Consider the following 110,376-nt stretch of genomic DNA (forward strand, 5'->3'; position numbering starts at 1 on the left):
CTGATCCGCGCCAGCGGCACCGAGCCGGTGATCCGCGTCATGGCGGAAGCCGAGGAAGAGGCCCTGGTGGAGGACACTGTCATGGGCCTCTCCGCCCTGATCCGCGCACGGGCGGCCGCCGGCCCGCTGCCGCGTCCGCCCGCCGTCCCGGCGCCGGCCGCCGATCCCGTGGAGGTCCAGTGATGCAGGGACGCGTGCTGATCATCGCCGGATCGGATTCCGGCGGCGGCGCCGGCATCCAGGCCGACCTGAAAAGCTGCATGGCGCTGGATGCCTATGCCGGCACGGCGATCACCGCGCTAACGGCGCAGGATACGCTCGGGGTGCACGGGGTGCATCCGGTGCCCCTCGATTTCATCCGCCAGCAGATCCAGCTCTATCTCGCGGATATCGGCGCCGATGCGATCAAGACCGGGATGCTGGCCGACACGCCGACCATCGCCGCGGTGTGCGACGCGCTCGCGGCGTTCGGCTCCGGTCAGCCCCTGGTGGCCGACCCGGTGATGATGGCCAAGGGCGGCCATGCCCTGCTGGAAGCCGGCGCCGTGGACACGCTGAGGCGCCGCCTGCTGCCGCTGGCCGCGGTGATCACGCCCAACGCGCCGGAAGCCGAGCTGCTGGCCGGCCGGCCGGTCCGCAGCGTGGAGGACATGCCGGGGGCCGCGGCGGCGATCCTGGCGCTCGGGGTGCCCGCCGTGCTGCTGAAGGGCGGGCACCTGCCCGGTGAAACGGTGGTCGACCTGCTGGCCACGCGCGACGGCAGCGAGCGCTTCGAATCGCCCCGCGTCGAGAGCGCCCACACCCACGGCACCGGCTGCACCCTGGCCTCGGCGATCGCCGCTGGGCTGGCACAGCGGATGTCGCTGCGGGACGCGGTGATCCGTGGCCGCGCCTATGTGCTGGCGGCGCTGCGCACCGCGCCCGGCCTGGGGCGCGGGCATGGTCCCTTGAACCACGCCGTCACGGTGGACCCGGCGCGCATTGCAACCCTGGCATGATGCGTCCGGGCGAAGCTAAGCCTTCGCTCCGCGTGGCGGCACGGGCAAGCTGGGCAACCCTTGGCAGACAGGGTGCCGCCATGCCGACCGTGCCGTTCTTCCACGTCGATGCCTTCACCTCCGACCTGTTCTCCGGCAACCCGGCCGTGGTGGTGCCGCTGCGATCCTGGCTGCCTGACGCGCTGATGCAGAGCATGGCGGCCGAGCACAACGTCAGCGAAACCGCCTTCTTTCTGCCCGTGGGTGCTGGGCACTGGCATCTGCGGTGGTTCACGCCCACGACGGAAGTGCCGATCTGCGGCCACGCCACGCTGGCCACCGCCTTTGTTCTCGCCACCGAGTTGGGCGAGGCAGGACCGTTCCGCTTCCGCACCGCCTCCGGGCAGCTCGGGGTGGAGCGGGAAGGGGATCGCTTCGTGCTGGACTTCCCGGCCAACACGCCGCGTCGCCTGTCCGGGTCGCAGCCTGGCCTGGCCGCCGCGCTGGGCGCGGTGCCGCGCGAGGTCTGGAAGGCGCGCGACTGGATCTGCGTGTTCGACAGCGCCGAGACGGTGCGCGCCCTGGCGCCGGACCATGGCCGGATCGCCGCCCTGGCCGGCTCCGATTGCGCGATCGGCCCGGCGCGGGTGATTGCCACCGCGCGGGGCGATGATGGCCTGCATGACGTGGTCTCGCGCTACTTTGCCGCCGCCGTCGGCATCCCCGAGGACCCGGTGACGGGCGCCGCGCATCTGCAACTGGTACCGCTCTGGGCGCAGAAGCTAGGGCAGGAGGCGCTGGTGTGCCATCAGGCCAGCGCGCGTGGCGGCACGCTGTGGTGCGCCATGGCGGGCGAGCGTGTGCGCATCGGCGGCCACGCCATCCTGTACAGCCGCGGCGAGGCGATGCTGCCCGGGGGATGATGCGTGACTTGATCGCGCCGCCCACCGGACGCTAACCCGCCCGCCAGCATCAGACGAGACCCACAGCCATGGCGCCCGCCCATCCCCGCCCTGCCCAGCGCCCCGCCAATCCGTGCTTCTCGTCGGGTCCCTGCGCCAAGCGGCCGGGATGGTCGCTGGCAGCATTGGAGGGGGCGCTGCTCGGCCGCAGCCACCGGGCGCGGGAGCCCAAGGCGCGGCTGGCCGAGGTGATCGACCGGTCCAGGGCCATCCTCGGCATGCCAGCGGATTGGCGCCTGGGCATTGTTCCGGCCTCCGATACGGGCGCGGTGGAGATGGCGCTGTGGTCCCTGCTCGGGCCGCGCGGGGTGGATGTGCTGGCCTGGGAAAGCTTCTCCGGAGAATGGGCCACCGATATCCTGAAGCAGCTTCGCCTGCCCGATGTACGCCTGCTTGATGCGCCCTATGGCCGGCTGCCCGACCTGGCCCTGGCCGATCCGAACCGGGACCAGGTGTTCGTGTGGAACGGCACCACCTCCGGCGTGCGGCTGCCCGATGCCGACTGGATCCGCACCGGGCGCGGGGGCTTGGCCATCTGCGATGCCACCTCCGCCGCCTTCGCCATGGCGCTGCCCTGGGACAAGCTCGATGTGGTGACCTGGTCCTGGCAGAAGGTGCTGGGCGGGGAGGCGGCGCATGGCATGCTGGCCTTGTCGCCGCGCGCGGTTGAGCGGCTGGAAAGCTATGCTCCGGAGCGGCCGCTGCCGAAGATTTTCCGGCTGACCAAGGGCGGCCGCCTGATCGAGGGCATCTTCCGGGGCGACACCATCAACACGCCATCCATGCTGTGCGTGGAGGATGCGCTGGACGGGCTGCGCTGGGCGGAGTCGCTCGGTGGGCTGCCGTCGCTGATTGCCCGCTCCGAGGCGAACCTCGCCGCCGTGGCGGATTGGATCACCGGCCAGGACCGCTTCGCCTTTCTGGCCGAGGACCCGCGCACTCGGTCCTGCACCTCGATCTGCCTGCGCATCGTGGCCCCCTGGTTCACCGCGCTGGACGCGGGCGGGCAGGCGGCTGCTGCCAAGGCGCTGGCGGCCAGGCTGGAGGCGGAGGGTGTTGCTCTCGACACCGCACCCTATCGCGATGCACCGCCAGGGCTGCGACTCTGGGGCGGCGCTACCGTGGAAACCAGTGACCTGCGTGCGGCGCTGCCTTGGGTGGATTGGGCGCTGGATCAGGTGACGGTATCCTGAAGGGGGGAGGAAGCCTGTTTTGACAATCCGGCTTGAGCAAAAGATTATTCTGAACGTGGCCGGCCGGCGGAATTCGTTCGGTTAGCCTCCCTGACCTATCTGGCGCAGCTTTGGCATGATCGGCCAAGGCACCATCTCCCATGCCGGCCGTATGCGCCGCTTCAGGGTCCAGCCTGCCTCGACAACAGATTCTGGTGGCGACGGTGTTCGGGCTGGCGCCGTTGTTGTTCGCCAGCAACATGGTGGAGGCCAGGTGGTTCAGCGGCACGGTGCCGTCGGTGAGATTGGCGGCCGGGCGCTGGCTGATGGCGGCGCTGGTGCTGCTGCCGGTGGTCCGGCCAGCGCGGCGCGTTGCGCGGCGGATCGCCCCCTGTGCAGGCTCTGCTGCCATTGCTGGATGGCGTGGTCAGCCTGGTGCCGCAATACGGCGCGGCCGCCGATACCGGCGCCGGCAACATCGTGCTGATCGCGACGCTGTCGCCCTTGCCGGTTACCCTGGTCGAGCGAATCGCCTTTGGCACCCGGCTGCGGCCTCTGGCGCTGGTCGGGGTTGCCCTGGCCTTCGCCGGCATTGGGGCCTCTGGCAGCTTCGCCCGCTTGGTGAGCACGGTGGGGGCGGCACGCGCCAGCATGTCGATGTATCTGGTGCCCGGCTACGCGCTGGCCCTCGGCGCCACCCTGCTGGGCGAAAGCCTGCACGCCTACCACGCCCTGGCCATGGCGCTGGTGCTGGGCGGCGTCGCGCTCGGCACGATCGGCCCGGCGGTGGCGCGGCCGAACTGATCGGGGCAAGGGCATTCCGCCCCGCGAAGGCCATTCCGCATGCGGAAAAGAAGGCTTGCCTCAAGCGATGCCGCGGACAAGTCTGCGCGGCGGAGGCGGCCGGCCTGTGCCGCCCCGGAGGGGGAGGTTCCGGCTCATGATCCAATTCAACCGTCGTCATCTTCTGGCGGCCGCCGGTGGGTCGGTGCTGCCCGGCATGGCAGCCCGTGCCCAGGTGCCGGCCGGCGCCGCCACGCCGATCCGCATCGGCGTGCTGGCCGATTTCTCCGGGCCCTATCGCGACACGTCCGGGCCGACCGCCCTGGCTTGTGCCCGCCAGGCGGTGGAGGATCTGGCGCTATCCACGCGCGGCATTCCCGTCGAGGTGCTGCAGGGGGACCACCAGAACAAGCCCGACGCCGCGCTGGCCCTGGCCCGCCGCTGGATCGACCAGGACGGCGTCGACATGATCTGCGAGGTGAACAACTCCGCCATCGCCCTCGCCGTGGCCGGGCTGGTCGCGGAGAAGAACAAGGTGCAGGTCAACACCGGCGCATTGTCGGCGGTGCTGACCGGGGAGCGCTGCTCGGCCAACACCGTCCACTGGACCGCCGACACCTGGATGCTGGCCAACACGGTAGGCCGCGCCACGGTGCGCAACGGCGGCGATAGCTGGTTTCTGATCGTCGCCGACTACGCCTTCGGCCACCAGATGGAGCGCGACCTGACGAGCTTCATCGAGGCAGCCGGCGGCAAGGTCGCGGGCTCGGTGCGCTTTCCGTTTCCCGGTACGACCGATTTCGCTTCCTACGTGGTACAGGCGCAGGCCAGCCGCGCCAAGGTTGTGGGCCTTCTGATGGCCGGCGCCGACATGGTGAACTGCATCAAGCAGGCGCGCGAATTCGGCCTGGCGCGCCGTGCGAAGCTCGCCGGTACGCCGATGTTCGTCACCGACATCCACGCCCTCGGCCTGGAAACGGCGCAGGGATTGCTGCTGTCGGAAGCCTTCTACTGGGACCTGAACGACCGGACCCGCGGCTTTCTCGGGCGCGTCCGTCCGAAGGTGGCGGGCAACTGGCCCAATCAGGAGCATGCCGGCACCTATTCCGGCGTGCTGCACTACCTGAAGGCGGTGGCCGATCTGGGCGCGCCGGCCGCCCGGGCCAGTGGTCTCGAGGTAGTGCAGCGCATGAAGGCGATGCCGACGGACGATGATTGCTTCGGCCCCGGCACGCTGCGTGCCGATGGCCGCAAGATCCATCCCTCCTACCTGTTCGAGGTCAAGGCGCCGGGCGAGAGCCGCGGCCCGTGGGATTATTACCGCCTGGCCGGCACAGTGCCGGCAGAGGACGCCTTTCGCCCGCTCGGCGAGGGGCGCTGCCCTCTGGTGCGGCTCTGATCCCGCCCGGCGGCGCCGGCGCTTGCTGGCACCGCCGGCGCGATCCGCTATAGCACCGCCCGGACAGCGGAGCGGTGAATGACGATCGGCATCGAGATGGGCGTGACCAACGCCGGGCAGCCCGCCAGCCTCGACCTCGAGGAGTTGCTGGCGACGCGGCTGCTGGTGCAGGGCAATTCCGGCTCGGGCAAGTCGCACCTGCTGCGCCGTCTGCTGGAACAATCCGCGCCCTGGGTGCAGCAGGCGGTGATCGATCCGGAAGGCGATTTCGTCACCCTGGCGGAGCGCTTCGGACACCTCGTCATCGACGCCGCGCAACACAATGAGGGTGCCTTGCAGCGCGCGGCGGACCGGGCGCGGGCGCACCGCGTTTCCGTGGTGCTGAACCTCGAAGGGCTGGATGCGGATGGGCAGATGCGCCACGCCGCCGCCTTCCTGGGCGGGCTGTTCGATGCCGAGCGCGACCATTGGTCGCCCATGCTGGTGGTGGTGGACGAGGCGCAGCTCTTCGCTCCCGCCGCGGCCGGCGAAGTGTCGGACGAAGCGCGCCGCGCCTCGCTCGGTGCCATGGCCAACCTGATGTCGCGCGGCCGCAAGCGCGGGCTTGCCGGCATTATCGCCACGCAGCGCTTGGCCAAGCTGGCCAAGAACGTCGCCGCCGAGGCATCCAACTTCCTGATGGGCCGCACCTTCCTCGACATCGACATGGCCCGTGCCGCCGACCTGCTGGGCATGGAGCGGCGGCAGGCCGAAATGTTCCGCGACCTGCCGCGCGGCGCCTTCGTAGCGCTCGGCCCCGCCTTGTCGCGCCGGCCGCTGGCGGTCCGCATTGGCACGGTGGAAACCGAATCGCGCGGCACCAATCCGGGCTTGATCCCGTTGCCGCTGACGGCGCCGGAGGACGCGCGGGAGCTGGTGCTGGCCGCGACCGCTGAGCCCGACCCGGTGCTGCGCCTGCCACCGCGTCGCCCGCTGCCCCCACCGCCCGACATCCTGGCGCAGCTGGCCCAGGCCCGGCCCGCCATGGCCGCCCCGCGCGCCGAGCCGGATGCGACCCCCGAGGAGCGCGCCGCCCGCAAGCGAAGGCTGGAGGAGATCCTGCGGCAGATCCTGGCGGAGCCGGAGGCCGCCTTCCGCAGCGTCTCCGTGCTGTACCAGGATTTCCTGGTGCGGCTGCGCATCCATGCCACCCCCGGCAAGCCACCGGAAATCCCCGCCTTCCGTCGCATGCTGGCGGTGGCGCGCGCTGGCATCAGTGCCGAGGCCGCTGAGGGCGAGGGCTGGCAGCAGGTGGAGGCCCGCGCCGGCACCCTGCCGGAGGACACGCAGGGCGTGTTCCTGTTGCTGGCGCGGGCCGCGCTGGACAAGCTGCCATGCCCCTCGGACAACACCATCGCCGAGGCCTATGGCACCCGCTCGCCTTCCCGCGCGCGGCGGCTGCTGGCCTATCTGGAGGAACAGGGCGCCGTGGTGCAGCGGCCGGATGCGGCGGGGCGCCGCATCGTGGCACTGGTCGGCCTCGGCTGGGAAACCGCGCCAGGCGATCCGAGCGCCTGACGCTTTTCCGGGGCCGGTGCGGCAGCAATCACGGGGCGTGGGCGGAGAACTGCTCCAGCACCGCATGCGCCGCCGTGACCCGCGCGGCATTGGGGATGTTCCGGTTCGCGAGCATCACCAGCCCGACGCCCTTGTCCGGCCGGAAGGCGAGGTAGCCGCCGAAGCCGTTGGTGGAGCCGGTCTTGTTGAACAGGAAAGGCTGTCCGGCCACGGCCGCCGGCGGCAGCGGGGTCACGGCTTGCGCCTCCAGCGCCATGGTGGAGGAATTGCCGGCCAGCATCCGTTCCAGTGTGACGGGTGCGACGTAGCGCTCCCAACCGAGACCCTGCGCCATGTCGCCGGTGCTGAAATAGCCGCTCTGCGTGCGCTCAACGGCCCGCCGAACCGGGTTGTGCAGGCTGCTGGGCCGGAGGTTGCCGTCCAGGAGACGGATCAGATCGGCGGCACTGGATTTCACGCCATAGGCTTCCGCGTCGAGCACGCCCGGATTGACCCTGATCGGCGCATTGTCCCGGCCGTAGCCCCAGGCATACCGGTCCATCTCCGCCTCCGGGATGCGGATATGGGTGTGGGGCAGGCCGAGCCGGGGAAACAGCTCGCGTTCCGCCAGCGCCCGGTAGCCGTCGCCCATCGCCGATGCCGTCACATGGCCAAGCAGCCCGATGCTGGGATTGGAATAACGCCGCTGCTTGCCCGGCTCCGAAGCGGGCGTCCATTGCCGGAAGTATTCGATCATCCCGGCGTCGCCGGTGACGCCGGCGGGAAACTGCAGCGGCAGGCCGCCCGCGGTATAGGTGCCGAGGTGCAGCAGGCTGGCGCGATCGATGGCGCTGTCGCGCAAGGACGGCAGGTACCGGCCCGGCCGATCCTCCAGCGAGAGAGCGCCGACGGCCTCGGCATAGGCCGCCAGCGTGCCGGTGAAGATCTTGCTGATGGAACCGATCTCGAACAGCGTTTGCTCGGTGACCGGGATGCCGTCCTCCCTCGACGCGACGCCGTAGTTGCGGAACCAGTGCCTGCCGCCCGCCGTCACGGCCACCGCCATGCCCGGCACGTCGTGCGCCGCCGCCAGCGGCCGGTAGATGCGGTCGAGGGCAGAGGCGACCGCATCGGGGGTGCCGGCGGCGCGAACCGTGTCGGGAAGCAGGCAGAACGGAAGCAGGGTGAGCGCCATGGTCCGGCGCGTCAGTGTGGCTGGGGTCATGGAGGGTCTCTTTCGTGCCGTGGCGCCTGGAAGACTGCGGGTTGCGTGGCGGTCCCGGCGAGGCCGCCTGTGCTAGTCCGCCGGCCTTCCCTGGCGGCGGCAGAGTGGCCGCAGGGATCGCGCTGGACAAACGGGCATTCCTCAGGCTTTGCCCAAGGAAAATTCATGCGTGACCGCCGATGAATCAGCACCTTCCGCTCAACGCCCTGCGCGCCTTCGAGGCCTCGGCGCGGCATCTCAGCTTCACCCGCGCCGGGCTGGAGCTGCGGGTGACGCAGGCGGCCATCAGCCACCAGGTCAAGGCCCTTGAGGAAATCTTGGGCGTCCGCCTGTTCCGCCGCCTGCCGCGCGGCCTGGCGCTGACCGAGGAGGCTGAAGCCTTGCTGCCGGTGCTGAGCGACAGTTTCCGCCGCATCGGCGCGACCCTGGAGCGCTTCGGCGGCGGCCGCCTGCGGGAGGTGCTGACGGTGGGCGCCGTCGGCACCTTCGTCACCGGCTGGCTGCTGCGGCGGCTGCCGGAGTTCCACGCCACGCATCCTTTCGTGGACCTGCGGCTGCTGACCAACAACAATCGCGTCGATCTAGCCGGGGAAGGGCTGGACCTCGCCATCCGCTTCGGGGACGGCGCCTGGCACGGCACCGAAGCGGAGGCGTTGTTCGCGGCGCCGTTGACGCCGCTCTGCGCGCCCGGCATCGCCGCACGGCTGCGCCAGCCCGCCGACCTGCTGCGGGAATCGCTGCTGCGCTCCTACCGCCTGGATGAATGGCCGCGCTGGTTCGCCAGGATCGACATGACGGCACCCAACATCCGCGGCTTCGTGTTTGATTCCTCGCTGACCATGGCGGAGGCTGCGGTGCAAGGCGCCGGCGTGGCCCTGCTGCCGGCGCGCATGTTCGAGCGCGACCTGCGCGATGGCCGGCTGGCGCGGCCGTTCGGCGCCGAGGTGACGCTCGGCGCCTACTGGCTGACGCGGCTGAAGTCGCGGGAGGAGACGCCGGCTATGGCGGCGTTCCGCGACTGGTTACTTACTGCTTCTCGATCTTTGCCGCCGTGACCACCTTCTGCCACTTGTCCAGCTCGGCGCGGACAAAGGCCTGGGCCTGCTCCGGCGTGCTGCCGACCGGCGTGGCGCCGAGCGCGGCGAAGCGCTCCTTGACGCTGGCCTCCTGCAGCTGCGCCACGGCGTCGGTCGCGATCTTGCTGGCCACCGGGCCGGGCAGCCCGGCCGGGCCGATGATGGCGCCCCAGGTGGAGGCCTCGAAGCCGGGCAGGCCGCTCTCGGCCACGGTCGGCAGGTCCGGCAGCACCGCGATGCGCTGCGCCGCGGTGGTGCCGAGCGCCTTCAGCTTGCCGGCCTGCACATGGCCGATCACCGCCGGAAGGGTGTCGAACATCACGTCGACGCGGCGGCCGATCAGGTCAGGATGCGCGGCGGTGGAGCCACGATAAGGCACGTTGACCATCGGCGCGCCGACCTGGTGCGCGAACATCTCGGCCGCGAGGTGCACGGCACCGCCCGTGCTGGCGAAGGTGATCTCGCCCGGCTTCGACTTTACCAACGCGATCAGCTCGGGGATCGACTTGGCTGGAAAGTCAGGCGCCGTCACCACCACCAGCGGCACGGAATAGATGATGGAGAGAACGGAGAAGTCCTTCAGCGTGTCGAAGGGCGTGGTGTAGAGCGCGGCGTTCACCGCGTGGTTCACCGACACGAAGCCCAGCGTGGTGCCGTCGGGCTGCGCCTTGGCCACCGCGTCGCTGCCGACGATGCCGTTGGCACCGGTGCGGTTCTCCACCACCACCGATTGCTTCCAGACCGGCGTCAGCTTCTCGGCCAGCAGCCGGGCCGCGATGTCGGAGGCGCCGCCGGGCGTGTAGGGCACGATGATGCGCACGGTGGAGGGCGGGAAGGAGACTTGGGCCCGGGCGCCCGTGCTGAGGGCGAAGGCGGCCAGCGGCGCGGCCAGCAGGGCCGCGCGACGAGTAATCATCATGGATTGTTCCTTGTTGCCTGGACGTCGAAGCCGGCGCGGCCGGTGCTGGCCGCCCGCGCCGGCCGGGGATTACTTGGCCGCCGCGGTGCGCAGCAGGCCCCATTCGCCGAGGCGCTTGCGCAGCTCGGCCTCGGCGCGCGGCACCAGCGGCCAGGCGGAAGGCGGACGGGTCGCGCCGCAATCCTCGCCCATCATCTGCAGCGCGGCCTTCACCACCGACACGTTGGTGCCGTTCTGCTCCTCGGCGCGCAGCGCCTCGAAGGCGGACATGGTCTCGATCAGGCCGGCGGCCTTCGCGTAATCGCCCGCATCCAGTGCGGCATGGATCGCCACCGAATGCTCCGGCCAGACATTGATCAGGCCGGAGGTGTAGCCGCGCGCGCCGACGGCGTAGAAGGGTGGCGCCCAGGTCTCGGCCAGGCCGCCGACCCAGGCGATGTCCATGCCCTTGGTGGCGCGGATCATCTCGCCGAGGCGCAGCGGGGAGGGGGCGGCCCACTTCACGCCGATCACGCCCGGCACCTGGCACAGCGCCAGGATGTTGTCGTTGCCGATGCTGTCATTGCGCAGATACAGCACCACCGGCAGGCCCTGGCCGGCCTCGGCGACGCGCTGCACATAGGCCAGGATGCCGCGCGGCGAGACGAACGGGTCAGGCGGCTGGTGCACCATCAGCGCGGTGGCGCCGGCGGCCTTGGACGCCTTGGTCAGCGCCACCGCGTCATGCACCGAGCGGCCGATGCCGGCCAGCAGGGGCACGCGGCCGCCGATCTGCTCGGCCGCCACATGCACCATGCGCTCCGCCTCGGCAGTGGTGAGGCCGTAGAACTCACTGGTGTTGCCATTGGCCACCAGCACGTGGACGCCGGCCTTCACCGCGCGGTCCACCACCGGCTGCAGCTTCGCCGGCGCCAGCTTGTCATCGCTGTCGAACGGGGTGACGAGGATACCAGAGATGCCGTTCAGCGCCGGCCGCAACTCAGATTGTGCCATGGTGCGTTTCCGTTTTCAGGTGTTGAAGGCGTCGAGGATGCCGCTGGCCTCGAGCGAGCGGCGAACATGCGCGCGCATCCGTGCCTCGGCCCGCTCGGGGTCGCGGCGACGGATGGCGGACAGGATGGCGGCGTGTTCCCGCCAGGCGCGGCGCGGCTCCTGCGGCGTGGACCGCAGCGCGCGGAGCCGGCCGAAATGGTCATAGGCCCGGAGCGCTTCCAGTGAGCGCTGCAGGAAGCTGTTGCCGGTCAGCCCCTCGATGCGGCCGTGAAATCGCTCATTGGCTTCCGCCAGCGCGGCGATGTCGTTGCCCTGCAGCAGGGGGCGCATGGCTCGCAGCAGGCCGAGCAGGGCTGCGATGTCCTCCGCTCCCGCCTGCCGCGCCGCCAACGAGGCGGCGGTGCCTTCCAGCGCGATGCGGATCAGCCCCATCTCGGCCAGCCGGCGCGGGCCGAACTCGGCCACCAGCGTGCCGCGCCGGGGCAGGGTGACCACCATTCCCTCTGCTTCGAGGCGCCGCAGCGCTTCCCGCACCGGCTGCGCGGAGATGCCCAGCGTCTGGGCAAGCGAGCGTTCCGAGATGCGCTCGCCCCCGGGCAGGCTGCCATCGACGATGGCGTCGCGGAGCCGGCGATAAGCGCGCTCGGCGAGGGACAGGATGTCCTCGGCGGCAAGCGGAACGAGGCCGGCAGGGCTGTCGAGCATGGGGCAACGCTATCAGGCCTTGCGACCGGACTGCAATAGCAGATTGCAGACGGCCTGGATCAGGCTGGGTGAACGATCGGCCGCGCTGCGCGTTGTAGCCACGTCCCGAACAAGGAAGCGCGGCATGGAAGACGAGCGGATCTGGCCTTTGGAGGAAAGCCTTTGGACGGCCGACCCCCAGCACTACCGCGAGCTGATCGATGATGAATGCCTGATGGTGCTGCCCGAGCCGCCCTTCGTGCTGGGTGGCGAGCAGGCCGTGGCGGCGGTGTCCGATACGCCGCGCTGGTCCAAGGTGGAGTTTTCCGCTCAGCAGGTGCGGCGACCGCAGGAAGGCCTGATCGTCATCGCCTACAAGGCGCGGGCCGAGCGCGAAGGCCACGAGCCCTATGAGGCCCATTGCACCACCACCTTCCGGCGCCTGGGTCCGGAGGAATGGCGGGTGATCCAGCACCAGCAGACGCCGCCGCTGGTGATCGGCCCTTCCGAACGGCGCGACTGAGGAAGCCTGACGGAATGCGCGGTTCAGCGCGGCGGTGACACGCCGCGCGCCACCGCGTCGAACTCGGCCTCGCGGCGGATGAATTCCGCGGCTGGTGCGGCGCACACCGTGGTGGTGCGCCCCAGCGGTGTTTCCAGAATGGTAAAGGCGGCGCGGCTGTCGCCCGGCACGCCGGTTTGCGGACGGAGTTTCGCCACGAGCCGCAGCCCGGTGACGCCGTCCTGTTCCACCGTGGTCTCCCGCAGCACCTCGTACACGGTGGCCAGGCGGGTCCGTTCCAGCTTCTGCCAGGCCGGGCTGCCTGCCAGGTTGTTCAGCGTCGCCTGATCGATCTGCCGGTCGCGCGGCGGCGCAGGCACGAAGGCCACTTGGCAGTCCGGGGCCGCCGCGCCGGGCCGGCCGACCGCGAAGCGTGACGTCTGCGGCGCGCGCGGCTCCACTGGCGCCGCCGCATAGGGCGGCGGCGGTGCCACGCGCAACGCCGCTTCGTCTGCTCTTGCTGCACCAGGGAGCAGCAAGAGCAGCGGCAGCAGAATCGGCCGGATCGGCGTCAAACGAGGCGCCGATCGGCCGCGGGCGGAAGGCAGCGGTCAGTGAACAGGCTGTCCACCGTCGGCACCTCCTTCAGCCCATAGGCCTCGGCATTGGCCCGCAGCAGGGTCTCGGCGCGCGCGGGGTCGAGGTGCCCGGTACCATGTTCGCGCACCGTGTCCGTCAGGATGCAGCGGTCTCGCGTCATCGCCCAGCGGCGCTGTTCCAGCGCCACGTCGAACAACGGTTCCCGCTTCTTCACCGAGGCCATGGCGGCCGCCGGATCGGCCAACAAACCCTTCAGCCCGCCGATCACCGCGCGCACCGCGCCATCCGCCTGTTGCTGATTCTGCCGCAGCCACTCGGCGCGCACCAGTAGCCCGCTGCCATACTGGTCCAGCCCGTTCTCGGCATAGGTCCAGGAGACGATGTCGGACTCCGCGATGTTCAGCGCCAGCAGGTTGAAGTGGGTGGTGAACAGGAAGCCGGTGACGGCATCCACCTTGCCCTGCGCCAGCATGGTGTCGCGCAGATTCGCCGCCATGTTGCTCCACTGAATGCGCGAGGCGTCGATTCCGGCGGCGCGGGCGAAGGGCGGAAACAGCACGCGCGATGCCTCGCCCTCCGGGGCGCCGAGGCTGTGGCCCGGCAGGTCCTTCAGGCTGGCAATGCCGGAGCGCCGGGTGGTGATCACGGCGGCGGCGGTGCGGTCCAGCACCGGGTAGATGCAGACCACGCGGCGGGTCGGGTTCTCGGCGTTGAACTTCACCGCCGCCGAGATCTCCGCATAGCCCATCTCATAGGCGCCGGACGCCACCTTCACCACCGTGTCGCCGGAGCCGAAGCCGCGGTCGATCTTCACCGCCAGCCCCTGGTCCCGGAACAGGCCCCGCTCCTCGGCCAGGGTGAACAGGGAATGGTTGCCCTGGAGCGCCCAGTCGAGTGCGACGCGGAACGGCGCCTGGGCGCGGGCGCCGTGCAGGCCGGGCAGGGTCAGCGCCGGGCTGGCTCCCAGGGCAGCCAGAAGGGTGCGGCGAGGCATCATGACGATGATTTCCGGTGTTTCGCCGTTTGAAGACCCCGCCCGCCCGTCGCGTCAAGCACGCGGCGCGGCGGGATCGTGCTCCGGGGTGCCCGCCACCAGCGCATCGCGCAGCACCGAGTGGAACTCGCGCCGGTGCAGTTCCCGCAGCACCAACAGGGAGGAGGCGATCAGCGCCACCGGGTGAAGGATCCAGGCCAGGGCCGCGAGACCGAAATAATAGGCCCGCAGCCCGGTGTTGAAGTGGCGGGCGGCGCGGTTGGCGACCTCGGCCGCGATATCCGCCTGCGGCAGCGCCTCCGGCAGCTCGCCCAGGCCGCCAACGCAGATGGAGGTGTAATTGAACTGCCGCAGTGCCCAGGTCAGCTCGAAGAAGGCGCGCACGAAGATGAAGATCAGCAGGAAGATGCGCAACTCCCACCCCGCAGGGTCGGAGGGCACCTGCACGAAGGGCACGGCGCCGAAGATGCGCTCGCCCAGATCCGGTGCCCCCAGCATCGCCACCAGCCCACCCAGGATGAAGATGCTGGTGTTGGCCAGAAAGGAGGTGGAGGTCATCAAATTGCCGATGATGGAGATGTCGGGGATGCGGTTGTCCCGGCTCGGCACGGTTCGCATCCAGCGGCGGCGGTATTCGTCCATCGCGGCGATGACGCTGCGGCTGCGGATCGACGGCACCCGGTCGACGATGGTGGCGTAGCCCATCCAGCAGCCGCTGAAGATGGCAAGGGCGATCCAGTCGAGGGCGGTGAGCGGCAGGTCCATGACCCGGCCTTAGCATGGGACCGGGCGGAACGCGGCGAGTCGGCACGTTACCCGCTGCCGAACCCAGTTGCGCCGGCCGTCCGAGCAGGCCAAGCCGCGGGCATGACGACCAACCGCGATCCACACGCCGCACGGCGTGCCATCCGTCTGGTGTTTCTCGCCAACGCCATCACCTTTGCCGCCTGGGCGCCGCTGGTGCCGCTGGTGCGGGCGGAGCTTCTCCTGTCGGAGGCGACACTCGGCCTGGTGCTGCTGGCGCTCGGCGCGGGCGGCATCCTGGCCATGCCGCTGACCGGTGGCCTGGTGATCCGGTTCGGCAGCCGCGCCACCTGCACGGCGGCCGGCATCGGCTTCGCGCTGGTGCTGCCGTTCCTGGCGCTGGCGCCGAATGTCTGGCTGCTCGGCGCCACCGTGTTCCTGTTCGGTGCCACCGGCGGCATGATGGACGTGTCCATGAATGCCCAGGCCGTGGCGGTGGAGGCGAGGGGCAGCCGCCCCGTGATGTCCTCGATCCACGGGGTGTGGAGCCTGGGAGGGCTGCTCGGCGTGGCCGCGGTGGCGGCCATGCTCCGGGCTGGGCTGCCGCCGCTGGGTGCCGTGTTGCTGGTGTCGGCGGCGGCGCTGCTGCTTCTGCTGACGCAGTTCCGCGCCCTGCTGGACAGCTCGTCGGATCGTCCTGGCGAGGCCGGGCACGGCTTCGCCCTGCCGCGCGGCCCGGTGCTCGGCATCGGCGTGCTGGCGCTGCTGGCCTTCCTGGCGGAGGGCAGCGTGCTGGACTGGGGCGGTATCCTGCTCAGCGAATCCCGCGGCGTGGATCTGACGCTGGCCGGGGCCGGCTACGCCGCCTTTTCTCTGGCCATGGCCGCGGCGCGGTTGACCGGCGACAGCATGACCAAGCGTTTCGGCGCGGTCGCCATGCTGCGGGCCGGCGCGGTGCTGGCCGCGGCGGGCTTCGTCGCGGCCGCCCTGCTGCCATGGGGCTGGACCGCCATGGCAGGCTTCCTGCTGGTGGGCTTTGGCCTTGCCAACATCGTGCCGCTGCTGATCAGCGCCGCCGGGCGCCTGCCAGGCGTGGCGCCGGGAACGGCGCTCGCCGCCGTCGCCACCCTCGGCTATTCCGGACTACTGGCCGGCCCGGCAGCGATCGGGTTCGTGGCCGAGGCGGTGGGGCTGGAACTGGCCCTGGCGGGGGTTGGCGCGCTGATGCTGCTGGTGGTGGCCCGGGCGGGGCTGGCACGCGGCTGAATGCTGCCCGTCTCCATCCGGCAGTTGATGTGGATGCTGGACGGGCGGCAAGGTCGCGCGGGCACCTGCCACCCGCCGCTGGTCCCGGGGAGGCAGCGCGAGGTCTGCAGTGTCCCGCAAGCACCGCCACGGCCAGAGGCTAACTGCGATCGACCGATGTTTCCGGCCGAAGCCATGCCGATACTCAGCGCATCGGCGGCGGCCTCGGGTGCCGCGGCATGGCGGAGGCAGCTGTCCACGGCGCCAACGGCGGCGAGGCCGCGTCGCCATCCGGCATGAAAAAGGCGGGGCCCGCCGTGGAGCCCCGCCTGAAGCGTTCTGGGCGTGAGGCGCTCAGCCCATCTTCTTCTTCAGGTTCTCGTCCAGCTTGGACAGGAAGTTCTGGGTGTTCAGCCAGGGCTGGTCCCGGCCGATCAGCACGGCCAGGTCCTTGGTCATGAAGCCGCTTTCCACCGTCTCGATGCAGACCTGCTCCAGGGCGTTGGCGAAATCGGTCACGTCCGGCGTGCCATCGAACTTGCCGCGATAGGCCAGGCCGCGGGTCCAGGCAAAGATCGAGGCGATCGGGTTGGTCGAGGTTTCGCGGCCCTTCTGGTGCTCGCGGAAGTGCCGCGTCACCGTGCCGTGCGCGGCCTCGGATTCCACCGTGTTGCCGTCCGGGGACAGCAGCACGGAGGTCATCAGGCCGAGCGAGCCAAAGCCCTGCGCCACGATGTCGGACTGCACGTCGCCATCGTAGTTCTTGCAGGCCCAGATGTAGCCACCTTCCCACTTCAGGGCGGAGGCCACCATGTCGTCGATCAGCCGGTCCTCGTAGGTGAGGTTGCGCTTCTCGAACTCGGCCTTGAACTCGGCGTCGTAGATGGCGCGGAAGATGTCCTTGAAGTTGCCGTCATAGGCCTTCAGGATCGTGTTCTTGTGGCTGAAATACACCGAGTAGTTGCGCGCCAGGCCATAGTTGAAGGAGGCGCGGGCGAAGCCCTCGATCGACTTGTTCAGGTTGTGCTGCATCATGGCAGCGCCGGCGCCCTTGAAGTCGAACTGGCCGATTTCCTGCGTCTCACCGTTCTCGGCGACGTAGGACATCTTCACCGTGCCGGGGCCGGGCACCTTCATCTCGACGGCGCGGTAGATGTCGCCATAAGCATGGCGGCCGACCACGATCGGCTTCGACCAGTGCGGCACCAGGCGCGGCACGTTCTGGCAGATGATCGGCTCACGGAAGATGGTGCCGTCGAGGATGTTGCGGATCGTCCCGTTCGGGGACTTCCACATCTTCTTCAGGCCGAACTCCTTCACCCGCGCCTCGTCCGGGGTGATGGTGGCGCATTTCACGCCGACGCCGTACTGCTTGATGGCGTTCGCCGCGTCGATGGTGACCTGGTCATCGGTCTGGTCGCGATACTCGATGCCGAGGTCGTAATACTTCAGGTCGACGTCGAGATAGGGGTTGATCAGCTTGTCCTTGATGAACCCCCAGATGATGCGGGTCATCTCGTCGCCGTCGAGCTCGACGACGGGGGTCTTTACTTTGATCTTGGCCATGCCGATCCTCGTCTAAACGCCAGAGAATGCCGCCGGCATGGGCCGGGATCGCATCCGGAAGGCCGGCGGCGGCTGGGCCGGACAATCGCATCGGCGGGAGGGCTGGGCAAGGGCGGCGGCCCCACAACTTACCCGGGGCGCGGGCGTTACAAAGCCTCAGCCCTAGCACGGGCCTGGCAAAAGGAGTTTCGCCGCATGAGCGTTTTCGGGTCCATCCTGTCCAAGATCTTCGGCCATGGCACAGCGGGCGCCGCCCCCTCCGGCACCGCCCCCGTATCCGATGACACCCCGAAGCCGACGGCGGCCGACGCGCAGCCGGGTGCCGCGACGCCGCCGGTTCCCGGCACCGCCCCGGCCGCCAGCGGCGCTGCGGCCGCGACGCCAGTGCCCACGCAGCAGGTCGACGTCGCGGCCGTGTTGAGCGACATGGCGTCGAAGAATCCGCAGCAGCTGAACTGGAAGCAATCGATCGTCGATCTGATGAAGCTGCTGGGGCTCGACAGCAGCCTCGACAACCGCAAGGCCCTGGCCAAGGAGCTGGGTTATTCCGGCGACATGAATGACTCGGCCAGCATGAACATCTGGCTGCACAAGCAGGTCATGAACAAGCTGGCCGAGAATGGCGGCAACGTGCCGGCCGAGCTGAAGGACTAGGCTTCGCGAGCGGGAAAGGCGGGGCCGCGAGGCCGCGCCGCTCCCACGCGGTCAGCCTGATTACCAGCCATAGCCGCGGTGGCGGTAGGGCCGGCTATGGTAGTGCCGGCCGTGGCCATAGCCATGGCCATAGCGGTAGCCGCCGTCATACCGGCGGTGCCGATGGCGGCGATAGCCGCGGTTGTCGTCGTCGCCGACGGAGCCTGCGATCAGTCCGGCGGCCAGGCCAGCACCAGCGCCGAGCGCCAGGGTGCTGCCCCAATCCGTCGTGCCGTCGGGATTCTGGCAGCCAGCCAGGGTGAGGGTGGCGGCAAGGGTGATGGAAGCCAGGAAGCGTCGCATGGGGGATGCACCTCCGATGCGGACAAGATGGTTCGCCGACAAGGCCATTGCGAGGCCGGATCAAGGCGACTTCCGGGCAGAGTGTGACGAAATGCCGCGGCGTTATCCGGCGCGGCCGGAGAAGGCATTGAAGGTCTGGATGGTGTAGGTATCCTTCACCCCTGGCACGCTTTGCACGCACTGCACCACGAACAACCCGATGTCGCGGTCCGGCTCCAGGTAGAACTTGCCGAGCAGGTCGTATTGGCCGGAAACCGAATGCATCTCCGACAGCTCCTCGATGCTGTCCGCCATCTCCCGCGCCACCTCATAGGCCCGGCCCATCTCGCATTTGATCAGAACAAAAATCGCTCGCATGTCTTTCTGTGCCTCGCGGGTCGTTGTTGCGGGTGGGACGGGCCGTGGTGCCCGGCATGGCAGGCGCGAAACATTTCTGGAGCGCCCCTCCTGGCTTCCGCCGCCGATACCCGGAATCCCACCGGATGCCGGGCCCCGTCATGGTTCCGATCAAGCACCGCGGAGCGCACCGCCCGGTGGTGTTGCCGGAAGAACAGCTTTCCGATCTCGGACGGGTAGCCCAGGCGGCGCGGCTCGGCTAGCCTCCGCCCCGGTTGTATGACGACCCGATCGAAGGGAAGAGGAACGAAACCATGGATGGGATGAGCACCGCCACACGCACCGGGGGCCAGCTCCTGGCCGATGCGCTGGTGGCGCAGGGGGTGACGCACGCCTTCTGCGTACCGGGCGAGTCCTACCTCGACCTGCTCGACGGGCTGTACAACAACAGCGACAAGATCAGCCTGACCACCTGCCGCTTCGAGGCCGGCGCCGTGAACATGGCCGAGGCCCATGGCAAGCTGACCGGCCGCCCCGGCGTGGCGCTGGTGACGCGCGGCCCCGGCGCCTGCCATGCCGCGATCGGTGTTCATGTGGCGATGCAGGACAGCACGCCGCTGGTGCTGATCGTCGGGCAGATCCCCTTCGCCGAGACCGACCGCGAATCCTTCCAGGAGGTCGATTACCGCCGCATGTTCGGCTCGGTCGCCAAATGGGTGACGCAGATCGATGACGCGGCGCGTATCCCCGAGCTGATGGCGCATGCCTTTGATGTCGCGACCTCCGGCCGCCCCGGCCCCGTGGTGGTGGCGATCTCGGAGGAGATGCAGAAGACCCGCGTCGCGGTGCCGGATATCGGGCCGGCCGAGGTGGCGCCTGCCGCGCCATCCCCTGCCGCGCTGAACAAGATGCTGGCCTTGCTGGACAGCGCCGAGCGGCCGCTGGTGGTGCTCGGCGGCTCCCGCTGGAGCGCCGAGACGCGCCGCATCGTCCAGGCGTTCTGCGTGGCGCGCGACCTGCCCGTCGCGGTCGGCTTCCGCCGGCAGAGCCTGTATGACTGCACCCTGCCGAACTATGCCGGCGATCTCGGCGTCGGCGCGGATGCTGGTCTGGTGGCGGCCGCCAAGAAGGCGGACCTGATCCTGGCGCTGGGCACCCGCATCGGGGAGCCGGTCAGCCAGGGCTACACCCTGTTCGACATGGCGGGGCAGGCTGGGCAGAAGATCATCCACGTATATCCGGACCAGGCGGAGATCGGCCGTGTCTACCGCCCCGCCCTCGGCATCACCGCCGAGATCAACGTCTTCGCCGAGGAACTCGCGAAGCTGCCCGCGCCGGTGGGCGCGCCGCGCTGGTCGGCCTGGACCAGGGACATCCATGCCGCGCGGGTCAAGCAGGCCGAGGCGCCGGACTACGCCGGCCCACTGAACCTGGCCCGCGAACTGCAAGCGCTGGAAAAGGTGTTGCCGGCGGATACCATCTTCACCTGCGACGCCGGCAATTTCGCCACCTGGCCGAACCGCTTCATGCACCTGACCGAGCAGCAGGAATTCCTGGGCCCGACCAATGGCGCCATGGGCTACGCCGTGCCGGCGGCGATCGGCGCCAAGATCAGCTTTCCCGACCGCGTCTGCATCGGGCTCGTCGGTGATGGTGGCTTCCTGATGACCGGCCAGGAGATCGCGACTGCCTTCCAGGCGGAAGCGCCGGCGATCATCCTGGTGTTCAACAACGGCATGTACGGCACCATCCGCATGTACCAGGAGCGCGTTTATCCCGGCCGCGTTTCCGGCACGCAGCTGACCAACCCGGACTTCGCCAAGTTCATCGAAAGCTTTGGCGGCTATGGCGAGACGGTGGAAAAGGATGGCGAGCTGGTGCCTGCCTTCCAGCGCGCCCTCGCCAGCGGCAAGCCGGCGGTGATCGAGGTACGGATGAACCCGGAGCAGGTGACGCACCGCGCCACCATCGAGCAGCTGCGCCAGCAGGGCGGCAGCAAGCACTGATCTAGGCGGCGCGGGGGAGCCACCCCCCCCCGCCATTCCCGCGACGGCGGGCCGGATGCCGCGCGGGGCACCAACCAGGAACGCGGTGACCCGGGGGACCATCGTCCCCCGGGTTTTCCGTCAGCCTGCGAGGGTCTTGCCGGTGGAGCCCAGGTCGGCGAAGGCCTCGTCCAGGCGCTTGACGATTCCCTTCTCCGCGGCCCGCAGCCACTTGCGCGGGTCGTAGAGCTTCTTGGTCGGCTTGCCGCTGGACGGATCGATCTGGTGCGTGAAGGCCACCGGGTTCGACTGCACATAGGCGCCCACCGGCTCGGCGAAGGCGAATTGCGTGTCGGTGTCGATGTTCATCTTGAACACACCATAGGACACGGCCTCGGTGATCTTGGCCTTCTCCGAGCCGGAGCCGCCGTGGAACACCAGCGCCATCGGCTTCTCGCCGCCGCCGAACTTCGCCGAGACGGCTTCCTGCGATGCCTTCAGGATCTCCGGCCGCAGCTTGACGTTGCCGGGCGCATAGACGCCATGGACGTTGCCGAAGGAGGCCGCCATGGTGACGTGGCCGATCGGGGACAGCACTTCCCAGGCCTTCAGCACGTCCTCGGGCTGGGTGTAGAGATGCGCGTTGTCGGCCGATTCCTCGAGGTCATGGCCGATGCCGTCTTCCTCGCCGCCGGTGACGCCCAGCTCGATCTCCAGGCTCATGCCGAGCTTGGCCATGCGCTCCAGCACGGTCTTGCATTCGGCGATGTTGGTGTCGAGCGGCTCGGCCGAAAGGTCCAGCATGTGCGAGGAGAACAGCGGCTTGCCGGTCCGCTTCATGAACTCCTCGCCGTGGTCGATCATGCCGTTGACCCAGGGGATCAGCGAGCGGTCGGCGTGATCGGTGTGCAGCACCACGCAGATGCCGTAGGCGGCAGCCACCGTGTGGACGTGCTGCGCGGCCGAAACGGCGCCGAGCACGCGGGCGGCGGCGGCATCGGGGCAGCCCTCGCCGGCGAAGAAGCGGGCACCGCCATTGGAGAGCTGGATGATGACGTCGGACTTGTTCTTGGCCGCCGCCTCCAGCACCGCGTTGATGCTGTTGGTGCCGACGACGTTAACCGCCGGCAGGGCGTAGCCGCCTTCGCGGCAGGCATCCAGCAGGGCGAGGTAGTCGGCGCCGGTCACGACGCCCGGCTTCAGTCGGGTCTTGCTGCTGAGGGGGGCGGCCTGGTCCATGCGGATGCTCCGGCTAGAAAACGATGGGTGGCAGCATACCCTGTTCCGCGCCGCCGCGCGCCTCCCCTCCGCGATAACATCGGAGCCAACCGGTCAGTCGCCGATCGCGACGCCCTCGCGGCGCGGATCGGCACCGCCGAGCAGGCCTTGCGGCGTCACGATGATGGCCTGCAGCCCGGACACCATGGCACGAACTTCCGTGCGGTGGCCGCGGGCCTGCAGCGCCGGCGCCAGCGTTGCCGCCATGGTGCCCAGTTCCAGCTCCGCCGCGCCGCCGAGCGAGCCGGCGCGCGGCAGCGACACCGCCGCCTGCGGGTCAAGCTTCCAGTCCAGCAGGCCGAGCAGCGTTTGCGCCACATAGCCGATGATGCGGGCCCCGCCGGGTGAGCCGAGCGTGGCCAGCAGCCGCCCTTCCGCGTTGAACACCAGCGTCGGCGCCATGGAGGAGCGGGGCCGCTTGCCGCCCTCGACCCGGTTCGCGACCGGGCGGCCGTTGATCTCGGGCCGGAAGGAGAAATCGGTCAGCTCGTTGTTGAGAAAGAAGCCCCGCACCATCAGCCGGGCGCCGAACGCATCCTCCACCGTGGTGGTCATGGACAGGGCGTTGCCGGCGGCATCCACGATCGACACCTGGCTGGTGCCGTGTTCCGGCTGGTCCGGCTGCGGGGAGAGGTCGGCATGGCGCCAGCGCGGCTGGCCGGCGGCGGGGGCGGGGTTGGCCCGGTCGCGGTCGAGCAGCTGGGCGCGCAGCGTCAGATAAACATCCTCGGTCAGCCCCCGCACCGGCACAGGCTGGAAGTCGCTGTCGGCGATGTAGAGGTTGCGGTCGGCAAAGGCGAGGCGGCTGGCCTCCACCAGCAGATGCGCCGCCTCGGCGCCGCGCGGGTCGAGGCCCGCCATATCGGCATGCTCCAGCACCCCCAGGATCTGCGCCACGGCGACGCCGCCGGAGGAGGGCGGCGGGAAGCCGCACAGCCGGAAGCGGCGGTAAGGGGTGCAGAGCGGCTCCCGCTTCTTCGGTGCATAGGCCGCCAGGTCGTCCACCGTCAGGCCGTTGCCCGCGTCGCCATGCCCGGCCACGGCGGCGACGATGTCCTGCGCTACGGGGCCGACCTGCATCGCGGCAGCGCCGCGCCCGGCCACCATTCGCAGCGTCTCGGCCAGGGCGGGATTGCGCAGGAGGTGGCCCTCCGGCCAGGGGGTGCCGTCTGCGGCGAAGAAATAAGCGGCGGCGGACGGGTTGCGCTTCAGCCGCTCGGCATCCTCGGCGATCAGCCCGGCCAGCCGGGCGGAGATCGGGAAGCCCTGTTCGGCCAGCCGGATGGCGGGCTGGAACAGTTCGGTCCAGGGCAGGCGGCCCTGCTCGTGATGCGCCGCCTCCAGCATCGGCAGCACGCCAGGCGCGCCGACGCTGCGCCCCGACAGCACCGCTTCGTAGAAGGTGAGGGGCGTGCCGTCGGGCCGCAGGAACAGCCCGCTGCCGGCCGTCGCCGGCGCTGTCTCGCGCCCGTCCCAGGCGGTCAGGCGCCGCTCCAGGCCGTTCCAGTGCAGCATCAACGCGCCGCCGCCGATGCCGGAGGATTGCGGCTCCACCAGGGTCAGCACTGCCTGCACCGCCACCGCCGCATCCACCGCGGTGCCGCCGGCGCGCAGCATGGCGAGGCCGGCCTCGGCGGCCAGCGGGTGGGCGGCGGCCACCATCTGGCGGCTGGCGCGGGCCGGCGGACGCGGCGCCTCATGCGCGGCGGGCTGAGGCGTGGTGTCCTGCGCCCGGGCGGCCGCGCCGGGCAGCAGTGCGGCGACCAGCAGCGGTGCGGCGAAAAGGGCCGTTCGGATCGAAAGGGTCATGCGCATCGCTCCCGGTGGCGGCCGCAGGTTAGTGGCTCCGCCCTGGCTGTCGATGCCCCACCGCGCGGACGCTGCTTGCGCCCGGGCGGCACTTCACCCCATGTGACCGTCGGCAAGGCTCGGAGAAGCGCGATGGCCGAGGATCAGGCGCCGGACGGCATCCGGCAGAAGCTGGTGGACACCAAGCAGCGCTGGGCGCGCGAAGGCCGGCTGCTGACCGGCGGGACCGCACCACCCGGCCAGCGCCTGCCGCCCGGCCAGCGGCTGGTGCGGGACTGGCCGGTGCTCGACCTCGGCGTGCAGCCGGCGGTGGCGGAGGAGAGCTTCCGGCTGGAGGTCGACGGGCTGGTGGACCGGCCGGTGACGCTGGATTGGCGCTGGCTGATGGAGCTGGAACAGGCGGAGCGTACCAACGACATCCACTGCGTGACGCAATGGTCGCGTTACGACAACCGTTGGAACGGCATCGCCGCCACCACGCTGCTGGAGCTGGTGCGGCCGAAATCCCAGGCCCGCTTCGTCGAATTCGGCGCCTATGACGGCTACACCACCAATCTGGCGCTGGAGGATTTCGCCCGGCCCGAGAACATCCTGGCGCATAGCTGGCAGGGCGAGCGGCTGACGCGCCAGCATGGCGGCCCGCTGCGCGTGGTGGTGCCGCACCTGTATTTCTGGAAAAGCACCAAGTGGGTGAAGCGTATCTCCCTCCTGGCGCAGAACAGGCCCGGATTCTGGGAACAACGGGGCTATCATGATCGCGGCGACCCCTGGATGGAGGAACGCTATGGCTGAAATCTCCCGCCGTACCCTGTTGGGCGCGGCCCCCGTGCTGATGGCGGCCATACCCGCGCCCAGCGGCCATGATTTCTGCTTCGACGCGATCGAGGGCGGCGAGATCGATCTGGCCGATTGGCGCGGCAAGCCGCTGCTGGTGGTCAACACCGCCAGCTTCTGCGGCTTCGCGCCGCAATTCGCCGCGCTGCAGACGCTGCACGAGCGCTACGGCCCGCGCGGTCTGCTGGTGCTCGGCGCGCCCTCCAACGACTTCAATCAGGAGAACGCCGACCGTGCCGCCATCAAGGATTTCTGCGAAGCCACCTGGGGCGCGCAGTTTCCCATGACCGCGCCGCTGCATGTGCGCGGCCCGGAAGCGCATCCCTTCTTCGCCTGGGCGGCGGCGCAGCCGGGCGGGGCGGTGCCGCGCTGGAACTTCTTCAAATTCCTGGTTGGCCGGGACGGGCGGCTGCTGCACGCCTTTCCCAGCGCCACGGAGCCCGATTCTGCCTCCATGCGGCAGGCGCTCAGCGCCGCCCTGGCGTGACAACCGCGTGGCGGGCGATGCGGCCGGCGGATCTTCCGGCCGTCAGCCGCATCGCTGCCGCGGTGCACCGGGACTTCCCCGAGGAGGATGCCGTGTTCGCCGAGCGGCTGGCGCTGTCTCCGGCCGGATGCCTGATGCTGGAGCGGGCGGGCGCCGCCGCGGGCTACGCCATCAGCCATCCCTGGCATTTCGGGCCGCCACCGGCGCTGAACAGCCTGCTGGGCGAACTGCCGGCGCGGCCCGAAACCCACTACCTGCACGATGTCGCCCTGTTGCCCGCGGCACGCGGCGCCGGCGCCGCGCGCATCCTGCTCGGTCGGCTGGAGGTGCTGGCCGGCGGGCTGCCGCTCTCCCTGGTGGCGGTGGGGGGCACAACAGGGTTCTGGGCCGGGCTCGGCTTCCGGCCGCGGGAGGAGCCGGCGCTGCTCGCGAAGCTGGCCAGCTACGGCGATCCGACAGCCCGGTTCATGGTGCAGCACCGATCGGGCTGACGCCATCCGGCGGCGCCTCGCGCACCAGGCACCAGCGGTTCTCCTGCGGCTCGGGTGCGCAGCCCTGCCACCAGCTTTCACGGCAGAAGCGGTTGGCCGGGGTGAGCCATTGCGGCGCCGCCATGCAGCGGCGCCAGTTCTCCGGGCTGGAGGCGGGGCCGTCGAAATACAGCGTCTCCAGCCAGGCATAGCCCAGTGGCTCCACCACCGGCAGCGCCCGCGTCACCCAATCCCATTTGGCGGGCAAGGCCGGGCGGGCAACGGCGATCGCGCCGCGTTCCACGGCACGGCGGTAGCCCTTCAGGAAATGCGATTCGAGGCGCATGCCGAAGCGGCCGACGCCCACGCCGAACAGCGCCTCGACCACGGTGAGATCGCAATGGTCCGGCAGGATCAACGCCGTCGGAAAGGCCAGGGTGGTGCCGGGAAAGGTACCGGCGCGGGCGAACAGATCGATCTCGAAGAAATAGCCCAGCACCCGCATGCGGCCCATGGTGGCGCGCAGATAGGGCAGGGCACCGCCCGGCGGCAGTTCCGCCCAGCGCCGCGCGACGGCGCGCCACACCTCCGCTGCGGCGGGATAGGTGGGATCTGTGGCCGCCCAGTGCCGTTCCAGGTCAGAGCCGAAGCCGCGCGCCTCACCCCCGCGCTGGGACGCCATCATGTGCAGCAGCGCTTCCTGTGCCCCGACGCCGCCCCAGGACACCACATGCGCCAGGTGCTTGGGACCCGGGCGGGTATCCAGAAAGGATTGCAGCAGAAAACCGATGCCCTGCGCGCTCAGCCCGCCCTGGCTTTGCCCGGTGACGAACACTTCACCGCCGCCGCGCAGGTCGCCGGCATAGTCGGCGGCGTCCCGGATCATCGCCAGGGCCGCGGTGGAACTGGCCTGGGCCCGGCCAAAGGTCAGCCCGGAGGCCCAGGAGCGGAAATCGCGGTGCTCGAACACATGGGTGCCGGCCACGGCGTAGATGCGGTGCGGCGGCAGGCCGGAGGAAGGGCGCGCCTCCAGCACCGCCGCTGCGAAGCCGGAATACTGGTCGGCATAAAGCCGCAGCAGCCGGTAGTCCGGCAACTCCGCTTGCAGATCCGGATGGTCGAGAAAGGGCGGCGCCCCGACCGTGCCATGCCGCACGTCATAGGCGATGTCGGCCGCCTTCACCGTCGCCTCGTCCACCCGCCACAGGGAGCGGATGGCGGAGCGGCGGTCCAGCAGCACCGCCGAGGCATCCTCGCCGGGCAGGTAGATGGTGTCCGGATTGCCTTCCGGCGCCGGCAGGTCGCGCAGGTTCTCGAGGTGCAGCTCGATCCGCCACGGTTCGCCACCACCGCCAGGGCGGATCCGCACGTCGTGACGCGCCAGGATCTCGCGCGCGAAGGGCAGCAACTCGTCCAGCGTCAAGCGGAGATCCCGCCCCGGCCCGCCGGCGATGCCGGGCACGCCGTCGTCGCAGCGGAGCAATTGCTCGGCGGCGGCCGGCCGGCGCGGGGCGAGCGCCGCATCTGGCTGGGCGTGTGACACGGAGGGCGCCAGGAGCAGGGCTCCACAGAGCAGCAGGCGATGAAGCGCGGCGCCTCGGCCCGGACGGAATGGCCGATCCATCCCGTCCGCCACGATAGGGAAGCGGTTGATCAGAGCGAATGTCCCGGCAGCAACACAGTCAAGGTTAGTACCGGGAATATGGCCAAATTATTGGACAAATCTGACAAAAGAAGCGTATTGTGAAGTCTCAGTCTCCGAAGCGGTTGGACCGCGGGAAGCCGTTCGGCGGCTGACGGCCCGCGCCGGCACGGTTGCCCCGCCAGGCGGTCAGGTCGGTTTCCAGCCGCACCCGCTCGCCGATGCGCCAGCTCAGGCCGACCTTGCCGTCGAACACCTTCACATCAGCCATGCCGCCATCCTTGTAGCCCTGCAGCACCACGCCGCGGCCGCGCACCATCTCCGGCACCTGTTCCAGCGGAAACACCAGCAGCTTGCGGTTCTCGCCCACCACCGCGATGCTGTCGCCATCCACCAGAACGCAGGCGGCGGCCTCGACAGGGGCATCCACCATCAGGACCTGCTTGCCCGTGCGCTTCTCGGCCACAAGGTCTTCGGACTTCACCACGAAGCCGCGGCCTTCTGTGGAGGCGACGAGGTATCTGCGCCCTTCCGCCCAGACGAACAGGTCCACCACGTCGTCCTCATTGGTGAGATCCAGCAGGAGGCGCACCGGCTGGCCATCGCCGCGGCCGCGCGGCAATGCCTCCGCCTTGATCGTGAAGCTCTTGCCATTGGTGGCGAACAGGCACAGCCGGTCGGCGGTACTGGCATGCAGCGCGATGCGCAGCGAATCGCCTTCCTTGAACTTGTGCTCCGTGTCGAGCGGCACATGGCCCTTCAGCGCGCGGATCCAGCCCTTCTGCGACAGGATCACCGTCACCGGCTCGCGCTCCACGAAGGCGCTCTCGTCGATCACCACCGCAACCGCGGCGCCGCCCACCTGCGTCCGGCGGCGGCCGATCTCGCTGTCCTCGCCGAACTTCTTCCGCGTGTCCTCGATCTGCCCGGCCAGCGTCTTCCAACGCATCTTCTCGCTGCCGAGCAGCGCCTGCAGCGATTTCTGCTCCGCCGAGAGCTTCTTGTGCTCGCGCCGGATCTCCATCTCCTCCAGCTTGCGGAGCGAGCGCAGCCGCATGTTCAGGATCGCCTCGGCCTGCACCTCGGTCAGCTCGAAGGCCTTGATCAGCACCGGCTTCGGATGATCTTCCTCGCGGATGATGCGGATCACCTCGTCGAGGTTGAGATAGGCGATCAGGTAGCCGTCCAGGATCTCCAGGCGGCGGGCAATGGCGTCGAGCCGGTGCTGACTGCGCCGCACCAGCACCTCGTGCCGGTGGTCCAGCCAGGATCGCAGCACCTCGCGCAATCCCATGACGCGGGGGGTGCGGTTGGCGTCCAGCACGTTCATGTTGAGCGAGACGCGGGATTCCAGTGGCGTGGCGCGGAACAGCGTTTCCATCAGCACGGCCGGATCGACGGTGCGGTTCTTCGGCTCCAGCACGATGCGGACGATATCGGTGCTTTCGTCGCGCACATCGCCGAGCAGGGGGAGCTTCTTCTCCTCCATCAGCTCGGCGATCTGCTCGATCAGCCGGGATTTCGCCACCTGGAAGGGGATCTCGCTGACCACGATCTGCCAAGTGCCGTTCTTCAGCGCTTCCTTCTCCCAGCGGGCGCGGATGCGGAAGCCGCCGCGGCCGGTGACATAGGCCTCGCGCACCGCCTCGGCCGACTCCACCATCACGCCGCCGGTGGGGAAATCCGGTCCCGGCATGTGCTGCAGCAGCTCGTCGATCTCCGCCCCGGGATTGGCGATCAGCGCCAGCGCCGCGGCGCAGAGCTCGCCGGCATTGTGCGGCGGGATGGAGGTCGCCATGCCGACGGCGATGCCGTTGGCGCCGTTGGCCAGCAGGTTGGGAAAGGCGGCGGGGAGCACGATCGGCTCCCGCTCCTCGCCGTCATAGGTGGCGCGGAAATCAACCGCGTTCTCCTCGATGCCGTCCAGCATGGCCTGGGCAATGGCAGTCAGGCGTGCCTCGGTGTACCGCATGGCCGCGGCGTTATCGCCGTCGATGTTGCCGAAATTGCCCTGGCCCTCGACCAGCGGGAAGCGGGCGGCGAATTCCTGGGCCAGCCGGACCATCGCTTCGTAGATCGAGGCGTCGCCATGCGGATGGTACTTGCCCATCACGTCGCCGACGATGCGGGCGCATTTCTTGAAGCCCGCCGCCGGATCGAGCTTCAGCTGGTGCATGGCCCAGAGCAGCCGCCGGTGCACCGGCTTCAGCCCGTCCCGCACATCCGGCAGGGAACGCGCCGTGATGGTGGACATGGCGTAGGCGAGATAACGCTCCGACAGGGCGACCGACAGGTTGGTCGGCCGCACGTCACCGCCATCGGGAAGCGTTGTCAGGTCGTCGGGCATCGGGTCCTCCGGCTGGGTCGGGCGCGACCGGGCTAGCGCAGCCCGGCCTGTTTTTCCAGCGCCCAAGCCGCAGGAAAGGAACATAACAGGAACCAAGAAGCCTCGCGACTAACCTCACAAAGCCGTGAGACCACCCCGCCCAGGGCTCGACGCTGTGGCCCGACCTGCCCATGGTCGTCCGACAAGATCACTGCCGCCCGGCCCGCCGGGTCAGGCGGCGACGCCGGGAGACACCAGAAATGAGCGCAAGCGCACAACCCCTCGCGCCCGGCGGCACCACCGCCCAGGAGGAAGATCCCTACACCCTGTCGCCGGATGCCGTGATGGAGGCCCCGGCCGGCTGGCGCGACTCGCTCAAGCACCTTGGCCCGGGGCTGATCCTCAGCGCCTCCATCGTCGGCTCGGGCGAGCTGATCGCCACCACCACCCTCGGCGCCACCGCTGGCTTCGCGCTGCTCTGGATGGTGATCTTCTCCACCTTCGTGAAGGTCGCGGTGCAGGTGGAACTGGCGCGGTGGACCATCTCCACGGGCCAGCCGGCCCTCACCGGCTACAACAAGCTCGGGCCGCGCATCGGCCGGGTTGGCTGGATCAACGTGCTGTGGGCGCTGATGGCGCTGAGCAAGCTGCTGCAGATGGGTGGCGTGATCGGCGGCGTCGCCATCGCTCTGTCGATCCTGATGCCGCTGGGCGGCCCGCCGATGAGCGGCACCTCGGTCACGATCTGGACCACCATCGTGGCGCTGGGCAGCATCGCCTTGCTGTATTCCAATAGCTACAACCTGATCGAGAAGGGCGCCACGGCGATGGTGGTGGTGTTCTCCATCGTCACTATCGCGATCGCGCTGGGCCTGCCCTTCACGCCCTACGCCTATGGCATGGACGACATCGCCGCGGGCCTCGCCTTCACCATCCCGGCCGGCGCGATCGGTGCGGCGATCGCCATGTTCGGCATCACCGGCGTGGGTGCCGACGAACTCACCTTCTACACCTACTGGTGCGTCGAGAAGGGCTATGCCCGCCATGTCGGGCCGAATGACGGCTCCGAGGCCTGGAAGCGCCGCGCCAAGGGCTGGATCCGCGTCATGTACAAGGATGCCTTCGTGTCCTGGTGCATCTACACCTTCGGCACGCTGGCCTTCTTCCTGATGGGGGCCGCGGTGCTGAACCCGCAGGGCGTGGTGCCGCAGGGCAATGAGATGATCACCTCGCTGTCGCGCATGTACACCGACACGCTGGGCGAATGGGCGGGCGTGCTGTTCCTGATCGGCGCCATCGCGGTGCTCGGCTCCACCTTGTGGGCGGCGGTGCCGAGCTGGTCGCGCATGTATGTCAACCTCGCCGCCGAGATGGGCATGCTGGAATGGAAGAACCGCGAGCAGCGGCTGCGCTGGATCCGCGGCTTCACCATCGGGCTGCCGATCGTCTGGGGTCTGGCTTATCTGTTCATCCGCTCGCCGGTGCTGATGATCCAGATCGGCGGCGCGGCGACCGGGGTGTTCCTGCTGGCCGCCGTGATCGCCGTGTGGCACCTGCGCAACACGGAAACCGATCCCGCCATCCGCGGCGGCAGCGTGTTCAACACGCTGCTGGTGGTGAGCAGCGTCGCCATCGTTCTGCTCGGCATCTATACCGGCCTCAGCGTCTTCAAGCTGGTCTGAGGAGAACCGCCGGGGGCGCCGGTCCCCGGCGGCTGGCGACAGCCGCCGGCCATCTGGGCCTCAGCGACGGTTCTCGTTGAACCAGCGGCCCAGCGCCAGCCAGGGTCGTGCATCCCAGAAGCGGCTGGCCTGGCCGGAGGTGGATGGCATCACCCAGACCGCCGGGAAGTCGCCCGGTCCCTCGACATGGCCGTAGGGAATGGCGCCGGTGCGCCGGCCCAGGAATGCGGCGGCCGGCGCCTTGGCGGTGAACGCCACTGCGGCAGGATGCACGGCGCGGATGCGGGTCGCGAAACCCTGCGGATCATAGGCGCCAGGCGGCAGTTCATCATCATTGCCGAAAGCGTGCTTGGCCATGTCGGTGAGGCCGATGCCGTGACGCAGCAGGGACGGGTATTCCGCTGGCGCCAGCTTCCGCGGCGTCAGCCCGGCCTGGTGCAGAATCGACCAGAAGCGATTGCCGGGATGCGCATAATAGGCACCCCGCGCGGCCGACACCGCGCCGGGCGCCGAGCCGCAGAACACCAGCCGCAGCCCCGGCTCCAGCAGGTCAGGCAGCACCGGATCGCCGGGAGCGGGAACCAGCCGGGTGATCATGCCGCCGGGGTTGGAGAAGGGGGCGGCGGCACCAGCGCCGCGAGGCGCTCTTGCAGCCGCTCCCGCGCCGGCGGCATGGGGCGGTGGCGGGCGCCGAAGGCGTCGCGCGCCAGGAAATGCCCGGTCAGCCGCAGCCCCTTCAGCCACTCGGCCGGGTCGCGCTCATCCTGGCCTCCCAGCAGAAACAGGGGCAGTGGCAGCAGCCGGTCGCGAAACGGCTCGGCCGCTTCGGCGCTGACCGCGCGGCCGGTGCGCGGCGACACATGGGTGAGGTGCCCGGCCATGCCGGTGACGGCGCAGGAGGACAGGTCGAGGCCGTAGCCCAGCGCTTCCAGCAGCAGCGCTTCCCAGCGGATGTAATCGGCCAGCATGGCCCCGGCGCCGCGGCCCAGATTGGCCATCAGCGTCAGCAGCCCGGAGAACACCCGGGGCTGCGCCTCACGCTCCGGCAGCGCGTCGGCGGCCAGGGCACAGGCGGATTGCAGCAGCGCCAGCGACAGGGGATCGTCCATCGCCAGCGCGGCGGAAGGGTGCACCATCTCCCCCGTGAAATGCCCCAGCTGCTCCGCGAGGCGCCCGATCCAGCGCACCTCCACGAGGTTGCCGGGCTGCCACAGGCCGGCCTGGGAGCGGGACGCGCCGCCTTTGGCCAGCCCGAGGTGCCGGCCGTGATCCTCGGTCAGCACCGCGATCACCGCGCCGCCTTCGCCATGCGGGCGGGCCTCCAGCACGATGGCGGGGGCCTGCCATTCCATCAGAGCCGGGCCTCAGCCCGCATCGTCCAGTCCGATCGCCCGCAGCCGGGCGCGCTCCTCGTCCCAGCCCTGGCGTTCCTTGACGTTGAGGAACAGGTGGACGCGGCGCTCCAGCAACTTTTCCAGCTCGGCCCGCGCCTTGCGACCGATATCCTTCACCTTGCTGCCGCCATCGCCGATCAGGATCGCCTTCTGCGAGGCCCGGCCCACATAGATGGTGCAGTCGATGCGCACCGAGCCGTCGCGCCGCTCCTGCCATTGCTCGGTCTCCACGGTGGCGTGGTGCGGCACTTCCTCATGCGTCTGGCGCAGGATCTGCTCGCGCACGATCTCGGCCGCCAGCATGCGCTCCGGCAGGTCGGACAACTCGTCATCCGGAAACAGCCAGGGGCCGTAGGGCAGGCGGGCGGCCAGCGAGGTCATCAGCCGCTCCAGGCCGTCGCCCTTCTCGGCGCTGATCATGAAGGTCTCCTCGAAGGAGAGCTGCTCGTTCAGCGTGGCGGTCAGCGGCAGCAGCTTCTTGGTGTCGATCAGGTCGGATTTGTTCAGCACCAGCCAGATCGGCACCCGGGAGCGCTTCAGCACCGAGATGATGGATTCCACCGCCTCGGTCATGCCGGCGCGGGCATCCACCATCAGCAGGGCCACGTCGGCATCCTGCGCCCCTTCCCAGGCGGCGGCGACCATGGCGCGGTCGAGCCGCCGGCGCGGCGCGAAGATGCCCGGCGTGTCGGTCAGGATGATCTGGGTCTGGCCCTGCATCACCACGGCGCGGATGCGGAAGCGCGTGGTCTGCGGCTTCGGCGACACGATGGTGACCTTGCTGCCGGTCAGCCGGTTCACCAGCGTGGACTTGCCGGCATTCGGCGCGCCCACCACGGCCACCATGCCGCAGCGGGTCTGCTCCCCCCCGGTCCCGGCGCTTTCGGTGTTCTCGCTCATCACTGGCCTGTCTTGTCCTTAATCCCGGCGAGCCATGCCTCGGCCGCCGCCTGTTCCGCCGCGCGCTTCGAATCGCCCCGGCCTTCCGCCTCGCGCCCCGCCGCCCGCACCGCCACCACGAAGAACGGCTTGTGCGACGGGCCGCTGCTCGACACCATGCGGTATTCCGGCAGCCCCTCGGCACGACCCAGCGTGTGTTCCTGCAACCGGCTCTTGGCCGACATCGGCGGCGTCGGGTCGGCTTCCAGGAACACGGACCATTCGCGGCGCACAAAGGCCCGCGCCGCCTCCAGCCCCGCATCCAGGTACAACGCGCCGATCAGCGCCTCGGTGGCATCGGCGATCACGGTGCCACGTCCGCGCAGCCCGGTGCGGCCCTCGGCCGGCGGGATGCGGAGCGCGGCGGGCAGGCCGATCGCCTCGCCCACCTTGGCCAGGGTATCCGCCGCCACGAGAACGGACAGCCGCTTGCCGAGCGCGCCCTCGCGCTCCTGCGGGAAGCGCTCGCTCAGCCACTCGGCCATCACCAGCGCCAGGACACGGTCGCCCAGGAATTCCAGGCGCTCGTTCGAATCCAGCATGCCCCGCTTCGGATCCGCGGCGGAGCGATGCGTCATCGCGTGCGCCAGCAGCGCCGGATTGCGGAACTGGTGGCCGAGTCGGGCCTGGAAGGCGCCGCTCATGCCGTCAGCGCACCGCCATGAACAGGCGGCTCCAGCGGATCGCGAAGGGCCAGGCCCAGACCTCGTACCAGGCGGCGGAACCATCGACGGAGAAGAAGATCCGCTCGGCCCGGCCCACCAGGTTTTCCAGCGGCACGAAGCCGACGCCCGAGATCATGTCGCGGCTGTCGAGGCTGTTGTCGCGGTTGTCGCCCATGGCGAAGACATGTCCGGCCGGCACCACGAATTCCGGGGTGTTGTCATAGGGTCCGTTGTCGGTCTGCTCCAGGATCTCGTGCCGCACCTGCGGCCCGCCATCCGGGCCGGGCGGCAGGGTTTCGCGGAACAGCCGCACCGTCATGCGGGGGCCGTCGCCCTCCACCGTGTAGGGGCCGAGCGCCTCGCGCGGCACTTCCTGGCCGTTCACGTACAGCCGCCCGGCCCGCATCTGGATGCGGTCGCCGGGCAGGCCGACGATGCGCTTGATGTAGTCGGTGCTGTTGTCGCGCGGCAGCTTGAACACCGCGACGTCGCCACGTTCCGGCAGCGAGCCCAGGATGCGGCCGGAGAACAGGTCCGGGCTGAGCGGCATCGAGTGCCGCGAATAGCCATAGGCGTATTTCGACACGAACAGGTAGTCGCCCACCTGCAGCGTCGGGATCATGCTGCCGGAGGGGATGTTGAACGGCTCGAAGGCGATGGTGCGGATGCCCACGGCGATCAGCCCGGCATACACCACGGTTTTGATGCTTTCGAGCCAGCCGCCCGTCTTCTTGGTCATGTTTGGATCGCGCCAGGCCCCATGGGAAGGATGCCGGAGGGGAGGACTGCAGAAAAGCCGCCGCGCCGGTGGCCACGACCAAGGCCGCAACCCCGGGGGGTAGAGCCCGGCGTGGCCCTGGCTGTCAAGGAAGCGGCGGCGCCGGTTGCAGTTCGAAGGCCTCCGCCAGCAGCCGCACCGAGCGCCGCCGCGCCTCCGGATCGTGGATCGGGCTGAGCACCGCGACCTCCTCGGCGCCGAGTTCCGCCGCCATGGCTTCGAGCTTCGTCCGGACCTGCCCAGGCGTGCCGACCGCCGCCCGGTCCCGCATGCGGCCGAGCTTGTCCCGCTCGCCGGGGGTCGCCGGATAGGCCGCCGCCTCCTCGGGCGAGGGCAGGGCCGGGTAGATGCCGCGGTCGCGCGACAGCTTCCACACGGCGCGGGACAGGAACAGCCGCTCCGCCTCGGCCTCTGTCTCGGCGCACATCGCCACCACCGCGATGGCGGCATGCGGCGCCACGAGACGTCCGGCCTCGGCGCGGAACTCGTGGCGGTACAGGGACAAGGCCTCGGCCGCGCCGGCGCCATCGGTGATGAAATGCGCGAAGCCGTAGGGCAGGCCGAAATAGGCGGCGAGCTGCGCCCCGTAATCCGAGCTGCCGAGTACCCACACCTCCGGCCGCGTCGGCCCCTCGGGCTGGGCGCGCACGGCGCGGAAGGGATGGTTCTCGGGCAGCCCCTCGCCGAGCCAGCCCAGCACTTCCTGCAGCTGCGCCGGAAACCGGTCGGCGCCGGATTGCGCGGCGGCGGGATTGAGGGCGTAGGCGGTGCGGCCATCACTGCCCGGGGCCCGCCCGACGCCCAGGTCGATGCGGCCGGGCGCGACGGCCTCCAGCACGCGGAACTGCTCGGCCACCTTCAGCGCAGCGTAGTGCGGCAGCATCACGCCCGCCGAACCCACGCGGATCTGGCGCGTGGTGGCGGCGATGGCGCTGATCAGGATCTCCGGCGCCGAGCCGGCGTGGCTGTCGCTGTTGTGGTGCTCGGCCAGCCAGTAGCGGCGATAGCCCAGCGCATCGGCGAGTTGCGCCAGAGCCAGGGATTCGCGGATCGCCGCCGCGGCGTCACGCCCCGCGGCGATGCTGGACTGGTCGAGGATGGACAGGGAAAGGGCCATGCGATGAGCCTAGCGCGCGGCGGGCGGCAGCGGAAACCCGCACTCAGCCGGGCGGCGCCGCATGGCGCTGCGGAACCCCGTCGAGCGGACCCTCAACCAGCCAGTCCGCGCCGTCGGCCACGGCGAAATCCGGGCCCAGGGGCGCCTTGCCGGCGCCACCCGGCAGGTCCAGCACATAGGTCGGCCAGGCAAGGCCGGTGAGCCGCCCGCGCAGGGCCCGCAGGATGGCGCGGCCTTCGGAGATCGGCACCTCGAACCGGGCAGTGCCGGGCGCGCGGTCGAGCTGGTGCAGGTAATAGGGCTTCACCCGTGCCGCCAGCATGGCGCGGAACAGCTCGCCCAGCGCCTCCGGGCTGTTGTTGACGCCGCGCAGCAGCACGCTCTGCCCCAGCAGGGCGACGCCGGCACCCGCCAGCGCGCGCAGAGCAGCGCGGGCAGGACCGGCGAACTCCCGGGCATGGTTGGCATGGACGCAGAGGAACAGCGCCTTCTCTGTCTCCAGCGCCGCCAGCAGATCGGGCGTGATCCGCTCCGGCGCCGCCACCGGCACCCGCGAATGCAGCCGGATGATGTCGAGATGCGGGATGGCCGACAGCCGGCGGATGATGTGGCCGAGCCTGCGCGGCGACAGCATCAGCGGATCGCCGCCGGTCAGGATCGCCTCGCGCACCTCCGGCGTGGCGGCGAACCAGTCCAGCGCCGCCTCCAGCTCTGCCTCGGAGAGCAGGCCCCCATCCGGCCCCACCACCTCGCGCCGGAAGCAGAAGCGGCAATAGACGGGGCAGGCCAGCAGCGGCTTCAGCAGGGCGCGGTCGGGGTAGCGGTGCACCACGCCGCGGACCGGGGTGAAGGGGGCATCGCTGGTCGGATCGGAGCGCTCCTGCGGTGCCGTGTCCAGCTCCGCCACGTCGGGAATGTATTGCCGCGCGATGGGGTCGGCGGGGTCGGCCCGGTCGATCAGCGCCTGCACGGCGGGCGGGACGGCGATGGCATAGGTTTCCGCCAGGCGCTCCAGCCCGGAGGCGGCGTCAGCCGGCACCAGCCCGGCCCGCACCAGGGCGGCCGGATCGCGCAGGGTGCGCGCCGGGGCCGCCGGCGGCGCGCGATCGGATGCGCCCGGCAGGGCGTGCGGCTTGGTGTTGGCGGAGCCATCGGGCATGGTCGCGCGGCTTACGCCCGGAGAGCCCGCCGCCGCAATGCCCGATCCCGCAATCCTGCCCGAATGGCATCCGCGGCGCCTGGCCGCCCGCCTGCCGGCCCTGCGCCGCCGCGCTCGGCTGCTGGCCGAAACCCGCGCCTTCTTCGCCGCCCGCGGCTATACCGAGGTGGAAACCCCCGCCCTGGTGCCGGCGCCGGGCATGGAGGTGCACCTCGCCGCCTTCCGCAGCGAGTTCCGGCCCATGCTGGGCGGCGAAGCGGTGCCGCTCTGGCTGCGCACCTCGCCGGAGTTGGCCATCAAGCGCCTGCTGGTGGCCGGGTGCGGCCCGGTGTTCGAGATCGCCCGCGTCTGGCGCAATGGCGAGACCAGCCCACGCCACGCTCCGGAATTCACCATGCTGGAATGGTACCGCCCCGGGGTCTCGCTCGACGCGCTGATGGACGAGACGGAGGCCTATCTTCGCGCGGTGCTGCCGCCCCGCGTGGCCGCGGCCGGCGTGGAGACCGACCTGACGCTTCCCTTTGAACGGCTGAGCGTGTCCGAGGCGTTCCGCCGCCATGCCGGCGGCCTCGACATCCTCGCCACGGTGGGGGCGGACGGGTCAGGTAACACCGAAGCCCTGCATGCCGCCGCGCGCGCCGCCGGCCTGCCGCCTCGCGCCGGCGAAAATTGGGAAGACCTCTTCTTTCGCCTCCTGCTGGAGCGGGTGGAGCCGCAGCTCGGGCGGCAGCGCGCTACCTTCCTGACCCACTGGCCCGCGCCCCAGGCGGCGCTGGCCCGGCGCGACCCCGCCGAGCCGCGCGCCGCGCTGCGCTTCGAGCTGTTCGCCGCCGGAATCGAGCTGGCCAACGCCTTCGACGAGCTGACCGACGCGGCCGAGCAGGCGGACCGCTTCGCCCAGGACGTGGCCGAGCGGCAGCGGCTGTATGGGGAAGGCTGGCCCGTGGACGGGGATTTCCTGGCCGCCCTCGGCCATGGCATGCCGGCGACGGCCGGCATCGCGCTGGGATTCGACCGGCTGGCGATGCTCGCGGCCGGCACGGACACGGTGGCCGGAACGCTGTGGCTGGGAGCCTGGCCCTACCCGCTCTGAGCCGGAGCCAGAACTGGCTCCTGCATGGTGTCCAGCGCCTCGAGCGGCCGCCACAGGCCGCCGGTCAGGATCTCGCTGGGACGGAACCGCGCCTTGTAGGCCATCTTGCGGCTCTGCGGCACCCAATAGCCGAGATACACGTAAGGCAGGCCCATCTCCGCGGCGCGCTGCACCAGCCACAACACCGCGAAGGTGCCGAGCGACTGCTTCTCCAGCGCCGGGTCGAAAAACGAATACACCGCCGACAGCCCGTCGCTCAGCCAATCGGTCAGGCAGCCGCCGAGCAGCCTGCCGGAGGCGTCGCGGAACTCGATCAGGCCGGTGGTGATTGGGGTATCCTCGACCATGGCACGGTAGTCGTAGAACCCCATCGCGGCCATGTCGCCATCCTGGTGACGGGCGCGCTGATAGGCCTGGAACAGGGCGAACTGCTCGGCCGTGGCGCGGGCGGGGGCCGCGGTGCCGGTAACCCCGGCGTTGTTGCGCAGCACCCGGCGCTGCGTGCGGTCCGGCATGAAGCGCGCTGCATCGATCCGGATCGGGATGCAGGACTGGCAGCCGGCACAGACCGGAGAATAGGCGATGTTGTGGCTGCGACGGAAGCCGGCGCGCGAAAGGCGGTCGTGCAGCGTTTCCGCTTCCGGGCCGGTCAGCTCGGTTACGACCTTCCGCTCCATCCGCCCTGCCAGATAGGGGCAGGGCAGCGGCGCGGTGGTGTAGAAGAAGTGGGGGCGTCGGGCCGAACGGTGCAGCATGTTTCCGCCATCTTCCGCATCCGGGAACCCGGATGCAACAGCCGGGCGCCGGTTTGTTTTCAATCGGCTGTGCTCATGGCCGCCGGACGGAGCAGCAGGCGCTGCCCGGCGGAGGCCGGAACGCTGCCCAGCGGCAGCAAGGCATTGGCCTGGGCGCCGCCCGGCGCCGCCCCGGCCCAGCGCCGCAGCTGGTCGCCCCAGTGGCGGGACAGGGGATGGCCGGACTGTCCGGTGGCGATCACCGCCCAGGCGCCTTCCGGCGTCGACAAGTCGAACACGGCACGCAGGCCGGCACCCTGCACATGGGTGAAGTCGTTGCCGGCGCCGCGCATGCCGCCGCGATGCACCGTCTGGTCGTCGCCGGGAGACGGCACGGCCAGGGTGGTGAGCCCGCCCAGAACGGGCAGGAAGCGGAGCAGCGGATGTTCGAACCGCGCCTCGTGCGCGGCCCCCCAGCGCCAGGCCGCGGGATCGGCGCCGAAGCGCGCCGACATCGCCGTCACCGCCTCCTCCAGCGCCTGGCTGGCCAGCACGGTGCAGGCGCCGCCCGGGGCGAAATCGGCAGCCGCGCCGCCGTGCGCCGCGGCCGGACGGCACCAATGGGCCCCGCGCCCATCCGGATGCAGCACGAAGCGCAGGAATTCCGGCGTGGCGTCCCAGCCGCCGGCCGGTACCCCGCCATTGCCCAGAGCCAGACGCGCGGCGCGGGGCCACCAGGCGTTGAAGATCAGGGGCTGTGGCCGGTCCACCGTCATGCTGCCGTCCCAGGCCAGCAGGAGGTCACGGGCGGTGCCGGCCACGCCCTCGGGGCGGGGGAGGGCGCGCAGCAGGGGAAGCATCTCCCGCGCGAACAGGCTGACCGCGTCCCGCTGGATGGCGGCCAGATCCTCCGGCGCATGGCGCGGGCTGCCGGCGAGCAGTTCCTGGATGCGGGCGAAACGCCAGTCGCCGAACCAGTCACGGCCGAGATAGGGCTCCGCGCCCGCCGGCTGCACCCGGTTGTTGGCGTTGGCCAGCACGCCGGACGCGGGGTCCACGCGGTGCGGCAGGGCGTCGAAGGGCACGAAGCCATTCCAGTCATGGCTGCCATCCCAGCCCGGGGCCGGCACCGTGCCATCGCCGGAGCGGCGCAACGGCGCCCGGCCGGTGAGAAACATGCCGATGCCGCCGGCCGCATCCGCCACCATCAGGTTCTGCGGCGGCGAGGTGATCCGCGCGGCGGCCTGCCGGGCCTCGGCGAGCGAGGTCGCGCGGTTAAGGGCCAGCAGTCCATCGGCCGCGCTGTCCTCCGGCGCCAGATTGGCCATCGACACTGCCAGCACGGTGTTGTCCGGCGGCCGGTCGCTGCCCTCGGCCAGGTCGCTGACCACCGGACCGTGCCGCGTTTCGCGCACCGTAATGGTGTCCGGCGCCTCGCCGCGAATGGCGATGCGCTCCTGCCGGGTGGCGAACGGATGCGGGCCATCCGGCGTCTGGTATCCACCGCCGGCGAGGCGCTCGACGAACAGGTCCTGGGTGTCGGAATGGGTGGTGGTGAACCCCCACGCCAGCCGCTCATTGCGGCCGATCACCACGAAGGGCACGCCGGGCGAGGTGGCGCCGGCGCGGAACCGCCCGCCGGGCAATTCGATCCGCACCAGATACCAAAGGACCGGCGCATTGAAGCCGAGATGCGGGTCGGAGGCCAGCAAGGCGCCGCCCGTGGACGAGCGGCCCGGCGCCACCGCCCAGGCATTCGAAGCGGTTTCCGGCAGCGGCGCCTCGGGAAAGCGCGGCACGGCGGCGGCCAGGCGGCCGAGGCGCTCCGGCTCCAAGGCGGCGCGGCGGTCCGGATGCCCGGCGCTCTCATCGGCCGGCCACAGCTCGGCCAGGCGTTCAGGCGGCAGAATGCCGGCAAGGCGGGCGCGGTCCAGCTCGGTGCGCCAATTGCCGGACAGCCAAAGCCCCATGGTCTTGGCCCAGAGCAGCGAATCCGCGGCACGCCACGGTTCCGGAGCGCCGAGCAGCAGGAATTCCGGCGCCGCCATGCGTCCCTTGGCGTCGATCCAGGCATTCACGCCGCCGGCATAGGCTTCCATGACGTCGCGGGTGGGGGCCGGCAGCGCGGCGAAATCGGCTTCCGCCCGCTGCGCGAGACCCAGGGTGCGGTTGAAGCGGTCGAGCCGCAGCGCCGCAGGACCGGCGATTTCGGCCAGCCGGCCCGACGCATTGCGGCGCATCAACTCCATCTGGAACATCCGGTCGCGCGCATGCAGCCAGCCCAGGGCGATCGCGGCATCCCGCTCCGTCTCGGCGGTGATGCGCGGAATGCCGTGCTCATCCTCCAGCACGGTGACAGGGGCGGACAGGCCGGGCAGGTCGACCTGCCCCTCGCGCGCCGGCAGCGTCGCCCACAGCAAAGCGGCCAGAGCCGCTGCCATGCCGGGGATCAGGATGGCGGCCGTGACCAGGCCGCGCCGGAAGAACCGGCGCAGCCGGCGAGGGCGTTGTTGCATGAGGGCGATGTAAGCCGGTTCGACGGGCGGCGCAGCCCCGGCTGTGTTAAATCCTGCGCAACATGAACAGGCCGCCGCCCATGATCCGACAGGCCGCCGAGGCGCGCGGCCGAACGGCCGAGAACAGCGTCGCCGCGCGGCTCGAAGCCGATGGCTGGACGGTCCTGGCGCGGCGGTTCCGCAACCGGGGCGGCGAGATCGATCTCGTGGCCGAACGCGAGGGGTTGCTGGCCTTCATCGAGGTGAAGGCGCGCGCCGGGCTGGCCGAAGCCGCCTTCTCCGTGACCCCGCGGCAGCAGGCAAGGCTGCTGGCAGGGGCGGAGGCCTGGATGGCGGCGCATCCCGGCCATGGCGCCACCGGCATCCGCTTCGACGTGGTGCTGGTGGATGGGCAGGGGCGGATGCGGCGGATCACCGATGCGATCCGCCAGGATTGAGCAGCCGGTGCGGTCTAGCGGCCCTGCAGTGCCATCCGGTAGTTCATGGGAACGCCCAGGGTCACCAGCTTGTCATTGCTCAGCAAAAAGGCCGGCGGCGCCGGAAACGGCGCGGCGGTCAGCGCCGTGGTCAGTGCCGCCGCGTCGAGCAGCGGAGAACCGGAGGAGCGCTGGACCTGCGGCGTATAGGGCCGGCCCTGCGCATCCATGCTGAACTCCACCACCACGGTGCCTTCCGGTGTCACAAAGGGCTGGCGCGGGTCCCGCGGGCGGTAGATGGCGGCGCGGAGGCGCTCGGAAACCGCATTGGCCCAGGCGGAGCGCTCGGCCTGCTGCTCGGGCGTTAAGGGCCCCCGGCTGCCGGCGCAGGCCATGAGCAATAGCAGGAACGATAACGCACCAAGCCGCATCGGCACCTTCATCAAAGGGCGCATCCTGCCAGAACTCGCCCTCAGGAGAAATGTGCGTGATCGATCATAGCGCGATGGTTCTGGTGCGGATCTGTCTCAGATCGGCGCGATGCGCACCGCCGCGATGATCACCACCGCTTGGGCGTAGGGATATTCATCCGTCATGGTGAGGCTGATCTGCGCCCCATGGCCCTGCGGCGTGATGGCATCGAGGCGCATCGCCGCACCGCCCGTCAGCCGCAGGGAGGGCTGGCCGGTGGACAGGTTCACCACCCCCAGGTCGCGCCAGAACACGCCGGCGCGGAATCCGGTGCCGAGCGCCTTGGAGGCCGCTTCCTTGGCGGCGAAGCGCTTGGCATAGGTGGCGGCGCGCAGCTTCACGGTGCGGCTGTCGGCCTTGCGCCGTTCCGCGACGGTGAAGATGCGCTCCAGGAAGCGATCGCCGTAGCGCTCGATCGAACGCTCGATGCGGCGGATGTCGACGATGTCGTTGCCGAGGCCGATGATCATGCAGCACGCCTAGCCGGGGCCGCGCGACCTGTCATCCCCCGATCCTAGCCCCGGGACCGCTCCACCTGAATGATGCCGGGGCAGGCGCGCAGCGCCGCCACCACGTTGGACAGGTGGCGCAGGTCAGACACTTCGAGATCCACCACCACCTCGGCGAAATCGGCGGCGCGGTGCGCGAAGCGCAGGTTGTGCAGCTTGCCGTTCTGCTTGGCGATGGCAACCGTCATGGCAGCGATCGCCGCATCCTCGTTGCTGGTGACAACGTCGAGCCGGCCGAGATGCGCGCCGCCGGAGCCGGCCTCGTAATCCCAATCGATATCGAGGAAGCGCTCCGGCGTGGCCGCCAGCGCTTCCAGATTGTTGCAATCATGCTTGTGGACGGTGACGCCCTTGCCGGTGGAGACGATGCCGACGATGCGGTCGCCGGGCACTGGGTGGCAGCAGCCGGCGAATTGCACGGCCATGCCGGCCACCAGCCCCGTGATGCCGTGGCTGGCTTCACGCCGGCGCTCCGTGCGCATCACGGTGGAGCCGGGCTTGCCGCGGGCCCGGGCGAGCGGCAGGTTGTCCATCGGCCGCGGCGGGCCGCGAAGCTCCGGAATGGCGGCGTGCAGCACTTCCCGTGCGCCGACATTGCCATTGCCGACGGCGACGCAGAGATCCTCGAAGGAGCTGTATTTCAGCGGCTTGAGCGCCGGCTCGACCAATTTCTCGGCGAAATCGATGCCTTCCTGGCGGAAGGCCCGGGCAATGGCGCTGCGGCCGGTTTCGCCGAATTCGGAGCGCTGCCGCGCCATGACGAAGCGCTTGATGCGCGCCTTGGCCTTGCCGGTGACGACGAAGCGTTCCCAGGCCGGGTTGGGCGTGCCGCCGCGGGCGGTGATGATCTCGACCTGGTCGCCGTTTTCCAGTTGGTGGCGCAGCGGCACGATGCGGCCGTTGATCTTGGCGCCGACACAGGCGTCGCCCACCTGGCTGTGCACCTGGTAGGCGAAGTCCACCGGCGTCGCGCCGCGCGGCAGGGCGATCAGGTCGCCCTTCGGGGTGAAGCAGAACACCTGGTCCTGGTGCAGGGCCAGCTTGGTGTGTTCCAGGAAGTCCTGCGGCTCGGCGGCCGTTTCCAGGATCTCCAGCAATTCCTTGACCCAGGGATAGCGGCGCTGCTTCGGCACCTCGGCGCCGGGGCTGCCGCCCTGCTTGTACATCCAATGCGCGGCGACGCCGTATTCGGCGATCTCGTGCATGTCCGGCGTGCGGATCTGCACCTCGATCTTGGCGTTGCGGCGCTCCGGCACGGTGACGCCGGTGTGCAGCGACTGGTAGCCGTTCGGCTTCGGGGTCGAGATGTAGTCCTTGAACCGGCCCGGCACCACGCGATAGGCCGAGTGGATGGCGCCCAGCGCGGCGTAGCAATTGGCCTTGTCCGTGGTGACGATGCGGAAGGCCATGATGTCCGAGAGCTGCTCGAACTCGACCTTCTTCTCGTGCATCTTGCCCCAGATCGAGTAGGGCGATTTCTCCCGCCCCGTCACCTCGATGGCCGGGATGCCGGCCTCCGCCAGCTGCGACCGCAGGTCGGCGGCGATCTCGTCGATCAGGTCGGCGCCCTGGCCCCGCAGAAAGGCGAGGCGCGCAGTAATGGTCTGATAGGCGTCCGGCTGCAATTCACGGAAGGACAGCGACTGCAGCTCGGTCTTCACCGCATCCATGCCGATGCGCTGCGCGAGCGGCGCATAGATCTCCATCGTCTCGCGGGCGATGCGGGCGCGGCTGTCCGGCTTCGGCTTGAAGTGCAGCGTCCGCATGTTGTGCAGGCGGTCGGCCAGCTTCACTAGCAGCACGCGGATGTCCTCGCTCATGGCGAGGACCAGCTTGCGGAAATTCTCCGCCTGCTTGGTGCGCTCCGATTGCAGTTCCAGCCGGGTCAGCTTGGTGACGCCGTCGATCAGCCGCGCGATGTCGGCGCCGAAGCGCCGTTCCAGCTCGGTCAGGCTGAAGGTGGTGTCTTCCACCACGTCGTGCAGCAGCGCCGTGGCGATGGTCGCGGTGTCGAGCCGGTAGCCGGCCAGGATGCCGGCCACAGCGAGGGGATGGGTGATGTAGGGATCGCCATTCTCCCGCGACTGGGAGGCATGAGCAGTGGCGGCGATGTTGTAGGCTGCCTCGATCAGCGCCTTGTCGGCGCGCGGATCATAGGCCGCGACCCGCCGGGCCAGTTCGGTGCCCGGGGTCTCGATCACCGGCGCGGCGACCGGTGGCATCGCCGTGGCCGGCATGGCCGGAGACAGCACGGGCGCGGCAGTGCCTGCCGCGCCCTCGGGGGCTTGCATTGCGGGGGAAAGGTCGGTTCCGGCGCCGGTTTTCAAGCGCAACCTGTCACGGGTGCGGGGCTCAGCGACGCCCGCCGCCGCCAAGCTCAGCGGCGATGGCGGCCTCGATGTCGTCGGCCGAGAGGTCCTCGTTGCCGGCGTCCGGCAGCGGCTCCTCGCTGACGTCCATCACGCCGAAGATGTTCTCGTCGGTGGCGATCAAGTCGATCACCTCCTCCTCCACCGGCTCCGGCTCCGGGGCGCGCAGCAGGGACTTGATCAGGTCCTGCTCCAGCTCGGCCGGCTGCACGGTTTCCTCGGCGATCTCGCGCAGCGCCACGACCGGGTTCTTGTCGTTGTCGCGGTCCAGCGTCAGCTCCTCGCCACGGCTGATGTTGCGCGCACGCTGTGCGGCGATCAGCACCAGCTCGAAGCGGTTCGGGATCTTCAGGATGCAGTCTTCGACCGTGACGCGGGCCATGGGCGGCCTCCAAATGCAGAATAATGCTGAACGCCTGAGATAGCCATCGCACCCGCGAAAGGCAAGTTTTCCGAGGGAATCCGGCTTCAGAGGCGGCGCATGGCGGCGGGCGGCAGGCGGCCCAGCAACGCCCCCACCGTGTCCTTCAGCCGGGGGTGCACCCAATCCGGCGCCACCTCCGCCAGCGGCTCCAGCACGAAGCGGCGCAGATGCGCGCGGGGGTGGGGCAGGATCGGATCCGGGCCGTCGCGCACCGCATCCCCCATGGCGATGATATCGAGATCCAGGGTGCGGGGCGCGTTGGGGTAGGGGCGCTGCCGCCCGGCGGCCTGCTCAATTCGTTGCAGGGCCGCCAGCAAGGCTTCGGGCGCCAGCGCGCCCTCGCAGCGGGCGATGCCGTTGACATACCAGGGCGAATGCGGATCGGGCGGATCGGGCTCGGTCAGCCACCAGCCGGACAGGGCGGTGACACGCAGGCCAGGGACGGTGTCCAGCGCGGCGGCGGCGGCGCGGCAGGTGGCCAGGGGCGCGGCACCGCCGGTGCCGGGCAGGTTGGCGCCCAGCGCGACCAGGATCATCCGCGATGCCTCAGCCGGGCCGGAAATCCGGCACCAGCTTCAGCGCGTCGGTGGTGTCGAAATCGCGCAGCACGGCATCGTCCGACATTTCCACCTCCACCACTTTTTCCGCGTACTTGCCGACCAGGTGCCGGGCGCCGACATCGCCGGTAATGGCCAGCATCTCGGGGATGAACTCGCGCGACCATAGCATCGGGTTGCCTTGCTTGCCGCGGAAGGTCGGCATCACGATGGCGCGGCCTTCCTCCGGGTCGAAGGCTGCCATCAGCCGGTCCAGCATGGCGCCCGTCACCAGCGGCATGTCACCCAGGCAGACCAGCACGCCCTCCACCTCCGGCGGCAGGGCCGCGAGGCCGGCCTTGAGCGAGCCTGACAGGCCCTCGGCATATTCCTCGGCATGGGCGATCAGCACGGGGCGGCCGGCCAGCACCTCCTCGACCCGCTGCGCCTCGTAGCCGGTGACGGCGATCACCGGGCGGGCGCGGCTGTCCAGCACGTTGTTGACCACGCGGGCCACCATCGGCACGCCGGCCTTGTCGGTCACCATCAGCTTGTTCAGCGGCGCCATGCGGCGCGACCGGCCCGCGGCCAGCACCAGCGCCGCCACCTGGCGCGGACGGCGCGGCGCGGCGCCGGACTGCGCCTGTGCCGCCGCCTGCTCGCGCGGCAGCGGCCGGGTCTCGATCTCCTTCAGCAGGCCGCCGACCCCCATGCCGGCGATGTCCGCACCAGTGACCTTGAGACCCGCGAAGAGGCGGTGCAGCACCCAGTCGAAGCCGTTCAGCTTGGGGGACCGGGCGCAGCCCGGCAGCACCATGGCCGGCACTTCGCCGCCGGGAAATGGCAGCGCGCCCAGGCAGATCAGGTTTCCCGGGTCCACCGGCATGCCGAAATGCTCGATCCGGCCGCCGGCGCGGACGATCGCCGCCGGCCCGGCGTCGCGCCGGTCCACCACGGCGGAAGCCCCCGCCACCAGCAGCAGCTCGGCTCCCTGGCGCCTGAGCTTGGCCAGCGCTTCGGCGATGGCGTTTTCCTCGTGGCGGCAACGGATCGGCGGCAGCAGCGTGCCGGACAGGGCGTGGATGCGGGCCTCGGTCGCGTCCACCGTGCCTTCCAGGATGCTGTCCTTCATGCCCGGAAGGTCGCTGAGCACCAGCCCGACCTTGAGCGGCCGGAACGGGTGGACGGCCAGCGCCCGGCCGCCCCGCGCCACCACCTCGGCCAATTGTAGCGCCCCGGCAGGGGCGGAGAAGGGAATCACCTTCACCGTCGCCAGCATCTCGCGCGCCGATACCGGGGTGTGGTTCGGCAGGGTGGCCAGGGTCAGGCTCTCGTCCAGCCGGTTCAGGCGGTTCACCAGCGCCTCGTCCACCACGAACAGCCCGGCGGCATCGGCCAAGATGTTGACGCGGCCGGTAGCGGCGCGGGAACGGGCCAGCAAGGGGCCGAGCAGCGCCTCGCCCAGGCGCTGCGCCGCCTCGTTCTCCGGAATGTCGCCGGGCTCCAGCCGGGCGGCGACGATCTCGGCATGGCCGGCGCGGCGCAGGGCGTCCAGGGCGGCGGCGTCCAGCACCGTGCCCTTCTTCAGCACGCGCGGGGACGTGTTCTCGGGCAGGCGGATGGTGTGCGCCAGGATGGCGCCCTCGGCCGCGTCGAGGGGCGTGGGACCGAACTTCATGCGCGCTCCGCGAGGGCCGCGCCGCGGCGCTTGGCGACGATCTCCGCCATGACGGACAAGGCGATCTCCGGCGCGGTAACGGCGTTGATGGAAAGCCCGATCGGCGCTGCGATGCGGGCACATTGGGCGGGCGTCAGGCCGGCCTCCGCCAGCCGGTCCAGGCGCTTGGCGTGGGTGCGGCGGCTGCCCAGCGCACCGATGTAGAAGGCGGAGGAGCGCAGCGCCACCTCCAGCGCGGGGTCGTCCAGCTTCGGATCGTGCGTCAGCGTCACCACCGCCGTGCGGCTGTCCGGCGCCAGGCGCTCCATCGCCTCGTCCGGCCAGTCATCCAGCAGTGTGACGCCGCCGCCGAAGCGTTCCTCGGTGGCGAAGGCGCGGCGCGGGTCCACCACCACCACCGCGAAGCCGAGGCTGCGGGCCATGGGCACCAGCGCCTGAGCGACGTGAACGGCGCCCACCACGATCAGCCGCAGCGGCGGGTTGTGCGGCTGCACGAACCAGGAAGCGTCCTCATGCTCGAGGTTGCCCGCGCGATCCGCGGCCAGGGCGGCTTCGGCCGCCTGGGCCAGGGGCGCCGGCAGCGCATCCTCGGGGAACAGTTGCTGCGCGCCGTCCGACAGGCGGGTCAGCAGTGCCACCGGCCGCCCAGCGGCGCGCGCCGCCTGCAACCGCGACAGCAGCGCCGTCTTCACACCAGCTTCTCCCCTTCCAGCTTCTCCACGAACACCTTCAGCTTGCCGCCGCAGGCCAGGCCGACTTCCCAGGCCCGCTCGTCGCTGATGCCGAAATCGAGCAGCTGCGGCGCGCCAGTGTCCATGGTGGCGCGCGCCACGTCGGCGACCGCGCCCTCGATGCAGCCGCCGGACACGCTGCCGGCGAGGCGGCCGCTGGCCGTCACCGCCAACTGCGACCCGGCGGGGCGGGGCGAACTGCCCCAGGTCTCCACCACCGTCGCCAGCGCCACCGTCTCGCCTTCCGCCAGCCAGCCGGCGGCCGTGGCGAGAATGTCCTCCTGATCGCTCATCGTCTGTTCCCATCCCTTGCGGGGTTACGTCCGGGGGCGCGCCGACAGGGTCTGCACCAGGGCACGCAAGCTGTCGATGTTGTGGACCGGGCGATGCTCATGCACCAGGGGCAGCATGACGCGGATGCCCTGGGAGCGGGGCTGGAAGCCGGCGAAGCGCAGCAGGGGGTTCAACCAGATCAGCCGGCGGCAGGAATGCCGCAGCCGCTCCGTGGCGGAGCCGAGCAGCGCCAGCTCGTCGGCGCCGCCGCGCTCCAGCCCGTCGGTGATCAGCAGCACCACGGCGCCCTGGCCGAGGACGCGCCGGGCCCAGTGCTTGTTGAACAGCGCCAGGGCCTCGCCGATGCGGGTGCCGCCGGACCAGTCCGGCACGATATGGCTGACCATCTGGAACGCCGCCTCCGGATCGCGGTGGCGCAGCTGGCGGGTGATGTTGGTCAGCCGCGTGCCGAACAGGAAGCAGGAGACGCGGTCGCGGTCATTGGTCACCGCGTGAAGGAAGTGCATCAGCACCTGGGCGTAGCGCCCCATGCTGCCGGAGATGTCGCACAGCACCACCAGCGGCGGCGGCCGCACCACCCGCTGCAGGCGCCGCAACTCGAGGATCTCGCCGCCCTGGCGCAGGCTGTGCTTCAGCGTGGCGCGGAGATCGGCGCGGCTGCCCGACGGGTGCGGCCGGAAGCGGCGGGTCGGCCGCTCATCCAGCGGCAGGGAAAGCTTGCGGATCTCGGTCTTGGCGGCGGCGATCTGTGCCGCGTCCATGGCGTCGAAATCCATCTGCCGCAGCGCCTCGGTGGCGCTGACGGTGAGCGTCGCGTCTACCTCCTGCTGCTCGGGCGGGGCGGGAGGCGGGGCGGCGGGGCGGTTGGCCGTCAGCGCCTCGGCCAGCCGGCGGGCGCCCGGGCCGGGCTTGGGCGGCGGCTTGCCGCCCGACAGCGCGTCCATGGCGGAAGCGTGGCGCCCGGCTTCCGGGTCGCGCCACCACAACAGGAAGGCGTGGTCGAAGATCTCGGCATGGTCATGCCGATGCACCATGGTGGCGCGTAGCGCGGCACGAAGCTGCTGCCGGTCGCCGATCTCGACCTGCCGAAGCGCCTCGGCACTCGCCAGCAGCTCGGCCGGGCCGACCGGCAGGCCGGCGCGGCGCAACAGCCGGCCGAAGCCGAGCAGGTTCTCCGCCAGATGCGGTCCATCCGCCATGCTCAGAACGCCGTCCTGGTCAGAACGGCAGGGCCGGGCGCGGTGCGGCGGCGGCCCGAGCCGCGTCCACCAGCTTCGCGGCTTCCTCGCCGCGCAGCTTGGCGATGTCGTCCTGGTATTTCAGCAGGGCACCCAGGGTTTCCTCCACCAGCACCGGCTCCAGCTCGCGCGCATTGAGGGCGCTGAGCGCGGCGGCCCAGTCGATGGTCTCGGCCACGCCGGGATACTTGAAGAAGTCGCTCGCACGCACCGCCTGCACGAAGGCCACCACCTGCGCGGAAAGCTGCTCCGGCAGACCGGGCAGCCGGGCGCGCAGGATCGCCCGCTCGCGCCGGGCATCCGGGTAGTCCACCCACTGGTACAGGCAGCGGCGGCGAATGGCGTCGTGCACCTCCCGCGTGCGGTTGCTGGTCAGCACCACCACGGGGGGCGTGTCGGCGCGCACCGTGCCGATTTCGGGGATGGACAGCTGGAAATCGGCCAGGATCTCCAGCAGGAAGGCCTCGAACGGCTCGTCGGCGCGGTCCAGCTCGTCGATCAGCAGCACGGCCGGCGGGCCCGACAGGGCGGAGAGCAGTGGCCGCTCCTGCAGGAAGCGGCGGTCGTAGATGCCATTCTCCAGGGCGGCCCGGCCGGTTTCGCTTTCGGTCTCGCCGGCCGCTTCCGCCAGGCGGATCGCCATCAGCTGGCGGGCGTGGTTCCATTCATAGGCGGCGGCGGACAGGTCCAGCCCGTCATAGCATTGCAGCCGCACCAGCCGCCGGCCGAGGCCGGCGGCTAGCACCTTGGCGATCTCGGTCTTGCCGGTGCCGGGCTCGCCTTCCAGGAACAGCGGACGGCCCATGGCCAGCGCCAGATGCACCGTGGTGGCCAGCGCCCGGTCCGCGACGTAGCCGCCGGCCGCCAGCAGCGCCTCGGTGTCCGCGACGGTCGCCGGCATGGGCGGTGGCGGAAGCGTGGCCACCGCTCAGCCCAGCACGAACAACAGGAACAGGATCACCGCGAACGCCGCCGAGCCGATCCAGAACACGATGGGCAGGCCCATGATCTCGGACGGCACCAGGGCGAAGATGGAGACCGGCTGGGCCGGCGGCAGGGCGGGGCGGTGGCGCGCCGGGGCGCCCGGCGTGGTGACGGAGGCCGGGCGGCCGCCGGGCGGCGTTTCGCCGGCATGCTCGGCCAGGCCCACGCCGATCAGGGTGGCGGCGCCCAGCCGCTCGGTGGTGGAGGAATTGCCGATCTCCGTGCCGGGCGCGGGCGTCGGCACGGTGCCCTCCGGCAGCTCCGGCTCGGCCGAGGGACGGGGCGCCGCCGGCTGGCCGGCCGGCCCCTTCACGTCGGCCGCGCCATTCGCCGCCTCCGGCCCGGCCGTGTCGGTGGCCACGATGGCGGCGAAGCGGTTGAAGAACTGGTCGGCCATCTGCTTGGAGGTGCTGTCGATCAGCCGGGCGCCGAGCTGGGCCATTTTGCCGCCGACCTGCGCCTTCACCCCATATCTCAGCAGCGTCGATTGCGGCCCCTGTTCCTCCAGGCTGACATCGGCACCGCCCTTGGCAAAGCCCATGGCCCCGCCATTGCCTTCGCCGCTGATGGTGTAGGACGCCGGCGGGTTGAGGTTCTCCAGCTTCACCTTGCCGTTGAACCGCGCCGACATGGGGCCGATCTTGATGGCCACGCGGGCCTGGAAACCGTTCTCGCCGTCCCGCTCGATGGATTCGCAGCCGGGGATCGAGGCACGCAGCACCTCCGGATCGTTCAGCCCTTCCCAGACAACCTGCCGCGGTGCCCCGATGCTGCGCTCGCCCGTCATTTCCATGGTGCGTCTCCCTCTTCTCTGCCCGGATCGCATCCGACCGGAGTCCCGCCGGGCCACCGTGGCCCCGCCCTGCCTGTATCCGCCTTACGGCCAAGCCCGAAGTCGCAGGCTAGGACGCATGACGGAAACGGGAAAGGGCGGGGCGGCCGGATGGTTGCGGCTCAGCCGAGCAGCCAGCGCAGCGAACGGCGGAGTTGGGCGGCGCCGTCACGCTCGAACCAGCGTCCGTGCGCGAAGATGACCCGCTCGGGCTGCAGCGCCAGCAGCCGCGCCGCGGCGTCCGCCGCCTCGCGCTGATGCCAGCGGACCACGGCGCGCAGATAGGGCGGCGGCATGCCGTCCGGGGCGGTCACGCCGAACAGGCGGGCCACGCCGCGCATCGCCCAGGGCAGTTTCGACGGCTCGAAGTTCATTGCCATGTCGGTCAGCACCAGGGTGGCCGAAGGATGGTGGAACAGCGCCATCTCGCGGAAGCCGCCGCCACCCCGCACCTCAATCAGCCGCAGCACGTTGCCCCATTCGGCTGGCACGGATTCTCCGAGGTCACGGTCAAGCCGCACCCCGCTGCGGCGGACCTGGCCGCGATCACGCAAGCCGGGCGCGGCCCAGGTCATGGCGTCGCGACAATGGCGCTGCCATTCCTCCAGAAACGTCCAGTGGACGATGTTGGGCGCCACCAAGTGGCGGATCGGCCCGATCCGTTCCAGCTCCTCCCAGAGGCGGAAATCGAAGCGGGTCGGCGAATGCAGCAGCAGGTCGCCGTCGGGCAGGCGGAACACCGTCATGCGCACGGGCAGCGTCACGCCCAGGGCCGCGGACATGATGCTGTCGACGACGAACACATCCTCCGCCACCGGCTTCAACCGGTCGAGCGGCGGATAGCCGATGGTGGCCGCCGCATCCTCCCCGGTGCTGCCCAGGAGGCGCGTCGCCATCGTGCCCTGCCCGGGGCCGCTGCGGGGCTGCGCGCTGCTCAGCGCCACCACTGCCAACTCTGCGAGGCCGAGGCCGATCAACAGCGCCCTCGCATCATCCGGTTGCCGGCGCATGGTGAGCCCGGCCAGCACCAGCGCCGCCCCGCCAGCGGCATCCAGCGCCAAGTGCTGGCGCATGCTGATTGCCGGGGTCAGGCCGGCCTCGTAGTCGGTGGCGGCCGAATAGCTGGCATGGAAGGCACCGGCGCCGCCGAGCACCGCCCGCACCGCCGGGGGCAAGGCACGGTTGGCAGCGAGGCCGCCCAGCGCCGCCGCCACCGTGTAGTCGATCGCGCCGTGCAAACGGGTCGGGATCATGGGCGCTGCTCCCTCAGATGCCGGCCTTGGCCCCGCTTTCCTTGAGCATGGCGAATTTCCGCACCAGCGGATCCAGGTTGTCGGCGCACCACTGGGCCATGCGCTCTTCCTCGCGCAGGGATTCCTGCAGCGCGGCCGGCGCCGTGGTGTCCCCGGCGAGGTCAGCCAGCGTCAGCAGCGATTTGTAGGACGCGATCTCGAAATGCTCGAAGGCGTAGTTGGCCAGGGAGTTCTTCAGGATCTCGTCCTGCATCGGCGCATGGGCCAGCGCCGCCATGTTGCCCATCAGCCCGGTGATGAAGTCCTTCACCCCGGAACTGGAGGAGCCCAGCCCTTCCAGGATGGTGTCGAGGCGGGCGCGCTGCTGCTCGCTCTCGGTGATGTGGCGGCGCAGCGCATCTTCCACCTCCGGATAGCTTTGCAGCCGGTCCACCTGGCGGGACAGCAATTCGATGGCCTGGGTTTCCAGCGCCCGGGCATTGACCAGGCCTGTGATGTAGAGGTCGCGGCGGCTTTCCTGCATGGACGGATTCTCCGGCTGAACAACGGAAGCCGGGACGGGCCCGGCATGCGCGGCGTGATGCGGAGCCGCGCATGCAACAGGAACGGCGCGGGGCCGGGCGGCGTTTTAGAAAAACTGTTCAAGGAGTTGTCAGGCTGGCCAAGCTCGAGTTCCGTGCCGGTGCCAGCCCGAGCGCCTCCAGCACCCCGGCGTCCAGCCCGCCGGCGGGGGGCAGGGCGGCCTCGGCCCGCAGGGCGGCAATGCCTGCCAGGCTGCGGCGGCCGATCACGCCATCCACCGAACCATCGTAAAGGCCCCGCGCCTTCAGGGCTGCCTGCACCGCCCTCAACGTCGCCACCGGCAGGCTGCCGGGCGTGTTCCAGGGAATGCAGCGCTGCGCGCGCTCAAGCCAGGCGAAGCGGTCCTGCAGGCCGATCAGGCCGCCATTGATGCGACGGGTCAGTGCGGTGTAGTCGCCGGCATCGGCAAGGGCGTTGAGGCGCTTCCAGGACCAGAAGCCGCAGGCCACCGCCAGCGCGTGCTCCGGCTCGTTGGCCAGATCCGGGGATGCCAGCAGGTCCAGCCCGGCGCGCCGTCCCACTTCGGCATAGGCCTCCCGCCCGGTGATCTGGATGTAGCCGCGGCCGCGAAAGCGGAAGCCGTCTCCCGGATGCAGATTGCCCATGCGGCCGTCGTACACCTTGGCCGCCAGCTTCTCGGGATCGCCCGCGAAGGGCAGGGCGGCCTCGGGCGTGGGGAAGCGCGCCGGCCAGATCTGCATCAGGCGCGGCGCAGAATAAAACAGGTTCTCCGAGCGTGCCTGAAGACCGGAAGATTCATGGCCCGCTTGGGCGAGAAAGAAATGGCACCGCTGCGCGGTCGAATCGAGCCCGCCAGCGCGGAACAGGGCAGCACCGCGCGTGGCGAAAGCCAGAAGATGGTCGGCTGAGGCGGCGGGATACAGCAGCCGAAGACGGGAAAGAGCAAACATGAAAGGCTCCATCACGAACAGGACTATGATCCTATATACGTGAGAGAGTCAGAAGGAAAGGAATATAATCTTATGCTGGGGGAAGTTCCACCGCGTAGCGGCTCAAGGTCGGAACCTCCCGGATCATCTTTCGGTTATGCAGATAGCGTGCGAAGCGGTGGTAGCGGTTGGCATCCAGGGCGGCCGGGCTGAGCGAGAACCGGTTCAGCGTGTCGCGGAAGGCACGCCGGTTCAGTTCGTTGTCCAGCTCCTTGCGCGGGCCATCGATGAACATGCGCCAGGATTCATCCGGGTTGTTCACCAGAAAGGTGGTGGCGGCCTCCAGGGCATCCATGAAGCGGCGCAGCGCCGCGTCCTTGGTCCGGTCCGTATGGGCGACGTAGATCAGTTCGTCATAGATCGGCATGCCATGCTGCTCAGGAAAGAAGGCGCGGCCGGGCCGTCCTTCCAGTTCGAGCTGATGCAGTTCGAAGTTGCGAAAGCCGCCGAGGATGGCCTGCACCTGCCCCGACATCAGGGCCGAGGACAGGCCGAAATTGACGTTCACCAGCGTGACGTCGCGGGAGGACAGGCCGGCGGAGCCGAGAATGGTATCCACCGCCAGTTCCTCGAACCCTGCCGTGGAGAAGCCGATCTTCTGCCCCTTCAGATCGGAGAGCTGCTTGATCGGCCCGTCCCGCAACACGGACAGGGTGGACAGCGGCGTTGCCACCAGTGTGCCGACCCGTGCCAGGGGCAGACCCTGATCCACTGCAAGGTACAGGTTCTTTTGGTAATAGACGCCGAGATCGGCCTGCTTCGCCGCCACCAGCCGCGGCGGATCGTTCGGATCGGCCGGCGCGATGATGCGCACATCCAGCCCGGCCTGGGCGAAATGGCCGCCCTCCCGTGCCACGATGATCGGCGCGTGATCCGGGTTGACGAACCAGTCGAGCATCAGGGTCAGCGCTGTGGGGGTGCCGGGGGCAGCGGGGTTGGTGGGCGCCGCGGCCGGCGCCTGCGCGAGGGCGGCCGTGGGCAGCGCCAGCGCGGCCAGGGGTGCCATCAGCGCCGGCAGCGCGCGGCGGGACAGATCGGTCATGCGGTTCCTCCGGGAGTGTTCTTCGGGATGTCGTCGTCGTGCAGCGCGTCGGGCTGCCAGGGCAGCAGCGCCCGCAACAGGCGGTCGATGGCGAACCACAGCGCCATGGCCATTGCCGCGAGCACGGCCAGCGCCGCGAACATCATGTCCGTCTGGCTGCGGCCATTGGCCTGCAGCATGACGTAGCCGAGCCCGGCCGAGGCACCGACCCATTCGCCCACCACCGCGCCGATTGGCGCCACGGCGGCCGCGACGCGGAGACCGGACGCTAGGCCAGGCAGCGCCGCCGGCACGCGGATGCGCCACAGCATCGCGAAGCGGGAGGCGCCCATGGTCGCCGCCAGATCGAGCCAGCCCGGCTCCGTCCGCCGCAACCCGTCATAGAAAGCGGTCGCCACCGGAAAGAAGATGATAATGGTGGCCATGGCGATCTTGCTGGCCAGGCCGAAGCCCAGCCAGAGCGTGAGCAGCGGCGCGATGGCGAAGACCGGAATAGCCTGGCTGGCCACCAGCAGCGGCAGCAGCCAGCGCCGCCCGCCGCGCCACAGCGCCAGTGCGAGCGCCACCAGCACGCCCAGCAGGGTGCCGAGCAACAGGCCGAGCAGGATCTCCGTGCCGGTGGTCAGAGCATGGCCCCACAGGATGTCCCAGCGCGCCTGCAGCACCTGCGCCACGCGCAGCGGCGCCGGCAGCAGGAAGGGTGGCACGCCGGTGAGCCGGACAAAGCCTTCCCACAGCAACAGCAGCCCGAAAGCCGCCAGCAGCGGCCTCATGCCATGTCCGCCAGGCGTTCCAGCAGCGTCGCCTGGGCCGCCATCACCGCGGGATCCTGCGCGGCGCGAGGCGTGGAAGTGCCGGGCACCGGGTGCTCTTCCGGCAATGCACCGCCGGCAGCCGGGCGCAGCACCAGCACTCGATCCGCCAGGCGCAGCGCTTCCAGCGGATCATGCGTCACCAGAACCACGGTGCGGCCGCGCAGCAGGCCGGCGGCCAGGGTCTGCAACCGGTGGCGCGTCGGTGCATCGACGGCCGAGAACGGCTCGTCCATCAGCACCACGGGGCGGTCTTCCATCAGCGTGCGGGCCAACGCGGCGCGCTGCCGCATGCCGCCCGAAAGCTCCGCCGGGCGGGCGGCCTCTCGGCCTTGCAGCCCCACCTCGGCGATCAGGGCCCGGGCGCGGCCGAGGTCCGGCCGCTGGCCGCGCAGCCGGGCACCGAGGGTGACGTTGCCGAGCAGGTCGAGCCAGGGCAGCAGCAGATCCTGCTGCCCCATCCAGGCCGTCAGCGCATGGGCGGAGTGATCAAGCCGCGCACCCGGCGGCAGCGGCAGCAGCCCGGCGAGCAGCCGCAGCAGGGTGGACTTGCCGACGCCGGAGGGGCCGAGCAGTGCAGTGGTGCGCCCGGCCGCAAAATCGAAGCGGGCCGAGCCAATGATATCGCGGCCGCCGAGGCGGATTCTGGGCAGACTGAGGCCGATAGACGGCGCCATGCGAAACCACCGATCCCTTCGCCGGCATGACCCGGATCAGGTTCAAGGGGTCGCAGGGCCCATCCCTGCCTCTCAGCCCGACGCGTCGGGCTCCCCCTGGGGAACTAGACGTTCCTATGGTGGAGCGACAATCTTGGCAAGAGCTAAGCCTCAGATGAAAATTGTGCCGACCCGATCACGCAGATTGAAGCGTCCCGGACGGCAGAATACTCCACTGTTAATCAGAGCTACGCCCTTTGCAAAATCGCGATCCGCTACCTTAAACGGTGCTAGTGGTGCTTCGCCGCGCTTTTCCAGATCAGCTTTGGTGGCGAGACAAATAACGTCAACATCGTGCAGGGTGTAGAGAAGCTGCTGCATAGCCGTGAACAAAGGTCCACCAATCGGCAGATTTCCCTTAGTGACGTAGCAGAAGGGCGGCTCAGCCCAATGCCCATATGCAGTCGTGGCAAAGGAACTGAGCTTGGCCTCGGTTTGCTTTGCTCTTTCGGGCTCTGCCCGCGCGTTCAGCACATCTTCCGGGAAGATTGCGGGGTTCACGATATGCGAAGGGCTGAGGCGTCGCGCCTCCTCAAACGTCACGACCTCTGATCCAGGATCGAAAGCGACTTCGGCGCGAGGAAAGGCCGCTAACATCCCCCACTGGTCCACGGCAATCTCACGCAGGCGGGCATCTCGAAATGCGCTCTCGTCGAACTTGTCCAACAACACCGGATTTCTGGGTGCATCTCGCACATTGGAATACCAGTCGCGATACTTGAAGCACCACTTTTCATCATCAGACTGGCTAATCCAAAGTGTCGGCTTACCGAGTGCTTCGGCGTAGATTAGCCCATGCAAGCTTTGTGATATAACGATCTCAGCGTCAGCGATCTGCTGAATAGGCAGCATCGAACTGTCCCGCATCTCGACCATGATGATTTCAGGAGACTTAGATAGTTTCTTGAAGACCGGCATCCACGCGGAAGCCCAGTGGGGAATCACCGCCGCTCGATAGCGGGGACGGCGTGCTGCGAGATCCCGCAAGTTAGGCAAGCTGCCGACGAAGGAACCAGCATCGCCCAGTGGCACATCTCCCAACTTGATGCCACGCGCATGGAGCCAGTCGCGCGTCAATGTTCCGCGTACTGCCCGTATCTTTTTTGCATCGACGTTCGGCGTATAGGTGGTCGGATCGATGACGCCACTGCCCCAGATGTAAGAATTCTGGTTGGCCATGAACATGATACTACCGACGCCAAGTACGTGTGGATGGCTATCTGGTGTCAAGAATGGCTGAGCACCGACTAAGTCCCGAATTAGTTCGGCAGAGATGGTGTCGCCATTGTTGGGAACGCCATTCCAGAAGCGGTACGCAACGAAGTTGGACCTCGGCATTCTGCAGTTTCCTTCTCAGCTTCAACCTGCTTGTTGCAGCAGCCGGCTAATATCCAGGACTTCGGGAGCCGGAACTCGTTGTTGGATCCACTCGGCAAGGCGAGGCTGCCGAGCAGGATCGAATTTGCGCGCAAATAGTGCCGAGCTTGCCTCAAGTTCAGGGACCAAGGTATCGCTGAGTTCAACGGGATCACCGGTCCGGAACCGCATATTGGCGTCAACGATATTTAGCTTGAGACGCGCACTTTCAGTGCGTATCCACGTTTGGATAAAGAGTTCATCGCCGCAGAAAACATTATCTAAATATGCTGCAAGCTCCCGAGCGACAGGACTATTGACAAATTCTTCGACAAATCGCCGACTTAGGATGTACCAAGCTCGTCCACCGTGGCTGCCGTAGCGTGCAAGAATGTCCCGGCGCCGCTCGATCTCTGCTGGCGAAGGCTTGTCAATCCTGAGACATTTGCGAGCGTAATTATTCTTGCATTCGAATAAATGGCGGCAGTAGTACCGCATTTCTGGATCTGTATCAGGCGAGAAAAACCGTGCTCTGACTACGCGAGAAATTTCAGCTTTTACGCGGCCCTTCAGAAAAATTTCTTCGAAATCATCTTCATAGCTATCGGGGATTCCATCCCAAATGGCGAGTTGTTCTGCTACCCCTCCCATAGTGCCGTAAAAATTTACGAAAGCGTCCGTGTTGCGGATCTTTGCCCGCTTCTCGAAGTCAGCCATTTGTTCTGGCGTTTTTAGAGGAACATCCTGACCTGAAAGGTTTATCAGGTAGCTCCACTGTTGGGGCAGCGTTAGCGCATGAATGAACATTTGCAATAACGCGGTCACCTGACTGCCACCGCCCCATGTGATTGGTCCGGAACTCCGCAGCCAAAGCCTTGGAGGAAGATCCTTGATCTCCGGCCAATGCCCTTTGTGATCATAGGAGATCACACATGTTGAATCATTACTACGCAATACAGACACCAGATAATCAATCCAGGAATTCACTTGGTGAATCTGAACGTAGTGGAGAAGCATCTGAGCTCCATTCGACAGTGTGATCAAATTTAGAATTCAAACGAAAGTGTCTTTCGGCCCCACCTTGATGGCAAGGCTTAGGATTGTCTGCTCGCAGTCCCTTCTGAGGGCTACGAAATGGCCTAAAGAATTCTACTTATGCGGGTAGACTGTGATGATGGCAAGATGACTTGTCGCAGCTCTTTGAACAACAATGAACCGCTTGACTACCACCTACCGTCACAGCCTTCCTGATTTAAAACAACGTGTTCCTTCGCTGCTCACGATCTGGCAGCCCGCCTCATGTTTTTTCAAGTTCCGACCGCGAGCAATGACTGAGTTGTTCCGGAATCATTGTGACGAATTGTCAATGATGCAAGAGCCGCAGGCAATGGAGCCTCTCCGCCTGCCGCTTATTAGCATAGGTTCTCTAAGCGACTCCCGCTCGCAACAGATCATGGATGTTCAGTACGCCCACCGGCCGCTGCTCCTCCACCACGAAGATGGCCGTGATGGCGGCGGAGTTCAGTTCCGCCAGGATCTGCGCCGCCAGCATCTCGGGGCCGATGGTGCGGGGATTGCGGGTCATCACCTCGCGCACCGGACGGTCGGTGAAGCCGCCGCCCTCGAAGGCACGGCGCAGGTCGCCATCGGTGATCACGCCGGTGAGATGGCCTTCCCCATCCACCACCGCGGTGATGCCGAAGCGCTTGCCGGTCATCTCCACGATCGCCTGGGACAGGCTGGCGCTGTCCGGCACCATCGGCACACTGAGACCGGTGTGCATCAGGTCGCGCGCGTTGCGCAGTTGGGCGCCGAGCTTGCCGCCAGGATGGAAGCGGCGGAAATCCTGCGCCGTGAAGCCGCGCATCGACAGCAGCGCCACCGCCAGCGCATCGCCGATCGCCATCTGCATGGTGGTGGAGGTGGTGGGGGCCAGGCCGTTCGGGCAGGCCTCCGGCATCGCCGGAAGGATCAGTGGCAGATCCGCCGCTCGGCCCAGCGCACCGGTGCTGCGGGCGGTGATGGCGATCAGCGGAACCTTGAAGCGGCGCGTGTAGGCGATGATGTCGGACAGCTCCGGCGCCTCGCCCGACCAGGACAGCGCCAGCACCACGTCCTGCTCCTGGATCATGCCGAGGTCGCCATGGCTGGCCTCGGCCGGGTGAACAAAATGGGCCGGCTGGCCGGTGGAGGCGAGGGTGGCGGCGATCTTGCGGCCCACATGCCCCGACTTGCCCATGCCGGTGACGATCACGCGTCCCGTCGCCGACTGGATCGTGGTCACCGCGCGCGTCAGAACGCGGCCCAGCTCACCGTCCAGCGCCATGCGCAGGGCGGAAAGCCCCTGCGCTTCCAGGTCAATCGTGTGCTGCGCGGCTGCAATGACGCCGGTATCGGCCTTCACGGCGAGGTCCATCACGGAAGGCACTTCCTTTTCAGGCGGTGGGCCGGGAGTCGCGGCGTCGCAGCAGGCTGCGCGCCAGGGTCAGATCGGCCGGGGTATCCACGCCGAGCGGCACTTCCGCCACTTCCATCGCATCGATCCGCATGCCGGCTTCCAGGGCGCGCAACTGCTCCAGCTTCTCGCGCTTCTCCAGTGCCGAAGGCGGCAGCCGTACGAAGCGCTCCAGCGCGGAGCGGCGCCAGGCATACAGGCCGATGTGGTGGTACAGCGGCCCTTCGCCCCAGGGTGCCTGCGCCCGCGTGAAGTACAGCGCCCGGAAGCGGCCGCCGCCCAGCGGAGAGCCCACCATCTTCACCACGCTGGAGGCTTCGCGCTCCTCCACCCGCAGGATCGGCGCCACCGCGGTGCCGATGGCGACCTCCGCATCCTCCAGCGGAAGGGCGGCGGCACGGATGGTGGCCGGCTGCACCGTCGGCAGGTCGCCCTGGACGTTGAGAATGGCATCGAAGCGGCCATCGGGATCGATGCGGCCGATCGCCTCGAACACCCGGTCGGAGCCGGATGGGTGTTCGGGCGCCGTCATCACCGCCTGGCCGCCGGCCGCCTGCACCACCTCGGCGATGGCTGGCGAATCGGTGGCCACCCAGACCGGCGCGAGGTCGGCCTCCATCGCGCGGCGCCAGACCGCCACGATCATCGGCTCGCCATGAATGTCGGCGAGCGGCTTGTTCGGCAGCCGTGAGGCGGAAAGCCGGGAAGGGATCAGGATAACCGGGTTCATGCCGCCGCCTGCTGCGCCTTGCTCAGCCTGTCCAGCGCCACAAGGTCGCGCAGCAGAGCCTCGAATTGCGACAGCGGCACCATGTTCGGCCCGTCCGACGGGGCCCGGTCGGGGTCCTGGTGCGTCTCAATGAACACGGCGGCAACCCCCACCGCCACGGCGGCGCGGGCCAGCACCGGCACGAATTCCCGCTGCCCGCCGGAGGATGCACCCTGGCCACCCGGCTGCTGCACGGAATGCGTCGCGTCGAACACCACCGGGGCGCCTGTGCGCGCCATGATCGGCAGGCCGCGGAAATCCGACACCAGGGTGTTGTAGCCGAAGGAGGTGCCGCGATCCGTCAGCAGCACCTTGGGATTGCCGGCGCCCGTCAGCTTGTCGACCACATTGGCCATGTCCCAGGGTGCCAGGAACTGACCCTTCTTGACGTTCACCACCCGGCCGGTGGCGGCGGCGGCCAGCAGCAGGTCGGTCTGCCGGCACAGAAAGGCGGGAATCTGCAGGATGTCCACCGCCTGGGCCACGGCGGCACATTGATGCGCATCATGCACGTCGGTCAGCACCGGCAGACCCAGTGTTTCGCGGATCTCGGCGAAGATCGGCAGCGACTTGTCCAGGCCGAGGCCGCGCTGCGCGGTGGCGCTGGTGCGGTTCGCCTTGTCGAACGAGGTCTTGTAGACGAGCCCGAAGCCGACCCGCCCGGCGATCTCCTTCAGCGCCGCCGCGGTTTCCAGCGCGTGCTGCCGGCTTTCCAGCTGGCACGGGCCGGCGATCACCGCGAGGGGCAGAGAATTGCCGAAGCGAACCGAACCAACGTCGACGATCGGGGCGGGATGAGGCATGAGTTGAGCGAGACCTTAGCAGATAGCCCTTTCATTCTACAGGCTGCCGCAGATCCGGCAAAGGCGATGAACATCGCGTGAGATGCCGGAGCCGATGCCGTATGTCACCGAGCCTCGCCCGCTGTCACGCCGTGAACCGACGCCACTTCAACATCCAAGACGCGCCACTGCCACAGATCGTTCATGCCCGCTCCGCTGCTGATTGGCTCCGAGATCTATCGCCGCTCCACCTATGGCCCCAAGCATCCGCTGGCCATTCCGCGCGTGTCTACCGCACTGGACCTGATCTGGGCGTTGGGCTGGCTCGACCCCGCCCGCTACATCGACAGTCCCCGCGCCACGCCGGAGCAACTCGCCCGCTTCCACCATCCCGACTATGTCGCGGCACTGATGGCGGCCGAGGCCGAGCAATCCGTGCCCGATGCGGTGCGGGCCCGCTTCCACATCGGCGCGCATGGCAACCCGGTCTATCGGGAAGTGTTCCGCCGCCCCGCCACGGGCGCCGGGGGCACCATGCTGGCGGCGCGACTGACGGCACCGCGGGGCGGCATCGTGCATGTGCCGGGCGGCGGCACCCACCATGGACGGGCCGACCGCGCCAGCGGCTTCTGCTACCTCAATGACGCGGTGCTGGGGCTGCTCACCTGGCTCGACCTCGGGCTCACCAACATCCTCTACATCGACATCGACGCGCATCATGGCGACGGCGTGCAGGATGCCTTTGCGGAGGAGCCGCGTGTTTTCACCTTGTCGATCCATGAGGCGAATCGCTGGCCCTTCACCGGCGCCGTCACCGACCGGGCCGGCGGACATGCCCGCAACATCCCGGTACCGCAGGGGCTGAACGACCCGGAATTTGCCTATCTCTGGCGCCAGGCGGTGATGCCCGTGGTGCGGCATCTGCGGCCGCAGGCCATCATGCTGCAATGCGGCGCCGACGCGCTGGAGGAAGACCCGCTGGCCCGGCTGTCCCTGTCCAACAACGCGTATTTCGATGCCGTGCGCGCCGTCATGAACCAGGCGCGGCGGCTGGTCGTGCTGGGCGGCGGCGGCTACAATCCCTGGTCGGTGGCCCGCTGCTGGGCCGGCATCTGGGGTGTGCTCAACGGGCTGGAGCCGCCGCTGCGCCTTCCGCCCGAGGCCGAGGCGGTGCTGCGCGCACTCAGTTTCCATCGCGCCGCCGGGCGCAACCCGCCCGAGCACTGGTTCACCACGCTGTGCGATGCGCCGCGCCCGGGTCCGGTGCGCGGCGAGATCCGCCACCTTGCCGCCATGACGCTGGAAGACCTGCCCGAACCGCCCGCCGCCGTGGCATAAGCCCGCCATGCAACGCCGTACCCTGCTGGCCCTGACGGGCCTCACCGCCGCCATTCCCCCCGCCGCTGCGCAGGAAGCCGCGCAGCCGCGCCTGCCGACCGCGCCGCTGTTCATCACCACCCGCGACGGCCGGCGCCATGCCTTCACCGTGGAGATGGCGCTGACGCCGGACCAGCAGACCATCGGGCTGATGTTCCGGCGGGAGGTGAAGCCGGAGGAGGGCATGCTGTTCGACTGGGGCACGCCGCGCGACAGCGCCATGTGGATGCGCAACACGCTGGTGCCGCTCGATATGGTGTTCATCGCCGCCGATGGTCGCATCCACCGCATCGCGGAGCGCACCGTGCCGCTGAGCCTTGCCACGGTGGAAAGCCGCGGCCCGGTGCGCGCCACGCTGGAGCTGGCCGGCGGCACGGCGGAGCGGCTCAGGCTGCGCGTCGGCGACCGTGTCGACAACCGCATCTTCGGCGCCGGCCCCTAGTTCACCGCAGGGATTTCCCCTACCGCCGAGCCTGCGGCCGCACCCGCACGCTCTCGCCATGGCCGGGCGGGCGGAACCGGTCGGGCGCGATGCCGGCTTCCAGCAGCGCTTCGGACAGCGCCTCCCCCGGCGCACCAATGGCTTCCTGGGTCAGCTTGAACGTGCCGAAATGCATGGCCAGCGCCTGCCGCGCCTCCAGGTCGAGGAAGGCGTGCACCGCCTCGGCCGGGTTGACGTGGACTGCCCGCATGAACCAGCGCGGCTCATAGGCGCCGATCGGGATCAGCGCCATGTCGAAGGGCCCGCAGCGCTGCCCGATCTCGGCGAAATGCGTGCCCCAGCCCGAATCCCCGACAAAGCAGATCGAGGTGCCGCCGCCTTGGTGCAGGGCGAAGCCGCCCCAGAGCGTGTGCGCCCGATCATGCACCCCGCGCGCCGAGAAGTGCCGCGCCGGCGTGAAGCGCGCCGTGATGCCGCCGGGCAACGCTGCCTCCTGCCACCAGTCCAGCTCCACCACGTCCCGCATGCCGTGCCGGGCCAGCAGCCCTGCATTGCCAAGGCCGGTGAGGATGCGTGGTGCGTCGCGCGCCTGAAGGCGCCGCAACGTCGGGATGTCGCAATGATCGTAGTGGTTGTGGCTGAGCAGCACGGCGTCGATCTTCGGCAGCGCCTCGAAGGCGATGCCGGGCGCACGGACCCGCTTGGGCCCGAGGAAGCTGACGGGCGAGCAGCGCTGGCTCCAGATCGGGTCGGTCAGCAGCGTCGGGCCGCCGTGATAGCGGATCAGGAAGCTGGCATGGCCGACAAAGGTGACCGCCGCCTCGCCGGGCGGCGGCTCGGGCGGAGGAGAGAAGGGCGGGTCCTCCACCCAGTCCGGCCATGGCATGCCCGGACCCTCCCGCATCATCTGCCACACCGCGGAAAGCGGCTGGCCGGGCACCGAGCCGTCCGGGTTCAGGAACACCCGGCCCCGGCGCTGCGCACCCCGCGGCGGCGGCAACACGGCCATGTCGCCGACCTCAGCCCGGCAATGCCACGCCGAGCCGCCCCGCCAGATCGGTGATGAACTGCCAGGCCACGCGACCGGAGCGGCCGCCGCGGGTCACTGACCATTCCACCGCCTCCCGGCGCAGCGCCTCCGGCGCGATCGGCAGCTTCAGCGCCGCCGCATAGCCCTCCACCATGGCGAAGAAGGTGGACTGGTCGGCGTTGTGGAAGCCGATCCACAACCCGAACCGGTCGCTGAGAGACACCTTCTCCTCCACCGCCTCGGCCGGGTTGATCGCTGAGCCGCGCTCATTCTCGATCATGTCGCGTGGCATCAGGTGGCGGCGGTTGGAGGTGGCGTAGAACAGGACATTCATGGGCCGGCCCTCGATCCCGCCATCGAGCACGGATTTCAGCGCCTTGTAATCGGCGTCCTCGCGCTCGAAGGACAGGTCGTCGCAGAACACCAGGCAGCGGCGCGACGCGGCGCGCAGGATGTTCAGCAACTCCGGCAAGGTGCGGATATCCTCTCGGTGGATCTCGATCAGCGCCAGACTGGCGGGGTGCGCGGCGTTCGCGGCGGCATGCGCGGCCTTCACCAGCGACGACTTGCCCATCCCCCGGGCGCCCCAGAGCATGGCGTTGTTGGCCGGCAGGCCGCGCGCGAAGCGCAGCGTGTTCTCCAGCAGAAGCGATTTCTGCCGCTCGACGCCTTGCAGCAGATCGATCTCCACCGCGGCCACGCGTGTCACCGGGGCAAGCCGTGCCGGCGATCCGCCCTGGGCAGGATGCCAGACGAAGGCATCGGCGCCCTCCGGGGCTGGCGGCGCGGCGGGCGGGGGCGCCAGCCGCTCCAGCGCCGCGACGATGCGGTCGAGGGTGGGGAGCAGGGGATGGTCGTCGGCGGGAAAGGGCAAGCGTCGGGCTCCGGCGTCCGGGTTGACGGCGAGGTGGGGGAGGCTAGTTTCGCCCGCCAGACACGGCAAGACGGAAGCCCCTCAGATGTTCATCTCCCCCGCCTATGCCCAGGACGCCGCCGCGGCCGGTGGCGCCACCGCCATGATCATGCAGCTCGCGCCGCTGATCCTGATCTTCGTGGTGTTCTATTTCCTGCTGATCCGGCCGCAGCAGAAGCGCGCCAAGGAGCATCGCACCATGTTGGGCGGGCTGAAGCGCAGCGACCGGGTGGTGACCGCCGGCGGCATCATCGGCACCGTCACCAAGGTGAAGGACGGCACGGAGGAGGTCGAGGTCGAGATCGCGCCGAATGTGCGCGTCAACGTGGTGCGCAGCACCATCTCGACCCTGGTGCGGCCCACGGCGGCGAATGACAGCAAGCCGGGCTGACGCCGGCTTCGTCACGGAACAGGACGCCGGGGGTTTTCCCCCGGCGCCCTTCTCGTTGGCGGTGCGCCCGGCTTGCGCCGGCTGCCTCAGGCCGCCTGGCCGGATTTCAGCCCGCCATTCTGCATCAGCTCCTCGACCTTCTCCCAGTTGACGAGCTTGTTCAGGAAATTGTCGAGGTAGTTCGGACGGACGTTGCGGAAGTCGAGGTAGTAGGCATGCTCCCACACATCGGCGCCGAGCAGCGGGGTGCCTTCGCCGGTGGAGATCGGGTTGGCGCCGTTCGGGGTCTTGGTGACCTTCAGCTTGCCCGAATTGTCCATGATCAGCCAAGCCCAGCCGGAGCCGAACTGCGTCACGCCCGCCTGCTTGAAGGCATCCTTAAACTGGGCGAGGCCGCCGAAATCCTCGTTGATCTTGGCGCCGATCTTGCCGGGCAGGCTGTCGCCGCCGCCATTCGGCTTCATCACCTGCCAGAACAGCAGATGGTTCCAGTGCTGGCCGGCCTGGTTCAGCACCGGCAGGCCTTCGGCGCCGGACTTGCCGGCCTCGGCCACGATCTGCTCCAGCGACTTGCCGGCCAGACCCTTGCTCTCGACCAAGCCGTTCAGCGCGGTGACATAGGCCTGATGGTGCTTGCCGTGGTGCAGCTCCAGCGTCTCCTGGCACATGCCGGAGCCGGCCAGGGCGGAAGCGTCGTAAGGAAGCGGCGGAAGGCTGAAGGCCATGTGGCTTCTCCCGTGAGGTCAGAATCGGTGTAGCGCGATTCAGCAGCGGCGCCGGGTGGCGCCGGGCGGTTCAGAGCTAGGCGTGTGCCCCTGAGGCGTCAACCGGGGCGCCCGTTACAATCCGCCGCCCTGTTGCAAGGGCCGGGGCGGCGCCGTAACCCGCCGCATGGCCGATCTTTCACCGCTCGCCGAGGCCGCCCGACGGCACGACCCGGACCGTTTCCTGTGCGCGCTCTTTGCGCCGCCGGAGAAGCGCGAGGCGCAGTTCCTGTTGATCGCCTTCAACCACGAACTCGCACGGGCGCGGGAAGCCGCCAGCAATCCCATGGCCGCGCTGATCCGCCTGCAATGGTGGCGGGATGCGGTGGAGGAGGCCCACGCCGGACAGCCGCCGCGCCGCCATGAGGTGGCAGGCCCGCTGGCCGAGGCCATCGCCGCCGGCCGGCTCGATCCCAGCGACCTGCTCGGCATGGTGGATGCGCGCGAGGCGGAGACGGAAGATGAGATCCCGAGCCGGGCGGCGCTGCTGGCCTATCTGCGCGGCACGGCGGGCGGCTTCGCCGTGGCGTCGGGCCATGCGCTGGGGGCGCCGCCGGAAGCCCTGCCGGCTTTGCAATCGCTCGGCGCCGCCTACGGCATGGCGGGCCTGCTGCGCTCCATTCCGGCCCAGGCCCGGCAAAGCCGTTCCTTGCTGCCGGCCGATCTGCTGGGTGAACACGGCCTGTCCAGCGCGGATGCCGCGCAGGATCCACGCCAGCCCGGGGTCGCCGCGGTGGCGCGGCAGCTGGTGACGGACGGCATGAACCTGTTGCGCCAGGGTGCGGTGCGGCTGCCGCGCGGGGTCGGGTCGGCCGCGCTGCCGGCGGTGCTGGCGCGGCGCGACCTGCGGCGCATGGCTGCCCCCGGCTGGGATCCGGCGCTGCCGCCGCCGGCCCGCGGGTTGGGGGACCGTCTGGCGGTAATGTGGGCCGGTTGGCGGCGTGGCTGAGCCGGCTCACGCGGTTGCAGCCCGTGCCGGGCCAATTTCGCGGGTTAGGTCCCGATAACCGGCGGCTGCCCGGGATGCGCTGGGCCCCCGGCGCCGGCATGGCACAGTTCCCCACCAATGCGACGGCCGGCGGCTCTGTCGGAAGCCACCAGCTTGGCGCACACGGCCGGGAATGCGGCGGCCCCTGGTCTCGCTCGATCGGCCGACGAGATGCGGACGCTCCATGCCCTGGCCCGGTCAATCGCCACAGGTTAGCCCGAACGAACTGACGCCGCAGCCGGTTGGCCGCACCGCCGGCGCGGATCGCAGGATGCCCGGCCGGGCACAGCAGGGCGCAAGATCCGGCTCGGGATACGATGAAAAATCCTCGAACAATCCTGTGGATCAGTTATGCTGCAGTGCAGCAAGCGGCGAACAACAGCCGCGGCTCCTCCGCATCCACCAAGGACATTACCATGCTGGTTCAACTGGTTCTTGTTTATTGCTTGGCCGCCGATCCCGCAAAGTGCATCGAGCAACGTCCGATGCCGATGGATCCCGAGCCGGGACTGATGGCCTGCGTCAAGGGCGCGCAGCCCGAGGCAGCCCGCTGGCTGTCCGAACACCCGCACTACATCTTCTCGCGCTACCGCTGTGAGATGGGGTCGCGCGCCACTGAGCAGAGTACCTGAGGGTCTAATCCTCCACCCAGGCCGGCGCGGTGCCACGCACCACGGTGCGGATCGCGAAGGCCGACTGGATGCGCGCGACGCCCGGCATGCGGGAAAGCTGTTCCTTGTGGATGCGCTCGTAATCCGCCGCGTCGCGCGCTTCCACCCGGATCAGGTAGTCCGAGACGCCTGTCATCAGGTAGCATTCGCATACCTCGGGGCACTGTCGCACCGCTGCCTCGAAGCGGTTGAAGGCATCCTCCGTCTGCCTCTCCAGCGTGATCTGCACGATCACCACGGTGCGCGATTGCGGTCCGGGATCGGCGAGGATGGCGGTGTAGCCGCGAATGGCGCCACTGCTTTCCAGCAGGCGCAGCCGCCGCAGGCAGGCCGAGGGCGACAGGCCGATCGCGGCGGCCAGGTCGGCATTGCTCATGCGGCCATCGGCACGCAACAGCCGCAGCATCTTGCGAGCTAGCGAGTCCAGGACAGGAGGCTGCATGATAGACGCAACTTTCGCAGATTCTTCGAAGCTTCAGCCCATCAATCCTACGAAGATGCGCCAATCGCAAGCACCTGCGCCGGCATCGGCCCTAGCATGATGCGGTGCCGCCGGTTTCCGGCGGCCTGGCGGAGCATGGTCTGCGATGAAGGTCCTTATTCTCGGCGCCGGCGTGGTGGGCGTCACCTCGGCCTATTACCTGGCGCGGGCGGGGCATCAGGTCGAGGTGGTGGACCGGCAGAACGGCGCCGGCCTGGAAACCAGCTTCGCCAATGCGGGCCAGGTATCCTTCGGCTATTCCTCGCCCTGGGCCGGTCCCGGCATCCCGCTCAAGGCGGTGAAGTGGATGATTCAGAAGCACAGTCCGCTGGTGGTGCGCCCCCGGCTCGATCCGGCGCAATGGCGCTGGATGTGGCAGATGCTGCGCAACTGCACTGAGAAGGCCTACCGCATCAACAAGTCCCGCATGGTGCGGGTGGCCGATTACAGCCGTTCCGCCCTGGCCGATCTGCGGGCCGAGACCGGGATCGAGTATGACGAGCGGGAGCGCGGCACGGTGCAGCTGTTCCGCACCCAGGCGCAGCTCGACCATGTCGAGGGCGACCTCAAGGTATTGCGCGACTACGAGGTTCCCTTTGAGGTGCTGGACCGCGAGGGTTGCGTGGCAGCGGAGCCGGCGCTGGCAGCGGTGCGCCAGAAATTCGTCGGTGGCTTGCGCCTGCCGCAGGACGAGACCGGGGACGCACATGTCTTCACCCAGCGCCTCGCCGCCATCTGCGAGGGCATGGGGGTGGTGTTCCGCTATGGCACGGAGATCGAGCGGCTGCTGACGGAGGGCGGCGACATCAGCGGCGTCGTCACCGGCGCCGGCACCTTGACCGCCGACCGCTACCTGCTGGCGCTGGGCAGCTATTCCCCGAAGCTGCTGGGGCCGCTCGGGCTGAACATCCCGGTGTTTCCGGTGAAAGGCTATTCGATCACCCTGCCGGTGACGGACGAAGCCGCCGCACCGGTTTCCACGGTGATGGACGAGACCTACAAGATCGCCATCACCCGTCTCGGCAGCCGCATCCGCGTCGGCGGAACGGCGGAGATCGCCGGATACGATACCACCCTGCGTGAGGAGCGGCGGCAGACCCTGCTGCATTCCGTGATGGACCTGTATCCGCGCGGCGGCGATCCGGCGCGGGCGGTGTTCTGGTGCGGGCTCCGCCCCATGACGCCCGATGGCACGCCGATCATCGGTCCGACGAAGTTCCCCCGCCTGTTCCTGAACACCGGCCATGGCACTCTGGGCTGGACCATGTCCTGCGGCAGCGGGCGCCTGGCTGCCGATCTGGTGGCCGGCAACCGCCCGAACATCGAACATGAGGATCTGGCGCTGTCACGCTACGCCGCCTGAGCGCGGCCGGCGCATCGGCATCACCCCGTTCAGGACCGCTCGCTGGGGATGTCGCTCGGCTCCACGGCAACTGCCCGGAGCCGAACCGGCAGGCAGCGGGGAGCGGCGGCCGCTGCGCCGGGACCGGACGCCGCAGCCAGCGCCGGAACTCTGACACAGCCGGCAGGTCAACATCGAGGCCGGCGACCGCACGGTGTCGCGGCAGGACCGGTGTTGTAGGAGCAGCCGTCGAACAGCGGTGCCGAGACCAACCGGCACTGCCGCAACAGTGACCCTGCGACATCGCGGCCTGGACGGGCGACACGCGCCCCGCCTGGACCGCGTCCGGCGTGCCGCCCGGTCCGGGCCGAGCGCGCCGCCTCAGGCCCCGACGATCACCGCGCCGCCAAAGGTCTTCTCCACGAACGCTTTCACCGCCGGGTCGGCATAGGCGCGCGCCAGCTTCTGCGCCCAGGGCTTGGCCTCGTCGCCGCGCCGGGTCACCACCAGCACGGTGTAGGCGCTGTCGGTGCCCTCCACCGCGAGGCCGTCCTTCAAAGGGTTCAGCCCGGCCGGCACGGCGTAGTTGCCGGTGATGGCCGCCGCATCCACGTCATCCAGGCCCCGCGCGATGGAGGCGGCCTCCAGCTCGATGATGCGGATACGCTTCGGATTCTCGGTGATGTCAGCGATGGTGGCGCGGTAATCCACGCCGGGCGTCAGCTTGATCAGCCCCGCCTTGGCCAGCAGCAGCAGGGCACGGCCGCCATTGGTCGGGTCGTTCGGAATGGCGATGCGGGCGCCGTTCGGCAAGTCGCCGATCGCCTTGTGCTTGCGGCTGAACACGCCCATCACCGTCAGCACCGTCTTGCCCACGGGCACGAAGTCGTAGCCGCGCTGCTGCTTCTGCGCTTCCAGGAAAGGCAGGTGCTGATACGTGTTGATGTCAATCTCGCCCGCCGCCAGCGCCGCGTTGGGCTGGATGAAATCGGCGAACTCGGTGATGCGAAGGGCGAAATCATCGCGCGCCAGCACATCGCGCACCACCTCCAGCACCTGGGCGTGCACGCCGGAGGTGACGCCGACATGCAGCGGCCGCGCCGCCGTGCCGATGGCGGCGGCCTGCGACAGGACCGGGCGGGGAAGGATCGCCGGCAGCAGCAGCGCGCCGCCGGCCAGGATCAGGGAACGTCGGTTCAGCATGGTTCGGATGCTCCTCAGAAGGCGGGAACGACGGAGCCCTGGAAGGTCTCCTTCACGAAGGCCTTGATGTCGTCATTCTGGTAAGCGGCGACCAGGCGCTTCGCCCAGGGCGCGTCCTTGTTGTCCTGGTGCACGACGATCAGGTTGGCATAGGGGCTGTCGGCGCTCTCGATGGCGATGGCGTCGCGCACCGGGTTCAGCCCGGCCGGAATGGCGAAGTTGGTGTTGATGGCGGCCGCGTCCACCTCATCGAGCGCGCGGGGAATCTGCGCCGCTTCCAGCTCAATGATGCGCAGGCGCTTCGGATTCTCCAGCACGTCGGCGACGGTGGCGCGGAAATCGGCGCCCGGGGTCAGCTTGAAAGCGTTGTTGGCGGCCAGCAGCGCCAGCGCCCGCCCGCCATTGGTGGGGTCGTTCGGGATGGCGATGCGGGCGCCGTTCGGGATCTCGGCCACCGTCTTCAGCTTGCGCGAGTAGACGCCCATCGGAAACACCAGCGTCTTGCCGACGGCGACGATCTTGAAGCCGCGGTCCTTCACCGTCTGCTCCAGAAAGGGCTGGTGCTGGAAGCAGTTGGCATCCAGGTCCTTGGCGGCCAGTGCGGCGTTCGGCGTGATGTAGTCGGTGAAGGGGACGATGCGGATGAACAGCCCGTCCTTCGCCGCGATCTCCTGCACCTTTTCCAGCACCTGGCTGTGCGGACCCGCGGTGGCGCCGATGCGGATCGGCCGCGCCTCGGTGCCGATGTCGGCGTTCTGGGCCAGGGCGGGCAGGGTGGCGGCGAAGGGCAGGGCGAGGACGCTGCCCAGCAGCACGCGGCGATTGGCGGACATTGGCATGTTTCCTTGTTGAATTAGCGGGTTTCGTTGAACGGTCCGGGGTCAGCGGCGGCGGACGCGGCGCACCAGCCAGTCGCCCAGCGACTGCAGGCCCTGCACGAACAGGATCAGCACGATCACCACGCTGGCCATCACTTCCGGCATGAAGCGCTGGTAGCCGAAGCGGATGCCGAGATCGCCCAGGCCTCCGCCGCCCACCGCGCCGGCCATGGCCGAATAGCCGACCAAGCTGACCAGCGTGACGGTGACGGCGGCGATCAGGCCAGGCAGCGCCTCGGGCACGATCACCTTCCAGAGGATCTGCAGGCGCGTGGAGCCCATGGCGCGCGCCGCCTCCACCACGCCGCGGTCGACCTCCCGGAACGCGGTCTCAAACAGCCGGGTGATGAAGGCGGTGGAGGCGAGCGCCAGCGGCACGATGGCCGCGCCCGTGCCGATCGAGGTGCCCGCCACCAGCCGGGTGAAGGGTACGATCGCCACCATCAGGATGATGAAGGGCGTCGAGCGCACGGCGTTGATCAGCAGGCCGAGCGGACGGTTGACCAAGCCGTTCTGCGCCAGGCCGCCCCGGTCGGTGGCGTGCAGCAGCAGCGCCAGCGGCAGGCCGACCATGATGGCGACAAGCGCGGCGCCGGCCACCATGGTCAGCGTCTCGATCGCGGCGTCCACGAAAAGCTGCTGCAGCATCGGTGGCATCCAGGGGATCATGGCTCAGGCCCCTTCGTTCACGGGAGTCACAGCGAGGCCCAACTCGCCAAACCAGTCGACCGCGGCGTCGATCCGCGCCGGCGCGCCGTAGGCGGCCAGCGCCATGAGCCCGAACGGCTCCTCGCCGATGGCGTCGATGCGGCCGGAGATGATGTCGAGGTCGAGCTCGAAGCGGCGCGACGCCTCGCTGATCACGGCGCGGGTGCTGTTGGGGCCGGCGAACAGAACCTGCAGCAGGCGCCGCTCCTCGCCGGGCCGGGCGGCCGGCAGGCGGGCCACGGTGCCCGGCGGCACGGCGTAGCCGATGGTGTCGGCGATGAAGCGGCGCGTGGTCGGGTGCTGCGGCCGGGTGAAGACTTCGAACACGCGGCCCTGCTCCACCACCTGGCCGGCCTCCATCACCGCGACGCGGTCGCAGATCTCCTTCACCACGGCCATCTCGTGCGTGATCAGCAGCACGGTGAGGTCGAGCTTGTCGCGCAGCCGCTTGATCAGCCCGAGGATCTCCTGCGTCGTCTCGGGATCGAGCGCGCTGGTGGCCTCGTCGCACAACAGGATGCGCGGGCGTGGCGCCAGGGCGCGGGCGATGCCGACGCGCTGCTTCTGGCCGCCGGACAATTGCGCCGGATAAGCGCCTGCCTTCTCGCTCAGCCCGACAAGGGACAGGGCTTCCGCCACGCGCGGCCCCCGCTCGGCGGCGGGAATGCCGGCGACCTCCAGCGGATAGGCGACGTTGTCGGCCACGGTGCGGGAGGAGAGCAGGTTGAAATGCTGGAACACCATGCCGATGCCGCGACGCCGCTCGCGCAGGGCGCGGTCGCCCAGCAGCAGCAGATCCTCGCCGAGCACACGCACCGCCCCGCTATCCGGACGCTCCAAAAGGTTCACGCAGCGGATCAGGGTGGATTTGCCGGCGCCGGAGCGTCCGACGATGCCGAAGATCTCGCCCGCGGCCACATCCAGCGACACGCCGTCCAGCGCCTTGGTGCCAACGCCGCCGCGGCCGGCGAAGCGGCGGTGCAGGTCGGTCAGGCGGATCGCGTGTTCGGGCGCGGCCGGAGAAGGCCGGTGGGCGGTGGTCTGGGCCATGGTGGTTCCAAGCAGCAGCGGGAAAGGCGCGCCGCATCAAGGCGCAGCGGGGGGACGGATGGTCAGATGCGTGACATTCGGCGATGCATGGACACTTGGCAGATCCCCAACACGGTCGGATGACCCACGAAGCGACCGGCGGAGGGACATGTTCCCCTCATCCGCTGCCCGGCTTCCCGGCGCTTTAGCCCTTGATGTCGCGGCGCAAGCTGCATCCGTCAAATCCCGCGGGAAAGGATTTCCCCTTCCACGACGGAGAATGGACAAACCACAATCCGACCGCAAGACTCGATCCCGCCTGACGATCCATGCGCTTGACGCATGGCTCATCACCTGAGGCTGTTGATTTCGTGCAAAACGGCATCGGAACCGCTACACAGCGCGCACTCTCGCAGAACCGCCGTCCCGGAGCCTGGAAGCTCCTCAGTGGGGTGGCGCTGCCCTGGCGGTGCCCGACAGGCGGGCGCGCCCCACCCGAACACGGCGGAATATTCCCGATACCATGTCATTTCCCTTGATGCCCGAAGCCCTTCTGCGCGCCCTGACCGAGCGCGGCTATGCCGAGCCCACCGCCGTGCAGTCGGCGGTGTTGGAGCCGGAGACGGCGGGCCGCGACCTCCTGGTGTCCGCGCAGACCGGCTCGGGCAAGACAGTCGCATTCGGCTTGGCCATCGCGCCGCAACTGATGGAGGGGCAGGAGCGCCTGCCACAGGCCGCCGCGCCGCTGGCGCTGGTGGTGGCGCCGACGCGTGAGCTGGCGCTGCAGGTCAAGGCGGAGCTGTCCTGGCTGTATGCCCAGGCCGGCGGCCGCGTGGTCAGCTGCGTCGGCGGCATGGACCCGCTGGCCGAGCGGCGCGCCCTGTCGCAGGGCGCCCATGTTGTGGTCGGGACTCCTGGCCGCCTGCGCGACCACCTGGAGCGCGGCAATCTCCGTCCCGACTCACTGCGCGCCGTGGTGCTGGACGAGGCCGACGAGATGCTCGACCTCGGCTTCCGCGAGGAGCTGGAGGCGATCCTCGGCGCGGCGCCGGCCGAGCGCCGCACCCTGCTGTTCTCGGCCACGGTGCCGCGCGAGATCGAGCGGTTGGCGCAGTCCTTCCAGACCGACGCGCTGCGCATCGAGGCGAAGGGCGAGGGTGGCCAGCATGGCGACATCGAGCACCGCGCCGTGCTGGTGGCGCCGCACGGCATCGAGCGGGCGGTGGTGAACCTGCTGCGCGAATCCGACAGCCCGCGCGCCATCGTGTTCTGCTCGACCCGCGCCGCCGTGGCCCGGCTGCACACCAACCTGACCGAGCGCGGCTTCTCGGCCGTGGCGATTTCCGGCGAGCTGTCCCAGACGGAACGCTCGCGCGCGCTGCAGGGCCTGCGCGACGGCCGCGCCCAGGTCTGCGTCGCCACCGACGTGGCGGCGCGCGGCATCGACCTGCCGGACCTTGGCCTGGTGATTCACGCCGAGCTGCCGAAGGAGCCGGAGGTGATGCTGCACCGGTCCGGCCGCACCGGCCGTGCCGGACGCAAGGGCGTGTCCGTGCTGGTGGTGCCGGTGAACCGCCGCCGCATGGCGGAGCGGCTGCTGATGGGCGCCCGCGTCCAGGCGGAATGGGTGTCGCCGCCCTCCGCCGAGACGATCCGGGCCCGCGATGCCGAGCGCCTAGCCGCTCAGGCTGAGGCGCTGCTGGCCGAGGAAGCGGAAGTCGAGGATCGTGATGTGGCGCGCGAGCTGGCCGCCCGCCACGGCGCCGAGGCACTCGCGGCCGTGTTGGTGAAGGTGCTGCGCGCACCATTGCCGGCGCCGGAGGAGCTGGCGTCGGTGGATGCCGCGCCGGCACGCCGTCCGGCTTACGAGCGGACCGGCGGCGAGGCCGAGGGCGTTTGGTTCCGCATCAATGTGGGCCGTGACAACCGGGCCGATCCGCGTTGGATCCTGCCGATGCTGTGCCGGCGCGGGCAGGTGCGGCGGGACGAGATCGGCCGCATCCGCATCATGGGGCGCGAAACCCAGTTCGAGGTTGCGCCGGCCGTGGCCGGTCGCTTCGCCGCCGCGGCGCGCCGCCCGGATGCCGAGGAGCCCCACATCCGGGTGGAGCCGGTGACCGGCGGCGGCGGCCGGGCAATGCCGCCGCCGGGCCGTGCGCCGCGGCGGGAGGCGCCCCGCGCACGCATCGCGTAAGCGGCGGGGGAAGCTTTCTCGATCTTTCGGTCGGCCTGGCTTCAAGAAGCTGTGGGGCGCGCGCTCGTGCGCTGCGGTGGTGGCCGCAGGCTGTTATGGCCCTCCACAGGCTTGAAGGTGCGGACAGGTGGCCGAACAGAATGCGGCCCGATCAGCACGGGCGGAGGGGTCGTCGACGATGCCATGGGATGAGCAGGATTCGTTGGAGCCCTACGAGGCGTCCATCGACCGGCTAAACATGGCGGGACCTTTGCTCGGAGCGACGGGCTGGATCGACGAACTGGCGCAGTTGGTGGCTGTGGACACCTCGGTGCCCGCAGTGGCCGGGTGCGACGCGCTGGCCGCGCTGCTGCAGGATCAATTCGCCCCCTTAGGCTTCGACATGCGCCGCATCCCGCTGGACAGCGGTCCCGTGGATGGACCGCGCCTGCATCTGGTGGCGGCGCGGCGTACCGGGCGGCCGATCTGCACCATTCCGCTGTTGATGGACACGGCCGCGCCCAACGCGCACTGGACCCGGCCGCCGCTCACCCTGACACGGCAGGGCAGCCGGCTCTACGGCCTCGGCACGGTCAGCATGAAGGGGGCGATCGCTGCGGTCTGGGCGGCGCTGCGCGTCGCCGACGCGGTGGGGCTGAAGCTGCGCTTCGACCCGCTGCTGTTGTTCACCACCGATGGTGCGGCGCGCCGCTGGCCGGGGCTTCGCCACCTGGCGGAACAGCGCGTCGCGGAAGGCCATGTGCTGTGGCTGAACGGTCCCGTGGCGCCGCGCATCTGGGCCGGCAGCCTGGGCAGCCTCGACCTGGAGATCGAGGTGTCGGATTGTGCCGCGTCCCGCACGGGAGAAGCCGGGTCTGCGGCGAAGCCGATCCTGGAAGCGCTGTCCCGGCTGCAATCAGATCTGCGCCGCCGCACCTCGCGTCTGCCCGCGCCGCCGGATGCGGGCGGCGGCATGCTGCGGCCGAAGCTGTCGGTGGTGTCGGTGCGCGGTGACGAGAGTGGCGCATCCCCCGATTGCAAGCTGCTGGTGCAGCGCAGCTTCACGGCGGAGGAAGGCTATGCCGTGGCGCTGCAGGAGCTTCGTTCCGCCGTGGCCAGCGGCATCCGTGAGGCTCCGGGATGCAAAGTGGAGAGCCGTGTTTCCCGGCGGCTGGAGCCGGTGGTGGATCCCGATCACGGCCCGAACTGGTCACGCTGGCTGCGCGCGCTGAGCTGGGGCTTCGGCTTTTCGCCCAACAGCTTCCGGCGCTGGGGCGGCGCCGGTGGCTCGGCCATCGGCTTCATGCAGCAGGCGGGCATCCGCGAGATCCTGGCCGGCGGACTGCTGCGTCGCGGCCAGAGGCTGCACGGCGCGGACGAGCACACCACCGTGGAAGATGTGGAAGCCCTCTCGCGCGCCGTTCTGGCCTACCTCGCCGACGTGCCGCAGATCCCGGACTACAGCTGACCGGTCCGCGGGCCCCGCCGCCTGCTTCAGCGGGGCAGGGGGACGTTGTCCAGCGCGGCGAGGCGGCCGGCCAGCCCGGCGTAGCGGTCGCGGCTGGCACTGAGGTGCTGCCGCATCGCGTCCCGCGCCGAGGCCGCGTCGCCGGAGGCGATGGCCGCGGCGATCCTGGCATGCTCTTCCCGCACCCGCCGCAGATAGGCGGTTCTCGCCTCCGGGTCCTCCAGGTGCGGCCGCACCGTCTGACGGGGGATCAGCATCGGGCCCAGGAACTCCAGGAAGCGCGGAAAGAACCCGTTGCCGGTGGCGGCGAAGATGGCGCGGTGGAACTCCAGATCCTGCGGCACTGCGATCTCGCCCGCTTCCACCGCGGCGTCGAAGGCGGCGGCGGCCTGCTCCACACGTTGCAGCGCCTCGGCATCGCGCCGTTCGGCGGCCAGCCCCGCAGCCTCTGTTTCCAGGGCGATGCGCAGCTCGATCACCTGCAGCACGTCTTGCAGCGACCGCATCTCGCCCGGGTCGATACGCACTTGGCCGCGCGCCAGCGGATCGGCCACGAAGGCGCCCACGCCCTGGCGGGTCAGCACCAGCCCCTCGGCGCGAAGGGCGGCGACCGCCTCCCGCACCACGGTGCGGGACACGCCGGCCTGTCGCATCAGCGCCTGCTCGGTGGGAAGCCGGTCGCCCGGCTTGAGGCGACCGGCGCGGATCTCCGCCGCCAGGCGCCGCACCAGCTCGGCAGTCAGGTTGGCCGGTGGCGCAAGCGGCGCCAGCTCGATGCCATGCGGTACCGCGCCGGTGTTGCGTCCGTCCATGGGTCGTCTCCCCTCCGCCGACGGCGTTTCGCGCCGTCAGGTCATCGGATGACGTAGGCCCTGCGCCGTGCTGGCGTCAAGCAGGCCGCCGGGCAGGGGCCGCGCCCCGATCCGGGCCATCGGCCGGTCAGACAGGGCGGCCGATGCTGGTGGCCAGGGTCATCTCGTCGGTGCGCACCTGGTAGCTCAAGCCCCGGCGCATCGCCCAGGTATTCACCGCGACATCGAGCGGGATCAGCGCCTGCTGGTCGCGCAGCGCCGCCCAGGTCGCCTGCCGGGTCAAGGCCTCGCGCTGATGATTGTCCATGGTCTGCCGGGCCTTCCGGATCATCCCGTCGATGTCGGGATTGCTGAAGTGGCCTCGATTGGCGGTGCCGAGGCCAAGCGCCGCGTCCCAGCTGTGGATCTGCGTTTCCAGCATGCCCAGTGCTTCGGGGTTGGACGAGAAGCCGGCGAAATTCACCGAATACTTCAGCTGCGCCGCTTCCGAGAGCCAGACGCCGTGCGGCCGGGTTTCCACCGTCGCCGCCAGGCCGATGCGCGACCAGATCTGGGCGATGGCCTGCACGATCTGCTCGTCATTCGGGAAGCGGTCGTTCGGGCCGGTGACCTGCACCGCGAAACCCTACGCGTATCCGGCCTCGGCCAGCAGGCGCCAGGCGCCGCCGGGGTCGAAGGGCTGCGGCGTCAGGTCCGGCGAGGTGCCGAAATACCTGCCCGGCCCGAGGTCGCCCGCCGGCATACCCTGGCCCTGCAGAATACGGTCGCACAGCGCCTCGCGGTTGATCGCCACGGACAGGGCCCGACGCACCCGCACATCCCGCAGCGGATCGGCGATGGAAGAGTCGTCTGGCCGGGTGGCCTGAGGCGCAGCAAGCTGACATGCTGCACCACCCACCGCAACGCGGCCGACCCCGCCTGACCCGGATCAAGACCGTAACGAAGATGCTCGCTGTTTCCCGACCGGCCGGCATGGCGGTGCGCGCGGCATGACGCCGCGCACCATCTTGCTCGACTGCGATCCCGGGACGGACGACGCCATCGCCCTGTGGCTGGCGCTAGCCTCCCCGGAACTCGCCTTGCGGATGGTCACGGTGGCCGGCGGCAATGTCGGGCTGGAGCGCACGCTGCCGAATGCCCGCGCCGTGCTCGGGCTGGCGGGTTCCGCAGTGCCCGTGCTGGCAGGCGCCGACCGTCCCCTGATCGGCAGGTTCCGCTCCGAAACGGCGGTGCATGGGGTGGACGGGCTGGGCGGCGTGGTGTTGCCGGAGGGGCCGCCCGCGGCCCCAGGCCTGGCGTCGGACGCGATCCGCGCCGAGTTGCGCGCCGCGGCGCCTGGCAGCGTCACCCTGCTCGGCCTCGGACCGGCCACCAATTTCGCCCTGGCGCTGGCCACCGAGCCGTTCCTGGCGGACCGAGTGGCCGAGATCGTGCTGATGACGGGCGCGGTGGGCGAAGGGAACTGGACCGAGGCGGCCGAGTTCAACGCCGCCATGGACCCCGAGGCGCTGATGGTGCTGCTGCGATGCGGCCGCCCCGTCACCTTGGCGACGCTGGACCTCACGGCGCAGGCCCTGGTCACGCCGGAGAGGGTCGCGACGCTGCGGGCCGCGCCGGGCGGGCGGTGTCTGGCGGCAACGGCCGGCATTCTCGCGGCGCTGCCGCCGTCCCGGCGATTTGGGCACCGCGGCGCGCCGCTGCACGATCCGTGCGCGGTGGCCTGGCTGCTGGCGCCGGACCTGTTCATCCACCGGCCGGTGGCGGCTGAGGTGGTGCGTGACGGTGCCGATCGCGGCCGCACCCGCATCGACCGCTGGGGCCGCAACCCGCTGCCGCGCAACGCCTGCCTGCTGGAGCGCCTGGATGCGGACCGGTTCTTCGCCCTGCTGGCGGAGCGGATCGGTCGGCTGCCCTGAACCCGTCGATGCGCCCGGGACGCCTAGCCGGAATGCCCGAGTGGGGAGGGCAGGTCGCGCACCGTTTCCGCCGCATCCAGCAGCAGCGGCACGGTCTGGTCGAGCCGGCCGCGTGCGGACTGCAAGGCCGGTGCGGGATCGACGCCCTGAGCGAGGCTGGCCTGCAGCCATTCCAGGGCCTCGCTCAGGGCGCGGGCGCCAATGGTGCGACTGACCCCCTGAAGCCGATGCGTCGCGGCGCGCAGCGCCTCGGCCTGCGCCTGCGGCTCCGGGGCCAGCGCTGCCAAGGTTTCGGCACCCTGCTGCAACTCGCGCCGGAATTCCTCCAGAACCGAGGCCGCCGATGGCCCGAGGTCGGTCAGCAAGGCCCGCAGCGCCGCGCGGTCCAGCAGCGGGGCGCCGGCGTCGCCGGGCAAGCCGAGCGCCGGCGCGGAGCTGATGGGCATCTCCGCCATGGTTCCTCCGCGCGGGCCGCGGCCGTGATGCGCCACCATGCGCAGCAGCGTGTCGCGGTCGATCGGCTTGGCCAGATGCGAATCCATGCCCGCCTGCCGGCACGCCTCCACCTGCTCCGGCATTACCGAGGCGGTGACGGCGATCACCGGAACGCCGTTGTGCGGCGTTTTCAGCGCGCGGATCGCTCGGGTCGCCTCCAGCCCGTCCATCACCGGCATCTGCAGATCCATCAGCACCAGATCGAATTCGCCCTGCCGCACCGCCTGCAGGGCCATGGCACCATCCTCCACACAGGTCACGTGGTGGCCGGCGCTGGTCAGCATCGCCCGCGCCACCAGGCGGTTGGCCGGCACGTCATCGGCCACCAGGATGCGCAGGGGCTCGGTGGGAATCACCGCGGCGGAAACGGCATCCGGGCCCGGTGCGCCGGCCGACGCCGCGAGTTGCGCCAGCGGGAGAGGCAACTCGACCCAGAACAGCGCGCCGGCGCCGGGGTGGCTTTCGCAGCCGATGCGGCCTCCCATCAGACCGGCCAGTTGGGCGGCGATGGAAAGGCCGAGCCCGGTGCCGAAGGCCATCACCTCGGCGCCGGCGCCGGGCGTCGCGAGTTGCACGAAATCGCGGAACAGCAGGTGGCGCTGCTCGGCCGGGATGCCGGGGCCGCTGTCCTGCACCTCCAGCCGCAGTCCCTGGCCGAGCAGAGCCGGCTGTGCCCTGAGCGAGATCTGCCCCGCCGGCGGCGTGAACTTCACCGCGTTGGACAACAGGTTCAACAACAGCTGCAACAGCCGCGTCGGGTCCGCCTGCACCGCCTCCGGGGTGCCGGGCTGCAGGTCGAGGGTGAAGCGCAGCGCCTTGCGGCTGATCTCCGGCGCCAGCAGCGCGGCCGCCCGCTCCAGCAGGGGGCGCAGCGCGGTGGGTTCCGGCCGCAGCTCCAGCCGGCCGGCGGCGATCTTGGACAGGTCGAGCAGGCCGTTTACCAGTTCCAGCAGGTGGCGGGCGGCCTCGTGTAGGATGCGGAGCTGCTCGCGCTGGTCGGATGCGAGCCGCTGATCATCCACCAGCACCTGCGCGAAGCCGAGGATGCCGTTCAGCGGCGTGCGCAGCTCATGGCTCATGCGGGCCAGAAACTGGCTCTTGGCCTCGGCGGCGGCGGCGGCCTCGTCGCGCGCTTCGGCCAGCGCTGCCATGGTGTGCTTCAGCTCGGTGATGTCGGTGCGGATGCCCACCGTGCCGCCGCCCGGTGTGGCACGCTCCGTCACCAGCACCCAGCGGCCATCCGGCAGGAGGCGCTCCATTGGTGGGCTGTTGCCGCGGTGCCAGCGCCGCATGTCGGTCAGAAAGGCATCGAGGCTGGCGCCCGCCTGCGGGTACTGGCCGCGCAGGAAGCCTTCCCGCATGATGTCGTCGAAATGCGCGCCGGGCTGGATGAAGCGCGCGCTGACCTGGTAGAAATCCTTGTACCGCGCGTTGCAGGCAACGAGCCGGTCCTCGGCGTCCCACATGACGAAGCCGTCAGTCATGGAGTCGAGCGCGTTCTCCAGCATGGCGCGCCAGCGGTTGCGTTCCGTTTCGACCCGTTCGCGCTGCCGCATCGCCGCCAGCAGCGCAGCGGCCAGCGCTGCCACCAGAAGGGCAAAGCCGGCGGAAATCACCAGCGCCCGGATGCGTTCCCGTTCCCAATCGGCCAGAGCCACGTCCCGGCTGATGCTGGCGGACAGCGCCAGCGCCGGGTACAGCAGCGGCCGGTCGGCGGCGATCACCGGCGATCCGTCGAACCGGCTGCTGGTTTGGCGCGACTGGTCGCCGTCTTCTTCCGCCATCCGCTCTACCGAGGAAGGCGAGAGGCGGTTGCCGATATGCGTCTCGTCATGCGGCTGGCTGGCGAGCAGCGTGCCGTCGGCGCGTTCCAGCGAGATGCGCAACCCCGTGCCATCCCCGCCCACGGAGAGCAGGGTGGACAGCACCGGCACCGGCATCTCGGCCACGGCCAGCAGCGACCCGAAACCGGGCAGGGTGATGCGCCGCGCCATGTAGAGCGACCATTCGCCGCTGGCGGGGTTGCGCAACGGGCCGCCGATCAGCACCGCCCCGGGGCGCGGCGCGCTCTCGAAGAAGGAGCGCAGCACGGCGTCCGGGAAGGCCCGCCGGCGGGATAATGGGAGGCCCGTGGCGACCGGCATGTTATCCGGCCCGATCAGCAGCACGTCGCGGAAGGTGAAGTTCTGATTGTTGAGCTCGCGCAGCACCCGGCTGATCTGCGGCGCCGAAAGGCTGCCATTCCCGGCCATCGGCGCCAGGATGCCCGGCAGTCCCACCAGCATGGCATCGATCTGGACGAAATTGCGGTTCAGCGATGCCTCGACGGCCCGGGCCGCGCGCTGAACCGTGTCGGCCGCCGCCGTCAGGGCGGCGTTGCGCGTGCGGCTGAGCAGCATGGAGGTGGCCAGCCACTGCGCGCACAACAGGGCGGCGGCGGATAGCAGGATGGCGCAACGGATGCGGCGGAACTGCGCCATGTCAGGGATGCCGGACGGTAATGCCCAGCGATGGGCCGAGATAGGCGTTCCACGCCTCGGCGCATCCATCGCCGCAGCGGTCGACCCATCGCGGCAGAACGGTGGAGGTCAGCAACTGGCGGCGGCGGGCGATGTCGGCGGCGCTCAGCGGCACCACGGTCAGGTTGCCCATGCGGCCGTCGCTGCAGCCGGACTGGCCGCTGCTGCAGTTCAGCCCCTCTCCGGTCTCGCGATCGGCACCGTTCCAGATCGCGGTTTCCAGCTCCGCCAAGCCGGCACGAATGCTGCTGCGCACGCCCTCCGGCAGCGCGTGCCATGCCGCACTGTTGGCGCCGAAAACCGAGACGCCCCAGGTGATGGCCATGGCATGGATGTGGCTGGTCACCGCTGTCAGCCCGATGCTGTTGCCGGACATGGTGCCGGTGACGGCGCATTCCACCACACCGCCGCGCAACGCCCCGACGATCTCGGCAAAGGGAATCACCACCGAGATGGCGCCGAGCGCCTCGACCATCTCGGCCTGGCCGACGGAGGAGGTGCGGATGCGCCGGCCCGCCAGATCGCCCAGCCCGGTGAACGGGCGCGAGCACCAGATTACCTGCGCGGGATAGGTGTAGACCGACAACAGCTCCACATTGTAGCGGTCGAGCAACAATTCCTTCAGGTGAGGGCGGTACCGCTGCACCGTCTCACGCAGCGTGCCGATATCGGGGTTGAGCGCCGGGAGGTCGACGGCGTTGAATTCCGGTTCCTCGCTGGACACCACCGCCAGCAGCGCCGTGCCGAACGGCACCACACCGAGGCGCATCAGCGGCAGGATCTCCTCCGCCCTCAGCCCGGCGCGGTCGAAGGGGGCGATCTCGGCCTGCACCCGGCCGCCGGTCAGCTCGCCGATGCGGCGGCGCCAGAACGGTTCCTCATAGCGCGTGTACTGCGATACGCCGCCGAGGCCGCCGATCACCTTCAGCTGGATCGGTGCCTCCGCCTCCTGCGCCACCGCCTCTTGCGCCAATGCCGGCACGGCGAGCAGCGCCGCCAGCACCAGGAGCCACCACCGCCGGGTGCTGGAGATCGGGCGCCCCCTGGCCGTCATGGCTGCCATGGCCGCGGACAGGTCCCGCCAGGGATCACGCGAGGCGGCCGCGGATCCAGGCCTCCGCTTCCGGGGAAAGCCCGCTCCACTCGGCGCTGCTGATCGGCGTCACGATCAGCGTTCCGTCGCGGCCCGACCGGCGCAGCGCGCCCTGGAGGTGCTGCAGCAGGTAGGGGCCCGATACGGCACTTTCCACGATCATCGATCCGGACAGCATCAGGTGCGACTCCGCCAGTTGCCAGACGGCATCCTCGAGAAGCTGGGCGCCCGGGGCATCCTGGTCGTGGGAAACCAAGAGCAAGGACATGTCGTGACCTCATCGGGCAGGTCGCCCCCAGGAAAGGGACGGTGTAAAAGCGTCTGGCAGATTGCGCCAAACAGGTTTCCACGGCAAGGCAAGAGCTATGCAAGCCCAACCTCATCTGGTTGCCATCGTCAGCCATCGCGGCGGCGCCATCCTGTGGCCGGAAAACAGCCTGCTGGCCTTCCGCGGCAGTGCCGCGCTGGCCGTGGAGCAGCTGGAATGCGACGTGCATCTCAGCGCCGACGGCGTGCCTGTGGTGATCCACGATGCGCGGCTCGACCGCACCACAGAGGCGGCCGGGGCCGTGGCCGAGCACAGCGCCTCTGAACTCGCCCAGCTCCGCCTGCGCGGCGCCGGGGAGGAGCGGGTGCCGTTGCTCGCCGACCTCGCTGCGCTGCTGCGGCCGGCCCGGCAGGCGCTGCAGGTCGAGCTGAAGCCCGCCCCGGGCCAGATGCCCGATCCGGCACTTCTGCGGCAAAGCCTGCGCGTGCTCGACGAGGCCGGGCTGCGGTCGCGCACCCATATCATCGCCTTTGAGGCGGAGTTGGCCGCGGCGGCGCTGGCGGCGGGCGGCCTCGGCGGCGTGGTGTGGCTGTTCGGCCGCGAGACGCTGCGGGCGATCGGGACCACCGGCGTGGTGGGCGTGGCGCGGGCGCATGGCTTCGGCACGGTGGAGACGGAGATCGCCGCCCTGGACGCCACCATGCTGGCGGAGTTGCGGCGGGCCGGGCTGCGGGTTGGCGTCTGGGGCGCCAACCAGGCGCCGGAGATCCGGAAGGCGCTGGAGCTGCGGGTCGATCTGATGGCCACGGACGACCCGGTGCTGGCGCTTCGGCTGCGCAACGGCGGCTGACGCCGCCACCTCAGCCGGAGAAGCGGAATGCATCCGCCGCCGGTTGCCCCGTCGGCTCCTGTTGTTGCGCCTGCTGCGCCTGCTGCCGCTTGGCCTCGAATTGCTGCAGCAGGGATTGCAGGCTGCGGACGAAGGCCGGCAGCTGCGCAACCGGAATCGCCAGCTGGCCGCAGGCCAGCGGCTTGCCGTCGGCACCGGTCTGGCCCAGCGTGACGCGGGCGACCCCGACATGCACAGAGGCCTCCAGCACGCCGTCGGCAAACAGAATGCTTTGGCTCATGCGAAGAACTCTCCTGGCTGGGGCATCGGCCTATGGCTCCCGGAAGGCGCGGTGGAAGCTGTCGATCACCGGCTGCATCATGTAGTGGAAGAAGGACCGCTCGCCGATCTGGATCTGCGCCTCGACCGGCATACCGGGAACCAGCTGCACATTCTCCAGCCGGCTCAGCTGCTCCTGATCCACCATGATCTGCACGCGGTAATAGCTCTGCCGCGTGCGCTCATCCATGGTCACGTCGCTGGCCACATAGGTGACATGGCCATGAACGTATGGCACCAGCCGCTGCTTGAAGGCCGGCAGCCGGATCTCGGATTGCAGCCCGGGATAAACCACGTCGATGTCGTTGGCGGCGAGCTGCACCTCGGCCACCAGGCGGTCATTCGCCGGCACGATCTCCATCACCGGCTCGCCCGGGCGGACCACGGCGCCGACGTTGAAGAACTTGCTGCCGAGAATGGTGCCGTCCTCCGGCGCCACGATTTCGCGCCGCGTCACCATGTCCCGCGCGCTGCGCAGCTTTTCCTCGGCCTCGTTCAGACGCCCGCGGACTTCGCGCGCTTCCGTGGAGATCTCGGTGAGGCGCTGGTCGCGGGTCTGCCGGATCTGGTTGCGGGCCTCGGCCACGGAGGCCTGAGCCCGCTCCACCTGGCCCCGCAGGTCGACCATGTTGCCTTCCAGCGAGGCCATGTTGCGCTGCAGGCCGAGCAGGCGCGGCATCCGCTCCAGGCCCTGCCGCACCAGAACCTCGACATCGCGCGCCTCCCGCTCGATCAGGTCGAGCTGGCGCTTCTGGCTGGCGATCTGGCCCTGGGCCGAGGCCGCGCTGGCCTCGTGCTGGGCAATGCGCGCTTCCAGAACCTGGATCTGGCTGACCAGGCTGGTCTGCCGCGCCGCGAACAGGGTGCGCTGGCCGGTCATCGCCTCCAGCGCCCGCGGGTCGTCGCTGCTCAGCAACTCAGCCGGGAAGCCGATGTCGCTGGCGCCCCGCGCCTCGGCGGCGAGGCGCGCATCCTGCGCCAGCAGCGCCCAGCGCTGGGCGCGCACCGTGCCGAGGCCAACATCGGACTGCACCTCGTCGAGACGCATCAGCACCTGGCCGGCACTTACTTTGTCGCCGTCGCGCGCCAGGATCTCCCGCACGATGCCGCCTTCCAGGTGCTGGATGACACGGCGCTGGCCTTCCGAGCGGATCTGGCCCGGCGCTATGGCTGCTTCCGCCAGCGGTGCCATCAGGGACCAGGCGGTGAAGCCGCCGAAGAACACGCCGATCGACAGCATGCCCAGCGCCAGGGCCCGGCTGGTACGGGGCCGCGGCGTATCCAGCATCGTCTCGGGCGGGCTGAGCGGGGGCAGGCTGGCGCCGCGCTGCTTGTCGAGCGCGCCGCCGCCGGCCATGCCCGGCGGAAGGGTGGTGACGCTCATGCGGCATCTCCCGGCTGGGTGTTGTCGAGGCGGGGCGGGGCGGCCTCGGCCGCCACCTTGGCGGGCTCCGGCGCCGGGCGCGGGCCCATCAGGCGTTTCAGCACCTCGGCGCGCGGGCCGAACATCTCCACCGCGCCATCCTTCAGCAGAAGCACCTTGTCGACGCCCTGCACCAGCTGCGGCCGGTGCGACACCAGCACCACGGTGCAGCCGCGCGCCTTCAGGCCTTCCAGGGCGCGCTGCAAGGCCGCCTCGGAATCGCCGTCGAGGTTGGAGTTCGGCTCGTCCAGCACCACCAGTTTGGGGGTGCCGAACAGCGCCCGCGCCAGGCCGATCATCTGACGCTGGCCGCCTGACAGGTGCTGGCCGGCATCGCCGATCTCGGTGTCGTAGCCGTCGCGCAGGCGAAGGATCATGTCATGGCAGCCGGCCAGCTTGGCGGCGGCGAACACCGCCTCCGGCTCGGCCTCGCCCATGCGGGCGATGTTGGCGAACACGGTGCCGTCGAACAGTTCCACATCCTGCGGCAGGTAGCCGACGTGGCGGCCGAAATCGTCCCGCTTCCAGGTGTAAACATCCGCGCCGTCGAGCCGCACGGAGCCGGAGCTCGGCGCCAGCGTGCCGATCAGCAGGCGGATCAGCGTGGTCTTGCCGGCTGCCGACGGGCCGATCACCGCCAGGCTCTCGCCGGCCCGCAGGCCGAAGGCGACACCCTTGATGATGGGCACGTTCTGGCCGGGCAGGGCGTAGGACACGCGCTCGGCGGCCAGCGCGCCGGTCGGCTCGGGCAGCGGCAGGCCAGGCGGCCGAAGCCTCGGCTGTGCCAGGAACACCGTCAGCCGCTTCAGCGCCTGGCGGGCTTGCACTAGGCCCTTCCAGCCGCCGATCAGCTGCTCCACCGGGGCCAAGGCGCGGCCCATGATGATCGACCCGGCGATCGAAGCGCCCGAGGTTAGCTGCTGGTTGAGCACCAGGTAGGCGCCGGCGCCGAGGATCGCGATCTGCACCACCAGCCGCAGGAACTTGGTGGCGGACAGCAGCACGGCGGCGCGGGCGGCGGCCTTTTCCTGCGGCGTCACCGTCTCGGCGACACCGCGGCGCCAGCGGGCCATCACCGCGGGCGTCATGCCCATGCTGTCGATCACCTCGGCATTGCGGGCGATCGCATCGGCGCGGCGCTGGCTCAACATGGTCGCGTTGCTGGCCTGCTTCAGCAGTGCCGACGTGGTGTATTCGTTCAGCATGGTCAGGGCGAACAGCAGCACCGCGCCGCCCAGGGCGATGTAGCCCATCACCGGATGCAGCAGAAAGATCGCGGCCAGGTAGATCGGCACCCAGGGCACGTCATACACGGCCAGCGCGCCGGGCGAGCCAAGCCAGGAGCGGCAGAAGCCGAGGTCGCGCAGCGCCTCCATCCGGTAGGGACGGCCGCGGAGCTGGGCTTCCAGCGCACGCTCGAAGCCCTCCGGCGCCACGCGCGCCTCGATCCAGCCGGCGGCGCGCTGCATGATGCTGCCACGAACCGCCTCAAGGATGGCGAGAAGCAGGATGGCGCTGACGGCGATCAGCGTCAGGAACATCAGCGTGTCGGTGCTGCGGGTGGCAAGAACGCGATCGAACACCTGCATCATGTACAGCGACACGGTCAGCTGCAGCAGGTTGACGACGCCGGAGAACAGGCCCACGGCGACGAAGTCGCGGCGGCAGGTGGCCATGGCGCGGGCGAGGGGGGTGTCGGGAGCCCGCTCGGCACCTGGAACGCGCGGTGCGAAGAACATTGACGATCAGCCCGGAAGTTTTTGGGAAGGGCGGGTCAGGCCATGCCGCGGCCGGCAGAGGCCTGGGAGGAAACGGCCGGAATTCATGTCCGGCACCAGCCCGGCGATGATTTTCATGGTCGGGGTGAAGCCTGGCCCTGCAAGCCTTGGGAGGGGCTGCCTTGCGGTCATGCCGGCCGTAACTCCATGTCAAAAGCGGCTCGAAACGAGGTCGTTGCTGCGCACCATAATGATCTCGGCCAGGAAAGCACAGGAAATTTACCGGTCAATCTTTTGATACAAGACTGGTAATTTAAGCAAGGGTATCAAGCGCGAGGTTGGCGGTTTGTCTTGCATAGCCGAGTGGGCATGTGACTTCAGGTTGATTACGGCTTATTTGCCTCAAGCTTGGCCTTTCCTTGAAATACCAACCGCCGGTTCAAAACGAAGTTCACCACCATGCCCGCCAGCGCACCCGCCACGACCCCGAGCACAGGCCGGGTGGTGAACGCAGGGATGTTGGAGACCAGAAGAACATAAACTCCGTAGTTGATGAAAAACCCTAAGCCATTAACCGCCAGAAACCGGAGCCATTGCCGGCCGGCCGGCGCGTGGGCGGCAGTCCTGAAGGTCCAGATCCGGTTCAGCAACCAGTTGCCGGTTGCCGCGGTCAGGTAGGACAGCACGCGCCCGCCATACAGCCCCGCGCCCAGGGCCAGGGCGGCGTATAGCACAACCGTGTCCACGACCACGCCAATGCTGCCCACCGTGCCAAAGCGCAGCATCTCGCCCAGAAGGGCGCGGCGCCGCGGCGAAAGCCATGCGGGGGAGGGGAGAGGCGTCGGCATGGGCGGGGCATAAGCGGGGTCGGGACCGCTGCCAATCCCTTGTCCCCCCTTGCGCGACCGGGGCGCCTCGGCTTCCCTCTGCCGGACAGGAAGGCCTCTACGGGAGACCAAGCATGATCAACCGACGTCAATGGCTCGGTGGTGCGGCCAGCATCGCCGGGACCGCTGCGCTGCCGCATTTCGCCATCGCCCAGAGTGCCGGTGGGGGCAGCGACCCGCGCGTGCTGAAGTTCATCCCGCAATCCGACCTTGCCGTGGCCGATCCGATCATCACCACGGCCTATGTCAGCCGCAACCACGGCTACATGATCTGGGACACGCTCTACGGCTTCGACCAGGACTACAAGCCGCAGCCGCAGATGGTGCAGGGCCATCGCGTCGAGGATGACGGCCGCCGCGTCACCCTGGTGTTGCGCGGCGGGCTGAAGTTCCACGATGGCGAGCCGGTGCGGGCAGTGGATTGCGTCGCCTCGATCCGCCGCTGGGCGGCCCGCGATGCCCTGGGCCAGGTGATGATGATGGTGGTGGACGAACTGTCCGCGCCGGACGACAAGACCATCCTGTTCCGCTTCCGGCAGCCTTTCCCGTTGTTGTTCGAGGCGCTGGGCAAGCCTGCCACCCCTGTCTGCTTCATCATGCCCGAGCGGATGGCGAAATCCGATCCGGCCATCGCCGTGAAGGAGATGATCGGCTCCGGCCCGTTCCGCTGGAAGCAGGATGAGCGCATCCCCGGTGCCCGCCTCGTCTACGAACGCAACCCGGATTACGTGCCGCGCGCCGATGGCCCGGTGAGCTGGACGGCCGGCCCGAAGCGGGTGCATTTCGACCGCATCGAGTGGAACGTCATGCCGGACGCGGCGACCGCCACCAGTGCCATGCAGAATGGCGAGGCCGATTGGTACGAGCAGCCGCCGGGCGACCTGCAGGAGCTGCTGCGCCGCAACCGCAACCTGACACTGGAGATCCAGGACCCGACCGGTTTGGTGGCGATGGCGCGGTTCAACCACCTCCATCCGCCGTTCAACAACCCTGCCATCCGCCGCGCCCTGCTCGGCGCCATCAACCAGTCCGACTTCATGACGGCGGTGATCGGCACGGATAAGAGCCTCTGGCGCGACCAGGTGGGCGTGTTCACGCCGGAAACCCCGCTGGCCAACAATGCCGGCATGGAGGTGATCACCGCGCCGCGCGACTACGACAAGGTCAAGCGCGAATTGCAGGCCGCCGGCTACAAGGGCGAGAAGGTCGTGCTGATCGCGGCATCCGACTTCGCGTCGCTGAACGCTCTGGCGCAGGTTGGCAACGACATGCTGCAGAAATGCGGCATGAACGTGGAGTTCGTGTCCACGGATTGGGGCAGCGTGGTGCAGCGCCGCGCCAGCAAGGAACCGCCGGAGAAGGGCGGCTGGAGCATGTTCTTCACCTTCTGGGCGGGCGTGGACATGGTCAACCCCGGTGTGCAGCAGGCGCTGCGTGGGCATGGGCAGGCGGCCTGGTTCGGCTGGCCCACCGCTCCGCGTCTGGAGGAGCTGCGCAATGCCTGGTTCGCGGCGCCGGATCTTGCGGCGCAGCAAGACATCGCCAGGCAGATCCAACTGCAGGCGTTCCAGGACGTGCCTTACCTGCCGCTCGGGCAGTATTTTCAGGCCTGGGCGTACCGGCGTGGCCTCACCGGGATTCTGAAGGGACTGCCGATGTTCTGGAACGTCCAGCGCTCCGCATGAGATTTGCCGGTTCCCGCTTGCAGTGGCGGCAAAACCAGCGAATGCTTCTTCATTGAGCAGGGCGGGGCCCATCGGGCGACCACTCGGTCGCCGGATGTCGCCCAAACGGTGAATGGCACGCTGCGTGCTTACAGCTTGGCGGCCGGCAGGCGCAGAATGATCGGTGGCGGCTTCCCGGCTGCATCCTTCGGCGCCCGCCGGGAACAGGATCCATACAATGCCGGCCAGCGGGCCGGGTGCGAGGGTGACCATGCTGCAACGCCGATCGCTGATGTCGCTGGCCGCTGGCGCCGCATTGGCCATCCCCTCCCTGGCACGTCCCGCGCTGTCGCAGGGCGCCGCATCCCGCGCCCTGCGTTTCGTGCCGCAGGCCAATCTGGCGAATTTCGACCCGATCTGGGGCACGCAATACGTCGTCCGGAACGCCGGGATGATGGTGTGGGACACGCTATACGGCGTCGATGCCAAGTTCGCGCCCCAGCGGCAGATGGTGGACAGTGAGGAGGTTTCCGGTGACGGCCTGACCTGGACCTTCAAGTTGCGCTCCGGTCTGCGCTTCCACGATGGCAGTCCAGTTCTGGCGAAAGACGCGGTGGCCAGCCTCAACCGTTGGGCGGTGCGCGACCCGATGGGCCAGATGATCCGCGCCATCCAGAACGAATTGGTGGTGGTGGATGACAACACCTTCCGCTGGTCGCTGAAGCAGCCCTACCCGAAGATGCTTCTGGCACTCGCCAAGACCAATTCGCCCTGTTCCTTCGTGATGCCGGAGCGGATCGCGAAGACTGATCCGTTCCAGCAGATCACGGAATTCGTCGGCTCAGGTCCGTTCCGCTTCGTGCGCGAGGAATGGGTGCCGGGCGCCCGCGCCGTGTTCGCCAAGTTCGACGGCTATGTGCCGCGGGACGAGGCGCCGGACTGGATGGCGGGCGGCAAGCGCGTCATGGTTGATCGCGTCGAGTGGGTGGTGATGCCCGACCCGGCGACCGCCGCTGCCGCACTGCAGAATGGCGAGGTGGATTGGTGGGAGAACCCGATCGCCGATCTTGTTCCGGTTCTAAGGCGCAGCCGCAACCTCAATGTCGACATCGCCGATCCGCTGGGCAATGTCGGCTCGTTCCGCATGAACCACCTGCACAAGCCCTTCAGCGATCCGCGCGCGCGGCGCGCGGTGCTGATGGCGCTGAGCCAGGAAGACTACATGCGCGCCCTGGTCGGCGATGAAACCGACCTGTTCAAGCTGATGCCGTCGTTCTTCACCCCCGGCACGCCGCTCTATACCGAGCAGGGCGGCGAGATCCTGAAGGGCGAGCGGAACTATGATGGCGCCAAGCGGCTGCTCCAGGAGGCGGGATACACCGGTGAGCCGATCACCCTGCTGGTCGCGCAGGACCAGCCGATCACCAAGGCGTTCGGCGATGTCAGTGCCGATCTGCTGAAGCGCATCGGCATGAACGTGGATTTCGTGGCCACGGATTGGGGCACCGTCGGCAGCCGGCGGGCCAGCAAGGCGCCCCCCTCGCAGGGCGGATGGCACATCTTCCATACCTGGCATGCCGGCGCCGATTGCATCAATCCCGCCAGCTACACCGCCATGCGCGCCAATGGCGATCAGGCGTGGTTCGGCTGGCCGAACAACAGCGCGGTGGAGGCCGCGCGCGATTCATGGTTCGCCGCGCCCGACCTCGCCGCCGAAAAGGCGGCCGTGGCCGAGATGAACCGCCTCGCGATGGAAGATGCCCTGTGGGGTCCCACCGGCTTCTTCATGTCCTACCAGGCCTGGCGGAAGAACGTGGAGGGTGTGGTGAAAGCGCCCATCCCGTTCTTCTGGAACGTCACCAAGAGCTGATCGAGATCCATGTTCGCCTATATCATACGTCGAATCCTGGCGACGATCCCCGTGATGGCGGTCGTAGCCCTGTTTGTTTTCAGCCTGCTTTATCTGGCGCCGGGCGACCCGGCGGCGGTGATCGCCGGCGACCAGGCCACACCGGCGGATGTGGAACGCATCCGCGCCGGGCTCGGCCTGGACCGTCCGTTCCTGGTGCGCTTCGGCGAATGGACCTGGAACATCATCCGAGGCGATCTGGGCGTCTCCATCTTCACCAACCTGCCCGTGTCGCGGATGATCGCGCAGCGCATCGAGCCGACGTTGTCGCTGATGGTGATCACGCTGTTCCTGGCGGTGATCATCGCCGTGCCGATGGGCGTGGTGGCGGCCTGGAAGTCCGGCGGCTGGATCGACCGCGCGGTGATGGCCTTTGCGGTGCTGGGCTTCTCCGTGCCGGTGTTCGTGGTGGGCTATGTGCTGGCCTATTACTTCGCCCTGGGCCTCGACTGGTTTCCGGTGCAGGGCTACACGCCGATCTCGCAAGGCTTCGGCCCCTGGCTGTCCAACCTGGTGCTGCCCGCGGTGGCGCTGTCCTCGGCTTATATCGCGCTGATCGCCCGCATCACCCGCGCCACCATGCTGGAGGTGCTGCAGCAGGACTATATCCGCACCGCGCGCGCCAAGGGGGCCGGGCAGCGCACCATCCTGTTCCTGCACGCCCTGAAGAATGCGGCCGTGCCGATCGTCACGGTGATCGGTATCGGCGTCGCGCTGCTGATCGGCGGCGCCGTGATCACCGAGAGCGTGTTCGCCATTCCGGGCCTTGGCCGGCTGACCATCGATGCCATCCTGCGGCGCGATTATCCGGTGATCCAAGGCGTGGTGCTGCTGTTCTCCTTCGTCTACGTGCTGGTCAACCTGCTCATTGACCTGAGCTACACCCTGTTCGACCCGAGGATCCGGTATTGAGCACCACAGCCGTCTCCCCTGGAGCCCCTCTGGGTGGGCGCGCCGCGCTCACCGCCAAGGATGTCGCGGTGGCGGCGCCGCTGCCGGACGTCATGCAGCCCAAACGGGTCCGCAAGGGCCTGTTCGGCTACCTGATGCGCCACCCGAACATCGCCATCGGCGGTTTCCTGCTGCTGTTGATGGTGGCGATCGCCGTGTTCGCGCCGTTTCTCTGGACCAAGGACCCGACCGCGCTGGCGCCGGTGATGCGCACGCGCAATCCTTCCGCCTCGGCCTGGTTCGGCACCGACATGCTGGGCCGCGACGTGTATTCCCGCGTGCTGTACGGCGCCCGCGTGTCGTTGATGGTGGGCTTCGGCGTCGCGTTCTTCGCCTCCATCATCGGGCTGACAATCGGTTTGGTGTCCGGCTTCGTGCGCTGGGCCGACAGCATCATCATGCGTATCATGGACGGGTTGATGTCGATCCCGTCGATCCTGCTGGCGATCGCACTGATGGCGCTGACCCGCGGCTCGGTCGGCAACGTCATCCTGGCCATCACCATTGCCGAGATCCCGCGCGTGTCGCGGCTGGTGCGCGGCGTGGTGCTGAGCCTGCGCGAGCAGCCCTATGTGGAGGCCGCCATCGCCTCCGGCACACGCACGCCGGTGATCATCTGGCGCCACATCCTGCCCAACACCATGGCGCCGATGACTGTGCAGGCGACCTATATCTGTGCCGCCGCCATGCTGATCGAGGCTGGCCTGTCCTTCATCGGTGCGGGCACGCCGCCGATCATCCCGTCCTGGGGCAACATCATGGCCGAAGGCCGGGCGTTGTGGCAGGTCAAGCCCTACATCGTCTTCTTTCCGGCGATCTTTCTGTCCATCACCGTGCTGGCGGTGAATCTGCTGGGCGATGGCCTGCGGGATTCGCTCGACCCGCGCGCCGCGAAGCGGGTGTAAGCCTATGGCCCTCCTCGAAGTTGAAAACCTGCAAACCCATTTCCGCACGCCCGATGGTGGCGTGAACCGTGCCGTGGATGGCCTGAGCTTCAGCGTCGAGGCCGGCGAGACCGTCGCCATCGTGGGCGAATCCGGCTGCGGCAAATCCGTCACCTCGATGTCGATCCTGCGGCTGATCCCGGAGCCGCCGGGACAATTGGCCGGTGCCATCCGGTTCCAGGGCAAGGACCTGCTGAAGCTGTCGGAGCGCGAGATGCGCGCGATCCGCGGCAACGACATCAGTATGATCTTTCAGGAGCCGATGACCTCGCTCAATCCGGTGCTGTCCATCGGCCAGCAGATCGGCGAGGCGCTGCGGCTGCATCAGGGTCTGTCCAAGCAGGAGGCGGAGGCCAAGGCCGTCGAGATGCTGACGCTGGTCGGCATCCCCGCGCCAGCCAAGCGGGTGAGGGAGTACCCGCATCAGTTGTCGGGCGGTATGCGGCAGCGCGTGATGATCGCCATCGCGCTCGCCTGCAACCCGAAGTTGCTGATCGCCGACGAGCCGACCACCGCGCTCGACGTCACCATCCAGGCGCAGATCCTGGACCTGATGCGTGACCTCAAGCACCGGGTCGGCGCCGCCATCGTGCTGATCACCCATGATCTCGGCGTCGTCGCCGAAGTGGCCGAGCGGGTGATCGTCATGTATGCCGGCCGCAAGGTGGAGGAAGCCAAGGTGGCGGAACTGTTCCGCAGCCCGAAGCATCCCTACACTCAGGGTCTGCTCGGCGCGGTGCCGAAACTCGGCTCCTCGCTGGACAACGAAACGGAGCGGCTGGCGGAGATCCCCGGTTTGGTGCCCAGCCTGAAGGAAAAGATCCAGGGCTGCGTCTTCGCCAGCCGCTGCCCCAAGATGACGGAGTTGTGCCGGGAGGTGCCGCCGGCACTCGAGGAGAAGGCGCCGCACCACGTGGCGGCCTGCCATTATGCAGAGCGGGAGGCGATCGCGGCATGAGCACCAGCATGACAAGTCATTCCGCGCGGCACGGCACACCGCCGCTGCTGGAAGTGAACGACCTGAAGAAGCACTTCCCCATCCGGGGCGGCTTCTTCGGCAACACCACCGGCTACGTTTATGCGGTGGACGGCGTGTCCTTCCACATCAACAAGGGCGAGACCTTGTCACTGGTGGGCGAGTCCGGCTGCGGCAAGTCCACCGTCGGCAAGGCGCTGCTGCGGCTGTTCGCACCCACCTCCGGTCAGGTGGTGCTGGACGGAAGGCGGATCGACGATCTGTCCCAGGGCCAGCTGCGGCCGATTCGCCGCCGTGTCGGCGTGGTGTTCCAGGACCCGTTCAGCAGCCTCAATCCACGCATGCGGGTCAAGGATCTGCTGGCCGAGCCGATCCGCAACTACGGCCTGGCGAAGAACGGCGCGGAGCTGGATGAGCGTCTGGCCAAGCTGATGGACCTGGTGCGCCTGCCGCGCGACGCGGTGTCGCGCTGGCCCCATGAATTCTCCGGCGGCCAGCGGCAGCGCATCTGCATCGCTCGCGCCCTGGCAGGCGAGCCGGACCTGATCATCTGCGACGAGGCCGTCTCGGCTCTCGACGTGTCGGTGAAGGCGCAGATCGTCAACCTGCTGCAGGACCTTCAGCGACAGCTCGGGCTGGCGATGCTTTTCATCAGCCACGACCTCGCCATCGTCGAGCACATGACGCATCGCGTGGCGGTGATGTATCTTGGAAAGATCGTCGAGGTCGCGCCGCGCCGCTCCCTGTTCGGAGCGCCCAAGCATCCCTACACGGAGGCGCTGCTGTCGGCCGTGCCGGTGCCGGAGCCCGGCGCGGCCCGCAAGCGTATCGTGCTGACGGGAGATGTGCCGAGCCCGATCAATCCTCCCACGGGGTGCCGCTTCCACACGCGGTGCCCCTACGCCTTTGACCGCTGCAAGACCGACGTGCCGGAACTGCAGCAAACGCAGCCCGGGCAGTGGGCCGCGTGCCACCTGCATGATCTGCCGGAAGCCAGGAACCCGCTGTCGCGCAGTCTGCCCGCGGCTGCCTGACACGCCGGCCGGGGGAGAATGCCTGCCCCCGGCCTGGTGCATTGGCAGGCTGGGCTGCCATTTCGCGGCGCATGGCAGGGTCTACTTGCAAATGCCTCGCAATTGCCTATAAATCTCCTCCATTCGCCCGCTTGACGGCTCAGGCATGCTTGGATGACCCTTGTCTCCCAAAGGGCGGCGGCTGTTTCGCGCCGCCCCTGCGCATGGGGAGAGACGGGATGCCGCAAGTCAGCCTGACGGTGAATGGCAAGTCCCATACTGTGGATGTCGAGGGCCGCACCCTGCTGGTGGAGGTGCTGCGAGAGAAGCTGCGCCTGACCGGCACGCATGTCGGCTGCGATACCAGCCAGTGCGGCGCCTGCGTCGTGCAGGTCGGTGAGGACAGCGTGAAGGCCTGCACGATCCTGGCCGTGCAGCTCGACGGTGCCGAGATCACCACGATCGAGGGACTCGCCGCCGCGGATGGAACGCTGCACCCGATGCAGGAAGCTTTCCGGGAATATCATGCCTTGCAATGCGGCTTCTGCACGCCGGGCATGGTGATGAGCGCCATCGACCTGGTGAAGAAGCATCCCTCCGGCTTGTCGGAGCAGGAGATTCGCGAGGGCCTCGAAGGCAATATCTGCCGCTGCACCGGCTATCACAACATTGTTAAAGCCATTGCCGCCGCGGCAGAGGTGATGAACGGCAAGCGCAGCGAACTGGCACGCGCCGCCGAGTAACGCCCGACGCCGACGCACGACCAGCCGGAACAGGCTGGCGGAACAAGTTCAAGAATTCGCCCGGGGAGGCGAGCATCCATGAACGTCACGCTACCCTCTGCGGTGTCCTCCGGAGGCATCGGCGCGCGCGTCCGCCGCAAGGAGGATCTTCGCTTCCTGGCGGGGCGCGGCCGCTACACCGATGATCTGGTGCGGCCGGGGCAGCTGCATGGCTGGGTGCTGCGCAGCCCGCATGCCCATGCCAGCATCGACGCGATCAATGATGCGGCGGCTCGTGCCATGCCTGGCGTGAGGGCGGTCTACACCGCCCGCGACATCGAGGCGGCGGGCCTCGGTGGCGTGCCCTGCGGCTGGCAGGTCACCGGCAAGGGCGGCAAGGTGATGGCGGAACCGCCGCACCCCGTGCTGGCCAGCGGCAAGGTGCGCCATGTCGGCGATCCGGTCGCCTTCATCGTTGCGGAAACCCGTGCCCAGGCGCGCGATGCGGCAGAGGCGGTGGAGGTCAGCTACGGCGTGCTGCCGGCGCTGCCGGACATCGGTTCGGCGATCGCGCCCGGCGCCGTCGCGCTGCATGACGGGGCGCCGGACAATCTCTGCTTCGACTGGGAGATCGGCGACCAAGCGGCCACGGACGCGGCCTTTGCGCGGGCGCACAAGGTGGTCCGCTTCGAAACCACCAACAACCGGCTGGTTCCCAACGCCATGGAGCCGCGTGCCGCGATCGGCGAGTTCGACCCGGATAGCGGCGAGTACACCCTCACCACCACCAGCCAGAATCCGCATGTGATCCGGCTGCTGATGGGCGCCTTCGTGCTGAAGCTGTCCGAGCACAAGCTGCGGGTGGTGGCGCCCGATGTGGGCGGCGGCTTCGGCAGCAAGATCTATCATTACGCCGAGGAGGCCCTGGTCACCTGGGCGGCCGGGCAGCTGAGGCAGCCGGTGCGCTGGACCTGCGAACGCAGCGAAAGCTTCGTCTCCGACGCGCATGGCCGTGACCACGTCACCACGGCCGAGCTGGCGCTGGATGCAGACGGACGCTTCCTCGGCCTGCGGGTCCAGACGCTGGCCAACATGGGCGCCTACCTGTCCACCTTCGCGCCGGCGGTGCCGACCTACCTGTCGGCCACGCTTCTGGCCGGCTGCTACACCACCCCGGCGATCCATGGCCAGGTGAAGGCGGTGTTCACCTCCACCGTACCGGTGGATGCCTATCGCGGCGCTGGGCGCCCCGAGACCACCTATCTGCTGGAGCGGCTGGTGGATGTCGCGGCGCGCGAGATGGGGATGGACCGGCTGGAAATCCGCCGCCGCAATTTCATCCAGCCCAGCCAGTTCCCGTACCAGACGCCGGTGGCGCTGCAATATGACAGCGGCGATTACGAGGCGACGCTTCGGCAGGCGCTGGACGCCGCCGATTATGCCGGCTTCGAGGCGCGCCGGGCCGAGGCGAAGGCGCGCGGCATGCTGCGCGGCATCGGCGTCTCCACCTATCTGGAAGCCTGCGGCATCGCGCCCTCCAAGCTTGTCGGCCAGCTGGGAGCGCGGGCCGGGCTCTACGAGGTAGCCAATATCCGCGTGCACCCGACCGGCAGCGTGTCCGTGTTCACCGGGACGCATTCGCATGGCCAGGGCCACGAGACCAGCTTCGCCCAACTTGTGGCCGAACAGCTCGGCGTGCCGATCGACATGGTGGAGATCGTGCATGGCGACACCGCCAAGATCCCCTTCGGAATGGGCACCTACGGGTCGCGCTCGCTGGCGGTGGGCGGTGCCGCCATGGTGAAGGCAATGGACAAGATCATCGCCAAGGGCCGGAAGATCGCGGCGCATCTGATGGAAGCCTCGGTGGAGGATATCGAGTTTGCCGATGGCCGGTTCCGCGTCGCCGGCACCGATCGCTCCAAGGCCTTCGCCGAGATCAGCATGGCCGCCTACGTGCCGCATGATTATCCGATCGAGGAGCTGGAGCCGGGGCTGGAGGAAACCGCCTTCTACGACCCCAAGAACTTCACCTATCCCGGGGGCTGTCATATCTGCGAGGTGGAGATCGATCCGGAAACCGGCGGCGTCGAGGTGGTGAAGTTCACCGCCTGCGACGATGTCGGCCGGGTGATCAATCCCATGATCGTGGAAGGGCAGATCCAGGGCGGCGTTGCCCAGGGCATCGGCCAGGCTCTGATCGAGAACACCGTGTATGACAGCGAAGGGCAGCTGCTGTCCGCCAGCTTCAACGACTACGCCATGCCGCGTGCCGCCACCGTGCCGGAATTCACCGTGCTGACCAGCACCACGCTGTGCACCCATAACCCGCTGGGTGTGAAGGGCTGCGGCGAAGTCGGCGCCATCGGCTCGCCGCCGGCGGTGATGAACGCGGTGGTCGATGCGCTGCGCGACTATGGCGTGACGCACGTCGAGATGCCGGCGACACCGGTGAAGATCTGGTCCATCATCCAGCAGGGTGGCGCCGCGCTGCCCCAGGCTGCCGAGTAGAGGGAGAACCGCGATGTATGATTTCGCGTATCACAAGCCATCCAGCGTCGCGGATGCGGTGAAGCTGATGGCCGCCGATCCTGAGGCGCGTCCGGTGTCCGGCGGCATGACGCTGCTGCCGGCGCTGAAGCACCGGCTCAACAAGCCGACCGCGCTGATCGACCTGTCCGGCATCGCCGAACTGCGCGGGGTGCGGCGCGAAGGCGATGCCATCGTGATCGGCGGCATGACCACGCATTACGAGGTAGCGACTCACCCGCAGATCCTGGCCGCCATTCCGGCCCTGGCGCGGATGGCCGCCACCATCGGTGATACGCAGGTGCGCAACCGCGGCACCATCGGCGGCAGCCTCGCCAACAACGACCCCGCGGCGGATTATCCGGCGGCTGCGCTGGCCCTTCGCGCCACCATCCTGACCGACCGCCGGCGCATCCCTGCCGACGAGTTCTTCCTGGGCATGTTCACTACGGCCCTGGAAGCCGACGAGCTGGTCACCGGCATCTCCTTCCCGATCCCGGAGAAGGCGGGCTATGCCAAGCTGCGCAACCCGGCCAGCCGTTATTCCATGACGGGGGTGTTCGTGGCCAAGGGGCCGCAGGGCGTCGGTGTCGGCGTCAATGGAGCGGCGCCCTGTGCCTTCCGCCAGAACGAGATGGAGGCTGCGCTGAGCGCGAGCTGGTCGGCGGATGCGGTGGCGGCGATCAAGCAGCCCCCAGATGATCTGAACAGCGACATCCATGGCAGCGCCGCGTACCGCGCCAATCTGGTCACGGTGATGGCCAAGCGTGCCGTCGCGGATGCCGGCTGAGACACGGCCGAATCGATGAATCCCTCTGCCCGGTTGCTGCGATTGGGCTAGCAATCAGGGCAGAGGGGTGCGAGGATGAAACATGCCGGCCCTGCATCCCGTCGGGCCGTGTAAACTTTACAGGTTTGAGACGCAGTGTTTCCGGATAGTGATTCGCAGGGCGGCAATGAGCCGATCGAGGCCGAGGTCAAGTGGTACAACGGCCGCAAGGGTTTCGGTTTCGTGCTCGGCCCTGATGGCCAGGATGTGTTCTTTCACGCCTCGGCCCTGACTGAAGCCGGGATCGAGCCGCCCGAGACCGGCGACAAGCTGGTTTGCGAGATCGGCACGGACCGGCAGGGCCGCCGCCTCGTGACCCGGATTCATGAGCGCAAGCTCGGCCCGGGAGCGCCCGCCGGTGGTGACCGTCCGCGCCGCGAGTTCGGCGGTGGCGGCTTCGGTGATCGTCCGCCTCGCCGCGACTTCGGCGACCGTCCCCCGCGTCGGGATTTCGGTGACCGCGGCGGCTTCGGTGCCGGCGGTGGCGGCGGCTTCGGCGATCGTCCGCCGCGTCGCGATTTCGGTGGTGGCGGCTTCGGTGGCGGTGGTGGCGGCTTCGGTGATCGTCCTCCGCGCCGTGATTTCGGTGGCGCCGGTGCCGGTGGCGGCTTCGGAGCTCCGCGGTCGTTTGGCGATCGTCCGCCGCGCCGCGAGTTCGGCGGCCGCGACGAAGGTGGCCCGACCTATGCGGTCGGTGGCACCGTCAAGTGGTTCGATCAGGTGCGCGGCTTCGGCTTCGTGACCCCCGATGATGGCGGGCAGGACGTGTTCCTGCACTCCTCCGTGCTGCAACGCGCCGGCAAGCAGGACGTTCAGCAGGGCGAGAAGCTGAGCTTGGAAGTGCGTGATGGCCAACGCGGCCGCCAGGCGGTTGTTCTGAAGGGCGAGTAACGCCGTTCCGGTCAGATCTGGCTGACCAGCGATGCGCCCCGGTGCCGAAAGGTGGCCGGGGCGCTTGCTTTTTAGCGGGATGTTCATTCCTTCCCCGCACACTGCTCCCTGAGGCCGGGCGGCAATCCCGGCGAGAAGGGAAAGAATTCCATGGCAATCGAGTTCGCGTCCGGGACCTCGTCCGTCGGGCCTTCACCTTCGGTGATCGCCGGCCTGACCGAGGCCGTGCTGCAGTGCAGCCGGTTGCGGGAGGCCACGGTGCTGACGGAACTGGCCGCCAGGATGCTGAACGAGGCCATCGAGCGGCTGGAGGAACGGGACGCACTGCCCCTGAACAGCCATCCCGACCGCTCCCGGCATGCTATGGCCGAGGCCCTGGGACTGTGGCGCGCGGCCTGGACGCTGTGTTCGACGCATCTGGCCGACCGTGCCGGCATGTTGGGCGCGCTGCAGACCATCGATCAGGCTGGGGCTTCCCTGGCGGGTGGGGAAGCCGGAAGCATTCCGCGGCTGGCCGTCGCCGCCAGTGCCCTGCGCCGCTTTGGGCAGGGACTGCGCACGCAGCTGGATCGCGCTGCCGAGGCCGTGGAGCGCCTGGGCCATCCGGCCGGCATCCTGCCGGACCCGGACCTGACACATGAGGCGGCGCGCCTGCGGGCGCTTCAACGCGGGCAAAACTGTGAGGGGCGGGTTCCGGGCTCCGCCTTGCTCTTGCCGGATGAGGCCATGACGCAGGAAAGCTGCGAGGTGGAGCCTCCACGGAATTGGCCGGTGCCGACGCGGAACACCCCACCCATGGCGGTGACCTGGCGCTGATCCAGCGGCTGCGGAAAGGCGTTTCGCGGATCTGCCTTGGCCGCTACGCTCCAGCATCGATGTCCTGGGAGTCCTTGCGGATGCGCCGATCGCTGATCGCGCTGGCCTGCGCCAGCCTGCTCTTACCCCTCGCTGCCACGGCCCAGGATCGCTGGCCCGATCGCCCGATCACCCTGATGGGCGGCTTCCCGAACGGTTCGGGCGTCGACATCTACGCGCGCAAATTGGCCGAGCCGCTGTCCAGGGCCCTGGGCGTTCCCGTGGTGGTGGATAACCGCTCCGGCGCCGGCGGCAACATCGCCAGCGATTTCGTCGCCAAGGCGCGGCCTGATGGCTACACGCTGCTATTTGGCACGGCCGGGACCCACGCGATCAACGCCACGTTGTATCGCAACCTGCCATTCGATCCCGTGAAGGATTCGACGCCCGTCACGCATCTCGGCGATGTTCCGAACGTGCTGACGGTCAGCGCAGAGCGGCGCCCACACTTCACCAGCTGTGCCGCTGTGGTCGAGGCCGCCAAGGCGGCGCCGGGCAAGCTGAACTATGCCTCCACGGGCAACGGCGCCTCCACTCATCTGGCCGGGGCGCAGTTCATCCAGGTGGCGGGGCTCGACATGGTGCATGTTCCGTTCCGCGGACAACCGGGCGCGCAGACCGCCCTTCTGGCCGGTGACGTGGATCTGTTCTTCAATCAGTCCGGGCCCGCGATCGGCTACATCCAACAGGGACAGGTGAAGGGGCTGGCCGTGACCACCGCGCAGCGCCTGCCGGCCCTGCCGGACATTCCCACCGTCGCGGAAGCCTGCGGCCTCGTGGGCTTCGACAGCTCCACCTGGTACGGCATCTTTGCACCGCCCGGCCTTCCGGCCGCGATCCAGGAACGGTTGAACAGCGAGATCCAGCGCATCATCACCGCGCCGGATTTCCGCCAATGGCTGATCCAGACCCAGGGCATCACCCCGAGCACGCTGACCACCTCGGCCGAGTTCCGCGCGCTGCAGATCCGCGACATCGAGCGCTGGGCCGAGGTGGTGCGGAAATCCGGCGCCCAGGTCGACTGAGCGCCGGCAGTCACGCGCGGCTCAGCCGCGGCCGACAAACGGCATCTTGGTCGCCATGACCGTCATGAACTGCACATTGGCGTCCAGGGGAAGCGACGCCATGTGCAGCACCGCTTCGCCGACATGCCGCACATCCATGCGCGGCTCCACCATGGTGGAGCCGTTGGCCTGCGGCACGCCGCCCTTCATGCGCTCCGTCATGTCGGTGGCGGCGTTGCCGATGTCGATCTGGCCGCAACAGATGTCCCATTTCCGTCCATCCAGGCTGATCGACTTGGTCAGCCCGGTGATCGCGTGCTTGGTGGCGGTGTAGGGGGCGGAGCCGGGGCGCGGCGCATGCGCGCTGATCGAGCCGTTGTTGATGATGCGCCCGCCCTGCGGCGCCTGCCGCTTCATCAGCCGATAGGCCTGCTGCGCACACAGGAAGGCGCCGTTCAGGTTGGCGGCGACAACCCCGTACCAATCCTCCAGGGTGATCTCGTCGAAATCCACCGACGGGCTGCCGCGCCCGGCATTGTTGAACAGCAGGTCGCAGCGGCCCCATTTCTGTTCCACCGCGGCAAACAACGCCGCCACCGATTCGGCGTCGCCCACATCGGTCGGCACCGGCAGGCAACGGGAGCCGGCCTCGCCGGCCGCCGTCACCGTCGCCTCCAGCGCATCGGCGCGGCGACCGGCCAGCGCCACCTGCCACCCGGCACCCAGCAGAGCCAGGGCAGCGGCGCGGCCCACGCCGCTGCCTGCGCCCGTCACCACCGCGATCTTGCTCATGAACCGTGCTCCTCCGTGTCTTGGGGCGACAGGGTGCGTCGCGGTGCGCTACAGCGCAAGCGCCGGTCCCTGCAGGACCGATGGAGGAGCCGAATGCCGCCTTCAATCCGCTTCGCCCTGGTTCTTCTCGGACTGGCGGCGCTGCTGCCGCAGACGCCGCGCGCCCAGTCCGCACCGCAGAACCTGCGCCCGCTGCGCGACGTCAGCATCACTTATGAGGTCCAATCGGATGGCCAGGCGACGCGGCGCGTGCCGCTGGCCTGGCAGGCGGCGACGCAGCGCGTCCGCGCCGAACCCGAGGGACTGCCCGGCTGGGTGCTGCTCGACCTGCCGCAGAGCCGGGCGCAGATGGTGCTGGAAGGGCAGGGAATGGTTGTGCAGGTGCCGGCCGGGGAATTATCGGCGCTGCTCGGGGGCATTCCGCCCGGCACCCGGGTTTCGGCTGCCGGCAGCGCCACGGTGGCGGGGCATCGCTGCGCCAATTGGCGGGTGGTGCGCAGCGATGGCGAAGGCACGGTGTGCCTGACGGCCGATGGCGTGCTGCTGCGCGCGGAAGGCCGGCACCGCGGGCGCAACGGACGCATCGAGGCGAAATCCGTCACCTATGCGGCGCAGGATCCGGCGCGCTTCGTGGTTCCTGCGGGATACACACCGGTGACCCTGCCGCCCGCCCTGCTGCAGGGTTTGCTGCGCTGAGCCAAGCCCCCGATCCCGCCTGTCGCCGCGCGCGCTCAGGCCAGGAAGGCGCGCTCGAACGCGGCCAGACGCGACAACAGGGTCAACGCCGCCGCATAACAATGCGGTGCCTGATGCACGCGGGGAAGGGCATCGGCGGGCACGGTCCGGTCGCTGGTCAGCCGGGCAATGGCGCGGAAGCCGCTGTTGGCCGGGTAGGGGGCCTGGCTGTTCTGCACCAGATCGGTCCAGGCCGGCGCATCCGGTGCGCTGTTCCAGAACCGCAGGGCGGCCTGTGCCGCCGGCTCCAGGTCCCGGCCGGCCCATGTCAGGTAGAGCGGCACCCGCACCGCATCATAGGAGAAGCGCGGCGGCCAGCCCGGCGCGGGGGCCAGGGGTGCCGCCTCGAGCCGGGACACCCGCAGCCAGTCCGGCGGCAGGCCCCACTATTGCCGAACCGGGCCTCCCGCAGCAGCGCCAGGCCATCATCCCGCGCGGCCAACCACCGACCGTCCGGCATCAGCTGCGCCAGGGCGTCGAAGGCCGGGATGACGTAGAAGGACGGGTTCAGCACCACATGGTCCGGGTGTTCGAACCCGGATGCCGCCGGCAGCAGGACGGCGCGGTCATTTACCTCGCGGACGCAAGCCGCATCGAGATCGCGGGCGACCGCCGCAACCAATTCCATCAGCTCCGGCCGTTGCAGCGGCGGGCGGCGCGCAGCAGGGCCCAGGCCAGGAACAGATCGCCATCGGTGGCATCGTTATGATCCTCCACCGCGACGGGACGGTTGGGGCGCCAAGCCCAGGCCAGCAGATCGTCGCCCGGCCGGCGCAATTCCCGCCGCGACCAGCCGAGAATGCGGTTGAAGCTGGCTTCGTCGTCAAACGCTTCGGCCAGCAGCAGGCCCCAGCCCTGTCCCTCCGAGTGAGAGGTGCCGCCATTCGCGGTGTCGATGACGCGGCCATCGCCACTGATGTAGAGGCGTTGGAAGTCGGCCCATTCATCCCGCCCAGGCATGCCGCGAACCGGCGGAAGCTCCGTCTCGCGCGTGGCGCCGGGACGCAGCATCACCATCAATGATCCGAAAGCCAGACCTCCGCATCGCGTGATCCCCCCGGCATTCACGACTCCTGGCACAAGGCCGTTGACCTTCTTGTGCCAGGAACAGTGATACACCTAGAAGGAGATTAAATTTTTCGGCTGTTCGCGTCTTCGGAGTTGTTCCGTTCAAATGGCCCGGGATGGGGAAGGCGGCCGCAGGGCGACCGCGAAGGCCAGCGCCATGGCAGCGGAACACAGCCACCAGATCTGCCAGGAACCGAAGCTGGCGAAAAAGGTCACAAAGGCAGAGGCGAGGGCTCCCGATGCTGCCGCCGGTGCGGCCACTCGTCCCGCGCTCCAACCGAGGGCCAGAAGTGCGAGGCCCGCGAGGATGCCGCCGATCCAGCCCAGCTCAAGCCGAAGCTGCAAGGGGCCGTTATGCGGATGCAGCGGCATCAGTTCCAGGTGCGGCGCGGCGAACCAGGCGCGGATCGCCTCGCTGCGCACACCGAGCCGTTCCAGGCGCTCCGGCTCAGGGCGATCCTTGCCACCGGGCAGCGCGCGCGCCGATTCCATGCCCCAGCCCAGCACTGGACGCTGCGCGGCTCGCTCCAGCCCGAAATCCCAGATCGCCAGCCGGTGGATGGCGGAGAGCGGCAGCCGCTCCACCATCGGTGCCAGGGCCTGCATTGCCGGGCTCAGCAGCAGCGGGGTCAGGATCACCAGAGCGCCGAGCACACCGCCGAGCAGGAACGGCAGCCGCGGCGTCCGCCGCCAGCGCTGCTCAAGAGCCACCGCGGCCGTGGCTGCCAATCCGGCAAGGGCCGCCAGCCGCGCCGTGTCGCCCGGAATGACCAGCAGCAGGCCAAGCCCCGCCAGAAGCAGCGCGGCCCGCCCGGCACGGGGCAGGGCGAGGCCGGCCAGCAGCGGCAGCAGCAGCGCCATCACCGAGGCGGCCGGCTTCAGGCCGAAGGCGAGGGTTGCGGGAACTTCGTCCAGGCCGCGGACCGCGGCGCGCAAGGCGTTCCCCGACAGGTGATCGAGCAAGGCCGCCAGCAAGCCGACGCACAGCCCGGCCAGCAAGGCGAGGCCGACCCGGTGGCGTGCGGGCGCGCCATCCTCCTGGGCGGCGCGCGCGGCAGCACTGGCCAGCAGGACCAGCCCGGCCAAGCTCAGGCCGTTCGACGCCGCACGGCCAGGCTCAATTGCCCACAAGAACGAGAGGCAGCCCCATCCAGCCAGGGCAATGCCGGTCCAGGTCGCGGCACCCGATGGCCAGGGCCAGCGCCCCCTTGCCCGGCGCGCCAGCAGCACCGCCGCCGCCAGGGTCAGCAGGGCCAGCGGCGCCATCGCCTTGGATTGCAGAACCGCCAGCAGTGGCGCCAGCAGCGCCGCCACGCCGAGCGGGACGCAGGGCGCGCCCCAGCCCACCGCGTCGCGCGCCCTGTGGGCGCGCGGAGCCGCCGTGCTCAAACCACGGCCAGTCCTTCGCGCTTCATCTGTGCCGAAAGGTCGTCCAGGGCGTGGCCGAAGCGCTCCACCATCTCCTCAACCTCGGCTGCGGTGATGATCTGCGGCGGCGAAAAGGCGATGCTGTCATTGGGAAGGGCGCGCAGGATCAGGCCGTGATTCTCGGCGATTCCCACGAGGCGCGGCGCGATCTTGCGGGCCGGGTCGAAGTTGCGATGCTCCGCCTTGTCCTCGACCAGCTCGACGGCACCAATCAGACCGACGCCGCGCACTTCGCCGACCAGCGGATGGGCCGCCACGCGCTCGCGCAGCCGCTTCTGCATCACCGCGCCGACCTCGGCGGCATGGGCGACGATGTCCATCTCGTCGTAGATCTTCAGCGTCTCGATGGCGACGGCGGCCGCTACCGGATGCCCGGAATAGGTGTAGCCGTGGCCCCAGGTGCCGATCTGGCTGGACCCTTCCGCCATCGCCTCGTAGACGCGCTCGTTCACCAGCACCGCCGAGATCGGCAGGTAGGAGGAGGAGAGGGCCTTGGCACAGGTCAGGATGTCGGGCTGCATGCCCATGGTCTGGCTGCCCCAGTACTGGCCGGTGCGCCCGAAGCCACAGATCACCTCGTCGGCCACCAGCAGCACGTCGTATTTGCGCAGCACGGCCTGGATCTTCTCGTAGTAGGTGGCCGGGGGAACGATCACGCCGCCGGCGCCCATCACCGGCTCGGCGAAGAAGGCGGCCACGGTGTCGGGACCTTCCGCCACGATCATCTCCTCCAGCTCCGCCGCCAGGCGGGTGGCGAAGGCTTCCTCCGACTCGCCCGGATGGGCGTTGTGGTAATGATGCGGACGCGAGGTGTGCAGGATGCCGGCGATCGGCAGATCGAACAGCTTGTGGTTGGCCGGCAGCCCGGTCAGGCTGGCCGAGGCGATGGTCACGCCGTGATAGCCGCCGATCCGCGAGATCACCTTCTTCTTTTGCGGCCGGCCCAGCGCGTTGTTCATGTACCAGACCATCTTCAGCGCCGTGTCATTCGCCTCCGACCCGGAATTGGCGAAGAACGCCTTGCTCATCGGCACGGGCGCGCGCTCGATCATCATCTCCGCCAGCTCGATCAGCGGCATATGGGAGCGGCCGG

110 protein-coding genes and 1 riboswitch (1 of these 111 only partly in view) are annotated in these 110,376 nt (G+C 69.3%); of the genes, 41 read left to right on the forward strand and 69 right to left on the reverse strand.

Annotation, left to right across the window (positions count from 1 at the left end; all coding sequences use genetic code 11):
* The 7 genes from D2K64_RS06055 to D2K64_RS06085 form a co-directional block, all read left to right on the forward strand.
* A partial coding sequence (locus D2K64_RS06055; RefSeq protein ID WP_157985739.1) for a hypothetical protein occupies positions 1–183 on the forward strand: 183 nt, incomplete at its 5' end.
* Positions 183–998, forward strand: a complete 816-nt coding sequence (gene thiD / locus D2K64_RS06060) for a bifunctional hydroxymethylpyrimidine kinase/phosphomethylpyrimidine kinase (protein WP_120007346.1) — start codon at positions 183–185, stop codon at positions 996–998. The genes D2K64_RS06055 and thiD, both read left to right, overlap by 1 nt.
* A gap of 80 nt (positions 999–1,078) precedes the next feature.
* Entirely contained in the window at positions 1,079–1,900 is an 822-nt protein-coding gene (locus D2K64_RS06065) for a PhzF family phenazine biosynthesis protein (protein ID WP_120007347.1), read from the forward strand.
* Between the two features lie 68 nt (positions 1,901–1,968).
* A complete protein-coding gene (locus D2K64_RS06070; protein ID WP_120007348.1) occupies positions 1,969–3,132 on the forward strand; it encodes a phosphoserine transaminase in 1,164 nt (387 codons plus the stop codon).
* A 372-nt stretch (positions 3,133–3,504) separates the two neighbouring features.
* Complete coding sequence (locus tag D2K64_RS25390; protein ID WP_238384046.1) at positions 3,505–3,915, forward strand: DMT family transporter; 411 nt, start codon at positions 3,505–3,507, stop codon at positions 3,913–3,915.
* Between the two features lie 136 nt (positions 3,916–4,051).
* Positions 4,052–5,293 carry an ABC transporter substrate-binding protein gene (locus D2K64_RS06080; protein ID WP_120007349.1) on the forward strand — a complete coding sequence of 414 codons (1,242 nt, stop codon included), beginning with the start codon at positions 4,052–4,054 and terminating at the stop codon, positions 5,291–5,293.
* Positions 5,294–5,371: 78 nt separating this feature from the next.
* Complete coding sequence (locus D2K64_RS06085) at positions 5,372–6,850, forward strand: ATP-binding protein (protein WP_120007350.1); 1,479 nt, start codon at positions 5,372–5,374, stop codon at positions 6,848–6,850.
* Positions 6,851–6,878: 28 nt separating this feature from the next.
* Here the strand turns inward: D2K64_RS06085 and ampC are convergent, their stop codons facing one another.
* Positions 6,879–8,054: a class C beta-lactamase gene (gene ampC, locus D2K64_RS06090; RefSeq protein WP_202910524.1), complete on the reverse strand. Its 1,176-nt coding sequence runs from the start codon at positions 8,052–8,054 to the stop codon at positions 6,879–6,881.
* A 179-nt stretch (positions 8,055–8,233) separates the two neighbouring features.
* Here ampC and D2K64_RS06095 point away from each other — a divergent pair, with 179 nt between their 5' ends.
* Complete coding sequence (locus tag D2K64_RS06095; protein ID WP_120007351.1) at positions 8,234–9,109, forward strand: LysR family transcriptional regulator; 876 nt, start codon at positions 8,234–8,236, stop codon at positions 9,107–9,109.
* Here the strand turns inward: D2K64_RS06095 and D2K64_RS06100 are convergent.
* The 3 genes from D2K64_RS06100 to D2K64_RS06110 all read right to left on the reverse strand — a co-directional run bounded on the left by D2K64_RS06100 (position 9,081) and on the right by D2K64_RS06110 (position 11,747).
* On the reverse strand, positions 9,081–10,049 hold the full coding sequence (locus D2K64_RS06100; protein WP_120007352.1) for a tripartite tricarboxylate transporter substrate binding protein: 969 nt from the start codon (positions 10,047–10,049) through the stop codon (positions 9,081–9,083). The two genes, D2K64_RS06095 and D2K64_RS06100, sit on opposite strands and share 29 nt — an antisense overlap.
* A gap of 69 nt (positions 10,050–10,118) precedes the next feature.
* Complete coding sequence (locus D2K64_RS06105; protein ID WP_120007353.1) at positions 10,119–11,042, reverse strand: dihydrodipicolinate synthase family protein; 924 nt, start codon at positions 11,040–11,042, stop codon at positions 10,119–10,121.
* 15 nt (positions 11,043–11,057) lie between these two features.
* Positions 11,058–11,747, reverse strand: coding sequence for a GntR family transcriptional regulator (locus tag D2K64_RS06110; RefSeq protein ID WP_120007354.1), 690 nt, complete (start codon positions 11,745–11,747; stop codon positions 11,058–11,060).
* A gap of 124 nt (positions 11,748–11,871) precedes the next feature.
* On the opposite strand from D2K64_RS06110, the gene D2K64_RS06115 reads away from it, so the two are divergent.
* Complete coding sequence (locus D2K64_RS06115) at positions 11,872–12,249, forward strand: nuclear transport factor 2 family protein (RefSeq protein WP_120007355.1); 378 nt, start codon at positions 11,872–11,874, stop codon at positions 12,247–12,249.
* Between the two features lie 23 nt (positions 12,250–12,272).
* Here D2K64_RS06115 and D2K64_RS06120 read toward each other — a convergent pair whose 3' ends face one another.
* The 3 genes from D2K64_RS06120 to D2K64_RS06130 form a co-directional block, all read right to left on the reverse strand.
* Positions 12,273–12,722 carry a hypothetical protein gene (locus D2K64_RS06120; RefSeq protein ID WP_157985740.1) on the reverse strand — a complete coding sequence of 150 codons (450 nt, stop codon included), beginning with the start codon at positions 12,720–12,722 and terminating at the stop codon, positions 12,273–12,275.
* Positions 12,723–12,799: 77 nt separating this feature from the next.
* Entirely contained in the window at positions 12,800–13,825 is a 1,026-nt protein-coding gene (locus tag D2K64_RS06125; protein WP_238384047.1) for an ABC transporter substrate-binding protein, read from the reverse strand.
* A 51-nt stretch (positions 13,826–13,876) separates the two neighbouring features.
* A complete protein-coding gene (locus D2K64_RS06130; protein WP_120007357.1) occupies positions 13,877–14,587 on the reverse strand; it encodes a DUF599 domain-containing protein in 711 nt (236 codons plus the stop codon).
* A gap of 102 nt (positions 14,588–14,689) precedes the next feature.
* Here D2K64_RS06130 and D2K64_RS06135 point away from each other — a divergent pair, with 102 nt between their 5' ends.
* Positions 14,690–15,832 (forward strand): MFS transporter, encoded by a 1,143-nt coding sequence (locus D2K64_RS06135; RefSeq protein WP_120007358.1) that lies wholly within the window; start codon positions 14,690–14,692, stop codon positions 15,830–15,832.
* A 333-nt stretch (positions 15,833–16,165) separates the two neighbouring features.
* Here the strand turns inward: D2K64_RS06135 and D2K64_RS06140 are convergent, their stop codons facing one another.
* The gene (locus D2K64_RS06140) at positions 16,166–17,377 is read right to left on the reverse strand and encodes an NADP-dependent isocitrate dehydrogenase (protein ID WP_120007359.1); all 1,212 of its coding nucleotides are present in this window, start codon (positions 17,375–17,377) and stop codon (positions 16,166–16,168) included.
* A 195-nt stretch (positions 17,378–17,572) separates the two neighbouring features.
* On the opposite strand from D2K64_RS06140, the gene D2K64_RS06145 reads away from it, so the two are divergent.
* Positions 17,573–18,031 carry a DUF3597 domain-containing protein gene (locus D2K64_RS06145; RefSeq protein WP_120007360.1) on the forward strand — a complete coding sequence of 153 codons (459 nt, stop codon included), beginning with the start codon at positions 17,573–17,575 and terminating at the stop codon, positions 18,029–18,031.
* A gap of 60 nt (positions 18,032–18,091) precedes the next feature.
* Here the strand turns inward: D2K64_RS06145 and D2K64_RS06150 are convergent, their stop codons facing one another.
* The gene (locus D2K64_RS06150) at positions 18,092–18,373 is read right to left on the reverse strand and encodes a hypothetical protein (protein ID WP_120007361.1); all 282 of its coding nucleotides are present in this window, start codon (positions 18,371–18,373) and stop codon (positions 18,092–18,094) included.
* A gap of 102 nt (positions 18,374–18,475) precedes the next feature.
* On the reverse strand, positions 18,476–18,730 hold the full coding sequence (locus tag D2K64_RS06155) for an Lrp/AsnC ligand binding domain-containing protein (protein WP_120007362.1): 255 nt from the start codon (positions 18,728–18,730) through the stop codon (positions 18,476–18,478).
* Positions 18,731–19,023: 293 nt separating this feature from the next.
* Between D2K64_RS06155 and D2K64_RS06160 the strand changes: the two genes are divergently transcribed.
* Positions 19,024–20,715 carry a thiamine pyrophosphate-dependent enzyme gene (locus tag D2K64_RS06160; RefSeq protein ID WP_120007363.1) on the forward strand — a complete coding sequence of 564 codons (1,692 nt, stop codon included), beginning with the start codon at positions 19,024–19,026 and terminating at the stop codon, positions 20,713–20,715.
* Between the two features lie 120 nt (positions 20,716–20,835).
* On the opposite strand, the gene fbaA is transcribed toward D2K64_RS06160, so the two are convergent.
* A complete protein-coding gene (fbaA, locus tag D2K64_RS06165; protein ID WP_120007364.1) occupies positions 20,836–21,933 on the reverse strand; it encodes a class II fructose-bisphosphate aldolase in 1,098 nt (365 codons plus the stop codon).
* 93 nt (positions 21,934–22,026) lie between these two features.
* On the reverse strand, positions 22,027–23,781 hold the full coding sequence (ggt, locus tag D2K64_RS06170) for a gamma-glutamyltransferase (protein ID WP_306418937.1): 1,755 nt from the start codon (positions 23,779–23,781) through the stop codon (positions 22,027–22,029).
* Positions 23,782–23,913: 132 nt separating this feature from the next.
* On the opposite strand from ggt, the gene D2K64_RS06175 reads away from it, so the two are divergent.
* Genes D2K64_RS06175 through D2K64_RS06185 form a run of 3 tightly spaced genes read left to right on the forward strand, consistent with a single transcriptional unit; the run spans position 23,914 to position 25,593 of the window.
* Complete coding sequence (locus D2K64_RS06175; RefSeq protein WP_120007366.1) at positions 23,914–24,573, forward strand: sulfite oxidase-like oxidoreductase; 660 nt, start codon at positions 23,914–23,916, stop codon at positions 24,571–24,573.
* Positions 24,566–25,102, forward strand: a complete 537-nt coding sequence (locus D2K64_RS06180; RefSeq protein ID WP_120007367.1) for a glutathione peroxidase — start codon at positions 24,566–24,568, stop codon at positions 25,100–25,102. The genes D2K64_RS06175 and D2K64_RS06180 overlap by 8 nt, the downstream gene beginning before the upstream one ends.
* Positions 25,099–25,593, forward strand: a complete 495-nt coding sequence (locus tag D2K64_RS06185; protein WP_238384048.1) for a GNAT family N-acetyltransferase — start codon at positions 25,099–25,101, stop codon at positions 25,591–25,593. Before D2K64_RS06180 ends, D2K64_RS06185 begins: the two co-directional genes overlap by 4 nt.
* On the opposite strand, the gene D2K64_RS06190 is transcribed toward D2K64_RS06185, so the two are convergent.
* Together D2K64_RS06190 and parC are read right to left on the reverse strand one after the other, a co-directional pair.
* Positions 25,568–27,115, reverse strand: a complete 1,548-nt coding sequence (locus D2K64_RS06190) for a hypothetical protein (RefSeq protein WP_157985741.1) — start codon at positions 27,113–27,115, stop codon at positions 25,568–25,570. The two genes, D2K64_RS06185 and D2K64_RS06190, sit on opposite strands and share 26 nt — an antisense overlap.
* Positions 27,116–27,323: 208 nt before the next feature.
* Complete coding sequence (parC, locus tag D2K64_RS06195) at positions 27,324–29,561, reverse strand: DNA topoisomerase IV subunit A (protein WP_120007370.1); 2,238 nt, start codon at positions 29,559–29,561, stop codon at positions 27,324–27,326.
* Positions 29,562–29,800: 239 nt separating this feature from the next.
* On the opposite strand from parC, the gene D2K64_RS06200 reads away from it, so the two are divergent.
* Positions 29,801–31,222 (forward strand): Nramp family divalent metal transporter, encoded by a 1,422-nt coding sequence (locus D2K64_RS06200; RefSeq protein WP_120007371.1) that lies wholly within the window; start codon positions 29,801–29,803, stop codon positions 31,220–31,222.
* A 60-nt stretch (positions 31,223–31,282) separates the two neighbouring features.
* Here D2K64_RS06200 and D2K64_RS06205 read toward each other — a convergent pair whose 3' ends face one another.
* From D2K64_RS06205 to D2K64_RS06235, 7 genes are all read right to left on the reverse strand, one after another.
* Positions 31,283–31,819 (reverse strand): mismatch-specific DNA-glycosylase, encoded by a 537-nt coding sequence (locus tag D2K64_RS06205; protein ID WP_120007372.1) that lies wholly within the window; start codon positions 31,817–31,819, stop codon positions 31,283–31,285.
* A complete protein-coding gene (recO, locus tag D2K64_RS06210) occupies positions 31,816–32,574 on the reverse strand; it encodes a DNA repair protein RecO (protein ID WP_120007373.1) in 759 nt (252 codons plus the stop codon). The genes D2K64_RS06205 and recO overlap by 4 nt, the downstream gene beginning before the upstream one ends.
* A 12-nt stretch (positions 32,575–32,586) precedes the next feature.
* Positions 32,587–33,516 (reverse strand): GTPase Era, encoded by a 930-nt coding sequence (gene era, locus D2K64_RS06215; protein ID WP_120007374.1) that lies wholly within the window; start codon positions 33,514–33,516, stop codon positions 32,587–32,589.
* Entirely contained in the window at positions 33,516–34,199 is a 684-nt protein-coding gene (gene rnc, locus D2K64_RS06220) for a ribonuclease III (protein ID WP_120007375.1), read from the reverse strand. The genes era and rnc overlap by 1 nt, the downstream gene beginning before the upstream one ends.
* A gap of 4 nt (positions 34,200–34,203) precedes the next feature.
* A complete protein-coding gene (gene lepB / locus D2K64_RS06225; protein ID WP_120007376.1) occupies positions 34,204–34,959 on the reverse strand; it encodes a signal peptidase I in 756 nt (251 codons plus the stop codon).
* 124 nt (positions 34,960–35,083) lie between these two features.
* Positions 35,084–36,115: an LLM class flavin-dependent oxidoreductase gene (locus D2K64_RS06230; protein WP_120007377.1), complete on the reverse strand. Its 1,032-nt coding sequence runs from the start codon at positions 36,113–36,115 to the stop codon at positions 35,084–35,086.
* Positions 36,116–36,158: 43 nt separating this feature from the next.
* Positions 36,159–37,274 (reverse strand): lysine-2,3-aminomutase-like protein, encoded by a 1,116-nt coding sequence (locus tag D2K64_RS06235; protein WP_120007378.1) that lies wholly within the window; start codon positions 37,272–37,274, stop codon positions 36,159–36,161.
* Between the two features lie 37 nt (positions 37,275–37,311).
* Here D2K64_RS06235 and epmA point away from each other — a divergent pair, with 37 nt between their 5' ends.
* A complete protein-coding gene (epmA, locus tag D2K64_RS06240) occupies positions 37,312–38,367 on the forward strand; it encodes an EF-P lysine aminoacylase EpmA (protein ID WP_120007379.1) in 1,056 nt (351 codons plus the stop codon).
* On the opposite strand, the gene D2K64_RS06245 is transcribed toward epmA, so the two are convergent.
* On the reverse strand, positions 38,355–39,122 hold the full coding sequence (locus D2K64_RS06245; protein ID WP_120007380.1) for an arginyltransferase: 768 nt from the start codon (positions 39,120–39,122) through the stop codon (positions 38,355–38,357). The genes epmA and D2K64_RS06245 overlap by 13 nt on opposite strands.
* A gap of 59 nt (positions 39,123–39,181) precedes the next feature.
* Positions 39,182–41,617, reverse strand: coding sequence for a penicillin acylase family protein (locus D2K64_RS06250; protein WP_120007381.1), 2,436 nt, complete (start codon positions 41,615–41,617; stop codon positions 39,182–39,184).
* An 80-nt stretch (positions 41,618–41,697) separates the two neighbouring features.
* Here D2K64_RS06250 and D2K64_RS06255 point away from each other — a divergent pair, with 80 nt between their 5' ends.
* A complete protein-coding gene (locus D2K64_RS06255; RefSeq protein ID WP_120007382.1) occupies positions 41,698–42,054 on the forward strand; it encodes a YraN family protein in 357 nt (118 codons plus the stop codon).
* A 14-nt stretch (positions 42,055–42,068) separates the two neighbouring features.
* On the opposite strand, the gene D2K64_RS06260 is transcribed toward D2K64_RS06255, so the two are convergent.
* The 22 genes from D2K64_RS06260 to kdsA form a co-directional block, all read right to left on the reverse strand.
* Positions 42,069–42,476: an energy transducer TonB gene (locus D2K64_RS06260; RefSeq protein ID WP_157985742.1), complete on the reverse strand. Its 408-nt coding sequence runs from the start codon at positions 42,474–42,476 to the stop codon at positions 42,069–42,071.
* 84 nt (positions 42,477–42,560) lie between these two features.
* Entirely contained in the window at positions 42,561–42,974 is a 414-nt protein-coding gene (acpS, locus tag D2K64_RS06265; protein ID WP_120007384.1) for a holo-ACP synthase, read from the reverse strand.
* Between the two features lie 44 nt (positions 42,975–43,018).
* On the reverse strand, positions 43,019–45,250 hold the full coding sequence (locus tag D2K64_RS06270; protein ID WP_370764552.1) for a RelA/SpoT family protein: 2,232 nt from the start codon (positions 45,248–45,250) through the stop codon (positions 43,019–43,021).
* Positions 45,251–45,365: 115 nt separating this feature from the next.
* Positions 45,366–45,764, reverse strand: coding sequence for a DNA-directed RNA polymerase subunit omega (gene rpoZ / locus D2K64_RS06275; RefSeq protein ID WP_120007386.1), 399 nt, complete (start codon positions 45,762–45,764; stop codon positions 45,366–45,368).
* A gap of 86 nt (positions 45,765–45,850) precedes the next feature.
* Positions 45,851–46,342, reverse strand: a complete 492-nt coding sequence (gene folK, locus D2K64_RS06280; protein WP_120007387.1) for a 2-amino-4-hydroxy-6-hydroxymethyldihydropteridine diphosphokinase — start codon at positions 46,340–46,342, stop codon at positions 45,851–45,853.
* 10 nt (positions 46,343–46,352) lie between these two features.
* On the reverse strand, positions 46,353–48,020 hold the full coding sequence (locus D2K64_RS06285) for an NTP transferase domain-containing protein (RefSeq protein ID WP_120007388.1): 1,668 nt from the start codon (positions 48,018–48,020) through the stop codon (positions 46,353–46,355).
* A complete protein-coding gene (locus D2K64_RS06290) occupies positions 48,017–48,712 on the reverse strand; it encodes an XdhC family protein (protein ID WP_120007389.1) in 696 nt (231 codons plus the stop codon). The genes D2K64_RS06285 and D2K64_RS06290 overlap by 4 nt, the downstream gene beginning before the upstream one ends.
* Positions 48,709–49,044 carry an XdhC family protein gene (locus D2K64_RS06295; protein WP_120007390.1) on the reverse strand — a complete coding sequence of 112 codons (336 nt, stop codon included), beginning with the start codon at positions 49,042–49,044 and terminating at the stop codon, positions 48,709–48,711. Before D2K64_RS06295 ends, D2K64_RS06290 begins: the two co-directional genes overlap by 4 nt.
* A gap of 24 nt (positions 49,045–49,068) precedes the next feature.
* The gene (locus tag D2K64_RS06300; protein ID WP_202910527.1) at positions 49,069–50,244 is read right to left on the reverse strand and encodes a vWA domain-containing protein; all 1,176 of its coding nucleotides are present in this window, start codon (positions 50,242–50,244) and stop codon (positions 49,069–49,071) included.
* 19 nt (positions 50,245–50,263) lie between these two features.
* Positions 50,264–51,184 (reverse strand): AAA family ATPase, encoded by a 921-nt coding sequence (locus D2K64_RS06305; protein ID WP_120007392.1) that lies wholly within the window; start codon positions 51,182–51,184, stop codon positions 50,264–50,266.
* Positions 51,185–51,211: 27 nt separating this feature from the next.
* Positions 51,212–52,060 (reverse strand): SRPBCC family protein, encoded by an 849-nt coding sequence (locus D2K64_RS06310; RefSeq protein WP_120007393.1) that lies wholly within the window; start codon positions 52,058–52,060, stop codon positions 51,212–51,214.
* Positions 52,061–52,221: 161 nt separating this feature from the next.
* Positions 52,222–53,352 carry a DUF4336 domain-containing protein gene (locus D2K64_RS06315; protein WP_202910529.1) on the reverse strand — a complete coding sequence of 377 codons (1,131 nt, stop codon included), beginning with the start codon at positions 53,350–53,352 and terminating at the stop codon, positions 52,222–52,224.
* A gap of 13 nt (positions 53,353–53,365) precedes the next feature.
* Positions 53,366–53,875 carry a ferritin-like domain-containing protein gene (locus D2K64_RS06320; RefSeq protein WP_120007394.1) on the reverse strand — a complete coding sequence of 170 codons (510 nt, stop codon included), beginning with the start codon at positions 53,873–53,875 and terminating at the stop codon, positions 53,366–53,368.
* Between the two features lie 118 nt (positions 53,876–53,993).
* Positions 53,994–54,845 carry a hypothetical protein gene (locus D2K64_RS06325; protein ID WP_157985743.1) on the reverse strand — a complete coding sequence of 284 codons (852 nt, stop codon included), beginning with the start codon at positions 54,843–54,845 and terminating at the stop codon, positions 53,994–53,996.
* A gap of 70 nt (positions 54,846–54,915) precedes the next feature.
* Entirely contained in the window at positions 54,916–55,926 is a 1,011-nt protein-coding gene (locus D2K64_RS06330) for an ABC transporter substrate-binding protein (protein ID WP_120007396.1), read from the reverse strand.
* Complete coding sequence (locus tag D2K64_RS06335; RefSeq protein ID WP_120007397.1) at positions 55,923–56,699, reverse strand: ABC transporter permease; 777 nt, start codon at positions 56,697–56,699, stop codon at positions 55,923–55,925. The genes D2K64_RS06330 and D2K64_RS06335 overlap by 4 nt, the downstream gene beginning before the upstream one ends.
* A complete protein-coding gene (locus D2K64_RS06340; RefSeq protein ID WP_120007398.1) occupies positions 56,696–57,415 on the reverse strand; it encodes an ATP-binding cassette domain-containing protein in 720 nt (239 codons plus the stop codon). The genes D2K64_RS06335 and D2K64_RS06340 overlap by 4 nt, the downstream gene beginning before the upstream one ends.
* Positions 57,411–57,522: riboswitch (TPP riboswitch) on the reverse strand. It overlaps the preceding gene by 5 nt.
* A 43-nt stretch (positions 57,523–57,565) precedes the next feature.
* Positions 57,566–58,792 (reverse strand): glycosyltransferase family protein, encoded by a 1,227-nt coding sequence (locus D2K64_RS24265; RefSeq protein WP_157985744.1) that lies wholly within the window; start codon positions 58,790–58,792, stop codon positions 57,566–57,568.
* 21 nt (positions 58,793–58,813) lie between these two features.
* The gene (locus D2K64_RS06345) at positions 58,814–59,827 is read right to left on the reverse strand and encodes a beta-1,6-N-acetylglucosaminyltransferase (protein ID WP_120007399.1); all 1,014 of its coding nucleotides are present in this window, start codon (positions 59,825–59,827) and stop codon (positions 58,814–58,816) included.
* A 409-nt stretch (positions 59,828–60,236) separates the two neighbouring features.
* Entirely contained in the window at positions 60,237–61,226 is a 990-nt protein-coding gene (locus tag D2K64_RS06350) for a KpsF/GutQ family sugar-phosphate isomerase (RefSeq protein ID WP_120007400.1), read from the reverse strand.
* Positions 61,227–61,245: 19 nt separating this feature from the next.
* Positions 61,246–61,995, reverse strand: coding sequence for a 3-deoxy-manno-octulosonate cytidylyltransferase (locus tag D2K64_RS06355; protein WP_120007401.1), 750 nt, complete (start codon positions 61,993–61,995; stop codon positions 61,246–61,248).
* On the reverse strand, positions 61,992–62,837 hold the full coding sequence (gene kdsA / locus D2K64_RS06360; protein WP_120007402.1) for a 3-deoxy-8-phosphooctulonate synthase: 846 nt from the start codon (positions 62,835–62,837) through the stop codon (positions 61,992–61,994). Before kdsA ends, D2K64_RS06355 begins: the two co-directional genes overlap by 4 nt.
* 183 nt (positions 62,838–63,020) lie before the next feature.
* Between kdsA and D2K64_RS06365 the strand changes: the two genes are divergently transcribed.
* Positions 63,021–64,154 (forward strand): acetoin utilization protein AcuC, encoded by a 1,134-nt coding sequence (locus tag D2K64_RS06365; protein WP_120007403.1) that lies wholly within the window; start codon positions 63,021–63,023, stop codon positions 64,152–64,154.
* A gap of 7 nt (positions 64,155–64,161) precedes the next feature.
* Positions 64,162–64,635, forward strand: coding sequence for a DUF192 domain-containing protein (locus D2K64_RS06370; RefSeq protein ID WP_120007404.1), 474 nt, complete (start codon positions 64,162–64,164; stop codon positions 64,633–64,635).
* Between the two features lie 19 nt (positions 64,636–64,654).
* Here D2K64_RS06370 and D2K64_RS06375 read toward each other — a convergent pair whose 3' ends face one another.
* Both D2K64_RS06375 and D2K64_RS06380 read right to left on the reverse strand, forming a co-directional pair.
* The gene (locus D2K64_RS06375; RefSeq protein ID WP_120007405.1) at positions 64,655–65,644 is read right to left on the reverse strand and encodes an MBL fold metallo-hydrolase; all 990 of its coding nucleotides are present in this window, start codon (positions 65,642–65,644) and stop codon (positions 64,655–64,657) included.
* 10 nt (positions 65,645–65,654) lie between these two features.
* Positions 65,655–66,539 (reverse strand): ATP-binding protein, encoded by an 885-nt coding sequence (locus D2K64_RS06380; RefSeq protein WP_202910531.1) that lies wholly within the window; start codon positions 66,537–66,539, stop codon positions 65,655–65,657.
* A gap of 85 nt (positions 66,540–66,624) precedes the next feature.
* Between D2K64_RS06380 and yajC the strand changes: the two genes are divergently transcribed.
* Positions 66,625–66,969, forward strand: a complete 345-nt coding sequence (yajC, locus tag D2K64_RS06385; RefSeq protein WP_120007406.1) for a preprotein translocase subunit YajC — start codon at positions 66,625–66,627, stop codon at positions 66,967–66,969.
* 86 nt (positions 66,970–67,055) lie between these two features.
* Here yajC and D2K64_RS06390 read toward each other — a convergent pair whose 3' ends face one another.
* Complete coding sequence (locus D2K64_RS06390) at positions 67,056–67,694, reverse strand: superoxide dismutase (RefSeq protein ID WP_120007407.1); 639 nt, start codon at positions 67,692–67,694, stop codon at positions 67,056–67,058.
* 166 nt (positions 67,695–67,860) lie between these two features.
* Between D2K64_RS06390 and D2K64_RS06395 the strand changes: the two genes are divergently transcribed.
* Both D2K64_RS06395 and D2K64_RS06400 read left to right on the forward strand, forming a co-directional pair.
* Positions 67,861–68,682 carry a phytoene/squalene synthase family protein gene (locus tag D2K64_RS06395; RefSeq protein ID WP_120007408.1) on the forward strand — a complete coding sequence of 274 codons (822 nt, stop codon included), beginning with the start codon at positions 67,861–67,863 and terminating at the stop codon, positions 68,680–68,682.
* A 356-nt stretch (positions 68,683–69,038) separates the two neighbouring features.
* Entirely contained in the window at positions 69,039–69,353 is a 315-nt protein-coding gene (locus D2K64_RS06400; RefSeq protein WP_157985745.1) for a hypothetical protein, read from the forward strand.
* A gap of 4 nt (positions 69,354–69,357) precedes the next feature.
* Here the strand turns inward: D2K64_RS06400 and D2K64_RS06405 are convergent, their stop codons facing one another.
* Positions 69,358–69,834, reverse strand: coding sequence for an Lrp/AsnC family transcriptional regulator (locus tag D2K64_RS06405; protein ID WP_120007410.1), 477 nt, complete (start codon positions 69,832–69,834; stop codon positions 69,358–69,360).
* Between the two features lie 145 nt (positions 69,835–69,979).
* Here D2K64_RS06405 and D2K64_RS06410 point away from each other — a divergent pair, with 145 nt between their 5' ends.
* A complete protein-coding gene (locus D2K64_RS06410; protein WP_120007411.1) occupies positions 69,980–71,236 on the forward strand; it encodes a D-amino acid dehydrogenase in 1,257 nt (418 codons plus the stop codon).
* 360 nt (positions 71,237–71,596) lie between these two features.
* On the opposite strand, the gene D2K64_RS06415 is transcribed toward D2K64_RS06410, so the two are convergent.
* From D2K64_RS06415 to D2K64_RS06430, 4 genes are read right to left on the reverse strand one after another with little or no spacing between them, the layout of a single operon-like run.
* Positions 71,597–72,418, reverse strand: coding sequence for a MetQ/NlpA family ABC transporter substrate-binding protein (locus tag D2K64_RS06415; RefSeq protein ID WP_120007412.1), 822 nt, complete (start codon positions 72,416–72,418; stop codon positions 71,597–71,599).
* A gap of 14 nt (positions 72,419–72,432) precedes the next feature.
* Positions 72,433–73,251 (reverse strand): MetQ/NlpA family ABC transporter substrate-binding protein, encoded by an 819-nt coding sequence (locus D2K64_RS06420; protein ID WP_120007413.1) that lies wholly within the window; start codon positions 73,249–73,251, stop codon positions 72,433–72,435.
* Positions 73,252–73,299: 48 nt separating this feature from the next.
* Positions 73,300–73,953, reverse strand: a complete 654-nt coding sequence (locus D2K64_RS06425) for a methionine ABC transporter permease (RefSeq protein ID WP_370764472.1) — start codon at positions 73,951–73,953, stop codon at positions 73,300–73,302.
* A gap of 15 nt (positions 73,954–73,968) precedes the next feature.
* Positions 73,969–75,054: a methionine ABC transporter ATP-binding protein gene (locus D2K64_RS06430; protein ID WP_120007415.1), complete on the reverse strand. Its 1,086-nt coding sequence runs from the start codon at positions 75,052–75,054 to the stop codon at positions 73,969–73,971.
* Positions 75,055–75,571: 517 nt separating this feature from the next.
* On the opposite strand from D2K64_RS06430, the gene D2K64_RS06435 reads away from it, so the two are divergent.
* Both D2K64_RS06435 and D2K64_RS06440 read left to right on the forward strand, forming a co-directional pair.
* Positions 75,572–77,227, forward strand: coding sequence for a DEAD/DEAH box helicase (locus tag D2K64_RS06435; RefSeq protein ID WP_238384049.1), 1,656 nt, complete (start codon positions 75,572–75,574; stop codon positions 77,225–77,227).
* Between the two features lie 178 nt (positions 77,228–77,405).
* Positions 77,406–78,674 carry a M20 family metallopeptidase gene (locus D2K64_RS06440; protein WP_120007417.1) on the forward strand — a complete coding sequence of 423 codons (1,269 nt, stop codon included), beginning with the start codon at positions 77,406–77,408 and terminating at the stop codon, positions 78,672–78,674.
* Positions 78,675–78,700: 26 nt separating this feature from the next.
* Here D2K64_RS06440 and D2K64_RS06445 read toward each other — a convergent pair whose 3' ends face one another.
* The 3 genes from D2K64_RS06445 to D2K64_RS25400 form a co-directional block, all read right to left on the reverse strand.
* Positions 78,701–79,486, reverse strand: a complete 786-nt coding sequence (locus D2K64_RS06445; RefSeq protein ID WP_120007418.1) for a FadR/GntR family transcriptional regulator — start codon at positions 79,484–79,486, stop codon at positions 78,701–78,703.
* Between the two features lie 127 nt (positions 79,487–79,613).
* Positions 79,614–80,102, reverse strand: coding sequence for a periplasmic substrate-binding domain-containing protein (locus D2K64_RS25395; RefSeq protein ID WP_238384050.1), 489 nt, complete (start codon positions 80,100–80,102; stop codon positions 79,614–79,616).
* Between the two features lie 9 nt (positions 80,103–80,111).
* Positions 80,112–80,384, reverse strand: a complete 273-nt coding sequence (locus D2K64_RS25400) for an ABC transporter substrate-binding protein (RefSeq protein ID WP_274379291.1) — start codon at positions 80,382–80,384, stop codon at positions 80,112–80,114.
* A 91-nt stretch (positions 80,385–80,475) separates the two neighbouring features.
* On the opposite strand from D2K64_RS25400, the gene D2K64_RS06455 reads away from it, so the two are divergent.
* A complete protein-coding gene (locus D2K64_RS06455) occupies positions 80,476–81,402 on the forward strand; it encodes a nucleoside hydrolase (RefSeq protein ID WP_120007419.1) in 927 nt (308 codons plus the stop codon).
* A gap of 23 nt (positions 81,403–81,425) precedes the next feature.
* Here D2K64_RS06455 and D2K64_RS06460 read toward each other — a convergent pair whose 3' ends face one another.
* Genes D2K64_RS06460 through D2K64_RS06470 form a run of 3 tightly spaced genes read right to left on the reverse strand, consistent with a single transcriptional unit; the run spans position 81,426 to position 85,777 of the window.
* The gene (locus D2K64_RS06460) at positions 81,426–84,377 is read right to left on the reverse strand and encodes an ATP-binding protein (protein WP_162306156.1); all 2,952 of its coding nucleotides are present in this window, start codon (positions 84,375–84,377) and stop codon (positions 81,426–81,428) included.
* Between the two features lies 1 nt (position 84,378).
* A complete protein-coding gene (locus D2K64_RS06465) occupies positions 84,379–85,479 on the reverse strand; it encodes a TRAP transporter substrate-binding protein (RefSeq protein ID WP_120007421.1) in 1,101 nt (366 codons plus the stop codon).
* 25 nt (positions 85,480–85,504) lie between these two features.
* Positions 85,505–85,777 carry a hypothetical protein gene (locus tag D2K64_RS06470; protein WP_120007422.1) on the reverse strand — a complete coding sequence of 91 codons (273 nt, stop codon included), beginning with the start codon at positions 85,775–85,777 and terminating at the stop codon, positions 85,505–85,507.
* 97 nt (positions 85,778–85,874) lie between these two features.
* On the opposite strand from D2K64_RS06470, the gene D2K64_RS06475 reads away from it, so the two are divergent.
* Positions 85,875–86,627, forward strand: coding sequence for a glycerophosphodiester phosphodiesterase (locus D2K64_RS06475; RefSeq protein WP_120007423.1), 753 nt, complete (start codon positions 85,875–85,877; stop codon positions 86,625–86,627).
* Positions 86,628–86,637: 10 nt separating this feature from the next.
* Here D2K64_RS06475 and D2K64_RS06480 read toward each other — a convergent pair whose 3' ends face one another.
* From D2K64_RS06480 to D2K64_RS06495, 4 genes are all read right to left on the reverse strand, one after another.
* Entirely contained in the window at positions 86,638–86,907 is a 270-nt protein-coding gene (locus tag D2K64_RS06480; protein WP_120007424.1) for a hypothetical protein, read from the reverse strand.
* A 30-nt stretch (positions 86,908–86,937) separates the two neighbouring features.
* Positions 86,938–88,329, reverse strand: coding sequence for an HlyD family type I secretion periplasmic adaptor subunit (locus D2K64_RS06485; RefSeq protein ID WP_120007425.1), 1,392 nt, complete (start codon positions 88,327–88,329; stop codon positions 86,938–86,940).
* Complete coding sequence (locus D2K64_RS06490) at positions 88,326–90,107, reverse strand: type I secretion system permease/ATPase (protein WP_120007426.1); 1,782 nt, start codon at positions 90,105–90,107, stop codon at positions 88,326–88,328. Before D2K64_RS06490 ends, D2K64_RS06485 begins: the two co-directional genes overlap by 4 nt.
* 365 nt (positions 90,108–90,472) lie before the next feature.
* A complete protein-coding gene (locus D2K64_RS06495; RefSeq protein ID WP_238384052.1) occupies positions 90,473–90,934 on the reverse strand; it encodes a GtrA family protein in 462 nt (153 codons plus the stop codon).
* 116 nt (positions 90,935–91,050) lie between these two features.
* Here D2K64_RS06495 and D2K64_RS06500 point away from each other — a divergent pair, with 116 nt between their 5' ends.
* From D2K64_RS06500 to D2K64_RS06555, 12 genes are all read left to right on the forward strand, one after another.
* Positions 91,051–92,658, forward strand: a complete 1,608-nt coding sequence (locus tag D2K64_RS06500) for an ABC transporter substrate-binding protein (protein ID WP_120007643.1) — start codon at positions 91,051–91,053, stop codon at positions 92,656–92,658.
* A 217-nt stretch (positions 92,659–92,875) separates the two neighbouring features.
* Positions 92,876–94,507, forward strand: coding sequence for an ABC transporter substrate-binding protein (locus tag D2K64_RS06505; protein ID WP_370764478.1), 1,632 nt, complete (start codon positions 92,876–92,878; stop codon positions 94,505–94,507).
* 9 nt (positions 94,508–94,516) lie between these two features.
* Positions 94,517–95,458 (forward strand): ABC transporter permease, encoded by a 942-nt coding sequence (locus D2K64_RS06510; RefSeq protein WP_120007428.1) that lies wholly within the window; start codon positions 94,517–94,519, stop codon positions 95,456–95,458.
* Positions 95,455–96,402, forward strand: a complete 948-nt coding sequence (locus D2K64_RS06515) for an ABC transporter permease (protein WP_456316368.1) — start codon at positions 95,455–95,457, stop codon at positions 96,400–96,402. The genes D2K64_RS06510 and D2K64_RS06515 overlap by 4 nt, the downstream gene beginning before the upstream one ends.
* Positions 96,403–96,406: 4 nt before the next feature.
* Positions 96,407–97,399, forward strand: a complete 993-nt coding sequence (locus tag D2K64_RS06520; protein WP_120007429.1) for an ABC transporter ATP-binding protein — start codon at positions 96,407–96,409, stop codon at positions 97,397–97,399.
* An 8-nt stretch (positions 97,400–97,407) separates the two neighbouring features.
* Positions 97,408–98,451: an ABC transporter ATP-binding protein gene (locus D2K64_RS06525; protein WP_120007646.1), complete on the forward strand. Its 1,044-nt coding sequence runs from the start codon at positions 97,408–97,410 to the stop codon at positions 98,449–98,451.
* 218 nt (positions 98,452–98,669) lie between these two features.
* Positions 98,670–99,173: a (2Fe-2S)-binding protein gene (locus tag D2K64_RS06530; protein ID WP_120007430.1), complete on the forward strand. Its 504-nt coding sequence runs from the start codon at positions 98,670–98,672 to the stop codon at positions 99,171–99,173.
* A 78-nt stretch (positions 99,174–99,251) separates the two neighbouring features.
* Complete coding sequence (locus tag D2K64_RS06535; protein WP_120007431.1) at positions 99,252–101,663, forward strand: xanthine dehydrogenase family protein molybdopterin-binding subunit; 2,412 nt, start codon at positions 99,252–99,254, stop codon at positions 101,661–101,663.
* Between the two features lie 13 nt (positions 101,664–101,676).
* Entirely contained in the window at positions 101,677–102,471 is a 795-nt protein-coding gene (locus tag D2K64_RS06540) for an FAD binding domain-containing protein (protein ID WP_120007432.1), read from the forward strand.
* A 222-nt stretch (positions 102,472–102,693) separates the two neighbouring features.
* On the forward strand, positions 102,694–103,401 hold the full coding sequence (locus tag D2K64_RS26130; protein ID WP_370764555.1) for a cold-shock protein: 708 nt from the start codon (positions 102,694–102,696) through the stop codon (positions 103,399–103,401).
* 150 nt (positions 103,402–103,551) lie between these two features.
* A complete protein-coding gene (locus D2K64_RS06550; RefSeq protein WP_120007434.1) occupies positions 103,552–104,217 on the forward strand; it encodes a hypothetical protein in 666 nt (221 codons plus the stop codon).
* Between the two features lie 80 nt (positions 104,218–104,297).
* Entirely contained in the window at positions 104,298–105,281 is a 984-nt protein-coding gene (locus D2K64_RS06555) for a Bug family tripartite tricarboxylate transporter substrate binding protein (RefSeq protein ID WP_202910533.1), read from the forward strand.
* 21 nt (positions 105,282–105,302) lie between these two features.
* On the opposite strand, the gene D2K64_RS06560 is transcribed toward D2K64_RS06555, so the two are convergent.
* A complete protein-coding gene (locus tag D2K64_RS06560; protein WP_120007435.1) occupies positions 105,303–106,052 on the reverse strand; it encodes an SDR family oxidoreductase in 750 nt (249 codons plus the stop codon).
* A gap of 93 nt (positions 106,053–106,145) precedes the next feature.
* On the opposite strand from D2K64_RS06560, the gene D2K64_RS06565 reads away from it, so the two are divergent.
* Entirely contained in the window at positions 106,146–106,748 is a 603-nt protein-coding gene (locus tag D2K64_RS06565) for a hypothetical protein (protein ID WP_120007436.1), read from the forward strand.
* A gap of 35 nt (positions 106,749–106,783) precedes the next feature.
* On the opposite strand, the gene D2K64_RS06570 is transcribed toward D2K64_RS06565, so the two are convergent.
* The 5 genes from D2K64_RS06570 to D2K64_RS06590 form a co-directional block, all read right to left on the reverse strand.
* A complete protein-coding gene (locus D2K64_RS06570; protein ID WP_157985746.1) occupies positions 106,784–107,146 on the reverse strand; it encodes a glycosyl hydrolase family 8 in 363 nt (120 codons plus the stop codon).
* Positions 107,056–107,415, reverse strand: a complete 360-nt coding sequence (locus D2K64_RS26135) for a glycosyl hydrolase family 8 (protein ID WP_120007438.1) — start codon at positions 107,413–107,415, stop codon at positions 107,056–107,058. Before D2K64_RS26135 ends, D2K64_RS06570 begins: the two co-directional genes overlap by 91 nt.
* Positions 107,415–107,804, reverse strand: a complete 390-nt coding sequence (locus D2K64_RS06580; protein ID WP_120007439.1) for a glycosyl hydrolase family 8 — start codon at positions 107,802–107,804, stop codon at positions 107,415–107,417. The genes D2K64_RS26135 and D2K64_RS06580 overlap by 1 nt, the downstream gene beginning before the upstream one ends.
* A 153-nt stretch (positions 107,805–107,957) precedes the next feature.
* Positions 107,958–109,244 carry an O-antigen ligase family protein gene (locus D2K64_RS06585; RefSeq protein WP_120007440.1) on the reverse strand — a complete coding sequence of 429 codons (1,287 nt, stop codon included), beginning with the start codon at positions 109,242–109,244 and terminating at the stop codon, positions 107,958–107,960.
* On the reverse strand, positions 109,241–110,376 hold the 3' portion of the coding sequence (locus D2K64_RS06590; protein ID WP_120007441.1) for an aspartate aminotransferase family protein. Its footprint extends 283 nt past the window's final position; only the last 1,136 of its 1,419 coding nucleotides appear in the window; its start codon lies beyond the right edge, outside the window; the stop codon is at positions 109,241–109,243. The genes D2K64_RS06585 and D2K64_RS06590 overlap by 4 nt, the downstream gene beginning before the upstream one ends.

Origin of the sequence: Teichococcus vastitatis (assembly GCF_003604215.1) — a bacterium.
In the GTDB taxonomy this organism is placed as follows: domain Bacteria; phylum Pseudomonadota; class Alphaproteobacteria; order Acetobacterales; family Acetobacteraceae; genus Pseudoroseomonas; species Pseudoroseomonas vastitatis.

Coding starts and splice junctions, on each gene's coding strand:
- thiD (WP_120007346.1), top strand. CDS start 183: ATGCAGGGACGCGTGCTGATCATCGCCGGATCGGATTCCGGCGGCGGC.
- D2K64_RS06065 (WP_120007347.1), top strand. CDS start 1,079: ATGCCGACCGTGCCGTTCTTCCACGTCGATGCCTTCACCTCCGACCTG.
- D2K64_RS06070 (WP_120007348.1), top strand. CDS start 1,969: ATGGCGCCCGCCCATCCCCGCCCTGCCCAGCGCCCCGCCAATCCGTGC.
- D2K64_RS06080 (WP_120007349.1), top strand. CDS start 4,052: ATGATCCAATTCAACCGTCGTCATCTTCTGGCGGCCGCCGGTGGGTCG.
- D2K64_RS06085 (WP_120007350.1), top strand. CDS start 5,372: ATGACGATCGGCATCGAGATGGGCGTGACCAACGCCGGGCAGCCCGCC.
- ampC (WP_202910524.1), bottom strand. CDS start 8,054: ATGACCCCAGCCACACTGACGCGCCGGACCATGGCGCTCACCCTGCTT.
- D2K64_RS06095 (WP_120007351.1), top strand. CDS start 8,234: ATGAATCAGCACCTTCCGCTCAACGCCCTGCGCGCCTTCGAGGCCTCG.
- D2K64_RS06100 (WP_120007352.1), bottom strand. CDS start 10,049: ATGATGATTACTCGTCGCGCGGCCCTGCTGGCCGCGCCGCTGGCCGCC.
- D2K64_RS06105 (WP_120007353.1), bottom strand. CDS start 11,042: ATGGCACAATCTGAGTTGCGGCCGGCGCTGAACGGCATCTCTGGTATC.
- D2K64_RS06110 (WP_120007354.1), bottom strand. CDS start 11,747: ATGCTCGACAGCCCTGCCGGCCTCGTTCCGCTTGCCGCCGAGGACATC.
- D2K64_RS06115 (WP_120007355.1), top strand. CDS start 11,872: ATGGAAGACGAGCGGATCTGGCCTTTGGAGGAAAGCCTTTGGACGGCC.
- D2K64_RS06125 (WP_238384047.1), bottom strand. CDS start 13,825: ATGATGCCTCGCCGCACCCTTCTGGCTGCCCTGGGAGCCAGCCCGGCG.
- D2K64_RS06130 (WP_120007357.1), bottom strand. CDS start 14,587: ATGGACCTGCCGCTCACCGCCCTCGACTGGATCGCCCTTGCCATCTTC.
- D2K64_RS06135 (WP_120007358.1), top strand. CDS start 14,690: ATGACGACCAACCGCGATCCACACGCCGCACGGCGTGCCATCCGTCTG.
- D2K64_RS06140 (WP_120007359.1), bottom strand. CDS start 17,377: ATGGCCAAGATCAAAGTAAAGACCCCCGTCGTCGAGCTCGACGGCGAC.
- D2K64_RS06145 (WP_120007360.1), top strand. CDS start 17,573: ATGAGCGTTTTCGGGTCCATCCTGTCCAAGATCTTCGGCCATGGCACA.
- D2K64_RS06150 (WP_120007361.1), bottom strand. CDS start 18,373: ATGCGACGCTTCCTGGCTTCCATCACCCTTGCCGCCACCCTCACCCTG.
- D2K64_RS06155 (WP_120007362.1), bottom strand. CDS start 18,730: ATGCGAGCGATTTTTGTTCTGATCAAATGCGAGATGGGCCGGGCCTAT.
- D2K64_RS06160 (WP_120007363.1), top strand. CDS start 19,024: ATGGATGGGATGAGCACCGCCACACGCACCGGGGGCCAGCTCCTGGCC.
- fbaA (WP_120007364.1), bottom strand. CDS start 21,933: ATGGACCAGGCCGCCCCCCTCAGCAGCAAGACCCGACTGAAGCCGGGC.
- ggt (WP_306418937.1), bottom strand. CDS start 23,781: ATGACCCTTTCGATCCGAACGGCCCTTTTCGCCGCACCGCTGCTGGTC.
- D2K64_RS06175 (WP_120007366.1), top strand. CDS start 23,914: ATGGCCGAGGATCAGGCGCCGGACGGCATCCGGCAGAAGCTGGTGGAC.
- D2K64_RS06180 (WP_120007367.1), top strand. CDS start 24,566: ATGGCTGAAATCTCCCGCCGTACCCTGTTGGGCGCGGCCCCCGTGCTG.
- parC (WP_120007370.1), bottom strand. CDS start 29,561: ATGCCCGACGACCTGACAACGCTTCCCGATGGCGGTGACGTGCGGCCG.
- D2K64_RS06200 (WP_120007371.1), top strand. CDS start 29,801: ATGAGCGCAAGCGCACAACCCCTCGCGCCCGGCGGCACCACCGCCCAG.
- D2K64_RS06205 (WP_120007372.1), bottom strand. CDS start 31,819: ATGATCACCCGGCTGGTTCCCGCTCCCGGCGATCCGGTGCTGCCTGAC.
- recO (WP_120007373.1), bottom strand. CDS start 32,574: ATGGAATGGCAGGCCCCCGCCATCGTGCTGGAGGCCCGCCCGCATGGC.
- era (WP_120007374.1), bottom strand. CDS start 33,516: ATGAGCGAGAACACCGAAAGCGCCGGGACCGGGGGGGAGCAGACCCGC.
- rnc (WP_120007375.1), bottom strand. CDS start 34,199: ATGAGCGGCGCCTTCCAGGCCCGACTCGGCCACCAGTTCCGCAATCCG.
- lepB (WP_120007376.1), bottom strand. CDS start 34,959: ATGACCAAGAAGACGGGCGGCTGGCTCGAAAGCATCAAAACCGTGGTG.
- D2K64_RS06230 (WP_120007377.1), bottom strand. CDS start 36,115: ATGGCCCTTTCCCTGTCCATCCTCGACCAGTCCAGCATCGCCGCGGGG.
- D2K64_RS06235 (WP_120007378.1), bottom strand. CDS start 37,274: ATGCCCGATGGCTCCGCCAACACCAAGCCGCACGCCCTGCCGGGCGCA.
- epmA (WP_120007379.1), top strand. CDS start 37,312: ATGCCCGATCCCGCAATCCTGCCCGAATGGCATCCGCGGCGCCTGGCC.
- D2K64_RS06245 (WP_120007380.1), bottom strand. CDS start 39,122: ATGCTGCACCGTTCGGCCCGACGCCCCCACTTCTTCTACACCACCGCG.
- D2K64_RS06250 (WP_120007381.1), bottom strand. CDS start 41,617: ATGCAACAACGCCCTCGCCGGCTGCGCCGGTTCTTCCGGCGCGGCCTG.
- D2K64_RS06255 (WP_120007382.1), top strand. CDS start 41,698: ATGATCCGACAGGCCGCCGAGGCGCGCGGCCGAACGGCCGAGAACAGC.
- D2K64_RS06260 (WP_157985742.1), bottom strand. CDS start 42,476: ATGAAGGTGCCGATGCGGCTTGGTGCGTTATCGTTCCTGCTATTGCTC.
- acpS (WP_120007384.1), bottom strand. CDS start 42,974: ATGATCATCGGCCTCGGCAACGACATCGTCGACATCCGCCGCATCGAG.
- D2K64_RS06270 (WP_370764552.1), bottom strand. CDS start 45,250: ATGCCGGCCACGGCGATGCCACCGGTCGCCGCGCCGGTGATCGAGACC.
- rpoZ (WP_120007386.1), bottom strand. CDS start 45,764: ATGGCCCGCGTCACGGTCGAAGACTGCATCCTGAAGATCCCGAACCGC.
- folK (WP_120007387.1), bottom strand. CDS start 46,342: ATGATCCTGGTCGCGCTGGGCGCCAACCTGCCCGGCACCGGCGGTGCC.
- D2K64_RS06285 (WP_120007388.1), bottom strand. CDS start 48,020: ATGAAGTTCGGTCCCACGCCCCTCGACGCGGCCGAGGGCGCCATCCTG.
- D2K64_RS06295 (WP_120007390.1), bottom strand. CDS start 49,044: ATGAGCGATCAGGAGGACATTCTCGCCACGGCCGCCGGCTGGCTGGCG.
- D2K64_RS06300 (WP_202910527.1), bottom strand. CDS start 50,244: ATGGCGGATGGACCGCATCTGGCGGAGAACCTGCTCGGCTTCGGCCGG.
- D2K64_RS06305 (WP_120007392.1), bottom strand. CDS start 51,184: ATGCCGGCGACCGTCGCGGACACCGAGGCGCTGCTGGCGGCCGGCGGC.
- D2K64_RS06310 (WP_120007393.1), bottom strand. CDS start 52,060: ATGGAAATGACGGGCGAGCGCAGCATCGGGGCACCGCGGCAGGTTGTC.
- D2K64_RS06315 (WP_202910529.1), bottom strand. CDS start 53,352: ATGATCCCGACCCGTTTGCACGGCGCGATCGACTACACGGTGGCGGCG.
- D2K64_RS06320 (WP_120007394.1), bottom strand. CDS start 53,875: ATGCAGGAAAGCCGCCGCGACCTCTACATCACAGGCCTGGTCAATGCC.
- D2K64_RS06325 (WP_157985743.1), bottom strand. CDS start 54,845: ATGTTTGCTCTTTCCCGTCTTCGGCTGCTGTATCCCGCCGCCTCAGCC.
- D2K64_RS06330 (WP_120007396.1), bottom strand. CDS start 55,926: ATGACCGATCTGTCCCGCCGCGCGCTGCCGGCGCTGATGGCACCCCTG.
- D2K64_RS06335 (WP_120007397.1), bottom strand. CDS start 56,699: ATGAGGCCGCTGCTGGCGGCTTTCGGGCTGCTGTTGCTGTGGGAAGGC.
- D2K64_RS06340 (WP_120007398.1), bottom strand. CDS start 57,415: ATGGCGCCGTCTATCGGCCTCAGTCTGCCCAGAATCCGCCTCGGCGGC.
- D2K64_RS24265 (WP_157985744.1), bottom strand. CDS start 58,792: ATGCCGAGGTCCAACTTCGTTGCGTACCGCTTCTGGAATGGCGTTCCC.
- D2K64_RS06345 (WP_120007399.1), bottom strand. CDS start 59,827: ATGCTTCTCCACTACGTTCAGATTCACCAAGTGAATTCCTGGATTGAT.
- D2K64_RS06350 (WP_120007400.1), bottom strand. CDS start 61,226: ATGGACCTCGCCGTGAAGGCCGATACCGGCGTCATTGCAGCCGCGCAG.
- D2K64_RS06355 (WP_120007401.1), bottom strand. CDS start 61,995: ATGAACCCGGTTATCCTGATCCCTTCCCGGCTTTCCGCCTCACGGCTG.
- kdsA (WP_120007402.1), bottom strand. CDS start 62,837: ATGCCTCATCCCGCCCCGATCGTCGACGTTGGTTCGGTTCGCTTCGGC.
- D2K64_RS06365 (WP_120007403.1), top strand. CDS start 63,021: ATGCCCGCTCCGCTGCTGATTGGCTCCGAGATCTATCGCCGCTCCACC.
- D2K64_RS06370 (WP_120007404.1), top strand. CDS start 64,162: ATGCAACGCCGTACCCTGCTGGCCCTGACGGGCCTCACCGCCGCCATT.
- D2K64_RS06375 (WP_120007405.1), bottom strand. CDS start 65,644: ATGGCCGTGTTGCCGCCGCCGCGGGGTGCGCAGCGCCGGGGCCGGGTG.
- yajC (WP_120007406.1), top strand. CDS start 66,625: ATGTTCATCTCCCCCGCCTATGCCCAGGACGCCGCCGCGGCCGGTGGC.
- D2K64_RS06390 (WP_120007407.1), bottom strand. CDS start 67,694: ATGGCCTTCAGCCTTCCGCCGCTTCCTTACGACGCTTCCGCCCTGGCC.
- D2K64_RS06395 (WP_120007408.1), top strand. CDS start 67,861: ATGGCCGATCTTTCACCGCTCGCCGAGGCCGCCCGACGGCACGACCCG.
- D2K64_RS06400 (WP_157985745.1), top strand. CDS start 69,039: ATGAAAAATCCTCGAACAATCCTGTGGATCAGTTATGCTGCAGTGCAG.
- D2K64_RS06405 (WP_120007410.1), bottom strand. CDS start 69,834: ATGCAGCCTCCTGTCCTGGACTCGCTAGCTCGCAAGATGCTGCGGCTG.
- D2K64_RS06410 (WP_120007411.1), top strand. CDS start 69,980: ATGAAGGTCCTTATTCTCGGCGCCGGCGTGGTGGGCGTCACCTCGGCC.
- D2K64_RS06415 (WP_120007412.1), bottom strand. CDS start 72,418: ATGCTGAACCGACGTTCCCTGATCCTGGCCGGCGGCGCGCTGCTGCTG.
- D2K64_RS06420 (WP_120007413.1), bottom strand. CDS start 73,251: ATGTCCGCCAATCGCCGCGTGCTGCTGGGCAGCGTCCTCGCCCTGCCC.
- D2K64_RS06425 (WP_370764472.1), bottom strand. CDS start 73,953: ATGCCACCGATGCTGCAGCAGCTTTTCGTGGACGCCGCGATCGAGACG.
- D2K64_RS06430 (WP_120007415.1), bottom strand. CDS start 75,054: ATGGCCCAGACCACCGCCCACCGGCCTTCTCCGGCCGCGCCCGAACAC.
- D2K64_RS06435 (WP_238384049.1), top strand. CDS start 75,572: ATGCCCGAAGCCCTTCTGCGCGCCCTGACCGAGCGCGGCTATGCCGAG.
- D2K64_RS06440 (WP_120007417.1), top strand. CDS start 77,406: ATGCCATGGGATGAGCAGGATTCGTTGGAGCCCTACGAGGCGTCCATC.
- D2K64_RS06445 (WP_120007418.1), bottom strand. CDS start 79,486: ATGGACGGACGCAACACCGGCGCGGTACCGCATGGCATCGAGCTGGCG.
- D2K64_RS06455 (WP_120007419.1), top strand. CDS start 80,476: ATGACGCCGCGCACCATCTTGCTCGACTGCGATCCCGGGACGGACGAC.
- D2K64_RS06460 (WP_162306156.1), bottom strand. CDS start 84,377: ATGGCGCAGTTCCGCCGCATCCGTTGCGCCATCCTGCTATCCGCCGCC.
- D2K64_RS06465 (WP_120007421.1), bottom strand. CDS start 85,479: ATGGCAGCCATGACGGCCAGGGGGCGCCCGATCTCCAGCACCCGGCGG.
- D2K64_RS06470 (WP_120007422.1), bottom strand. CDS start 85,777: ATGTCCTTGCTCTTGGTTTCCCACGACCAGGATGCCCCGGGCGCCCAG.
- D2K64_RS06475 (WP_120007423.1), top strand. CDS start 85,875: ATGCAAGCCCAACCTCATCTGGTTGCCATCGTCAGCCATCGCGGCGGC.
- D2K64_RS06480 (WP_120007424.1), bottom strand. CDS start 86,907: ATGAGCCAAAGCATTCTGTTTGCCGACGGCGTGCTGGAGGCCTCTGTG.
- D2K64_RS06485 (WP_120007425.1), bottom strand. CDS start 88,329: ATGAGCGTCACCACCCTTCCGCCGGGCATGGCCGGCGGCGGCGCGCTC.
- D2K64_RS06490 (WP_120007426.1), bottom strand. CDS start 90,107: ATGTTCTTCGCACCGCGCGTTCCAGGTGCCGAGCGGGCTCCCGACACC.
- D2K64_RS06495 (WP_238384052.1), bottom strand. CDS start 90,934: ATGCCGACGCCTCTCCCCTCCCCCGCATGGCTTTCGCCGCGGCGCCGC.
- D2K64_RS06505 (WP_370764478.1), top strand. CDS start 92,876: ATGCCGGCCAGCGGGCCGGGTGCGAGGGTGACCATGCTGCAACGCCGA.
- D2K64_RS06510 (WP_120007428.1), top strand. CDS start 94,517: ATGTTCGCCTATATCATACGTCGAATCCTGGCGACGATCCCCGTGATG.
- D2K64_RS06520 (WP_120007429.1), top strand. CDS start 96,407: ATGGCCCTCCTCGAAGTTGAAAACCTGCAAACCCATTTCCGCACGCCC.
- D2K64_RS06525 (WP_120007646.1), top strand. CDS start 97,408: ATGACAAGTCATTCCGCGCGGCACGGCACACCGCCGCTGCTGGAAGTG.
- D2K64_RS06530 (WP_120007430.1), top strand. CDS start 98,670: ATGCCGCAAGTCAGCCTGACGGTGAATGGCAAGTCCCATACTGTGGAT.
- D2K64_RS06535 (WP_120007431.1), top strand. CDS start 99,252: ATGAACGTCACGCTACCCTCTGCGGTGTCCTCCGGAGGCATCGGCGCG.
- D2K64_RS06540 (WP_120007432.1), top strand. CDS start 101,677: ATGTATGATTTCGCGTATCACAAGCCATCCAGCGTCGCGGATGCGGTG.
- D2K64_RS06550 (WP_120007434.1), top strand. CDS start 103,552: ATGGCAATCGAGTTCGCGTCCGGGACCTCGTCCGTCGGGCCTTCACCT.
- D2K64_RS06555 (WP_202910533.1), top strand. CDS start 104,298: ATGCGCCGATCGCTGATCGCGCTGGCCTGCGCCAGCCTGCTCTTACCC.
- D2K64_RS06560 (WP_120007435.1), bottom strand. CDS start 106,052: ATGAGCAAGATCGCGGTGGTGACGGGCGCAGGCAGCGGCGTGGGCCGC.
- D2K64_RS06565 (WP_120007436.1), top strand. CDS start 106,146: ATGCCGCCTTCAATCCGCTTCGCCCTGGTTCTTCTCGGACTGGCGGCG.
- D2K64_RS26135 (WP_120007438.1), bottom strand. CDS start 107,415: ATGGAATTGGTTGCGGCGGTCGCCCGCGATCTCGATGCGGCTTGCGTC.
- D2K64_RS06580 (WP_120007439.1), bottom strand. CDS start 107,804: ATGGTGATGCTGCGTCCCGGCGCCACGCGCGAGACGGAGCTTCCGCCG.